Genomic DNA, 115,343 nt, shown 5'->3' on the forward strand with positions numbered 1-115,343 from the left:
CTACCGAGGGAGGTCTGGACGCGCCCCAGAATCTTCCAGGGCGCCTTATTCACATCCACCACGCTGCGATGGCTGTTAGGTCCGAGTCCCGGCAGCGCGACGCCTGGAGCGGCGAACGCTGCTGCGCCGCAGATCCAGAACATCAGCAGCGCAGCGGCGCCTTTCATCCCAGATGATCCGGGCCGAACGCATCAGGCAACAGTTCGGCCAGAGTCCGGGTCAGAAGAATGTCTCCTTCAGGTGAGATCATATGCACTCGCAGGTCCGGCAGACCGAACTCCCGCAGTTTCTGCCGACACCCGCCACAGGGCGTACACGGCGCATCGCCGCCCACGACCACGATTTCCTCAATCCGCCGTCCCCCAGCACGAATCATGGAGGCAATCGCACCGGCCTCAGCACATGTTCCCAGCGGATAGGCGGCGTTCTCGACATTGCAGCCTGAATGAACAACACCCTCACACCGCAAGGCCGCGCCCACCTGAAAGCGCGAATAGGGTGCATAAGCACGCGAACGGGCCTCAAGGGCCTCCCGGATCAGTTCCTGTATCATGTGGATGATATTATCCCCTGCGGGTTCAGCTTGGAACATGCTTCCAAGAGCGATACGGTATCACCATCATGAGTGCACCGCTTCCCTCCGATCCCGCTACCGACCCGTCCTTCCACGACATGCTGGACACCCGCCCGTCCCTGACGATGGATGCACGGGACGGCCTCCTGTTCGAAGGCGTGCCCCTGCACGTCATCGCGGCCGCTGTCGGCACGCCTTGCTGGATCACGGGAGCAGAAACGCTGCGACGGCGGGCAAAAGCCCTGCGCGCGGCGTTCGAGGCCCGGAACCTGCCGATCAGCATGCATTTCGCCATGAAATCGCAGGACCATCAGGCCACACTGACCATCCTGCGACAGTGCGGTTATGGCGTAGATATCGTCAGCGGCGGCGAAATGCAGCGTGCGCTCCATGCCGGGATCAAGCCCTCGAAGATCGTCTTCTCCGGCGTTGGAAAATCCGATGCGGAGCTGCGGGCAGCCGTTGAACACGATATCGCGCAGGTCAATGTCGAAAGCGTCGAAGAACTATACCGCCTCGACGACATTGCCCGGGCCTGCGGTCGCGTCGCGCGTGCTGCCCTGCGTGTTAATCCGGACGTGGACGCTGACACCCATGACAAGATTTCCACGGGGCGCGCCGGAGACAAATTCGGTATCGAACACCGCCGCGCCGTGGCCCTGTATGGTGAAGCGGCCAGCCTGAAGAACGTCCGCCTCGTCGGCCTTGCCGTTCATCTGGGCAGCCAGATGCTGACCGCAGGCCCTTTCCGCGAAGGCTATACCCGACTGGCCGACATGGTCCGCGAAATCCGCGCCGCCGGTCACACCGTCGAAGCCGTGGACTGCGGCGGCGGCCTCGGTATCCGCTATCGTGACGAAATCGCCCCCTCGCCCGATATGCTCGCGGGCGTTATTGCCGAAACGCTGGGGGATCTTGGTGTCCGCCTCAGCATCGAACCCGGCCGCTGGCTTTCCGCACCAACCGGCATTCTCCTAAGCCGCGTGATCGAAACGAAAGCTGGCAATCCAGATTTTGTCGTGCTCGACGCCGCTATGAACGATCTCGCCCGCCCGTCTCTGTACGAATCCTGGCACGGCATCATACCCGTTGCTCCGAATGGCCTGACCAGCCCGACAAAACTCTGGGATATCGTCGGTCCGGTCTGCGAAAGCAGCGATATCTTCGCCCGAGATCGCGCGCTCCCTGCGGATACGAAACGTGGTGACCTGATCACCCTGCTCGACACCGGCGCTTATGGATCTGTCATGAGTTCCACCTATAATTCCCGTCCGCTCGCCGCGCAGGTTCTGATCGACAACGGGAAATGGGACATCATCCGCCAGCCCCAGAGCGTTGCGGAACTGATTGCCGCTGAAAGCATCCCCGAATGGCTGACGGCACCCGGGAATGACCATGGCTGAGCCAAACCCGGCCTTCCATCTCAAAACCCTGCGGCGCAAGGCCCAGCGCGTCCTGTGGTGGGAACGTGCGTGGGAACCCCTGCGCTGGCCACTGCTTCTGGTGGCGTTCTACGGCTTGGCCAGCCTGGCGCGCATTCCACAGTCCCTGCCCGACTGGTTGCACGCGTTGCTAGAAATCGGTGTGCTCGGCGCGGCTCTCTGGCTGACCGTTACCGGTTTGCGTCGCGTTGCCCCCGTCAGCATTCCTGCGGCTGATCGCAGAATCGAGCACGATTCCTGCCTCGCCCGCCAACCACTTCTCAGCCTAACGGACCGCCCGGCCCTTGCCGGAAACGGCGAACAGTCCGCCATCTGGGCGCGCCATGTCGAACGCGTCACCGCCTCTCTCGGAACACTCCGCGTCGGTCTTCCGCATCCCGAAACCAGCCTGCAAGACCGCATCGGTCTTATCGCCGTCCCTCTGGCCTTGATCAGCGCCGCGCTGCTGGCGAGCACACACACACCGTCGCGTCTATACGCCGGATTGCTCCCCGGCGTGGACGATGACAGCGTTCCGCTTCCGACCCTTCAGGCCTGGATCGACCGACCGCCTTACGCTCCCGGTGCGCCCATTTTCCTGTCCTCAACGGGCCGCACCTCGCTTGATGTGCCGCAGGGTTCGATCCTGAACGCCACCATCACCGGCGCTCACGGAAAACCCACTTTGTCCGGCATCGCCTCTCCTGAGCAGAGCCGTCTGGATGCCGGAAGCTGGAACAGCCACGGCACGCTCCAGCAATCCGGAACCATCCGCATCGTCGTTCGTGGCCGCACTCTCGGCGCATGGCATGTGACCGTCGAGCCCGACTTACCCCCGACCGTCACATGGGACGGCAAACCCGGCCCGCAGAAAGACGACTGGCGTACCGGTCTGCCCTGGCATATCCATCAGACCTATGGCGTAGAGTCGCTGGAGGCCGAAATCCACCTGCCCGGCCTCTCCCGCGGTCGCGTGCTGCGCGTTCCAATCCCTCTCGACGGTCATCCGAAAGATGCGAAAGGGGTCGCCACACCTGACCTCTCCTCCGATCCTTTTGCGGGAATGGACGTCGAAGGCCGTTTGCACGCCAAAAGCGTCTCGGGGCGCGAAAGCCGCAGCGATATCGTCAAATTCCAGATCGGCGCCCGCAAATTCACCGATCCGCTGGCCCGCGCCCTCGTGGCTTTGCGCCGCCGCCTCATGCTCGGGCAGGAACGCGCTTCAAAAGCCTCGGACGAACTCGCGCTCCTGACGCAGACAACTGACGAACGCGCGATTCTTGCGGCTCTGGGGTTGGAAATCGCATCCCTTCGCAAAGATGCCCCTGAAGGCTCGGCGGATCGCGTTCCCGGTGACCTCTGGGCGCTCGCACTTTATCTGGACGATCTACACCGTGACGGCCCCGAAATCGCCGATGCCGCAGCTGAAGTCCGCGCAGCCCAACAGGGCGTGCAGCAGCAACTCGATCATATGCGCGAGCTTGGGGAAAAGGGTCATACCCTCCCCGAGCAGGAAGAACTCCAGCGCCGCACACAGACCCTCAAGGATGCCCTGAACCGCCGGATGCAGCTCCTGTTCGAACGCGCTGCCCAGAGCGGGATCATGATGCCGCAATCCGGCACCAGTTCGGCCGATCCGTTCTCAGACGAAATGCGCCGCCTCCAGTCCGAAGCCAATCAGGGGCATGGCGACGAAGCCCTGCGGCGTCTCCAGCAGATGGAAGACATGGCCGAACGCATGCGTCAGGCGCGCCCTGAAGACCTCAAGGCGCTTGCCGCCCAGATGAAAGCACAGGCCGAAGCACAGGCGCAGCGTGCGGCCCTGCATGATCTCGTCCACCGCGAGACCACGCTGCTCGACCACACGCAGTCCCGCCTTTCCGCCGCCCGCAAGGCCGCAGCACCGCCCGATGACGGCAATCCGCCCGATGTCAGTCAGATGTCCACGGCAGACCTGCTCCGCCAGCTTGGGATGCAGCCACCTGCCGGAATGGATCAGCCTGCCGACAAGCCGCCCGCCCCGGTCGATCCGGCGACGGTCGCCGCCCAGTCTGACGGACGTCGTGCGGATCATGCCCTGCAACGCGCCCTTCAGCGCGTGAACGATATCCTGAGTCATCGCGTTAAAGATCTGACCGGCAAGCCCGCCACAGCTTTCGACAAGGCCAAAACGGACATGCAGAGCGCCCGCGAAGCCCTCGCGGACCGCAAGGACGCCGACGCGCAGACAGCCGAACAGAAAGTTCTGGCCGACCTGTCTGAAGCCGGAAAACAGATGCGCCAGAACCAGAAATCCGGCGGTTCCGGCAAAGGTGGACAGGGCGGAGGCAGCCTGAGCTTTATTCCCTCCGGTGGTGCAGGCGGTTCCGGTAAACCCCAGCACGGCGCAAAGGGCCAGCAGGGCGATGACGGTGACCAGCCGCAGGCTGGCGACGAAGATGGCGACGATGAGGATCAGAAGGATCAGGATCCGCTGGGTCGCAAACTCGGCGAAGGTGACAAAGGCAAGGATTCGGACGCCCATATCCCGGACAAAAGCGCCCGGGACCGCGCCCGCGACATCGAACGCGAACTCCGCCGCCGCGCCTCGGACCGTACGCGCCCGCAGAGCGAACTGGACTATCTGGAACGGCTTCTCAAATCGTTCTGAGACAAAAAAAGCCCGGTACCGTTATGGCACCGGGCTTTTTCAGAGGTGGCAAAGACGACCTCACCCCCTGAATTACATAATGTTACGGAATACGATAGAACGGATTCGGCAGCAGGAAAGTCTTTTCTGCAAAACCACCGCTCAGGTCGGACGGCTGATCCCCAAGACTTGCAATAATTGTATAGCCTTTACGCTCGATCCGCTCGCGGGTCGGCGCCTTGTACAAGGCAGCATATCCATGAGAGGTCATCGGTCGTAGATACAGCCCGTCCCAGTGCTGAATTCCCGCCAGATGCAGGTTCCGCTCGGTCGCGTCCCGCTCGTCCTCATGACGCCCTGTCACGAAAAACACCGCGACATGATTCGCCTGAGCCTCTTCGATCAGCGCCCGCATGGACGCAAAAGCCGGGGCGCGGCCACTCTTTTCCCAGGCAATCGCTCCACACGGCCCTTTAGGCAGGGCGTCGCACGGACCCGCCGGAATATAGCCGAAATCATCGGCGCGGATCTCGTCCCAATTGGACAAGGTCGTCTCGTCGATATCCAGAACGATTGCGGGATGGCGCGTTTTTGGCGCCGTTTGTTTGATCCACTGGCGTGCCTGAGCGACCACGGCGTCGAAATCACGCTGGTAATCGCCGCTGTCGTGATAGGCGCTGGCGGCCATAATGGCATCGCCAACATTCGCAGGCGGCGCGGCCAGCGCCGCGAGGGGCGCAACAAACAGGCTGGTGGCGAGCAGGAGGGAACGGATCATGGAGGAGCCACCTTTCGTGACAGAAGAACAAGCCCGACCCCGACCAGCGCCAGAGCCGTACCAATGACGGACACACCGCCATAGCCCAACCCCATGGACAGTGCGATCCCTCCCAGAGCCGCACCGATCGCATTGCCGAGGTTGAACGCCCCGATATTCATGGACGACGCCAGCGCAGGCGCATCATGCGCGGCCTGCATCACCCGCATCTGAAGCGCAGGCATGAGCGCAAAGGTCGCCGCACCCCACAGCAGCGCCGCAAACAGTGCGCCCGGTACGCTCTGCGCCATCCACGGGAAGATCAACATGATCACGCCAAGGACGGGGAAAAAGACCAGCAGGCTCCCATCCAGAGAGCGATCCGCGCTCCGGCCGCCTATAGCGTTGCCGATCGAGAACCCTACCCCGGTCAGCATCAGCGCCAGAGTGATGATGGTCGGGCTGGCATGGGTGATGTGTTCGAGGATTGGCGCGATATAGGTGTAGAGCACGAACATCGCCCCCGCGCCGATCGCGGTCGTCAGCAACGCCAGAAGCACATTCCCCTTCACGAGAACCCGCAATTCGCGCCCAACTTCCGGGGCCGGGCCAATCTCGCGGGCCGGCAGGGCAAACTGCACGGCCAGCATGGTTACGAGCCCCAATATGGCCGTCACGCCGAACGCGCTGTGCCAGCCGAAAGTTATTCCCAGCCACGTCATCGCTGGAACACCAATGATATTGGCGATCGTCAGCCCCATGAACATGGACGCCACCGCACTCGCCCGGCGCGCTGGTGCGACAGACAGCGAGGCCTCCACAGCTCCCAGCCCGAAGAACGCCCCATGAGCCAGACTGGTCAGGACGCGTGAGGCAAACAACAGGTCATAGCTGGCGGAAACGGCAGAGAGCAGATTGCCTGCTACATAAAGCCCCATAAGCAGGATCAAGGCCAGTTTTCGGCGAAAACTGGCCATCAGCAGCGTAATGACGGGCGCGCCCAGCATCACACCAACTGCATAAGCCGTCACCAGCCCACCCGCCTTGGGCACACTGACCTGAAGACCATGCGCGATGACGGGCAGCAGGCCCATCGGTGTAAATTCTGTGGTGCCGATGGCAAAGGCGCCAACGGCGAGCGAAAGCAGTGGCCAGTTTGGGGACGATTTCGCTGCCAGTTTCAAGACCGGTCTCCGGGAGAACAGATTGTTCGAGATTTATCGAACCTTGCCACACCCGGAATCCCCGGACAACCCAAAGCTGTCTTACATCATGCCGTTGGGGTGCTGCCCCATATCCATGCCATCCATGATCATGGCCTTGTGGTGCGGATCATCGAGATGACATTCATGGTCCTGAAGCTCTTCGCCCGATCCATGATCAAGCACATGCGCCATGTCATCGAGCAGGATGAACCCGCCATGCTTTGCCGGCGTGATGACGAGCGTGTGGATGGACATGTCATCAGCGGCAATTACCCGGAACGGCGACGGCTCCAGAGACGTCACGATCCGCGCCCGGTAGGGATGACCGTACAGCGAGACCAGAGACCAGTCCTCGGTGATCATGTTCTTGTCGAGCTCGGCACGGGCATAGGACGTCAGGCAATCCAGATGGATGTGCAACTGGTCCTGCGTGCGCCCCGGACGCGAATTGATCGCCATCGACAGATGCGAATCAGGAATTTCAAACCCGTAGGACTGCGCCACATGGGCACGCTGTCCCCAGGCTTCCGCAAAATAATTCGGCGTCTCAGGCTTCAGCAGACTTGGATCTTCAACGCCTGGGACCTTCTGCGTCGGGATCACCAGATACTGGCCGCGTCCGGTCTGATCTTTGAGGAGAGCATAGCCATCCTTCTCGTCATAAACCGTGCAGGGCTTGTGATCCGCATCCACAGCACAACGCCCGTGAACGACCTTCCACAACGCACCTCGATCATGGGACTTTCCGCAACCGGACAACCCGAAAACCACTGCCGCCGCTACAAAACCAAATCTGGCCGCCGTCCCGTAATCCCGCAAAGTCATTCTTCCCTAACCTGACATTCAAGCTGCATCGCAGCCGCCAGCCTCTCGAAGCGACGTCGGACCGCACTGCCCGCCGCCCGCACACTGCGCGCGCCCAGAACCAGCACGAGCGTTCCGTCTTCCACGAGAAGCCTGCACTCATCGAGCAGGACTTTTGTTCCCGCGCAGAGTGTATAGGCCAGCCTGAGCGCAAGGCCCAGACGCACCGCCCGGTCAATCTCTGAACGCGACAGAAGCTGCCGGGAAGGTTCAATCAGGGGAGAGTCCATCGAGACTTCATACCGCACGGCGAGCGTCAGGCCGATAAAAGCCCGAGCCGTATGATCGAAGCCCACACCATGCCCATACATCACCCGTCGGTAGGTCTGCTCGACCCGATATTCCGGATGATCGTAAGAGCCGATATCGGAGAGCATACACGCCAGTTGGCGCAAGCGCTTCTGGGTGCGCGTCTCGTCGCGGAACAGCGGTGCCGTCCAGCTCACCAGCGCTTCAGCCAGCGAGGCGCTGCGGGCCAGACGATTGGCCATCTCCGTTGCCAGATCCGTCATCGGATCAAGATCCGCGACCGAAGACGCCACGTGGCGCATATACCAGCCTTCGCGCAGGCCATCGACACTGAACACGACCTTGGACGGACGGACCCGCTCCATCAGACAACGCAGCACGACCGCCGCAAACGGCGCATCCGCCAGACGCTTGCGCGGGGCACCCGGCATTTTCTCAAGGGTCCGGCGCGGGGAACTGATGACCCAGTCCGCCATTTCCCGCGCTTCCCCCTCGGAAAGGGTAAACAGATGCACGAGGTTTAATGGATACTGCGTCCGCGCGATCTGAAGCCGCGCCAGCGCACGAAACGCCCCGCCCACGAGATAAAGCGGCCGCCCGGTCATGCCCGGCAGCCAGTTAACCTCCGCGAGAAGCTCGTTCGCAATTTCCGCTGCCCGCTCAATGCTGCCCTTGGCACGATCATGCAGCCGGATCACGCCCAGCTTCGTCGTCACGGCTTCAAAATACTGGCTGTCCGCAACATGGATCAGTTCCAGAGAACCGCCACCAATATCCGCAACCAGTCCATTCGCTTCCGGCAGCCCACACAGAACGCCACGGGCCGCGTAGTCGGCTTCTTCGGTCCCTTCCAGAACGCGGATCGGCACGCCTGGCATCCGCGCTCGGATGGCGTCCACGAAATCCGGCCCGTTGGTCGCATCGCGAACGGCTGCGGTGGCGAGAACCTCAAAAGGCTCGGCCCCCATGGCACGGGCGACGGCATGGAACCGCCCCAGCACGTCCATCGCCAGCGTAACGCCCTCGTCATTGAGGCGCCCGGTCACATCCAGCCCGCGCCCCAGCTTGAGCGTGGCCTTCTCGTTGAAAATCGGAAGGGGATTGCGCGTCACCCCTTCAAAAACAACCAGCCGGACCGAGTTGGACCCAAGATCGACAATGGCGGAACGCTGTGCAGATGAGGACATGAAAATCAGTCTTCCAAAATCCTGTCGGGCCGCTCACGGGGGCGATGTGCCTCCGGAAGGACCTTCTCCCGCGCAGCCGAGCCTCGGCCGGACAGGGACGGATTGTTCATGAAGTATTCGTGGGCGGAGAACGGATGTGCGCCCGGCGAAACCCGATGCCAGTAGCCGTCCCTCGTGAGCGTCCAGCTCTGAAGGTTGTCCTTGATGTTCATCGTCATGATCTGGCCAAGAATCTGCGCATGGACCGTCGGGTTCGTGATGGGCACCATGGCTTCTACCCTCCAGTCCATGTTCCGCACCATCCAGTCTGCCGAAGAAATGAAAACTTTTGCCTTGGCGGACGGCATCCGGTGGCCGTTTCCGAATGCGAAAACCCGCGCATGCTCCAGAAAACGCCCGACAATCGACTTGATTTCGATATTATCCGAAAGCCCCGGCACACCGGGCCGCAGACAGCAGATTCCGCGAATAATCCCGATAATTTTCACTCCGGCCTGCGAGGCTTCGTAGAGCTTGTCGATCAGTTCGGCATCCACGAGGCTGTTCATTTTCAGCCAGATCCGCCCCGGACGCCCCTCCTTCACATGGTCGATCTCATCCTGAATGAGCTGTTCCAGCGTGGAGCGAATGGTGATGGGCGAGAAGGCCAGCGCATCCATTTTCGCGGGGATGGCATAGCCCGTCATGTAGTTGAACAGGCGCGCCGAATCTGAAGCCAGCTTCGGGTCACAGGTGAAGAACGACAGATCCGTATAAATCCGCGCCGTGATCGGATGGTAATTACCCGTCCCGAAATGCGCGTAAGAGCGCAGCGAGCCGTTCTCACGACGCACCACAAGGCTCAGCTTGGCATGGGTCTTGAGATGCGCGAAGCCGAACACGACCTGCACGCCCGCCGCTTCAAGCGCACGAGACAGGCGGATATTGGCTTCCTCGTCAAACCGCGCCCGAAGTTCGACCATCGCCGTGACCGACTTCCCGGCCTCTGCTGCTTCAATCAGCGCATGAACAATCGGGCTGTCACGGGACGTCCGATAAAGTGTCTGCTTGATCGCCAGCACATTCGGGTCCAGCGCCGCCTGACGCAGGAACTGCACCACCACATCGAAGCTCTCGAACGGATGATGGACCAGCATGTCCTTCGCCCGGATCGCAGCGAAACAGTCGCCGTCATAATCCAGAACCCGCTCGGGAAAGCGCGGCGTGTAGGCCGGAAAAACCAGATCCGGGCGGTCATCCACGATCAGCTGCTTGAGATCGGTCACGCCGACAAAGCACGGCAGGACGACAACGTCCTCCTCACCCACGCCCAGCTCTTCACCCATCTCACGACCCAGCGTGTCCGGCAGCTTGCGGTCCAGCGCGAGATGAATGCATACACCCCGCCGACGCTGTTTCAGCGCCGTTTCATAAGACCGAACCAGATCTTCGGCCTCGTCCTCGAACTCCACATCCGTATCGCGGATCACGCGCAGCACGCCCGCCGCCCCGATCACCAGCCCCGGAAAAAGGCGTCCGGCGAAGAGTGTAATGAGGTCTTCGAGCAGCACGAAGCGGATTTGGTCCGGCGTCTCCTGCCCTTCCTTCAACCGCGCCGGAAGCCGCAGGAAACGCGGAACCTGTGCGGGAAGCAGGATCAATCCGTCCATCACGTGAGTCGAAGAGGCCGCGTCCTTCAGGCGCAGATGCAGCGCCAGACCCATATTCGGGATGAAGGGCAAAGGATGGGATGGATCGACCGCCATCGGCGTCAACACTGGGAAAACCCGCTCGTCGAACAGCATGGAAAGCTGCGCCAGATCCGTCTCATCCAGCGAGTCGGTCGGCAGGATGACGATCCCTGCGTCCTTCAGCTCCCCTTCCAGCACATGCCAGACGCGCTGTTGTTCCGCCAGAAGATGCCGCGCCTTCTGCCGCACCTGTGAAAGCTGCTGGATGGGGGTCAGTCCGTCCGGACTGCGCACGACCATACCTTCGCGCACCTGTCCCACAAGCCCGGCCACACGCACGGAATAGAACTCGTCCAGATTGCTGGAACTGATCGAAAGAAACCGTACCCGCTCCAGCAGCGGATTGCGGGTATTTTCGGCCTCTTCAATGACGCGCTCGTTAAAATCCAGCCAGGACAGTTCCCGGTTCAGGAAACGCTCCGGCGACGTTACCATACGTGCGTAATCTTCTGCCCGGATAGCGGGAGTCTGCCGACGACGGCTGCGGTTCTGGGCTGGAGTGACTGCACTGCGGGGCTTGCGGGGAGAGCGGCGGCGCGGCACGGGCCGGGAATCTTCAGTCGTCACAATAGGGCCTTCCGGAACACACGGATTTACAAATCGCATTAACGGTCATGCCTTGGGATAGGCATGTCAAACAGAGTTTTTGTGTCACGTTCGCGACACCTACTCCTCAGGCATCAGCAGATCCGGCAGCATTTCCAGCGCCAACGCCCGCGTGATGGGCTGCTTGCGCACCAACGCCGCCTCGTCCAGCCGTTCCACTGCCGAAACCAATGCGTTGCCCGTCCGGGGCAGATGACGCCACAGCCAGTCCGTCACCGATTGCGACACGACAAGCTGCCGGTCTGCCAGCAGCGACAGGAGCAGCGTCGCCCGCAGATCGTCCTCGGGTTCGCCCGTCGCGGTCGTGGCTGTCGCCCGCAAACGGCTCGCAAGATCGGGCAGCATGAAATGACTGCGCGACGGCGGCAGGCGGCCCGCCATCAGAACGCGATCGCCTTGGGAGAACGCATCATTGAGCAGATGCAGCATGGTCGCCTCGTCGCCCGGCGAATCGGCATTGTCGATGGCAAGATTTCCCTGAACCCGGATCCGCCCTCCCGCCGAAGACTTGGAAAACAGCCGGGCATCCAGCACCGTAGCGTCATGTTCGTGCGCCCATACCGTCAGGAGATGCGTCTTCCCCGTTCCCGAAGGGCCCCACAGCCACAAACGCCCATCTGGCCACTGACTGCGCGCAAGCCATGCCCGTGCCGCCACATTCGACGGACCATTGATGAAACGATCGGACGTCATCGCCGTCACCCGACGCAGCGGAAACGCCATCTGGGTGGCTACGGGCCTTCCGGAAACCCCGTCCACATCCCGTTTCGTCATCGCAGCCCCCTTTTTCATGCCGTAACACCGTCAAACAGGCGTTCCGCCAGCGCGCAGGATGCTCTAGAACGGCGTCACGTCAACCAGCGGGAACCTTTCGACCATGACCGATCAGCCTGATATCGCCCCCGGCTCGAGCCACAGCACGACTGGCGGCGCAAGCTACGCACAGGCCGGCGTGGATATTGCCGCAGGCGATGCACTGGTCGACGCGATCAAGCCCGCAGCCAAAGCCACGAACCGTCCCGGCACAATGGGCGGCCTCGGCGGCTTCGGCGCGCTCTTCGATCTGAAAGCCGCAGGCTTCACCGATCCCGTCCTCGTCAGCTGCACCGATGGCGTCGGCACAAAGCTGATGGTCGCCATCGAGGCCGGCAAGCATGATGACGTCGGGATCGACCTCGTCGCCATGTGCGTCAACGACCTCGTCGTACAAGGCGCCACCCCGCTGTTCTTCCTGGACTATCTCGCCACCGGAAAGCTCTCTGTCGAGGCCGCGGCTACGGTCGTCAAGGGCATTGCCAAGGGTTGCGCCGAGTCCGGCTGCGCTCTCGTCGGCGGCGAAACGGCTGAAATGCCCGGCATGTACGCCCCCGGCCATTACGATCTCGCAGGCTTCAGCGTGGGTGCTGCCGAGCGCAACAACCTGCTTCCCGCCAACATTGCCGAAGGCGACACTCTGATCGGCCTGCCCTCCTCCGGCGTTCATTCCAACGGCTTCTCGCTGGTCCGCGAAGTCGTGCGCCGCTCCGGCCTCGGCTGGAACGATCCCGCTCCCTTCGCCGAAGGTCACACGCTGGCCGAAGCCCTGCTGACGCCCACGAAGCTCTATGTCCGCACGGTTCTGGACCTGCACGCCAAGGGCCTGCTGAACGGCTGCGCCCACATCACAGGCGGCGGCCTGCCGGGCAACCTACCGCGCGTCCTGCCTGAAGGTCTTGGCGTCCGCGTGGACGGCTCCGCATGGGTCGTTCCGTCCGTTTTCCGCTGGCTGGCCAAAACCGGCAATGTGGCGGCTGACGAAATGCTCCGCGTCTTCAACTGCGGCATCGGCATGGTGCTTGTCACATCCGAGCCGGAAAAGGTCATGGCGGAACTGGATGCGCGCGGCGAAACCGGTTTCCTCATGGGCCAGATCGTCCGCTCCGACGACGCCTACACCCTGACCGCACCGGTTTCCTTCGCATGAAGAAGCCGCCTGTCAGAAACAGAGCCAAAGCCCCGCCTAAAAACGCGCCTAAAAAAATCCAGAAGGTGCCTGTCGCGATCCTTATCAGCGGTCGCGGCAGCAATATGCGCGCGCTGATCGAAGCCTGCGCCCGACTGGACTATCCCGCCGAAATCGTGCTGGTCCTCAGCAACCGACCGGACGCCCCGGGCCTTCAGGTCGCCGAAAACGCGGGCCTGAAAACCCTCGTCATCGACCACAAGCCGTTCGGTACGGACCGCGAAGCCCATGAACGGGAAGTCGATGCAGCCCTTCAGGCCTCCGGCGCCATGCTGGTCGTCCTCGCGGGCTATATGCGTGTCCTGACACCATGGCTGGTCAAGGCGTGGGAAGACAGGATGCTCAACATCCACCCGAGCCTCCTGCCCGCCTTCCCCGGCCTGCACACCCATGAAGCCGCCCTCAAGGCTGGCGCAAAAGAACATGGCTGTACCGTCCACCTCGTGACTTCCGGTGTGGATGAAGGCCCTATCCTCGGACAGGCCAGCGTTCCCGTCCTTGAAACCGATACGCCGGAAACCCTTGCCGCCCGCGTGCTGGAACAGGAACACCTCCTCTACCCGGACGTGCTCGAGATGATCTGCGACGTTTTTGCGAAGTAAAAGACGTCCAGCGCCTCCAAACAAAAAAGGCGCGGACCGAAGTCCGCGCCTTTTTTGTTGAGAACAGATTACCTGTCGTAAAAATTACGGCAGAATTTCCGTCTCGGCGAAGAAGAAGGAGATCTCGTTCTTCGCGTTCTCAAGGCTGTCGGAACCGTGCACGGAGTTGGCTTCGATGCTCTCGGCGAACAGCTTGCGGACGGTGCCTTCAGCAGCATCGGCCGGGTTCGTCGCGCCCATGACTTCGCGGTTCTTGGCGACAGCGCCTTCACCCTGCAGAACCTGCACGACAACCGGCTCGGCAATCATGGAGGACACGAGGCTGCCGTAGAACGGACGCTCCTTGTGAACCGCATAGAAAGCGCCAGCCTGCTTCTCGGTCAGGTGGATGCGCTTCTGGGCGACGATACGCAGGCCGGCGTCTTCAAACACGGCATTGATCTTGCCGGTCAGGTTACGCTTGGTCGCGTCGGGCTTGATGATGGAAAGCGTGCGCTCGAGAGCCATCTTTCTTCTCCTGTTAGGACCGGTCCTCGCTGGACCAGCGGGTCAATACCGCCGTTCCACTAGAGCAAATTCATCGTTCCTGATAGGTCTGTCGCAGTATTTTAACCGACCTGTTTCTTTTCTTCTGACTGATCGAGGCGCCCGTGAGCCTGCTCACCATCACCGACCTGACCCTCCGCATCGCGGGCCGCTCCCTGCTGGACAACGCGTCCCTCAGTGTGGACCCGGGACGCAAGATCGGCCTGATCGGCAGGAACGGTGCCGGAAAATCCACCCTTCTGGCGGCAATTGCTGGTGATTTCGCGCCGGACGGCGGCGCCATCACGCTCGCCGCCCGCGCCACAATGGGCCGCGTCAAACAGGAAACACCCTCCGGCAGCACGTCCATTCTTGATACAGTCCTCGAAGGCGACCTCGAACGCACACGCCTGCTCTCGGAAGCCGAAACCGCGACCGATCCTGTCCGTATCGCCGACGTCCATGAACGCCTCATTGCCATCGATGCCTACACCGCCCCCGCCCGCGCAGGTGCCATCCTGTCCGGCCTTGGTTTCGATCAGGACGCGCAGAATCGGGCGGTTTCGGATTTCTCGGGCGGCTGGCGGATGCGCGTTTCGCTCGCGACTGCCCTGTTTCTGAACCCCGACCTGCTGCTGCTCGACGAACCAACGAACCATCTCGATATCGAAGCCACGCTCTGGCTGGAATCCTGGCTCGCGAAATTCTCGGGTGCCGCGATCATCGTCAGCCATGACCGCTCCCTGCTCGACAACACCGTCGATGCTATCGCCCATCTCGATCACCAGAAAATCAGCGTTACCCCCGGTGGCTACGACAATTTCGTCCGCATCCGCACGGAACAGGCGCTTCAGCAGAACCGCGCTGCCGAGCGCATCGCGGCCCAGCGCGCGCATATGCAATCCTTCGTGGACCGCTTCCGCGCCAAGGCCACCAAAGCCAAGCAGGCGCAGGCCCGTCTGAAAGCGCTCGAACGCCTTCCCCAGATCGAGAGCGTCGTGGAAGACACCCCCACCCGCTTCTCTTTCCCCGAACCGCAGCCTTTGCCGCCCCCGATGCTGAGCCTGAACAATGTCAGCCTTGGCTATGACGGGCGCGTCGTGCTCAAGGGACTGAACCAGCGTCTGGATATGGAAGACCGGATCGCCCTGCTTGGTCAGAACGGCCGCGGCAAATCCACTTTCGCCAAGCTGCTCGCCGGTCGGCTGGAGCCCATGTCGGGCACCTACAGCCATTCGCCCAAGCTGAAAATCGGCTATTTCGCCCAGCATCAGAGCGACGAACTCGTCCTGACCGACACGCCTATCGACCATATGAGCCGCGCCATGCCGGACGCGCTTCCCGCCGCCGTCCGCGCGCAACTTGCCCGGTTCGGCCTTGATGAAAACCGTGCAGAGACAAAGGTCGGCGAACTCTCTGGGGGTGAAAAGGCACGTCTGCTCCTCGCCCTGTCCACCCGCGAAGCCCCGCATCTGCTGATCCTCGATGAGCCGACCAACCATCTGGATCTGGACGCCCGTGACGCTTTGATCCGCGCCCTGTCAGCGTTCGAAGGCGCGGTCGTCCTCATCAGCCATGACAGCCATCTTGTGGAATCCGTCGCCGACCGTTTCTGGCTGGTCGAAGACGGTACGATCTCTCCTTTTGACGGCGACATGGCCGAATACCGCGCCTGGCTTCTCGAACGGGCCCGCAAAGCGCGTGCCGAGATGGCGGAACGTAGCAAGGCCGCCACGGCGTCAGCAGATGGCGGCACAGCGTCTGCTCAGAAACGCATCGACCGCAAGGAACAGACCCGTGCCCTCGCCCCGCTGCGGCGGAAAATTCGCGATGCCGAAGCAAAAATGGCACAGCTTTCCGGGGAAAAGAAAAAGATCGAAGCCCGGCTGGCCGATCCTGCTCTCTACCAGTCCGGTGATGCTGGGGAACTGACATCCCTGAACGTGCATCTTGCCGCGCTCAACGCCACGCTCGAAACCGTCGAGGAAAGCTGGCTCGAAGCGCAGGCCGAACTGGAAGATGCAACGGCCTGAGCCGGGCCCATTGACCCTCCTTCCCCCGCCCCATAAGCCAGTTGCCAACGACTGAGCCTCAGGACTGACACCCCCATGCGCATCTCTTTTTCCGATCCGGCAGAACGCAGCGAAACGGAACCCCGTGCGCGGGAACTGTCCAAAATTGCCGGGCTGATGCGGATCACGCTGGCCCTGACCCTGATGCTGCTCGCCATCTGGTTGATCGGCGATGTTCTGGCCGTGATCTTCGCCTCCGCCCTCGTAGCCGTCGTCCTGCACGGACTGGCCCGTATGCTCCGGCGTCACGTTCCCGTCATTCCCTATCAGGGTGCGGTCGCTCTCGTGACCGTGGCAATTCTCGTCGCCATGATCGGCCTTGGCTGGAGCAGCGGCCCTTCCATCAGTGACCAGTTCATCCGCCTCAAACAGGCACTGATCACTCAATCCGGTGAACTCCGCTCCCATCTTTCCGGCTCCACGATCGGCCAGATGGTCCTCGACCACCTGCCTTCGTCCCTCGGCGGAAACGCCCCCGGAACCGGAGGCCTCGGCTCTCTGGGATCAGGACTTGCAGGCTCGGTCACAGGGCTTCTCAGCAGTGTATTCGGTATCCTAGGAACGCTTCTGGTCGTTCTGATCGCCGGTTTGTATTTTGCCCTCAGCCCGGCCGTTTATATTGACGGAATGATCCGCCTCGTTCCCACGCAGCACCGTCCCGCCGCGCGTGAACTGATGCTGACCGCCGGGTCCACGCTCTGGGCCTGGACCGCCGGGCAGGCACTGGACATGCTCGTGGTCGGCATCCTCTCAGGCGTCGGCCTGTCGCTGATTGGCGTGCCGCTTGCACTGGCGCTCGGCGTCGTGGCAGGTCTGTGCAATTTCATACCCTATATCGGCGCCATTCTCGGTGCCGTGCCTGCCGTCCTGCTGGGGCTGTCGCTCGGCACGCATGAGGGCCTGTTCGTCGCCATTCTCTACTGCGTAATACAGTTCTTCGAGGGCAATGTCCTTGCCCCGCTGATCCAGCGCCGCGCCGTCCATATGCCGCCCGCCATGGCGATCCTGTCGCAGACGGTTTTCGGCTCCATTCTTGGTGCTCCCGGCCTGATCCTCGCCTCCCCCATCACCGCGGCCCTTCTGGCGATGGGCGACAAGGCCACGGCCCCGCTGGAAGACGAAAACCAGACCCGCCGTGATGTCGGCGAAGTTACGGAAGAAGAAGAGAAACAGCAGAAATAAGCCTCGTCCTTTCCGCGACAGCGCAAAAAAGACCGGCGCTCCCGAAGGAGGCCGGTCTTTTTTGTGCTCTAAATACGCTTCAGAAAGTCCTTACTTTCCGGGCTGCGCTCCAGCAGGCTGCAAGGCCATGAGCTGCGCATCTGGAAAGGCGTTCATCCGGTACGGGCCATTCTTCGCAAGCTGGATCCCAACGATGTCGTCCTGCTTCTTGTATTTCCAGATGGAAATAATAACCGGCTCACCCTGTGCGGTCGCCATTTCGAGAACCACTTTCGGTGCAAGATCGGTCTTCTCGCCTGACGGCCCCCAAGCGGTTTCGTGCGACTGAAGCCACAGATTGACCTTCTGAACCTCTTCCGCTGACAGATCGCGACTGATCGGCACACTCATCTGCCCCGCAGTCATCTGCGGAAATTTCCACGCATGCAGCAGCGGCCATGCCACAAACCAGATGATGCCTACGGGAATGAGGACCAGCGCCCCGAAAACCAGAAGAAGTTTCTGCTCGCGTCTCACGCCTGTTCTCCTGCCCACCGATTGAGGGCTGTAATGATGTAATGGACGTCCTCGTCCGTCAGTTCGGGATGGATGGGAAGCGCCAGCACCCGCGCACCAAGCCCTTCTGCGACTGGCAGACAGACTCCGTCATGATGCGGCGCATAGGCGGGCTGATGATGAAGCGGTTTTGGATAGTAAACGGCGGTTGGAACGCCTGCATCCTTCAAAAACGCCTGAAGCGAATCCCGCTTTTCCGCATCCGGCAGCAGGATCGTATAGATCGCCCACGCGCTCTCGCTATCCGAAACGCGTACAGGCGGTACGATCCCTGCAGGCATCCCGGCATCATAGGCCGTCGCAATTGCATCCCGGCGCTTCAGTTCTGCGTCAAACACATCGAGCTTTGCCAGAAGCACAGCCGCCTGAAGCGTATCCAGACGCCCATTGATCCCGATCCGCTCAACTTCATAACGCGTCCGGCCCTCGCCATGTGTGCGAAGAGAATGATAGAGCGCCGCCAGATCGTCGTCGTCCGTCAGGATCGCGCCGCCGTCCCCATACCCACCCAGCGGCTTGGACGGAAAGAAAGACAATGTGGTCGCTTTCGCCTCATGTCCCAGACGACGACCATGATATGTCGCCCCAAAAGACTGTGCACAATCGGCCACCAGCGTCAGACCTTCCTGCGCCGTCCAGAGCTTCAGTTCGTCCCAGGGCGCGGGCTGGCCGAACAGATCCACACCGATCACGACCCGAGGCTCCAGATCTTCGGCCTGACGCACTGCCTCAAGCCGCGCCTTTAGCGATTCAAGACTGATCTGGAAGGTCTGCGGATCGACATCCACGAAAACCGGCGTCCCACCCAACAGCAGAACGACTTCCGCCGTCGCCGTATAGGTGAAGGCTGGCAGGAAAACCGCATCTCCCGGCCCGATCTCCTCGCCCATCAGCACCATCAGCAGCGCATCCGTTCCGGATGAGACGCCGATCGCATGTTTCGCACCGCCGAACTCTGCCAGACGCTGCTCCAGTTCCTGCACTTCCGGGCCAAGCACGAAGCGGCAATGTGCCATAACAGCATCTACGCGCTTCTGGATGCTGCCACCGAGGCGCGCCTGCTGGGCGGGAAGGTCGAGAAAAGCAATCTGCCGTGTCATGGCGCTATCATCTCCGGATCGGGATGGGAGACCGTAACCGGCAGTCCGCCGTCACGGTTATGAAGAAATTCAGGGACCAGCCTGTACAGGATCGTCATGATCGCGCCCAGATCGTTCGCACGGCAGGCCATTTCCAGCTCATCCATCGCAAGTCTTGCCACCCTGAAATCGACGGTGCGCGGAGAGGCCATCCGCAGACCGGGCGCATCGGTCGGAACCGGGGCCTCACGACCGTGGAACAGTTCTTCAAACAGTTTTTCGCCCGGACGCAGGCCAGTGAAACGGATTTCGATATCGGTTTCGGGACGCAGCCCGGCCAGCCGGATCATCTGGAACGCCAGATCCATGATCCGTACCGGATCGCCCATATCGAGCACGAAAATCCCGCCCTGCTTGAGGCGCCGGTCCGTCGCGTCGTGTTCCGCACGCTCATGCGTTCCGCGCACAGCCGCCTGCAAAACAAGCCCCACAGCCTCCGGCACCGTCATGAAATAGCGCGTCATATCCGGATGCGTGACCGTCAGCGGTCCGCCATGTTCAAGCTGCCGCTTAAAGAGCGGCACGACCGATCCCGTGGACCCCAGCACATTGCCAAACCGCACGGTCACGCAGCGCATGCCGCCCTGTCCGGCCCGCGCCCGCATATCGAGCGCCTGCCCGTAAACTTCCGCACAGCGCTTGCTGGCGCCCATCAGACTGGACGGATTGACCGCCTTGTCCGTGGAGATCATGACCATCGCCTGCGCACCGGCACGCTCGGCTTCGTCCGCGACAATCCGCGTACCGATCACATTCGTCAGCACCCCCTCGACCGGATTGTCTTCAACAATAGGCACATGCTTGAGAGCTGCCGCATGAAACACGATCTGCGGTCGATACTCCCCAAAAACCTCCGCCATACGCCGTCGGTCGCGCACGTCCGCGACGATCTGATGGCGCGCCACATCACCGAACCGCTCCGAAATATCCAGATTGATCTGCCACAGGGCGTATTCGTTGCTCTCGATCAGCAGAAGCTCGGCAGGCTGGAACGACGCAATTTGCCGCGCGAGTTCGGAGCCAATGCTCCCCCCCGCCCCGGTGACAGCAATAACCCGACCACGAATCAGCCGTGCCATACCCTGCGAATCGAGTGCAACGGGGGGACGGTTTAACAAATCCTCAATCGCAATAGGTCGAAGCTCTACGCGATCCGCCGGCTGCAAAGCAGTCAGTGACGGTGTGCGCTGAACGTCAATGTCATAAACCCGTGCTGCCTCAAGAAGCCGGGCCAGTTCCCGACCCTTGATTTCGCCAGTTGTCAGAACCAGCGCATCCGGCAGTTTTCCAGCGGCGAAAAGCCTCTCCAGAATGACGGGCGTTTCGCTGATCGTTCCCAGAATGGGGCAGTCATGAATACGCCGTCCGGCCTGCTGCGAACCACCGGTCAAAATCCCCACTACGCTGCGACTATTCTCGCTATCCCGCTCCATCGCCCGAATGAACAGATCCGCTTCGTGATCTGCACCCAGCAGCAGAATCCTCTGACTGGCCAGCACTGTGCTCTTACGGCGCGCCGCCAGCCGCCACATCATGCGAACAGAGCCAAGAAACACCAGCAGAACAAGCGCGTGAATGATCGGGAAGGTCGGCGTCGGCAGCGGATACCCCGCCACGCGCAACAGCCCCGCAAACAGCAGCGCGCTCAGAACCGAGGCGCAGGCAATATTGAACAGGTCCGCCACACCCGAGAACCGCCAGTATTGCTGCGGAACGCGGAACGGCAGCCCACCCACCAGAAGCGTAATGCCCCCACCCGCAATAAACCACAGCGGATGCAGCCATCCTCCCGCCGGATCTGCCAGCCAGCGCGCAACAGGAGCCGCCGCCGCCGAGACGACTCCGTCCAGCGCGACATTGAGCGCAATGCGCCGCGCGCGCATCGACGTATGCGAGGCGGCAGGCGGCCTGAAAGACGGCGCCGAAGGGGGCATTGAGGCCGGAGCGGCAGGGCCTGTAGGATCAACAGATGTCACCTGCCCCTTATAGCGCCAAAAGCCGCTCTCCCATAAAGTCGTTCCATGCCCTTTTCTTTTCAGAATATTAACATCGGTCTCACGTTCCCCTGCGTGGCCGCAGTCGTCCTGTGCAATATCCTGATCCTGCTCATGATCCGGGCCGGTGTTCTGGATCATCCCGTAGAGCGGAGTTCGCATACACGACCAACCCCGAAAGGGGGCGGCATCGGCATCGTGGGAGCCTTCGTTCTGTGCCTGATCCCGGCCCTGCGCGCAGCCCATGCCCCGGCGCAGATCATCCCGCCTGTCGCAGGATTACTGGGGGGCATGATCCTGCTGGGCGCGGTGTCATGGCTCGATGACATGCGCCCTTTTCCGGCCCGCTACAAACTCGCGGCCCAGTTCGTCGCTGCCATCGCCGCAGCCTTCGGGGCAACTTACGGCACAAACACCCCGGCGTGGGAACTGGTCCCGCTCATCCTCGCCACGGTCTTCATCACGAACGCCCTGAATTTCATCGACGGGATCAACGGTCTCGCCTCTGGCGTCATGGCCATCGCCGCCATCTTCCTGGCGAGCGCAGGCATCATGCCCGTGGCCTTTATGCTGCTCACCATCTGCCTGCTGAGTTTCCTTCCCTATAATTTTCCAAAAGCTCGGATTTTCATGGGCGACGTTGGCAGCCAGCCCATCGGGCTCGCCATCGCATGGGGTGGCATGACAGGATTTGGCACAGGAGGCGGCATCCTCGTAATCGCGTTGCTTTCGGGCGTGTTGTGGGACGTGACCTTCACACTGCTGCGTCGCGCCCGCGCCGGAGACAGACTCGCACAGGCTCATCGTGGCCATCTCTACCAACTGGCCGTCCGTTCAGGGCTGCCGGTGCCGCTCGTCACTTTTTTATACTGGGGATTTGCCCTCTGGGGCGCTGTGGCGTTCGCCATAGGTCAGATCATCACGACAGTTCTGATGATCGCCCTGCCACAGATTTTATGGACAGGATATGTCTGCACGCGAGCCAAAGCCCGCGTGCAGGATCGCTGGTAATCAGCAGATCGTTCAGCCGGCGCGGCGGCTGCTCAGACGCTCGACGGAAGCCGAAGCGCGTTCCGTGCGGGTCGAACGGGTGCCAGAAGCTTCCGTCATAACGGCGCGCATTTCGCGCAGGAAGGTGGAACCCTTCAGCGTGCGCTGTACGAGAACCGAACGACGGTCCAGCGGATCGATCTTGCGGCGGGCCAGATCCAGTTCACCCAGACGGTCAAGCGCACGGGTGATGGCGGGCTTGGAGACCTTGAGCTCAAGGGCCAGACCACGAACCGTGTGGGCGCCGTCCCGCAGATAGCAGGTCAGGAACACGGCAAGCTGGCGTGCCGAAAGATCGGGGCCGTCACGACGGACCATGGAAACGATGGTGTCGCACAGAAGGTTGAGCATCTGATCATTGGTAGCCTGGGGCATGATCTCTCTCCTAAACAGTTAGACCCCCTGTTGTCCGATCCCATAACAGAGACCGGCAGCACGAGAGCCAACATGAAATTGTCTTTACCTCCCCTTTCCCGGAGAGGCTTCAGTTGCACTCAGATGGTGATTCGAAACGCATACGCAAGCATATGGGTTCCAAAACATTCCAGTAGACGATGACTCTGCATCGAAACGATGAGGGGCATATGCCTCATTGAAACGCGTTTGACACCCTAATCTTTCAGGCCTTCTTCACACCGCCCCACTGTTTCCCGAGTGAAACGCTTCATAACAGCTCAGGAATTGTTATGAATTCGTGACAATGTTTCCAGAATTGCCCGAAGACCAAGTACTTCTCCGCCCTCAGGACGGCCAGGGCGTCCTCTGTCATTCCATGCATAAGTGTCGATATGTGCCCATATTTGGCCATCTGGAACGAATTTCTGGAGATAAAGCGCCGCAGTAATCGCCCCGGCCATGGGTTTTGACGTCACGTTTCCGAAGTCGGCGACTTTACTATCGAGCCATGCATCATAACCATGCCAGAGCGGCATTCTCCACATTACATCGGCCGTCGCTTTTCCCGATTCGAGAATAAGTGAGGCCAGTTCATCGTCATTACTGAACAGCGCCGGCACATCCGGACCGAGTGCCACACGCGCAGCACCCGTCAGGGTTGCAGCATCGAGAATGACATCCGGACGGTTTTCAGACGCTTCCGTTATGAGATCACACAACACCAGCCGCCCCTCTGCATCCGTGTTACCAATCTCGACCATTTTGCCGCTGCGCGTCTTCAGGACATCCCCCGGTCGCATGGCATGACCGGACACGCTGTTCTCCACGCAACCCAGACGCAGTTCCAGATCCACATCCAGACCCAGATCGATCGCCGCGCAGGTCACCGCAAGCATCAGAGCTGCCCCGCCCATGTCCTTCTTCATCCGCAGCATCCCTGCGGCTCCTTTGAGGTCGTAGCCGCCCGTATCGAAGCATACCCCCTTGCCGACCAGCGAAACCTTCGGCGCCCCCTCACGTGCTTTCCAGCGCGCCACGACCACGACCGGCTTGCGTTCGGACCCCTCGCCCACTTCCGCCAGACACGGATACGCACTGCGCAGATCGTCACCCTCAACAAGACTGACGCTCGCCCCCCGGTGCACCAGTGCCTTGCCCGCCATTTCCGAAAGTTCGCGCGGCCCCAGAAGATTTGCCGGCATGTTGATCAGATCCCGCCCGAAGCACACAGCCTTCGACAGCGCCACAAGCCGCGTCGCATCGTCGGGAACGACCATCCGCGTCGCGCGCGACTTCACCTCCCCCAGACCGAACCGATACGCCCCCATACAGAACCCGAGCAGCGCACTCTCCAGCGCTCCGGCTTCCAGTCCGTGCAGCACGACCGTCCAGTCACCCTCCGGCAACGCCGTACCCAGAACGCCGAAAGCGTCTGGATCCTTCGACCGCGCGGAGGCCACACACAGGATTGCTGCCCCGACTCCGGCCTCACCCGGCAGCAGTGTGAACGCGCCGTCTTTCGCCGAAAATCCCTGTGCCTGCAGAAACGGAGCATGCTCCCCGAGAAGAGTCGTGATCGCAGCACTCTCCTCACAGGCCACCAGATGAACCAGACGCGCCGAAGGCGCTTCGGCAGAGGTCACGAAGGGAAGCTGGGGATGCGAATTCATGTGATTTTCTTCCTCAAAGACCTGCCTCACCCGAGAAAGATCCGCCGGGAGGGCTTCATATGCTTGCTTTTGCTCCGCAGGCACCCGACCATTCAGACATGAAGGGTGCATTCCACGGAACCTCGTCCAGCGACCATACCATGCCAGCCAGCATCCGTGCTGCCCTCGGCCCCACCAATACCGGCAAGACCCATTATGCCCTGACACGCATGATGGCCCATGCGTCTGGCATCATCGGCTTCCCCCTGCGCCTGCTGGCACGGGAGAATTACGAGCGCCTCGTCAAAATCAAAGGTGAGCGTCACGTCGCCCTCATTACGGGTGAAGAAAAAATCGTGCCGCCCGGCGCGCGATGGTTTTCCTGCACCGTCGAGGCCATGCCGCTGGACCGCAAAGCCGAATTCATCGCCATCGACGAGATCCAGCTCGCTTCAGATCCGGATCGCGGCCACGTCTTCACGGATCGCCTGCTGCACGCACGCGGCACAGTCGAGACGCTGTTCCTTGGCGCCGAGACTATTCGCCCACTGCTTCAGAGACTCGTTCCGGGTATCGAAATCGACATCCGCACCCGTCTTTCCAGCCTCGCCAGCACCGGACACACCAAGCTCTCCCGTCTGCCTCCACGCTCGGCTATCGTGGCCTTCTCCATGAGCGAAGTGTATGCGCTGGCCGAAGTCATCCGCAGACGTCGTGGCGGCTGTGCCGTTATCATGGGCCAGCTCAGTCCCCGTACCCGAAACGCTCAGGTCGAGCTGTATCAGAACCGCGACGTGGATTATCTCGTCGCAACCGACGCCATCGGCATGGGGCTGAACATGGACGTCGATCACGTCGCCCTTGCTCAACTCAGCAAGTTTGACGGCACGGTTCCGCGCCCTCTCTTCCCGCAGGAAATCGCTCAGATCGCCGGTCGCGCCGGTCGCGGCATGAAAGACGGCACCTTCGGCACCACGGCCGACTGCGCGCCCATGTCCAGCGCCCTCGTCGAAGCCGTAGAACAGCACCGCTTCGATCCGATCCAGCGTCTCTACTGGCGCAACCACGAGTTGGACTTCACCAACCCGGCCAACCTGCTCAAAAGCCTGACCCGCCCGCCGCCGTTGCGCGGCCTGACCGCAGGGCGCGTGGCCTCGGACGTCACCACCCTCGAATCCCTGATGCTCGACCCAGATGTTCGCGACATCGCGAGAGGCAAACGCGCCACAACCCTGCTTTGGGAAGTCTGTCAGATCCCCGATTTCCGCAAACTCGGCGATGACAGCCACACCCGTCTCTGCGCGCGTCTCTACAGCCATCTGGTTAAAGAGGGGTCCATTCCCGCCAACTGGATGGAAGGCCATATCCGTGGTCTGGCCAAAACCGAAGGCGATATCGACACCCTCATGCACCGCCTCACCGGTGTGCGCGTGTGTTCCTATGTCGCCGCCCGCACCGAATGGAGCCGCCATTCCGCCATGTGGCAGGAACGCGCCCGCGAAGTGGAAGACCAGCTCTCCGATGCACTCCACGAACGCCTCACAGCCCGCTTCGTGGACCGTCGCGCCACCACACTTCTACGCCGCCTGGACAGCGACGGCGACCGCACGCTGCTGTCCGCCGTCAAACCCGATGGCGATGTTCTGGTGGAAGGGCACAGTATCGGACGCATCCGGGGCTTCACGCTGGAGACGGACGTCGCCTCCGGTCCGGAGCGCCAGATGATCCTGCGGGCCGGACGCAAAGCCCTCATCCATGAAATCCCCCGCCGCATCCGTCTCCTGCAGGACGCACCGGACACCGCCCTTAAACTGGACGCTACCACCGGACATCTTTTCTGGGACGAAACCCCTCTGGGTCGCCTCACCGCAGGCACAGCTCTGCTGCGCCCGGCCATCCAGCTTTTTCCAGCCGAGTTCACTGATACGGTTCAGAAAACCCATGTCGAAACCCGCCTGCTAACATTTGTAGCGAACCACATCAGAACGGATCTGAAAGCCCTTTATCGCGCCCACGCTCTTGCCGAGCATGAACCGGGACTTCGTGCCATTCTGCACCGTCTCATGGAAGACGGCGGCATCACCGAAACCCTGCCAGAAGATCAGGCGCTTTCTCCCGCTTTGCGCAGCAAGCTACGGAAGCACGGCGTCGAAGTGGGACGCTTCTCGATCTTCTGCCCGGCCCTGTTCCGAGCGCGCCCTCTGGATCTTCTGGGACTGCTCCACGCCCTGCATCGCCAGACGCCTCACCGCCCGACAGCGCCCGGTCGCGTCTCCCTTCCATGGCACGAGATCAGCGGGCAATTCGGCTGGATCCGTGCCGGAGAGACGGGCCTGCGCCTCGACATCGCAGAACGCTGCATCGCAGAACTGCACCAGCTCACACTCCGCCGCGACCACACAGCACCGCCCGATCTGGCCTCCAGACTGGGCGTAAAATCCGACAGCCTTCCATCTGTCCTGAAAGGACTGGGCATCGCACATCAACCCGCAGAGACTCACTCCTCCACCCATGCCGGTCCACCGCGCCCGCTCATGATCCTGCATGATCGCAAAACCCGAGCCTCCCGCCGCCCTCGAGCCGCGCAACACGAGTCCGCGTTCAGGCGCCCCTCCTCTCCACGGACTGACAGTCCCTTCGCGGCCCTCGCCATCCTAAGAGAAAAAGTCCGCCCATGAGCGAAGCATATCAGCGACTGGACCAGTGGCTCTATTACGCCCGCATCGCCAAGACACGTCCACTTTGTGCGGCTATCGTCGGGAAAGGTCGTATCCGCATCAACCGGCAGCCTACCAGCAAGCCCCATGCCAAGCTTCACATTGGCGACATATTGACTTTTCCCGCAGTTTCTGGCGGAGAAGTGCGCGTGTGGCGCGTCTTGGATCTTGGTGAACGCCGCGGTCCGGCAAAAGAAGCCGCACTTCTTTACGAAGTCATCACAGAAGACGGCTGAGGATGCTTGCGTCTGACGCCAAACCTTCGCATATCATCCCGCTCGGATGAAACCGGCCGGATGCCGGACCAGCAAGACGATCGGAGACGTCAATGACCTATGTGGTCACAGAAAACTGCATTCGCTGCAAGTTCACGGATTGCGTGGAAGTCTGCCCCGTAGACTGCTTCTACGCAGGTGAGAACTTCCTTGTCATCAATCCGGACGAATGCATCGACTGCGGCGTATGTGAGCCGGAATGCCCGGCCGAAGCCATCTTCCCCGACAGCGACAACCGTGCCGCACCGTGGATCGAAGTCAATGCGAAATATTCGGCTCAGTGGCCGAACATGACCCGCAAGATCGACGCCATGCCAGACGCGGAAGAATGGAAAGACAAGCCGGGCAAAGCCGCCATGCTGTCCGAGGCACCGCATCAGGGCTGATTTTTCTCCCATATACCGACGTTACCCCACCCGATCTCTTACGAGATCGGGTTTTTTTACGCCTGATACCCTGAAAACCCCACGATTTGAGACAGACACAAGGCACAAAAAAAAGGGCTGGCAGGATTTCTCCCGCCAGCCCTCCTCACAGATTTCGAAAGAAATCTTAGCGGGACATCATGTTGATTGCAGTGTCATGCATGATGAAGAGCGTACCGCCGATGATGACAATCACCGTTGCCGCAGCAAAGATGAAGCACATCAGGTTCCAGCTCTGCTCTCTGCTGGTGTTCAAGTGGAGAAAGAACACCAGGTGGACAACGATCTGCACAATGGCGAGAAACGTCAGTACTGCAATCGTCATTGACGGAGGCAGAACGTGGGCCATGACAGCGGCAAAGGATGCCACCGTCAGGATCACGGCCAGAACAAAGCCAATCAGATAAGCAGAATAGGAGCCGTGGCTACCATCGTGGTCTGTGTGTGCCTGAGCCATTACATCACTCCTGCGAGATAGACGAACGAGAAGACACAGATCCAGACGATGTCGAGAAAGTGCCAGAACAGGCTGAGGCAGGACAGCTTGTTCATCATACGCTCGGACAGATCCTGCGGACCCATCATCTGCACCATCAGAACAGCCATCCAGATCAGGCCGCAGGTGACGTGCAGACCATGCGTTCCAACCAGCGTGAAGAACGCAGAGAGGAATGCAGAGCGGTCAGGACCATTACCTTCCGCGATCATGGAGCTGAACTCGTTCACCTCCAGACCGACGAAGGACGCGCCCAGCACAAACGTGACGGCGAGCCAGACCAGAACCATCGTCTTATTCTTCGCCAGCGCATTCAGCGAGGCGAAGCCGTACGTGATGGACGAGAACAGCAGGATAGCCGTCTCGATCCCCACGTTCGTCAGATCGAACAGTTCCTTGCCCGACGGGCCACCGGCATACTGGTTCCGGAGGACCGCAAAGACAGCGAAGATCGACCCGAACAGGACGCAGTCCGTCATCAGGTAAAGCCAGAAGCCGAACACGTTGGGGGTCTCGTGATGATGTTCCCCGCCGTGATCGTCGGCGTGTGCCAGAGGCGACATTGTTGCTTCGTGAGCCATAAGTCTTATGCCCCCCTCTTACTCTGCTGCCTGCGCCGCAGCGATACGACGAGAATAGACTTCCTCGTTGTGCTCGATTTCGCTCACCGGGACATAGTAGTCGACGTCGCGGTTTGCGCTGCGCAGGATCATGGTTGCAACGATACCGATCAGGCCGATGGCAGCGAGCCACCAGATGTACCAGACCGAAGCGAAACCGAAGATGAAGCTGAACAGACCGATGAAGACACCAGCAGATGTGTTCTTCGGCATGTGGATCGGCGCCAGCGGCTTACCGTGAGCCTTCAGACCCAGCTGCTTCTCGGTGTGGAACGTGTCGAGACCATGAATGTCAGGAATGACCGCGAAATTATAGGCCGGCGGCGGAGAGGAAATCGACCACTCCAGCGTACGACCATTCCACGGATCACCCGTCAGATCGAGGTTCTCGGGCAGGTTACGGTCACGGATGGACACATAAAGCTGCGTCAGCTGGCAGACGATACCGCAGGCGATAACGATTGCACCGGCTTCAGCAACCAGCATCCACGGATACCAGTCGGGGTTGTCGTAATGGTTCATACGACGCGTCATGCCCTCGAGGCCGAGGATATAGAGCGGAACGAAGGCCAGATAGAAACCGACGAACCAGCACCAGAACGCGCGCTTGCCCCAGGCTTCGTTCAGCTTGAAACCGAAAGCCTTCGGGAACCAGAAACCCATGCCCGCGATGTAACCGAAATACACGCCGCCGATGATGACGTTGTGGAAGTGGGCAATCAGGAACAGGGAGTTGTGCAGGATCCAGTCAGCAGCCGGCATGGCCAGCATGACACCGGTCATACCACCGATGGAGAAGGTGATCATGAAGCCCAGCGTCCAGTACATCGGAGCCGTGAATTCCACGCGGCCCTTATACATTGTGAACAACCAGTTATAGATCTTCACACCTGTCGGAACAGCAATGATCATCGTCATGATACCGAAGAAGGTATTGACGTTGGCACCTGCACCCATGGTGAAGAAGTGATGCACCCACACGACGAAGGAGAGCACCATGATGGAACACGTGGCGTACACCATCGTGTTGTAGCCAAAGAGCGGCTTCTTGGAGAACGTTGCCGTCACCTCAGAGAAAACACCGAAGGCTGGCAGAACGAGGATGTAAACCTCAGGATGGCCCCAGGTCCAGATCATGCTCACATAGAGCATGACGTTGCCACCGGCATCATTCGTGAAGAAGTGCATACCGAGGTAACGGTCAAGGCTGAGCAGAGCCAGCGTTACCGTCAGAACCGGGAAGGACGCCATGATCAGCACGGTCGTGCAAAAGGCAGTCCAAGTGAACACCGGCATTTGCATCCAGCCCATACCAGGCGCACGCATTTTGACGATCGTCGTGAAGAAGTTCACACCTGTTAGCAGCGTTCCAACACCAGCGATCTGGACGGCCCAGATATAGTAATCAACGCCGACACCCGGGCTGAACTGCATCTCAGACAGAGGCGGGTAAACCAGCCAGCCGCACTGGGCAAACTCACCGATGAACAGCGAGATGTTGATCAGCAGGGCTCCGACCAGCGTCATGTAGAAGCTGAGCGAGTTCAGGAACGGGAACGCAACGTCACGCGCACCGATCTGAAGGGGAACCACCAGGTTCATCAGGCCGGTCATGAACGCCATCGCCATGAAGAAAATCATGATGGTGCCGTGCGCCGAGAAGACCTGATCGTAGTGATGCGGCGGCAGATAACCAGGGTTACCATTATACGCCAGCGCAAGCTGGGTCCGCATCATGATGGCGTCCGCGAAACCACGGAACAGCATGACGATCGCCAGGATGATATACATCACTGCAAGACGCTTGTGGTCGACAGTCGTCAGCCACTCACGCCAGAGATAGCCCCATTTGCCGTAATAGGTGACAGCACCCAGTACGGCGAGACCGATAACAGCAACACCAAGGAATGTACCGACAAGAATCGGCACATCCAACGGTATGGCTGAAAAGGAGAGTTTTCCGAGCATCTGTCGGTTATTCCTTCATGCCAGTGTCGGACGGTGCAGCGTTGAGAACGGACTGCATGTGCATGACCTTGCCCGTCGTCTTGTCCACCACCATGCCATTGTTATACTTGGCAACGATGCCGTCGAAGAGATCCGGCTGGACATGCGCGAAATACTGTACCGGTGCAGCTTCCTGCGGCGCAGCATATTTCGGGTATGTGGTGTCGTCGAGATTTTCGCTTCCGCTCTTCACTTTCTCCACCCAGTCATTGAACTGAGCCGGGTCCATGGCGAGAGTGCGGAACTTCATATCCGAGAAACCGCGACCGCTGAACTGCGACGCTTCACCAAGGTAATCCCCCGGTGCGCTTGCAATCAGATGCAGCTGCGTCTGCTGACCCGGCATGGCGTAGATCATCGAGCCCAGACGGGGGATGAAGAACGACGTCATGACGGAATCAGAGGTGATCTGGAAATCCAGCGGCGTATTCGTGGGAACATCCAGCTGGTTGATCGTTGCGATCCCCAGGTCCGGATAAATGAACAGCCATTTCCAGTCGAGAGAAACCACCTGAACATTCAGCGGCTTGACATTGTCATCCGTCTGAAGGGGGCGGTAAGGGTCATAAGCATGCGTACTCCACCAGCTGATACCGCCAAGGAAGGCGATCAGAATGGCGGGGACACCCCAGATGACGTATTCAATTGCGGTCGAATGATCCCAGTTCGGGAGGTATTCGGCCTCTTTGTTGGAAGCACGATACTTCCACGCAAAATAAAGCGTCGCGACGCAGGTTGGAACCACAACGAGCATCATGATGACGAATTCCGCCACCATGACATCGCGGTTCATTACTGCGACCGGGCCGCGCGGCTGAAGCAGATCAACCGTACAACCCGATAGCATCAGCGCCGGCAACGCTGGGAGATATCGCCAGAGTTTTTTCATCGGTCCTGCTTTCATCATCCGTTCCGGCTTGCAGTAGTCGCCGGGAAACGGTTTGACACGATAAGGTCCGCATCAGTGCCGCCGAACGCTGCCATAGTCTGCTACCTTTCTCGTTCGTATCCTGACGTCAGGAACCGGATCAAAGATCCGATCCTGAAGTTCATTCAGCATGGGACACGGCTGTCCCGGTTCCTCAGGTTTTTTCTGCCTGAATCGCCTCAAAGACAAGGCTTATCACGGATTTCGTGAGCCTATCCCCAGCATGGACCTCAGGATGAAATGGCTGTTTTTCGCCACATTTGATCTAATTATGACTTTCATTAAATATGAAAGTTACAGATTTTTAATGCAAACCTCTTTAGAATTCGCGGAAATAATTCAAGACTTTATTGGTCCAAAAAGCAGAAAGGGGCGGCATCAACTGCCACCCCTTTCCCGATGTCCAGTATCGTTTGGACAGTACTGTCAGTCATTGTTCCCTGAACGCACACCCATGAACTGGATGAGAAACTGGAACAGGTTCACGAAATTGAGATACATCGTCAGAGCATCATAGACACTCAGCTTCGCTACTTCCTCTGGACCAGCATAGGCCATGTACTGCTGGTATGTGATCTTGATCCGCTGCGTATCATAGGCCGCAAGCACGGTGAAAAGACCCACGCCTATTACAGAAACAAGCATGGCCAATGGAGAACTGTGCAGGAAAATGTTCACCACCGAAGCCAGAACGATACCGATCAACCCCATGAACAAGAACGAACCGAGTCGAGCGAGATTGGCGCCGGTCGTGTATCCCCACAGCGACATTCCAGCGAATGTAATGGCCGTCACGAAGAAGGTCCGGGCCACGGAAACTCCCGTATAGCTCAACAAAATGCTGGCCATGCTGGCACCCATCGCGGCGCTGAACAGCAGAAAAATCCCCTGCACAGCCGGACGGGAAAGACGGTTAACGCCAAAAGACAGAACCATCACGAACACGAGCGGCGCGAATATACTGATACCACCCAGGAGGGTCGGTCGCAGGACGATTGCACCATTCGGCATTTCAGCCAGATGGAAGAACAGAGCGCGCAGAGATGTCTGTGCGACGCCGTAGGCGACCACTCCCGTGATCACCAGACCAAGCGCCATCCAGTTGAAGACCCGGCACATATAAGCACGAAGTCCGGCATCAAGACTGCCGGCTCCGGCCTGCACACCGGCTCTGCTGAAGTTGGAATTAAAAGCCATGACACCTTTTCCAATGAGATGCCCTTTTAAAAAGGGCGCTTGACGAACCAGGGAGGGCCGTCCGTACACTCCACCTGAATGTGGGAGTTTTGCCGGAGGGGTCAAGAATACTCCGCCGTCCCTTACTTATTTTTCATGGGAAACGCGCCTCTTGAGACTTTTTGTCGCACTCGACCTTCCTGTCGATCTCCGTGAAACGCTGGCGCTGATGCGCGGTTCCATGCCCGGTGTGCAATGGGTTCCTGCACAAAACCACCACATCACGCTTCGCTTCATCGGGGAAATCACGGACAGACATCGAATGGAGGAAATTGACCTCGCCCTCTCCCGTCTGGCCTGGAAGCCCTTCGACCTGTCGCTCGCACAGGCCGATATCCGCGAGGGCCTCAATGCTGACAGCCTCCTGATCGGAGTTGAGCGCACGCCCCAACTTGAGACGCTCCAGTCTCAGGTCGAAAGTGTCCTTCGCCGCGCCGGATGCCTTCCCGCGAAGCGACGCTTCCAGCCAGCCGTCACGCTGGGGCATTTCTCCTCCAGCCAGCGGGCGGACGCCATCCAATGGGTGCAGAGACACAATCTCTTTCGCAGCAAACCGATGTCCGTAGAGCACGTTACGCTTTTTGAAAGCCTGCGCAGTCTCGGAGAGCATATCTATGTTCCCAGAGCCGAATATGCCTGGCAGCCAGAGATGCCGCTGTCGCCCGAGGAAGAATGACCCGATCCATCCCCTCCCCTGAGGAGCGCCTTGACGCCCTCCTCAGGGAAGTCCGGGCCTGCCGCGTCTGTGAGAAACACCTGCCTCTGGGGGCTCGCCCCCTGATCCACGCCTCCGCGACTTCCAGGATTCTGATTGCAAGTCAGGCACCGGGCACCAAAGCCCATATCGCAGGGAAATCGTTTTTCGATCCGTCCGGCAATCGCCTCCGAAGCTGGCTCGACATCCCGGAAGACATTTTTTACGACACCCGGCATGTCGCTATTCTGCCAATGGGCTTGTGCTATCCCGGACGCCTGCCTCAGGGCGGCGACAAACCGCCGCGCCCTGAATGCGCCCCTCTATGGCGACATCGTATCCTGTCGCTCTTGCCTGATATCCGCCTCACACTTCTCGTAGGCAGCTATTCCCAGAACCACGTTCTGGGGCGTGGTTCAGTCACGGAGCGAGTCAGGAATTTCAGGGATTACCTGCCGGAGTATTTTCCCCTGCCCCATCCGTCATGGCGGACCGGGGTTTGGGAAAAGAAAGCGCCATGGTTTCAGGAAGAGGTCATCCCGGCCCTGCGAGCGCGCGTTCATGCGCTGCTTGCCGAGCGCTAAATTTCAGGCGGCTTTAGCCTGCCTGAAGGCCTCGACCAGAAATCCTTCGACGCCTGATGACAGAATCTGAATTCCGATCGCCAGCAGGATCAGGGCAGCAAGACGACTGACAATCCGCGCACCTGTCACACCCAGCATCGCCACGACCCGCTCGGCATAGGCGTAAACGATAGCCACAACGACGGCCATGGTCGTCGCCGCAGCGGAAACGCCCAGATAGTAATCTGCTGTTGGCATATGGGGCGGCGTGGACGAACTCAGGGCGATGGCGACGGAAATACTTCCCGGCCCCACCGTAAACGGCATTGCCAGTGGAAAGAATGCCCGCTCTCGCAGATCCGGCGTTGTTACGGTGCGACCACCCTGAAGCGCCTGCTTTTCCTTGCGGGCCTCGGACGTTTCTGGCTGCAACAACATCACCCATGCCCGGGAGGCCACAACAAGACCGCCGGTGATGCGCAGGGCATTGATTGAAATTCCAAAAAAACCGAGAATCCAGCTTCCAAACCAGATGGACACCAGCATGATGCCCAGCGAATTCAACGCTACCTGACGCGCGAGTTCCACAACTTCGCGGCGCTCGCGCCCTTCTGTTGCCTGCGCGAAAATCAGCGAGGCCCCGAGCGGATTGATGATCGAAAACAGCGCGGGAAAGGCAATCAGCCAGCTGCTGAGCGTATTCCCCAGTCCGGGCGCCAGACTCATGAGCCTGTTGCAGCCTGTGGCTGGCGCTTGCGTGCCAGACGTTCCTCACCCTTCAGAAAAGCCCGCAACATCCGATAGTCCTCGGAAAAACAGCATACCGTCCCGGCTGTCCTGTCTGGACAGACCGTCAGTCCCAGATCGTTATAAACGGCCATCAGGGACTGGCCAACCTGTATGAAAGCGAGCTTGCAGCCCTCCTGCAACGCCAGATCCCGCAGTCTCCAGATTGCCGCCACACAGTTGCGTTCGGAGCCCGCCGGATCGCCCAACCCGATAATGAACTGCCCCGTCCGCAGGAACGGAATGGCCGCGCGCCCTGCCTCGTCCAGCAAAAGCCCGGTCGGACGACGCAAACCCAGTTGCGGTAAGGCATGGGCCAGACTGTGATAACGACAGGCATTCTCAGCCGTCCAGGCCTCGAACCGAATGCGCGTCCGGCGCATTCCGCGCCACAGGACGTAAAACCCGCAAAGGGCCGAAAACCCCAGAAACCAGCGCCCAACAGCCGTATGGGCATCATAGATCATGGACCGCCACCAGATCGGCCCCAGATGCCGCTGTATCGCCACCCAGCCAACCCCCATGAGCCCCAGCCCCCACAGCGACAGGGGCGCAAGCGTTGCTGGCGTCAGAGGGGCGGTCAGAAGATGCGCGCGACGATAATAGCAGTTCCGGAATGGCAGCAGCAGGAGCATCACGAGCGCAATGACAACCGGCCCTTCCCACGGCGCATGACGCAGGATCAGCAGCAGAACCGCCGATCCCAGCATCCCGAGAGAAAATTTCCAGGCCAGCGCCACACGCTGCGACAGTCCCCAAGACAGTGCCGCAAGCCCGACGCCAACCACCGTCAGCAGAAGATCCGCAATCTGCGACACCGCCGCCCAAAAGGACGTCTGGACAGGCGGCAGGTCCGCCACCAGCGCATAGAGCAACAGCAACAGCCCGACCACAGCCTGCACACTCGTCGCCACCGCCACGGAGAAATCCGCTTCCGATTCACGAATGACCTGACTGGGCCTGACCCTGCGCGGGGTTTGCCCGGCCGAAACCAGCGCCTGTTCGCCACGCAGGAACAACTCGTGCCCCGCGAACATCAGCCCCGCAATCAGAAGGGGGATAATATAATAGAAAAGCCGGAATACGAGGATCGCGCCCATGATCTGCGACGTTGGCAGATAAGCCTGCAACGCCAGCAGCATGGCACCATCGAAAACGCCCAAACCTCCCGGAACGCTGGCCATCAAGCCGGCCGTGTAAGAAGCCAGATAGATTGCCAGAAACGTCCCGAACCCGAAATGGGCTTCCGGCGGCAGAGGCGGCAGCACGCAATACGCAATGAGCGCCGTCGCCGCCATGTCAGCCGCACTGACGGCGATCTGTGCAATCGCAATCCCCGGCCCCGGAAGTTCGATCTCATACTTCCAGACCCGCACATGCTTGCGGACGCGCGAGACCAGCACATAGGCCAGCAACACAGCCCACAGGCCGAGGCCAACAAATCTGAGCAGAAACGTCGGCAGATGCATCAGAACCGGCACCGCGTGCGGTTCGATAATTAGGATTCCCCCAATTAACGCCATCGTACCGAGCAGATAGGTCGCGGAGCAGAAAGCAATGATCTGCGCGATTGCACCCGGTGCCACGCCCCAGCTCCGATAGAGCCGAAACCGCACCGCCGCTCCTGATATCGCCGCACAGCCCAGATTGTGGGACAGCACATAGGAGCAGAACGCCGCAAAAGCGGAGCGCTGATACGACACGTCCGCCCGGACATGCAAACACGCCAGCCGGTCATAAAAGGACAGGATGAAGTATGACAGAACCGTCGCCGCCCCGCCCGCCATCAGCGCAGAGTTTGGGATGGCGCTCAGGCTCGTGGTGATGTCGTGCAGCGAAAGATGTCGCAGTTCGCGCCAGATAACGACCACAGCCGCCACCAGCAGAACCAGCCCCACAAGAGCGGGCGCGCGCGACAGGAGAACCTGCCAGCGTCGCTTAGACGGACTGGCCTCCTCACACCCGCAATCCACGGGATCCGCCTCCACCAATGCACAGACTTCGCCCTTCACAGACGAAGCCTGAACATCGGGCAACCGGGACTCCGGTCTTTTCTCTTTGGGCGCGCCCACGGCTCAGCCCTGTACAGGCTCTTCAACAGGCCGCGCGAGAGCTTCCCGGATCAGGCCAACCGTCTCCGGCAGCCCGAACAGGGACGCAAAAATCCCGAAACGCGGCCCTTCGGTCTGTCCCAGCAGAACCTCATACAGGCACCCGAACCACGACCGCAGTTCGGATTTCTCGAAATACCGTTTGCCGACTTCGAACACGACATCCTGCACATCGCCCGGCGGCGTTTCCGGCGCGAGCTTTGCCAGTTCGTCCGCAAGATCTACCAGCCCCTTGCGCTCGGTGTCCGTCGGCGCGCGGTAGGTCTTGTTCGGGTAAACCTGTTCCTGAAAATACGTCAGCGCACAGCGTACGAGACGGTCCACATACGGATGCGTCTCAGGCGACAGCGTCGGATCGTAGCGGCGCAGGAACTTCCACAGCGTCTCGGGCTTGTCGGCATTGGCCACGTTCGCAAGGTTCAGCAACGCTGTATACGAGACCGGGCTGGTGTCTTCCGGGCGGATCGTTCCGCCATGAATGAACCACACCGGATTGGCCATCAGGTCCGGCCCGTCCTGTGTCTCGGCCTTCTGCACGAGCGTCAGGTAATCATCCGTCGCACGCGGAATTACATCGAAGAACAGACGCTTGGCCCGCGTCGGCTGCTGGAACATATACTGCCCCAGACTTTCCGGCGTGCCATAGCGCAGCCATTCCTCGACCGACAGGCCGTTACCCTTGGACTTGCTGATCTTCTGCCCCTGCGCATCGAGGAACAGTTCGTAGGTCAGACCCGCAGGCGGTTCCTTACCCAGAATACGGCAGATCTTCGACGACAGCTTCACACTGTCGATCAGATCCTTGCCCGACATTTCATAATCCACGCCCAGCGCATACCAGCGCATGGCCCAGTCGGCCTTCCACTGCATCTTGGCATGGCCGCCCAGAACGGATGTCTCGAACGTCTTACCGGATTCGTCCTTCCAGACAACGGTCCCGGCATCCGGATCAACCTTGATGATCGGCACCTGCATGACCTGCCCGGTCTCGGGGTGGATCGGCAGAACCGGGGAGTAGGTCGCCCGACGCTCTGGGCCAAGCGTCGGAATAATGGTCGCTACGACTTCGTCATGGACTTCAAGCATACGGCGCAGCGCCGCATCAAACGTGCCGTTGGTGTAATACTGCGTGGCGGAGGCGAACTCGTATTCAAAACCGAAACTGTCGAGGAACTGGCGCAGGCGCGCATTATTATGCGCGGCAAAGCTCTCATACTCGCCAAACGGATCAGGCACCCGCGTCAGCGGCAGGCCGATATGCTTCGCCAGAAGTTCCTGCTGCGGCACATTGGTCGGGACCTTGCGCAGCGCATCCATGTCGTCAGAAAACGCGAGCAGGCGCGTCGGACGGCCGGTCAGCGCCTCATAGGCCTGACGCACCCAGGTCGTCCGTGCCACTTCACCGAACGTACCGATATGCGGCAAGCCCGACGGACCATAGCCCGTTTCCAGAAGAGCGGGAGCCTGTTCCGAAGCATCTGATGCGCGCGCGTCCATGCGCGCGGTGATTTTTCGCGCCTCTTCAAACGGCCATGCTTTCGGAAGCGGCGCGTCAGGAGAGAGGGACGGAGCGATAGGTGTCTTGGATTTCTGCATGATTACAGGAAAAAGTAGGGAGACACCCCTTCTTGGTCAAGCAATACGACACATTCCCGTTTCACTCTGACTAATCCTTCACATTACGAAATATTTCAGTAACTTTTTTGCCCGTCCCAACCCCTTGCAGACAGCCATCTTTCACGTTCCGTTCGCAAAACTCGCAAAACATCCTCGCCGGAATTTTTCCTTCCCGCTACACTGGCCACAATGCCCCGCGCCCCTACCTTCCTGTCGCCATTCGACGCTCCGGCCCTCGTCGCCCGTCGCGGTTTGTCGTCCCTCCTGACCCCGGATGGCGAACTGTTGGAGCTAACAGCGGAAGACACGCGCGAACGTCTCACCCAGCTTCCCCCGCCCCTTCTGGTCCACGGCCCCGCCGCCCTGCGCGCCCTAGACCTCACTCCGCTGTCCCAGCCTGTGCCATGGTTTGACCTGCTGGACCTGTTCCTGTTCGTCCGTCCTGCCACGACCGTCGCACCCACCCCGCGCGGACTGGCCCTCGCCCTCGGAATCGACCCGCCCGAAACCATTGGCGCCGACCTCCTGCCAGCTCTGTGCGAAACCCTTCTCGACGAACTACGCCACAAAGCCGGAACGCCCGAAGGTACGCGCCTGCGCGCCCTGATGGTCCCCCTGACCCGCGCCGGATGGGCCTGGAGCGGCGAAGTCACGGACGTTCTCGGAACCCCGCAAGACACGATCGGTGCCCATCCCTACGAAGCCATCCGCATCTGGAAGCGTCTGCCGCGCTGGGAAGAAACCGCCCCGCGCCCCGCGCCCGGAAGCCAGCCGGTCTCACCAAACGCGGCCCGTCAGCGCCTGCGAGAAATCCTAGGAGAAAACGCCGAAATCCGCCCCGGACAGGCCGATTTCGCCTCGGTCGCCACCGCTGCGTTTGAGCCGCGCGAAAGCATCGGCTCGCCCAATGTCGTCCTCGCCGAAGCCGGAACCGGTACGGGCAAGACGCTTGGCTATATCGCGCCCGCCAGCCTCTGGGCCGAGCAGAATGATGGCGCCGTCTGGATCAGCACCTATACCCGCCATCTCCAGCGCCAGATCGAACAGGAACTCCGACGCCTCTATCCGGGTGAAAAGATTCTTCGGGAGAAAGTCGTCGTTCGCAAAGGCCGGGAAAACTATCTCTGCCTACTAAATATGGAAGACCTGCTCAACGTCGCGACCTCACGCGGCCCTGACGGCTTCTCCGCCCTTCTCCCCATGGCCCTGCTCGCCCGCTGGGCCGAAGCCAGCCGCGATGGGGACCTCATGGGCGGGGACCTCCCCGGCTGGTTCGGCGAACTCTTCGGGCATGGCACGCTGTTCGGCATTGCAGACCGGCGCGGCGAATGCATCCACGCCGCCTGCCCGCATTATCAGACCTGCTTTGTCGAACACGGAATCCGCCGTGCTCGGCAGGCCGATCTGGTCGTGGCCAATCATGCCCTCGTTCTCTCACAGGCAGCCTGGGCCTCCCTCGCGCCACCCGGTCTGCCGGACGAAGACACCACGCCCACCCGCTATGTTTTCGACGAAGGCCATCACATCCCCGATGCGGCTGACAGCGCTTTCGCCACAGCACTGTCCGGGCTGGAAGCTGCCGAACTCCGCCGCTGGCTGCTCGGCGCGGAAGGCAGTCGTTCCCGCGCGCGGGGTCTGCAACGGCGCCTCGACGATCTGGTCGAACGCCTGCCCATGATCGACACGCCGTTGCAAGCCGCGCTCCAGGCCGCAAGAAGCCTCCCCGCCCCCGGCTGGAGCACGCGCCTGCGCCCCGAGAACCCCGCTGACGAAAGCATCTTAACGCCTTCCGAGGATACGCCCGCCCTGCTAATCCCCGCGGACCCCGCGCCGGAAAACCCGTCCGAAGCTTTCCTGCGCGCGCTCGACCAGCAACTCCGCGCGCGACAGACCAAAGACCTTCGGGACGGATACATTTCTGCTGAATGCGACCTGCACCCCGTCAATGACGACGTGGCCGCTGCCTCAGAAACGCTCAGCCGCGCCCTGACGCGTCTGCGCGATCCCATTCGACTTCTGGCGGACCGTCTCGCCGCACAGATCGAGGACGATGCGGAAATGGACGCCCCGACCCGTCAGCGCATCGAAGCCATGATCCGCACCCTGCACCGCCGCGCCATCAGCCGCCTGTCCGGCTGGATCGGGATGCTTGATGCGCTGCAAACGCCGCCGGAACCGGACGTCACCCCCACTTTCGTGGACTTCATACGCACCGAGCGCCTGCCCCGCACCCGCGCCACACAAGGCGACCATGATATCGGGCTGTACCGGCACTGGCTGGACCCGACCATCCCCTTCGTCTCGACCATCCAGACACCCGCTCACGGTCTACTTCTGACCTCCGCCACCCTGCGCGACCAGACCGGCCATGGCGACGCGCAGAACGAAGCAAGCTGGCACGCAGCCGAACTGCGTCTGGGTGCCACGCATTTCCTCAAGCCACCCATCCGCGCCTCGGTCATGAGCCCGTTCGACTACGCCACGCAGACACGCGCTTATGTGATTACGGACGTCTCGGGCGAAATTGCCTCACTGGCCCATGCATTCCGCGCCCTGTTCGAAACCGCCGGTGGCGGTGCGCTCGGCCTGTTCACAGCCATCCGCCGTCTGCGCGAAGTCCATCGCCGTATCCACGAACCTCTGGAAACGCAGGGCTTTCCGCTCTACGCGCAGCATGTCGATGCGATGGACAACGCGACCCTCGTGGACGTCTTCCGCACCGAAACCCATAGCTGCCTGCTGGGAACGGACGCCATGCGCGACGGTGTAGACGTGCCCGGCGAGGCCCTGCGCATGGTCGTGTTCGAAAAGACCCCCTGGCCCCGCCCCGACATCCTGCACCGCGAACGCCGCCGTCTGCTCTCCGAAGGCCGCCCCGGTGATTATGACGACCGCATCACCCGGATGCGTCTGCGGCAGGCGTTCGGCCGCCTGATCCGTCAGGGCAATGATCGCGGCGTGTTCGTCATGCTGGACCGCCGGATGCCCTCACGCCTGCTCTCGGCCTTCCCCGACGGCGTGGATGTCCGCCGCATGTCTCTGGCCGACGCGCTGGAAAACATCGCCCGCTTCCTGCGTCCTGAGACACAGGAAAACGAACCGCCTCTCCTTCAGGGCTGAGCCAAGGGCTGCACCGACTGCTGCGCCAAGTTACGCATACTGCTCGCCAGACGGTCGCGGAGTTGATGCAGTTCTTTTTCCTGCTCCTGCGCCCTTTCGGCTGCGAGCCTGTCATTCTGCGCCATTTCGCCCAGAGCCTGCGTGACCTTGTCCGCCGCCTGCGCCAGTGCTTCCATCTGTCGCGGGTCCACACCCCGGCTGGCGGCAGTCGTCCGCGCCGCATCCAGCGCACCATCGGCCACGAGTCCAAGGATCTTGCGGTCCGCCTCGTTCAGCGCATCGCGCGCGGTAGCGGCATTGCGGTTGTCCACCTGCCCCACGGCCACTGCGCAGGTCGCTTTCAGGTTGGGAATAGTCTTCGTCAACGCCGAATGCAGCGCCATAATCCGCGCTTCTGCGGCCTCGCGCGTGCTCTTGATCATCGGGATGGTCAGAGCCGCCCGCATCAGCCCTTCGCGCTGCTCGCTCAGATGCCCCGAAAAATTCGCCAGACGTCCACGCAATTCCATGACCTCGGCCGCATCCACAGGGTCCTGTGTCTCCAGCGCATGCTGTCGCAGCGACTCAACTTTTCGCTCGCCCTCTTCAAGCGCAAGCTGCCCGGCTGCGATATCAATGTTCAGTTCCCGCACCCCATGCCGCAGAGCCTGATACATATCCTCGAACGACGTAATGTTCCGCTTGAGATCGGCAATCGTCACCCGGGCCTTGGCTTCCTGCTGATCCATCAGGGCGTTGAACTTCTTGCGGTTCTCGGCAAATCCGCCGAGCGCATCCTTCGCCCCACCGAGCAGACCGCCCATCTTCGCTAGAAAGCCACCCGGAGCCCCACCTTCGCCCCGCGCCAGCTTCTGCAAATCGCCGATCCTCAGGATCTTCACACCATCCAGAACACCTGCCGCGATTTCCCCAACCGCATCGCTTTCACCCAACGTCCGTCCGGCCAGCATCCGGTCTGAAACCTTCGCGAGTTCCCCAAGCGCGCCCATCCCGTGCGACAAAAGCGTGTTCAGATCCCCAAAATCGATCGTCTCCGCCCGCCGATGAGCCTCTTCAACCATGTCCGCTGGCAACCGGCTGATCTCCACCAGCCGCGGAAAAGCGGGCATCGGCTCCAGCGCCACCGGAACGGCACTGCTGGAAACCGGCGCCTCAACCTTCACAGGAGCAGGCGCAGGCTCATCGGCATAAAGATCGCTCAGATCCAGCGGTCTGGTCTCGTCAGAACTCATGTCAGTCATCCAGCGTCAGGGTAAAGGTCGGGTCGATACGGAAATTCGGGTCCGGCTTTCCAGTGTCGTACATGGCCGTGCCGACGGCCAGAAACTCGACGATATGATCGCCCCATACATGCGATTCTTCCCGGAGTGTCGTCCCGATGATTTCATTGGCCCCGACTTCCGCCGCATGAGCCGACATCCGCTCCATCGCGTGCTCGCGCGCCGTGTAGTAGGCCTGCGTAAACAGATCCAGTTCCACACACTGCATGGCCTGTTTGAGCGTCGTCATCAGGCTCCGGCGCGGAATATGCTGCACGCAACATCCCAGAACCAGATCCAGCGGCCGCCGCCCCGAGCGCAGCGCCAGCGCAAAATCCTGTCCCGAGAGATCGGACGTGAACGGTCTTCCATCCGGCCGCCGATATCCTGAGTGCCCCTCGGCATGAACGATGGCCGTCCCGAACGCCCGGAATTCCAGCATGCCGCTATCAGCAAGCTGTGAAATCTCCAGCCGCGTTCCCACGATCCCGTCCGCGCCAAGCTGCTCGGCTTCCTCGCGCATGATCTCAACGGCCTTCTCACGCGCGCCATACATGGCCCCCGTGAGATCCGTCAGTTCATAGGACGTATTGCGGAACTGCGTATTGGCCTGCACCTTCCAGATGCTGTTGCCCAAACACAATCCCAGCGCCCGGAATCCGGCCTGCTCGACGACCAGCAGCTCGCGCACGCTGAAATCCGACGTCGCAACCCGACCGCCAGAAGCCCTCACCGGCGGCACCTGTCCACCACCCTGCGCTGGTTCGGAAGATCCACCCCCGCCCCAACCCGGAGGAAGCGCGTCAAAACCCGGAACCTGATCGAAGATACCCATGGGACTCCCGCCGTAAAATCCACAACACCACGAGGCCGCTCAGAACGCGCCTCAGAACAGATCATTCAAGCCGTCAAACAGACCATCCAGTCCCTCGACGACCTCGCTGACAACCTCACCGCCGACTTCAAGACCCAGAACAGCGGCCTCAACGCGACCATCCCTACCCCGTTCGCCAGCCTCCTCCTCAACCTCGATCCGGTTCGAAACCCCGGCGAAAAGCGGCCGATGCTGCAAGCCCGAACGAACCGCATCATCCAGCCCGCACACCATCGCCGGTGACACCGAACCCTGACCGCCGATGCGCCGATATCCAAGAATACTCACAGCCGCCCGAACCCGGAGCGACTTCACGACACCCCGTTCCGACTGCACCGTCAGTCCGACGATCTCGTCATGCCCCAACGCCCCGTCCCAGTTCCGACAGGCTGGATCGTTCCGTAAGCTCAGCGCCGCTGCATCCCGGGCCGACCGCTTGGCCTGCGTCAAAAGAGCGCTTTCCCCAATGCTGAACGCATCAAAAAAGCCTTCCAGAGGCCCCGTGTAGCGGATCTCCTCCCACGTCCCGACGCCGTAATTCACAGGCACGATTCCTGCTGCAAGCGCCACATCCAGCGTCGCCGCATTCCACGGCACGCAAGGCAGAACATCCAGACGTTCAAGCTGCGACACACGCACCGCCTCACCATGCAACATGAACCCAAGCGCCCCGCCATGATGCTCAAGCCGGTATCGCAGGTTCAGAACAGCTCCCGCCCCCAACGCTCGCGCCTGCTCGCGGATGCGGTCCGTTGCCGTGCGCCAGCCTGCTTCATGCACCGCCTGCCAGTTCATCCCGGACTTCCACCAGGTTTCGGCATGGACATTGCCCAGCGGCATAATCGCCATGGACGGCGTCAGAAGCGCCTGTCGCACCGATCCCAGACGCACCAGAGGACGTGCCAGACTGCCAAGCTCGTGAAACGCCCTTGCCTCGGCCTCTTTTTTCGGACCGGAGGACCAAGGAAACAGGCGCATCACGGCTGGAAATCCGTCAGTTCAGCGGCTGCATGCCCCTCACCCGAAACCGCCAGTCCGGCCTCATAGATTTTTTGACGCAACTCCGTGATCCAGTCCCGAACCGGAACCTGCTTGCGACTGATAACCACTCCACGCACCTCATGCGCGATTTCGGCGACCACCCCGGTTCCGTTACGCCGGAGCACGAAAACTCGTGTTTCAAACCGAAGGGCAAGCTCCTCGATATCGACCGTGCGTTTCAGCCATCCGCGTGTCTTGCGCGTCACGGTTGACTGACGCGGCAAGGCCTGTTCGCAGAAAGCGGCGAACTTTTCCAAAAAACGCTCCCGACCGCCTTCAGCGTCCCGGATCAGCGCTGCAAGATCGTCGATATTCCCGGTCATAAGCCTCTCTTCGAGATCGGCTGTTACAGTTCGACAGGTTTCCTTTCCCGTCAATCAGGAAATTCCGCTTTCGAAAAGTTCACATAAAAAAAGCCCCCGGTCCCAATGACCGGGGGCTTTTCAGGACCAATGGTCCAAGCCGTCATTCAGAGTGTCAGGATCAGAAATTCATGCCTGCCTGCAGGAAGAAATAACGACCCTGATAAAAGCTGCCATAGGTCGCGCCGGCGCTGTTATCCACGCCACTGGCCACGAACGGGGGCTTCTTGTTGGTGATGTTGTTGATGCCGCTCTCGAAGTTCCACTTCTTCCAGCGGTACGCCAGCGTCAGATCCTGTTCGATCATCATCGGGGTCTTGTAACGGCCCGCCGTGGTCGAATTCAGGAACTCAGACTGATTGTTCCAGCGCATCCCACCGATGAACTGCATCATGTATGTCGCCGTGAACGCACCATGCGTCCAGCCGAACGTCGCATAGTCACGAACACGCGGAATGCCATAGGATGCATTTGCGTTGTTCGGGCCACCCGCATACAGCAGCGCACCGGTATAGTTGGTGAACGCGCCACCCGGAACGAGCTGCTGCGTGTAGTTCAGCAGGTACTGGAAATTGTTGGATACCGAGAGGACATCATGACGTGCCACGCGGATACGGTAGTCGAAATCAAAATCCACACCGCTTTCATGCAGAGCTCCTGTGTTCTGATCCGTGGCCGACACCGTGTTGATCTGGCCATTCGATAGACGGTTTATCGCATTGCACAACGAAGAGTTGGTGCCCGTGTAGCATCCGTCCAGAATATACTGCGTCGGAAGCGCGCTGATCGTGTGGTTGATCGAATAGTGCCAGAACTCACCGGAAATGGAGAGGTTCGGGATCCAGCGCGGCGTGATGATCGTACCGAACGTGTAGGTCCGTCCGATCTCAGGTGACAGATGCGCATTACCACCACCCAGCGTCGGAACCTGGCCCGTACCGGACTGATGGAACGTGGAGGTGTTGATGCCCTGCTTCGCGCAGGTTGCAGCAACCGTCGCCGCCGCAGCACCATAGGTACCGACCTGCCCCGCATCGCACGGATCGTTGGCAAGGTTGTAGCTGAGCGACTGGCCGCCATACAGTTCATAGACGTTCGGCTGACGATAGGACGTGCCGATCGTACCACGGAAGCGGATATCCTGCGTCGGAGCCCAGTTAATGGACGCCTTCCAGTTCTTCGCCGTGTCCGACGTCGTGCTGTAACCAGACGCACGACCCTGTACGTCAACCGTCAGATCCTTCGCAAGGAAGACGTTCTTCAGCAGCGTCGCCTTGGCTTCCGCATAACCTTCCGTCACGTCGAATCCACCGCTGGTCGGCAGAACCGTATTGGTCAGGCTCTGACCGCTACTGATCAGTTCGTCAGGCGTGTTGGTCAGCTGCTCGCCGCGATGCTCGAAGCCCACCGCAATACCCAGATCGCCGCCGCCCTTCCAGGGCATCGTCGTCACGTGGTTGTTGTTGATGCGCAGGTTCCAGTCACGAAGCTGGTAATGCGAATGCGTGTTCGTGTTGTAGTTGACGTAGGATGCAGCCTGGCTGCCCATCGTCCCGAACGGATTGCTGCACCCGAAAGACGGGCAGACCGACGGGTTATAAACCAGAGCACTCGTCGCGCTGGACGGGTCAACCTGCTGTAGACCATAGGCGTTCAGCAGCTTCGTGTACGACCCCACGTTCTCCAGATGATCCGTCGACATGTTGGAACCGTAAGTATACGACAGGTCGTAATTCCAGCCGTAAGCAATCTCACCATTCACACCCACCTTGGCCGTGACCGTGTCGGTGGCGTTCTCATCGCGGCGATCCCCGAGTTCCGTCAGACGCTTCGTGATGTCCACGTCCTGACCGAACGGATTATTCGGATCATTGGCAGGTATGGTCAGAACGGACGGCAGCGTGCTGGGCTGGACAGAACCGTCAAACGGCTCGGCTGCCATATAAGTCGAACTGGTCCGATGCGAGTACATCACATTGGAGTACAGGTTGGCATGCCGGTTGAACTCGTAGTGGAAATCACCCGAGAGGCTGGCATCCTGAAGCTGGTTGAGCAGGCTCTGATGCCGACCATAGTCATAACGGTCGTTCGTACCCCAGCTGCTCACTGTCTTGCCGTCTGGGGCAACAGCAGCGTTCAGGCCAGATGCGCTCTGGACATGCGTATAGTTGGAATAACCGGATCCGAAGGTCTCTCCACCCGAACCCACCGGATTATCGGACAGCTGAACCGGGTTGGCCCAGCTGCGGTTACGCTGCAGTACACCACCCTGGGTCATGTACTGACCGAACAGCGTTAGGTTGCCCTTGTCATGATCAAAATTCCAGCCCTTGTAGGCGGAGATCATGCCCGTATCGTTGTCGCCCTGCCCGGTAATGCCACCACGGACCGTAATGTTTCCATCCGAGAGGTTATGACGCATCTTAATGTTGATGACGCCCGACACCGCATCCGCGCCATACAGCTCGGAACCGCCATCCTTCAGGATTTCGACGCTGGCGATCTGCTGAACCGGCAGCGCGTTCAGATCGATGCAGTTCGTCTGACCATTCAGCGTGGCACGCTTGCCATCGATCAGGACCAGTACGCGGTTGGAGCCAAGGTTACGGATGTCTGTGCAGGACGCACCGCCCGTACCGTTGGTTTCCGCGTTGTTTGACCCTGTCCCACCGATGGACGGAATACGCGCGAAGAAGTCGCTGAGGGTCGTGGCGCCCGTCTGCTGAATCTGCTTGGCCGTCACGATCTGGACAGGGTTGGCGTTCTGGTTGTTCGAGGAGGCAAGCGCCGATCCCGTAACGACCATACGCTCGGAACCACCCGACACGCCCTGTGCCTCAAGAACAGCAGCACGACGGCGGCTGGCAGAGGTCGGAGCCGTCGTGGCAACAGGCACAGCCACGGATTGCACGGGCGTAACAGCAGGTTTTGCAGCAGTCGTCGAAGCGGCTGTCTTGTGATTCACAGCCTTATGGGAACGGTGTTCCGGCTGTGTCGTGGACGCGGCGAAAGCCGTTCCTGACAGGGTCCCAACTCCGAGAATTGATGCACACAGCAACAGGTGGCGACGAGATGTGCTCATCAAAGAACAAAATCCTTCAGAAGAATGTTGTTCCCTGTCTAAAGATCTCAGAGTGTGACTGTCACGGAAAATACATACCAGCCATGCTTTTACGGAGCACTTGGGTGCAACATGTGATCTCTACGCAACAGTTATGCCCCACACCTGTTTTTTCGTTATCTTTCAGCAACTAAATAGACAAAAAAAGCCTCTGACCCGCAGGCCAGAGGCTTTTTTACAACAAGCAGAGTTTCCTCCATCCCTTCCCTGTAAGAAATGGAGGAAAGACCGAACTTCGATCAGAAGTCCATGTCGCCCATGCCGCCCATGCCGCCCGGAGCGCCGGCCGGAGCCTTCTTCTCGGGGCGTTCAGCAACCATGGCTTCCGTCGTGATCAGCAGACCACCAACCGAAGCGGCGTCCTGCAGGGCCGTACGGACAACCTTGGTCGGGTCGATAATACCGGCTGAGACCAGGTCCTTGTACTCACCCTTCTGGGCATCGAAACCGAAGACATAACCGTCATTCTCAAGCACCTTGCCTGCGATGACCGCGCCGTCTTCACCCGCGTTGAACGCGATCTGACGCAGCGGAGCCTGCAGAGCCTTGCGGACGATCTCGCCACCGACGCGCTGGTCGTCGTTGTCGAAAGTCAGCCCCTTGAGAGCGGACGATGCGCGGGCCAGAGCCGTGCCACCACCCGGAACGATGCCTTCTTCAACGGCAGCGCGAGTTGCATGCAGGGCGTCGTCAACGCGATCTTTGCGCTCCTTCACCTCGACTTCAGTGCTGCCACCGACGCGGATGACGGCAACGCCACCAGCCAGCTTCGCCAGACGCTCCTGGAGCTTCTCGCGGTCGTAGTCGGACGTCGTTTCCTCGATCTGCGCACGGATCTGGTTGCAACGGCCCTTGATGTCGTCGCTGTTACCAGCGCCTTCGACGATCGTGGTGTTTTCCTTCTCGATGTGGATCTTCTTGGCGCGACCCAGCATTTCGAGCGTGACGGATTCCAGCTTGATCCCGATGTCTTCGGAAATCACCTGACCGCCCGTCAGGATGGCGATGTCTTCCAGCATGGCCTTGCGACGGTCACCGAAGCCCGGAGCCTTGACGGCAGCGATCTTCAGACCACCACGCAGCTTGTTCACGACCAGCGTGGCAAGCGCTTCGCCATCAACGTCTTCGGCGATAATCACCAGCGGACGGCCGGACTGCACGACGCTTTCGAGAAGCGGCAGCATCGGCTGAAGCGAGGACAGCTTCTTTTCGTGGATCAGGATGTACGGGCTTTCGAGATCAGCCGTCATCTTCTCCGGATTCGTCACGAAGTACGGGGAGATGTAGCCGCGGTCGAACTGCATGCCCTCGACAACGTCGAGTTCAGTGTGCAGGCCCTTGGCTTCTTCAACCGTGATGACGCCTTCAGAACCAACCTTCTGCATGGCAGAAGCGATCATCTCGCCGATTTCGGTCTCGCCGTTGGCGGAAATCGTTCCGACCTGAGCGATCTCTTCCGGAGACGTGATTTTCTTAGTGTTGTTCTTCAGCTCTTCAACGACAACGCCAACAGCCTTGTCGATGCCGCGCTTGAGATCCATCGGGTTCATGCCAGCGGCAACAGCCTTGGCGCCCTCACGGATGATGGCCTGAGCCAGCACGGTTGCGGTCGTGGTGCCGTCGCCTGCGATGTCGTTCGTCTTGGACGCGACTTCGCGGACCATCTGGGCGCCCATGTTCTCGAACTTGTCAGCCAGTTCGATTTCCTTGGCAACCGAAACACCGTCCTTGGTGATGCGCGGTGCGCCAAAGCTCTTGTCGAGAACAACATTACGACCCTTCGGGCCGAGCGTGACCTTGACGGCATTTGCGAGGATATCAACGCCACGCAGCATACGCTCACGGGCATCAGCGCCGAACTTTACGTCCTTGGCAGCCATAATTCTTACTCCTGAATGAGGTTTTTACGAGAGGAAACGGGGACGGCTAATCAGCCGATCACACCCATGATGTCGCTCTCTTTCATGATCAGCAGTTCTTCGCCGTCGATCTTGACCTCGGTGCCGGACCACTTGCCGAACAGCACCTTGTCACCAGCCTTGACGTCCAGAGCCACGATCTGGCCCTGCTCGTTGCGGGCACCCGGGCCGACAGAAACGACTTCGCCTTCGGTCGGCTTGTCCTTGGCGGTGTCAGGAATGATGATGCCGCCAGCGGTCTTCTCTTCGCCCGTCAGGCGACGGACCACCACGCGGTCGTGAAGGGGACGAAACTTCGTCATGGATCGCTCCATTTTTGGTCACGCCCTTGTAAAAAGCAGCATGACCGGGTTGCTGCACTCAATGACTGCAGTGCATTTGGCACTCTCGCATGGAGAGTGCCAATGACATAGGCGCCCAACCCGTTTCCGTCAAGGTTTCTCGCTGTCGTTCCCAGACGGACCAGAAGAAAGTTTCCGCCCGTCGAGCAGGCTTTTCAGGCGCTGTTTTTCCATGTTTTCCGTCAGTTTCTGGCCCTTGGTCCGTCCATACAAACGACGGTTGGCATCCGCAACCTTGGCATCCTCAACGCCCTTGCGGCGTTTGCGTTCCCGGCGGAGATTGATGACGTCGCTCATGATTCATGGCCTTTCGGGCATGACAAGACTGGATAGACAGACATGAAACACAGCCCATCGGACAAGAAAACCCCCGTAACAGGCCAGATGGTCAAGCTGACGGCTGCAGACGGACACAGCTTCGGCGCGTATGAGGCAGGCTCGGCGGAGTCGCCCCTCGCCCTCATCGTCGTACAGGAAATTTTCGGCCTGACCGATCATATCCGCAATGTCTGCAACGACTTCGCGGCCGAAGGCTTCCACGTCATTGCGCCGGCCGTTTTTGACCGTGCAAAAGCCGATGTGGTCCTGCCTTACTCACAGGCTGGCGTGACGGAAGGCCTCGAACTCCGTAGCCAGATCCCGTCCGACAAGACGCTTGCTGATATTACTGCCTGTGCGAAGGCCCTGCGTGATGCCGGACACAGGAAAGTCGGCATCATCGGCTTCTGCTGGGGTGGCCTGCTTGCCTGGCTGACGGCAACCCAGACCCATAACGTGGACGTGGCCGTCAGCTGGTATGGTGGTAGCATCGGCAACCATGTCGATACCGCGCCGCATTGTCCGGTCGAACTGCACTTCGGCGGTGAGGATTCCTCCATCCCCCACACCGAAATCCAGAAAATCCGCGACGCCCGCCCCGAGGTCGAGGAATATGTCTATGACGACGCCGGTCACGGGTTCGGCTGCCCCGAACGCCCAAGCTTCAACCGCGACGCCCGCGATCTCGCCTGGTCCCGCAGCGTCGAATTTCTGAAAACACATCTCGCCTGAAGCACACCCCCGACACGGTGACACAGACTGTCGCAAAACCGTGGAAGGGGTCTATAATGATTGTAACCCCGGCGAATACCGCACCGGATCAGACAGGAGTTTCAAGATGAGCATCAATCCGCTCAAAGACGACCCCAAGCACGATGCCGCGATCCGTCACGAAGCGCGCCTTCTGTGGGAAGCCGATGGCAAGCCGGACTGTGGTCCCGAAGGCTATCTCGAAAAAGCCGCCGACCTGATCTCCATCAAGGGCGTGCCGCAGGGCACTCCGGTCAAGGACCTGCCGCCGGTGGAACTGGACGGCGTAGAAATTGATGATGCACGGGCAGGCATCGACCTGAACGCAGACCCGAACCATAATTTCGATTGATCAATGATATCTGCCGCGCCCGCTTTACGCAGGCGCGGCGTTCAGGGCTTCAGCCCTGCTTCAGAACACGTCCGGCCACGGCATCAAGCTTGGCCAGCAGCTTCGGATCGCGTGCAGCCGGAGCGGTGATGATCGCGTGATCCAGAGCGCGCTCGGCACTGGCGTCGACCGAACGCTTCTTGCCCAGCACCGGAATGACAGCCTTCACAAGGCGGCGCGCATTCTCTGCATTGCCCGTCATGACCTTCACGACAGCCTCGACCGTCACGCTGTCATGCTCGCTGTGCCAGCAGTCGAAATCCGTGACCATCGCAACGGTCGCGTAGTTCATCTCAGCTTCGCGGGCGAGCTTAGCTTCCGGCATGTTCGTCATGCCCACAACCGAACAGCCCCAGGACCGGTAGAGCTCGCTCTCTGCGCGCGTGGAGAACTGCGGCCCTTCCATCACCAAGTACGTCCCGCCCCGTGTGAACGGAATCCCAAGCGCACTTGCTTCGTCCTGCACCACATCCAGCACGCGTGCCGAAACCGGATCCGCCATGCCGACATGCGCCACACAGCCCGTATCGAAGAAACTCTTTTCACGCGCGAAACTGCGATCAATGAACTGGTCCACCAGCACGAAATGCCCCGGCGGCAGCTCTTCCTTGAGCGATCCCACAGCCGAAAGTGACAGAATATCGGTCACCCCCGCACGCTTGAGCGCATCGATATTGGCGCGGAAATTCAGGCGCGACGGCGGAATGGGGTGACCCCGCCCATGACGAGGCAGAAACACGCACTGCACGCCCTCGAACGTCCCGAACAGCAGTTCGTCGGATGGCTCACCCCAAGGCGTTTCAACCTTGCGCCATTCCTTGTTTTCGAGTCCGTCGATATCGTACAGCCCCGAACCACCGATCACACCGATGACGGGCTGGATTTCCTGTTCCGAAGACATGTCTGTTCCTGACTGTTGTTTGGTCCGCTCGCCCGTTCTGGACCACGAGAACGCCCGGCGCGCAAGCCTCCTGCGCCGGACAGGCCCCTTTCCCGCATTCAGCAAAATATTTTCACAAAACCCAGCATTTTTACGAAATGAAAACGTCTTTACGCCATCGTCCCGCCACGGATGCCCGCCACCAATGAGCGTCAGTCATGCATCAGCCAACTGTTCGACGACGGCACGATTTGCTAGGACACTGCGCGTAACGAAGTTTTGTCCTGTATAGACGGGGGAAGAAAAAATGGACCAGATCAGCCCCGGTTTCGCCGAAACCGTTCGTCCAGACGTACCTCACGACGCCCTCAAGCAGGACGCCAAAGCCTGGTTCGAAACCCTCCGTGACCGCATCTGCGCGTCCTACGAAAAACTCGAAGACGAAGCGGCCGAAGGTGGTTCGCAGGTCCTGCGCGACCGCACCGCCCCCGGCCGTTTCGAACGCACGGCCTGGAGCCGCCCCGAAGGCGGTTCAGGTGTCATGTCCGTCATGCGCGGTCGCGTGTTCGAGAAAGTCGGCGTCAATGTCTCGACCGTCTGGGGCGAGTTTTCCCCCGAATTCCGCAAAAATATTCAGGGGGCCGAAGAAGACCCGCGTTTCTTTGCAACCGGCGTCTCCCTCGTCGCCCATCCGTGCAATCCGAATGTCAGTGCCGCGCATTTCAACACGCGCATGATCATCACGACGAAGGGCTGGTTCGGCGGCGGCGGGGACATTACGCCCATGTTCCCTGACAGCGCGGAAGCGCGGTCGGACGCGGACTATTTCCACAAATCGTTCGAAGATGCCTGCAACCGTCACGATCCGGAGCATTACCCCCGCTTCAAGGAATGGTGCGACCGCTACTTCCACCTGTCCCACCGCAACGAACCACGCGGTCTGGGCGGCATTTTCTACGATCAGTTCTCTACCGGAAATGTGGATCAGGACTTCGCCTTCACGAAGGATGTCGGCATGGCCTTCCATGATGCCTACCCCGCTGTCGTGCGCCGCCGGATGTTCACCCCTTGGACCGAAGCGGACCGCGATGCCCAGCTCATCCGCCGTGGCCGGTATGTGGAGTTCAACCTGCTGCATGACCGTGGCACGCTGTTCGGTCTCAAGACGGGCGGCAACACGGAAGCCATCCTCATGAGCATGCCGCCGGAAGTCCGCTGGCCGTGAGACTGACCCGACGTGCCGCCCTGAAAGGGCTGGCGGCCCTTGGCGGAACCGCTCCCTTCCTGAACACCCCGGCCCGCGCCGGGACTCTGGCGGATGTTCAGCTCCTTCTGGGCGGCACGCTCGCCTCCATCCCCGGCCAGTTCGCAGAACTGGCAAGCGGCGCCATTTCCCACACACTAGATCTGGCGACACCTCTCGAACTGACCCCAGATATCGGACAGGACGGCGTTCGCGCCGCCAATCTGTTCGACGCCAACAGCGCACCCGACGGTAATACGGCGCTGGCCTTTCCCGGCGCCACACTTCTGGCATCCCTGACGGGCGATTCCCGCGTTCATTACGATTTCGGACGCTGGACTCCCGTCCTCGTGGCCTCCACCACAACCGTCGTCATTGCCCGCGCCGAACTGCACAAGACCCTGCGCAGCCGCCTGACGGGTTTCTTTCACGATCATCCCGTCCGCCTTGCCGTCTCCCGCATTGGCGGCCCGGAACTGAATGCCCTGATGGGCCTCTCGCTTCTCGGCCTGCGTCCCATTCCCGTGCCCGGTTATGTGAATTCGTCAAACGCCCTGACCGCCCTGCATGAAGGCACTGTCGATGCCGTGCAGATTTCTCCCTACACGCTCGACCGACCGCTTGATGATGTCCTCGCCAACCTGCCCGAAGGCACGAGCGCGATCTACTACACCGGCGATCTGACCGACACGCATTCGACGAGCATCCCCATTTTCATGGAAGCGTATCAGCAGGCCCGGCACCGCGCGCCTGAAGGGCCGTTCTATCATGCGTGGCAGGCCGTCTCCGCCGCCGCAGATACGGCCATGGCCATTGCCCTCCCCATGCTGACCCCACCTGAGATTGTCGCGCAATGGAACCAAGCCTGCACGGCTGCCACTGCGGATGCCGGTGTGAGGCGCTGGGCAGAGACGCATCATTTCAAGCTGGTCACGGGCGACAACGCGGCCCCGTTCCTCTCACGGGCCGTTCCCGATCTGGGCGCCACGCTGGCCCTGCGCCGCTGGCTCGCCGTCAATACACCGCGCTGGCGCGAAGGGCAGGAAACCCGCCACCTCTGACAGCTTCAGCGACGGCGCGTTTTCAACAGAATCCGGACTGATCCGTGATTGGCCGCATGGGGGTGCACAACGGCCAGAACCATTGAGCGCAGATCCCCGCGCTGAAGCCACATTGGTAGCTCGCGACGAATCAGCCCGCTGGTCTCGCCGCTTCCAAGCCCCGTCACCACCTCTACACAACGCCAGTTTCGAACCCGCGCACGCTGCATAAAATCATACAGTCGCTCGAACGCCTCCTGCACGACATAACCATGCAGATCGAGCCGCGCATCCACTTTCATCTGCCCGCGTGACAGACGTTTCCAGCTCGTATCATCCAGCCCCGGTGCCCGGACACCCACCGAAAGTTCCGCAGGACGCGGTTTCGGCTTCTCAGACTGTAGAGGCAGAAAAGAGCGTTTCGTCACGACAGGCATGGGGCGCGGGACCTCCGGTATGGAGGCAGGAGGCTCGACCTTGGCCGCAGACACTATACGATGCGGGGAGCGCGGAGACCGCAACGGCTTGATATCGCGGACAACCATCCGCCACAGCGTCGCTTCCTCCTCCCTCAGATCCCGCTTCGCCACACTATCCTCACTTCCTGTCCGGCCACCCTTGTCCATCAGACAATTCAAGCCACGAGCATGTAACGGCTTCGGGCATCATTGAACAATGTTCTTTCGGGACTTTCCGCCCGCGGATGCGTTTACGCCTCAGGTTCCATTTTCCGAAAGAACAGGACCATGAGCCATCTGACACAGGAAGAGCGCGACAGCCTCCCCGATAGCGCCTTCGCCCTGCCTGAAAAACGCGCCTATCCGATCGATACCCGCGCCCGCGCCAGCAACGCCAAGGCCCGGGCCACACAGGAATACGAACGCGGCCTGCTGACGGCGGAAGAACGTGAGCGGATCGACAAGGCCGCCGACCGCCGTCTCGCGCAGGACGATTGAACTGCCCGCATCACTTCAGGCGCCATCTTTTACACAAAGCCATTTTAAATTCACTTGACGTTAAGGACCATGCCGTCAGTCTCGCTTGCAACGCCAGACCGGCCCAAGACCGACCTAGGATATTCCATGCCCCTGCCTTTCCTGCGCAAATTCGCCCCCCTTCTCGCCAGCACCGCCCTTTGTTTCAGCGCGGCACAGGCCGCAGCCCCCTCCGGCGCCCAGAAACCCGGAACCATCACAGCCTCGGCGCCGCTGGCCGCAGCCCTCAGCCTTCCGGGCGCAGGACGTGCCCTGCGTATCACCTATCTTTCGACGAACGGCATTACCGGCAAGGGCCTCGTTCCCGTCACGGCCGAAATCATCCTTCCCCCCGGCCCCGCACCACAGGGCGGCTGGCCGATCGTCGCCTGGGCACACGGCACTGTTGGCGTGGACGATAGCTGCGCCCCCTCCCTCAATCCCTATAACGATCGCAACAGCACCTATCTTTCAACATGGATGAAACGCGGCTTCGCCATCGTCGCAACGGACTATCAGGGCCTCGGCGGACCCGGCACGCATGCCTATCTGGACACCCGCGTCGAAGCCTATAGCGTCCTCGACAGCATCCGCGCCGCACTGGCCAACGTGCCGGACCTGCAAAACAAAATCATGATCGTCGGCCAGTCTCAGGGCGGAGGTGCCGCCGTCGCTACAGCGGCCTATGCGCCGACCTACGCCCCTGAACTGGACATTCGCGGCACCGTGGCTACTGGAGCCCCCTACGTCACGCCCGAACTTCTTGGGGATCTGCTCAAGAATGCCGCCCATCCCGACGCAGGCTACAGCCCGCTCGTCGATTATGTCCTCTACCTTGCCACCGGACTGGCAGGACACGACCCGCATTTCCGTCCCGAAGAAGCCTTCACCCCCAAGGCGCTGCCCTTCTATCGCAAGGCGGCGCATGAATGCCTGACATCCCTGTCCCAGCAGACACAGGCCGCTGGCCTGACATTGCACAACACGCTCCAGCCGACCTTTCTCAAGGCCATCAGCCCGGCTCTGAAGGGCATGGAGTTCCCAACCCTCAAACTGGCCCAGCCCCTCTTCACCGGGACGGGCACAGAAGACCGTGACGTCCCACCTGCGCTCCAGCTTGGGCTGGTTAAAGCCGCCTGCGCTGCCGGATCGCTTGTTCAGGCGCATCTCTACAAGGGTCTGAACCACAGTGAGACGGTCAACGGCTCTTTGGCCGATTCCGCGATCTTCACCAACGAAGTCATGACCGGCCAGCCTGTCCCGCCACAGTGCAATCCCGTTCCGCAACAATAAGCCTTTACAGACACATTCCATAAAAAAAACGGCCCCGGATGATCCGGGGCCGTTTTTTATTTCCGCAGTTTCCGCAGACTTCAGTTCGAAGCCGGAGCCTGCAACGGCTGGTCAGCGGGCACATCCTTCAGAGGAATGCCTTCATATTTGCCTGTCAGCGTCTTGAGGAACGCCACGATATCCGCCACATCCTGATCGGCGATGTCCCGATCCGGCGTCTCGTAACGTGCCATTTCCCGCACGACCTGCTCCAGTGTGGTGGCCGAACCATCATGCAGCCACGGGCCGGTCAGTTCGACATTGCGCAGGTTCGGAACCTTGAACCGCGCCCGATCGCCTTCCGCATGGGTCACAGACAGGCGCCCTTCGTCGGCAGCCGTCAGCTTCGTGTGACGGTTTTCGAAATACGGGCCTTCCAACCCAAGAATCTCGTAAGCGTCACCGCCCACGGCAATACCGCTATGGCAGCCTGAGCAGCCGATTTCCTTGAAGCGCTCATAGCCGCGCTTTTCCTGCGCCGTAATCGCCTTCGCATCGCCCTTCAGATACAGATCGAAACGGCTGTCCGGCGTGATCAGCGTCTTTTCATATTCCGCAATCGCGCCTGTGATCGTGTCCTTGTCGATCTGATCGGAACCGAATGCCGCCTCGAACTGCCCAGCATAAGCGGGGGTGCTGCGGACATGCTCGGCCACTGTCGCCCAGTCATGCGACCCCATTTCGAGCGGGTTCATGACCGGACCTGCCGCCTGCTCCGCCAGATCCTTCGCACGACCGTTCCAGAACTGGGACATGCTGAACACGGAATTATAGACGCTGGGTACATTGATCGGCCCCTTTTGGCCCCCAATACCCGTCGCGGTCGTCAGATTGTCCACGCCGCCCTTGTCCAGACCATGACAGCTTGCACAGTTGAGGGTTCCGTCACCCGACAAGCCCTTGTCGAAGAACAGCGCCCGGCCGAGTTCGGCCTTCTTCCAGTCCACGCCAACGCTCTCGGGAATTGGCTGGATCGGCTCGCCACGGAACTGCGCTGCCACGCCCGGGGTCGCATAATAACGCTCACGCTGTTCACGCACCCAGTTCAGGATGTCTACGCGCTGCTTCTCGTTCAGATGGGCATGCGGATGCATCAGCAGATAAGCCGCAGGCGGCATACGGTTCTGGGTGATGACTTCCTCGATGCGCGAAAGCTGCTCGACCGAAGGCGGCTTGCCCTGCTGCAACGCGGCCAGAACAGGCGCATATTCGAAATGACGCTGTCCCTGCACCAGATCGCGCTTCATGATCTGGTTGGCCAGCGGCAGACTGAAATAGAACGGCAGGTTCGCATTCTGCGTATGGCAGTAATCGCAGCGTACTTCGCTCAGAGCTGCAAAAGCCGCCATTGCCGTCGGGTCCTGACGCGTTGGGCTGCTGGCAGGAAGCTGCGGTGCTCCAGCATGATCGAAATGCTCGAGATAAGTGACAGTCCCGCCCCAGGCGACAACGCCCAGCGCCACCAGACCGGCAATTCCCTTTGTAATCGTGCTGGAACGCACCACTTTTCTCCTCATACTCACGGTGTCGTGATAATGTCGAAAAGTGACACGCAAAGTCAAAGTGATTGAACCTGTCAGAAAAACAGGTGTCGTCGATTAATCTTCGTCCTCATGATCGATCGCAGCCCGCACCCTCTTGCGCGCCACGTTCACATAAGACGTATCGGTATCAATCCCAATCCCCACACAGCCCATCCGCTCCGCCGCAACCAACGTTGTCCCGGAGCCCATGAACGGGTCCAGCAACACGCCCCCCGGCCGCAGCCCGTGCAACCGGATGCAGGCTTCGGGAAGCGCCACCGGGAACGTCCCCGGATGGCTGAACTTCTCCTTGCGGCTCCGTACAGTCTCGTAGGGAATGAACCACGTATCGCCCCGGCAACGCCGGTCCGTGATGTGCTGACGCCGTACGATGTTGCTCTTGTCCGTAAACGGCACGCCCGCATCCAGCCGCTGCACCGGCACATTTCCCGTCTTGGTCAGATGGAACACATGCTCATGGTTGCGGTTGACGAAACGTGCCGAATTCAGCGGCTTGAAATGTCCGTAGGTGATCTCACCCACCGAAATCGACTTGATCCAGGTGATATGATTCTGAAGCACGAACAGCTTGCGCAGCCGGGTCATCAGTTCGAACGGCAGCCAGGGCTGGGACGATGATCCCGCAATATTCAGGAAAAATGACCCATCATCTTTCATCACGCGACACAGACTGGTGCAGACATCCTCTAGCCAGTCCAGATACGCGTCTTCCGGCAGTCGATCCTGATACGTCCGGTACGACACACCCAGATTATAGGGCGGCGACGTCACCACCACGTCCACGCTCTGCGACGGCATCCGCTTGAGAACCGTCGTGCAGTCTCCTCGGATCAGCGTATGAACACCGAGTTTTTCCCGGCGACTGCGGATCATTGCGCCCCGGAATCCGCAGGTGGGCGCGGCAGAAACAGCACCATCCGGCCATGTGCATGCAGGTTCCCGGCGATGGACTGCGCACTTGCGCCCCAACCGGTGAACAGATCGGCACGTCCCGCACCTTTGATATCCGTTCCGATATCCTGCGCGAACACCAGATGATCCCAGGTCGCGGGCTGCCCCGTACCATAAGGCAGCTTCGTCTCAACCCAGAGCGGCATCGCAAACGGCACCAGAGACCGGTCAACCGCCACGGAGCGCCCAGCCGTCAGCGGCATCCCGAACGCCCCTTTCGGCCCCTGCGCCAGATTACCGTCGTCACGACGGAAAAAGACATAGTTCGGATTACGCTCCAGCACGGACATCATCTGATCCGGATGCGTTTCCAGCCAGTTCCGGATGCTGTCCATGCTGACACCATCCGCAGGCAGTTCGCCCTGCTGCACAAGCACACGCCCAAGCGGCACATAAGCCTGCCCGTTGCGTCCGTCATAACTCACACGCACCTGCCCACCATCGGGAAGGATTAGTCGTCCCGAGCCTTGGATCTGCAAAAACGACAGATCGATCGGGTTTTTCAGCCAGGCGATCTCAAGCCCCTGCCCTTCCAGCGCACCGCCATCAATCGCGGCCCGGTCGTAATAGGGTGCGAACTGTCCGTTCACCCAGTGCCCGCTGACCATCTGACCATTGGTCGCCTTCGCCCGGACGAGATCATGCGGACGACCATAGACCGGCGTCTGATACTCCCCGCCGCGTGTGAGGGAGGCAGGAATTTGTGGCTCGAAATAGCCGGTATAAAATGCCTCAGTGCCAGTCTCGTAAGGCTGGAACCATGTTTCCAGATACGTTCTGGCGTCCGTTGCCGTCGCCAGCGCCGTACAGGCATTGCTCCAATCGGCAGCATGACGGCCATAAGTGATGGCATCACTTCCACCGAGCAGCGTTTCGGGCGGCAATTGTGCCAGTCGATGGCACTCCTCCCGAAGAAGCGGCATCAGCGATGCAAAATCCTCCTGCCCCCATCCGGCAAGCGAATCATATCCAACGGGAGAAAGGGAAAGCGACGACGGTGCCTCTTGCGGCGTGCAGCCGCACAGCACGCCGAGTGTCATCAGAGTCAGCAGTTTTTTCATCGGACAGGCAGAAAACTCGAACAGAAAAAATAACGATCAGGCCGGGCAGGACGCTGCGAGACGCCATTGTGCATCGGATTGTCCAGCCACACGCTCGAACAGCCACAGATCATGGAACTCGGTGACGGCTTCGGTTCCGACCACGGGCTCGCCCTGACGATCGGTCAGGATATTCACCTGCCGCGACACGATCCGCACCTCGATTCGGCCTGTCCGCTGCCCGTCGTCCGCAGACACCAGCATCGCATCCAGAATGGAGAGGCTCTCAACGCCGCGAAGATCACTCCGCTGCGTCTCACCAGCCTGCGTCCGCGCGTCGATCGCAGCCGAAAAGCTCTCCAGCGCAGCGGGCGTCAGTAGTTTTTCAAGCGCGACACGGTCCCCGACCGCAAAGGCTGGAACGACCTGCCGGAACGTGTCTTCAGCGTCTTTCAGGAAACCGGAAGGCGAGAAGCCGGGAAAAATCGTCGCAATCTCAGAAAGAACGCCACCGACACGGGTTACGGGGGCGGGAATTTCATAGTCCACATCCGGCACTGTGGCGGCGAACGCACCGTTATCGCCCTTTCCCGAAGTCTGTCCCGGGAGCGGAGGCGGCGCGCCCGGACGCGCTGCATCAGGAGCAGCGCCCTTCTGCGGTCCAAAACCGAACCGGCCACCGCCCGGACGTTCCTGCCGCACACCCTGCATCCCGACGCGACGGCCGAGCACACGGTACAGCCTCACACCCAGCACCACGGCGAGCACGAACAGGACCACGAGGTCCCAGGGAAAAGAATGGCCAGCATGTGCCATGAGGCCTGCGGGGAGGTGAATGTCGTCAGAAGACATGAAGCTCTGTTTCTCACTGTCCGGACTTCGAAGTGTCCGGTTAAAGATCCGTTGCCCTACAGATAGGGTGCAATCCCTCTGATCTCAACCATCTGTCGGCCAGAAGCGTGTCTTGGCGTTCAGCAGACATCATGCTACCGCCGAGGGATCGCAATCGTTTCAATCGATGTCCGCCATGGGGTTCGCCCCTGCGGAACCGGAGACCGCATGTCAGAGAACACCGCCGACAACACCGTGATGGGTCAGGAAAACGTGCCGGCAATGCCGCTCGCCATCAACCTGCAGTACACGAAGGACCTTTCCTTCGAAGTTCCGGCTGGCGCGTCCATTTTTGCAACGCTGCGCTCTGCCCCGCAGATTTCCGTCAACATCGACGTCCAGGCCAACCGTCTGGAAGAAGACCAGGCTGTCTATGAAGTCGCTCTGGCCGTCCGCGCCGAAGCCGCTGAGCCGCCCGCACAGGAAGGTGGACAGGCCGGTCGTACGGTGTTCATCGCCGAACTGACCTATGCTGCCGTCGTGACGCTGACCAACCCGCCGCAGGAACTGGTCGAGCCGATCCTGCTGGTTGAAGTTCCGCGCCTGATCTTCCCGTATGTCCGCGCCATCGTCAGCGATGTCACGCGTGACGGCGGCTTCCCGCCCGTCGTGCTTCAGCCGATCGACTTCGTGGCCCTGTGGCAGGCCAAGCGCGCCCAGCAGTTCCCGGAACCCGCCGGCGAAGCCTGATCACACTGCGGGCCCGAGCTGCTCCAGCGGATCGGCCCACATCACCGCGCGCCATTCCTTATGGTTCAGGCGCGCGGCTATGGCCTCTGACAGACAGAGCGCCCGCACGGCAGACAGTGCCGTCAAATCTTCGGCCCCAAGCGCGTCTCGAAACGCTTCCGCCGTTTTCCCGGAATACAGCAGCACAGAATCGACTCGCCGCTCCCGCAGAGCCGCCGTCGCATCCTCCGGCAAGGTCATACGCTTGCAGGCCACATAAACTTCCGCCCGCTGCACCTCCAGATTTCTCGCCAGATCCAGACCGTAGCCTTCGCCGCTGGCCAGAAGCACGTCTGCGCCCGTAATGCCCCGCATCCGGCAGAATGCGGTCAAAGCCAGGGCATCTCCGTCTGCCGCTTCAACATGGATAAATCCGGCCTGACGCGCCCGCGCCGCCGTTTGCGAGCCCACGGCAACGAGCAGTCTATCCTTCGGCCAGTCCCGCAACGCAGGCAGTGCATTCGCGCTTGTCACCAGAACCGCACGGAAGTTTTCAGGAGCAACCGGCGCCAGTGTCGTGATGTCCAGCATCGGACACGCTATCGCCTGCCAGCCCAGCGCCCTGACTTCCGCCATGGTAGCGGACAGTCCGGGCTCCGGCCGGGTCACCAGAACGACGCGGTCCAAGAGAAGCTTCAGGGACGCCTCATGTCTTCGAAAATGTTGGACGGCGTATCACGACGCAGTTCGTCCGCAAGTTCCGTTCCCATACGGGCAGCTTCGAGCGGCGCGCCTTCGATGTGGCGCTGCAACAGGAACGTGCCGTCCTCGCTTGCAATCATGCCCGTTAGCTTCAGCATGCCCTTCTCGATGCGGGCATAGCCTCCGATCGGCGTCCGGCAGGAACCGTCAAGCTCCGCCAGAAGCGCACGCTCAGCTGTCGAAACGGCCCGGGCCTCCGGATCTTCGATTGCAGACAGTAGTTCACGCAGTTCCAGATCGCTTTCACGAACCGTCACGCCAACGATGCCCTGACCCGAGGCCGGCAGCATCTGATGCGGCTCGAACACCACATCCACACGATCTTCCATGCCCAGACGACGCAGCCCGGCCAGCGCCAGAAGCGTCGCATCGCATGCTCCGGCCCGCAGCTTGTCCAGTCGGGTCTGCACGTTGCCCCGCAGCAGCCCGAACCGCAGATCGGGACGGACATGCAGCATCTGCGCCTGGCGCCGCACGGACGCACATCCGATCAGCGCGCCTTCGGGCAGACAGTCATACGGGCGTTCCGGATCGATCTTTACAGTCCGGTCCCGCAGGATCAGCGCATCGCGCGCGTCTTCACGCTTGAGCGTGCAGGCCAGCACGAGGCCCGGCGGCAGATTGGTTTCCAGATCCTTGAGGCTGTGCACGGCGAAATCAATCCGCCCTGCAACCAGTGCCTCATGAATTTCCTTGGCGAACAGTCCCTTACCGCCAATTTCCGCCAGACGTTGAACCTGATTGCGGTCGCCCTCAGTGCTGATCTGGTATTCCTGAAACGCACCCATGTCGCGCAGGACCGGGCAGAACCGCGTCAGACGCGTCAGAAAATTGCGCGTCTGGACCAGCGCCAGCGGCGATGCCCGCGACCCGACACGAAGAGGGAGCTTGCGGCCAGTCGGCGGCTCAGCGGCATGGGAACGGCGGACGGCTTCCGCGGCAACTCGCTGGAGCGCATCGGAAGGCAGGACGGGAGCATTCATGAACGGCAGCTTTAGCCCATTCACACGGGACTGTCATGATATGTCAGACTCGGCCATAATGAGGGCATGTCAGCCCCCGTCACTCATTCTCCCACATCCGCGCGTCTCCTTCTCGCAATCGAGACGTCCTGCGACGATACGGCCTGCGCCATCCTCACTTATGATGGCACCATTCTGGCCGAAGGCGTGCTGTCCCAGACCGATCACGCCATTCTCGGCGGCGTCGTCCCGGAGATCGCGGCCCGCGCGCATCTGGACGCGCTGCCCGCTCTGGTGGCGGAAGTCCTGAAAAAAGCGTCTCTGACGCTCGCAGACATCGATATTTTCGCTGGCACGACCGGTCCGGGTCTGATTGGCGGCCTGATCGTCGGCAGTTCCTACGCCAAGGGATTGGCCATGGCGCTGAACCGTCCTTTCATGGCCGCGAACCATATCGAAGCACATATTCTCACGCCTCGGCTTCCCAGCCTCGGAGCGGCACTTCACTTTCCCTACCTGACGATGCTTGTCTCGGGAGGCCACTGCCAGTGCGTGTCGGTCGAACAGACGGGCCGTTATGTCCGCCTCGGCGGTACGATCGACGATGCCGCCGGTGAAGCCTTCGACAAGGTCGCCAAGATGCTTGGCCTCGGCTGGCCCGGCGGCCCTGCGCTGGAAAAACTTGCCACCGAAGGTCGGGACGATGCCTATGCGCTTCCCCGTCCGCTCAAAGGCCGCGAAGGCTGCGATTTCTCTTTTTCGGGCCTGAAAACCGCTGTCAGCCGCCTGATCGACACGCAGGATCCGACCGGAACGCGCGATGCCTTGCCGCGCCAGTTCGCGGCAGACGTCGCCGCCTCCTTCCAGCGCGCCGTCGCGGATGTGATGGCCGATCGTGCCGAGCATGCTCTTGCCCTCAGCCCGAATGCCACGGCTCTCGTCGTGGCAGGCGGCGTGGCGGCCAACAAAACCCTGCGTCAGGCGCTCGAACAGGTCGCCGCCAATCACGGAATCACTTTCTTCGCCCCGCCCCTGCGGCTGTGTACGGACAATGCGGTCATGGTCGCATGGGCCGCGCTTGAGCGCCTTCACGCAGGCGAAACGCCCGACGACATCGACACCGCCGCTCGCCCCCGCTGGCCGCTCTCTGAACGCACTCCCGCCATCCCGGAACAATTCTCTTGAACTACCGTCACATCTACCACGCCGGAAACTTCGCCGACTGCATGAAGCATGCTCTGCTTTTGGCGCTCATCAGGGCGCTCAAGCGCAAACCCGCAGGCTTCCTCGTCCTCGATACCCATGCCGGATGCGGCCGGTACGATCTGACGTCCGAAGAGGCCGAAAAAACCGGCGAATGGCGCGCAGGCATCGGCCAGCTTCTGAACAGTCCAGCCGCAGCAGCGCTTGCGGCGTATCTCGACGCCGTCCGCCCCAATGTGCAGGACCGACACCGCTATCCCGGCTCCCCGGCTTTTGCTCGTGCCGAATTGCGTCCGCAGGATCAGCTTATTGCCTGCGAACTGCACCCTGAAGACGTCCGACCTCTTCGCCGCCTCTTCCATGCAGACCCGCAGGCCGCCGTGCATCACCGTGACGGTTACGAGGCCCTGCGTGCGCTTCTCCCGCCCAAGGACTTCAAGCGCGGTCTCGTTCTCATTGACCCGCCGTTTGAAAAACCGGACGATTTCGCGCGCTGTGCAGAGGCTGTTGCCCTGATCCGTAACCGCTTCCGCGCCGGAATCGTCGCCGTCTGGTATCCGATCAAGCACCGCACACCCGTGCGGGCCTTCTATACGGCCCTTCAGGATGCGGGCATCCGGGATATGCTCGCCTGCGAGTTTCTTCTGCGTCCGCCGGTCGATCCGTCGCGTCTGAACGGGTGTGGTCTGCTGGTCGTCAACGCGCCGTTCGGCTTCGAGGACGAGGCGCGCAATATTCTCGAAGCCCTTGCTGTCGGCCTGCGTTCTCCTGACGCGGAAGATATCCAGATCACGATCGAACGGCTGGCAGAGGAATAATCATGAGCAGACGTCCGCATATCGCCGTTATTGGCGCTGGAGCCTGGGGAACCGCGCTGGCCTGCGCCATGGTGGCTACCGGCGCGGACGTCACGCTCTGGATGCGAAACCCGGTCCCGCCGGGAACCCGCACCCTGCCGCGTCTGCCGGAGATCACCCTGCCCGACACCGTCACCATTACGGGCGATTTCCCGCGTACCGCCGATGTCGTGTTGCTTGTGACGCCGGTCCAGACAGCCCGTGACGTCTCAACGCGGCTTCAGACCGTGCTCGACCCGGCAGTTCCGGTCGTGACCTGCTGCAAGGGGCTGGAACAGGCTACCTCCCTCCTGCCGCTCGATGTGCTGGCCCAGACCATGCAGAACCGTCCGACAGGCGTCCTTTCCGGTCCGAACTTTGCCATCGAAATCGCCAAGGGCCTCCCCGCCGCCGCAACGCTGGCCTGCGCGGATCTTGCGCTTGCACAGACCCTCACGGCGCTCCTCAACACATCCAGCTTTCGTCTTTATGCCAGCGATGACGCCGCTGGTGTTCAGCTTGCAGGAGCCGCCAAGAACGTCATTGCTATCGGCGCAGGCATCACGATCGGCGCTGGACTGGGCGAAAACGCCCGCGCTGCTCTTATCACCCGTGCTGTCGCCGAAATCGGCCGCCTCGCCGAAGCCATTGGAGGCCGCGCCAGCACGCTTGCGGGCCTCGCGGGCATGGGGGATCTTATTCTGACCTGCACCGGTCGCGGTTCACGCAACTACAGCGTGGGTCTGGAACTCGGTGAAGGTCGCCCGCTTGCGGATATTCTCGCTTCACGCACGACAGTTGCGGAAGGCGTTCTGACCGCTCCCGCAATGCTCGCTCTCGCCCGCAAACATAACGTGCGGGTGCCGATTATCGAGACCGTCACCCGTCTCCTTAACGAAGGCGTTTCAATCGAGGAAGCGCGCCATCTTCTGCTGGACCGCCCCCCGACCCGGGAATAATGCCGCGCTTCAGTGAAGAACGGCGCAGGCCACCCGGTCGCCCGAACCGCCAATCGGCTGGGTCTGGTAATCATCCGGCTTGGCATGCACCACCACAGATGCGCCGTCGGCATCCATCAGCGCAGGCAGAGCTTTGCCGCCCTTCAGCGAAACCAGCGTGGAATAAAGCTCTACCGTCGCCGTCCCGTCCGGTGCGACATACAGATTCGGCAGATCCCCGGCGTCATTCGCATCCGCCTTCAGAAGGCCATGCACCACCGGCGTTGTCGCATGGACATGCGCGCCCGCGCTGGTGAATTTCGGGGCCGCGCAGTTGCCCTTTTCATGAAAATGAATGCCGTGCCAGCCCGGCGTCAGCCCCTGCACCTGAAGGCGCAGCAGAACGCCTTTCGGCGCATCCGTCACGGTCACGATCCCATGAGACGCGCCATCCGTCCCTTTCAGCTCTCCTGAAACACTGTCTGCCGCACAGGCCAGAGAAGGGATGGCTATGGCGGAGGCCAGAAAAAGGGTCAGAAATCCGGAACGACGCATGGGTACTCACAGTCTTTGTAAAGTCAGATGATAACTATTCTCATCTTAACTTAGGTAGGGCAAATCTTCCGATCAGAGATTCGTGATCTGCCGAGAATCAGACAAAGAGTCCCGCAATGACCGCGCTCATCGCATTGGACAGCGTTCCCGCCACAACAGCCCGCACGGCAAGCGATGCCACATCCGTCCGCCGACGCGGCTCGGCACTTCCGAAAGCACCAATCAGAATGCCGATCGTCGAAATATTCGCAAATCCACACAGGGCAAAGGACAGGATCGTAATCGTCCGCTGCGACAACGCATGAGCATGGATCAGCGGCGACAGATTCACATAGGCCACGAACTCATTGAACGCGATTTTCTGTCCCAGCAGTCCTCCCGCCACGACACACTCGCTCCACGGCACGCCAAGCAACCAGGCAAACGGCGCAAATACCATCCCCAGAATCCACGACAGCGACAGCCCGAACGCACCGAGAAGCCCGTTCGCCAACGCAATCAGCCCCACGAAGGCAATCAGGACAGACCCCACCGCCACCGCGATCTTCGCACCGTTCATCGCGCCGTCGGCAATGGCCTCGAACATGCTGTGATGCCCGTGATCCGCCCCCGCAATCTGAGCGTCAGACCGGCGCGGCCCCGGAAACAGGATCCGTGAAAACAGCAACCCGCCCGGGATGGCCATGAAAGACGCCGCCAGCAGGTTCTCCATCGGCACACCCAGCGACGCATATCCGGCCAGCACCGACCCCGCGATGGACGACGTTCCGCTACACAGAACCGTCGCCAGTTCCCCCTCCGACATTTCCGCCAGACAGGTCTGAAGCGCGATCGGTATCTCGCTCTGTCCTAGAAAGATCGTGAGCACCGCTGCAAACGATTCCAGCCCCGTCGTTCCCAGGATCCGCGAGAGCGCTCCACCAATCAGCTTCGAGAGGAACTGCAACACGCCCCAATGCTGTAAAAGCCCGAGAAGTGCAGCGACATAGACGATCTCCGGGAGCACCTTCAGCGCAAAGACGAAGCCGCCATTGCCGAACAATCCATCCATTTTCGGGCCAACAAGACCACCAAACAGAAACGCACTGCCCACATCCCCGAAGGATAGAACCTTCGTCACCGCATCGGACACGACATGCAGTCCATGCGCGCCTACCGGAATCCACAGCACGACCGCCGCAATCAGCACCTGCAAGAGCAACGCCCGGCCCACCAGCGCCCAGTCGATGGCCCGGCGGTTGGTGGACAGGAGCGCCCCCAGAAACAGAAGCCCGGCCATGCCGAAAAGGACGCGCAGGATCACTCAGGCAAACTCCTCATGAAAAACAGGTAGAACTGAACCTGAAACGACCCGAACCTGTCCATCATGTCACGTTCTGTCCACCCCTCCTCTCTCGCCTGCACGCGCCTGACCCGCTAGGATGCCGCCCGACTGATAGGGAAACGCCCCATGACCTGTGCCTATGATTTCAGCCTCCCCGGCCTGTCCGGCGATATGATCGACCTTTCGGCCTATCGCGGACGACCACTGCTGATTGTCAACACGGCCTCACAATGCGGCTTCACCCCGCAATATGAAGACCTCCAGCATGTCTGGTCCCGTTATGGCCGTGACACTTCGGATGGTCTGATGGTCATTGGTATTCCGTCAAACGATTTCGGCGAGCAGGAACCCGGCTCTGCGGCAGATATCAAGACTTTCTGTTACCGCAATTACGGCGTCTCTTTTCCCATGACAGCCAAACAGCATGTCCGCGGCCCTGAAATTACGCCGATTTTTCAGTGGCTTGATAAGCAGGGCGGCTTCCTCGCCCGCCCACGCTGGAATTTCTACAAATACCTGATCGACCGCGACGGCAATCTTGCGAACTGGTTCACCCCGCTGGCCAAACCGGCCTCCAACCGGGTCGAGGAAGCCATCCGCAGGGTTATTCTGAGCAACTGACGGGCCGCTCTCACACAGGAGAGATGTGGGCTATCGTCTTTTTTCCTTGAATATCCGTATCGAAATCCGTCACAGTTCAAGTCAGAAATGTGACAGGAGATTCGTTATGAAGGACTCAGTACTCCGTCCGATCCTGCCTCTTCTGGTGGTTGCGGCTCTTGGCGCTCTGACCCCGGCCGTGGCCCATCACGTCACGACTTTCCTCGGCCTGTCCGGCATTTTCTGGGCCAGCGCCATGCTGATGCTGGAAGTCACACTTCTTTGCATCGGTCTTGCTGCCGTACGCCCCAGCATGGGCCAGTCGCAGCGCAGCAGCACGACCCCGTACAACCGCGAAACGATCCTGCGCTGAGGCCAATCCGCCACGGCGTGTTTTTCCTGTCACGGAGCATATGTTGCGGCGCTGAATGATAGGCTAGGATCAGGAAATGCTTCGCAATTTCCTGACAGTCGGCAGTTGGACCATGCTTTCGCGTGTCCTCGGCCTCGTTCGTGACCAGCTTCTCGCCGCGTTCCTTGGTGCCGGCCCCGTTCAGGATGCCTACCTGATCGCGCTGCGGCTGCCCAACATGTTCCGGCGTCTTTTCGGCGAAGGCGCGTTCAACGCTGCGTTCGTGCCGATGTTCACCGAGCGTTACGAAACAAAAGGCCCGCAGCCCGCTTTACGCTTCGCCGGTCAGGCGCTTTCCGGTCTGATGCTGTGGCTTGCTCTGCTGACGATCCTCGCCGAAATCTTCATGCCTCTGGTTGTGAGCTTCATCGGTTCGGGCCTCACCGGAACCCGTTTCGAAATCGCGGTACATCTGTCGCGAATCACGTTTCCCTACATGCTGCTGATCTGCGGCGCGGCTCTCGTCTCGGGCATTCTCAACGGGCTTGGGAAATTCACCGCCGCAGCCGCCGCATACGTCACCTTCAACATCATCGGCATCGCGGCGATTCTCCTCGGCGCTCTGGTCTGGCATAATACGGCCGTTGTGAGCGCCTGGGGCGTGACGCTCTCAGGTATCGTGCAGTTTGGCGCTCTCTACTGGGCCGCCCATCGCGCAGGCATGGGGCCACATCTGACATGGCCCAGCCTGTCGGCAGACATGCGGGCGCTTTTGCGCCGCATGGGACCGGGCCTTGTCGGCTCCGGCGTCACCCAGATCAATCTGACTGTGGACATGATCATCGCAACCCACCTGCCTGTGGGAACACCTTCGATCCTGTATTTCGCGGACCGTATCAACCAGCTTCCCCTCGGCGTTCTGGGCTCGGCGGCGGGAACAGCCCTCCTGCCGCTCTTGACCCGCCATATCGCCAACAACGACCGTGCCGCCGTCCATTCCAGCGTCAACCGCGCCATCGACTACACGCTGCTGCTGACCCTGCCCGCGATGATTGGCATGATCGTCCTCGCCTTCCCCATCATGGCCGCTCTTTTCAGCTACGGCCATTTCACCGTCGCGGATGCTCTCCTTTCCGGCCAGTGCCTTCAGGCTTATGCGCTCGGCCTGCCGGCCTTCGTCCTCATCAAGGTTCTCTCCCCGGCCTTTTTCGCGGAAGGCGACACCGTCACACCCGTCCGTATCGGTTTCTTCACACTGGGGCTGAACCTTGTCCTCAACCTCCTGCTGTATCGCCCGCTGGGTCATATTGGGCCGCCGCTGGCCAGCACAATTGCCGCTTTTGCCAACTGCACCCTCCTCGCCATCATCCTGCATCGGCGCGGACTGTTCATCGCGGACCCGCTCCTCAAAGGCCGCGCCCTGCGAATTACGGGAGCCGCCATCATGATGGCACTCTGGGTTGCGGCCTCAGAAAAACTCGCAGCGCCCGACCTGCCTTCCTGGCATGGCGTGTGGCGCTTCAGCATGCTCATGGCTCTGATCCTCTTCGGCATGCTGGTCTATGTCATGACGCTCGATGCCTTGAAGGTGGTGCGCCTGCGTGACGTCGCCGTGGCTTTCCAGTCACGCCTGAACCGCAGACGCACCCGTTGACCCTGCCCTACCGGTTCACACATCGGCAGGAAGACGGTATTGCCAAGGCACTGTTTTCCCCTTCCCCGACCTGACAACCCGGAGACCGGACCCATCGGCACTTTCATGCCCCTGCCTACCGCCGAAAACGCCAGCCCCGCGATGGCCCAGTGGTTCGATCTCAAACACCGCGAACCCGATGCCCTGCTGTTTTTCCGCATGGGCGATTTCTACGAGTTGTTCTTTGCCGACGCACAGGCCGCCGCCATGGCGCTCGACATCGCACTGACAGCCCGCGGCACGCATCAGGGCGAGCCGATCCCCATGTGTGGCGTCCCGGTCGCGGCCGCCCCGGCCTATCTCTCGCGGCTGATCCGCCGCGGCTTTCGCGTTGCCGTCGCCGAACAGACGCAGACACCACCCAAAAAAGGCGAAAAACCCCAGAAAGGCCCGCTCGCCCGTGCCATCGTTCGCGTCGTCACCCCCGGCACCCTGACCGAAGACGAACTGCTCGAAGCCGGACGTGCCAATCTCTTGCTCGCCCTCGCCCGCAGCCCTGAAAAACGCGCAAAAACGATCGGCGCGGCCTGGATCGATATTTCCACTGGCGCCTTCGAAACGGCTTCGGTCAGCGATGCCGCTTTGCCGGAACTTCTGGCAAGGCTGGACCCCGCCGAAATCCTGTCCGAACCGGACCTGCTTGCCCCCGACTATGCGAGCCGACTAGCCCCCGTGGCCGTCCCGCCCACGCTCGACAGCGCCCGCACCCTCGTCGCCCGCGCCTATGGCGTGGCGCAGATCGACGCCCTGGGAGACTTCCCGCCCGAACAGGCCGTCGCCTGCGCCATCGCGCTGAACTACGTCCAGCGCAGTCAGGCCGGAGCGCTCCCGCGCCTCTCCCGCCCTATTCCGCAAGGCACGGACGGTGTGCTGGGCATTGATCCCGCCACCCGCGCCAGTCTCGATATTCTCCGCACCCGTGACGGCGAAACGAAACACAGCCTTCTCGGCGCTGTCACCCGCACCGCTACAGCCGCAGGTTCGCGTCTTCTGGCCCAGTGGCTCGCTTCTCCGCTGACGGATGCCACCGCCATCACGGATCGACAGAACGGCTGGCTGTGGCTTCAGTCCATTCCCGGCCTGTCCAGTGCGTTAGGCGACATTCTGCGCCGCACGCCGGACCCTGCCCGTGCCCTTGGCCGCATCTCCGCTGGGCGTGGGCAGCCGCGCGATCTCGCCGCCATCCGCGACACACTGATCGCCGCCAACGACATAACGGCCCTGTTCCAGCCCGTTTGCGACGCCTCTACGCCCACCCTGATCCGCACGCTCACCGCTGGTCTGTACGGCCGCGCCGACACTCTGCTGGAGCAACTTCAGGCTGCTGTCGCCGAAACCCTTCCCGCCCGTATCGAAGACGGCGGTTTCATCGCACCCGGCTACAATGCGGAGTTGGACCGTTATCGTGGCCTGCGTGACGAAAGCCGCCGCATCATCGCCGCCATGCAGGGCGAATTGTCTGAAAAATTCGGCGTCACGACGCTGAAGATCAAACACCACGCCCAGCTTGGTTACGTCATCGAAGTCCCGTCCGCGGCGGGCACGAAACTGCGCGACAACCCCGAACTCTCGTTCCGCCAAGGGACTGCCAGTCTCGCCCGCTTCTCCACCGAAGAGCTTGCCGGTCTGGATCGTGCGATCCTCGAAGCCGCCGACAGAGCCTCTGCGCTGGAACGCCGTATCTTCGCCGAACTCTGCGCCCGCATTCTCCAAACCCCGGCGCTTGACGAAGTGGCGGAGTTCCTCGCCCTTGCCGACGTGTTGCGCTCCTGCGGCCTGCTTGCAGAAGGCGGCTCATGGTGTCGCCCCGTCGTCACGGACGGCACGGAATTTGCGCTCGTTGCCTGCCGACATCCGGTTGTGGAAGCTGCACTGGTCGAGTCGGGAAGCGCGGATGCCCGCTTCATCCCCAATGACTGCGCCCTGCCCCCCGAACACCGCGCCATGTTGCTGACGGGTCCGAACATGGCGGGTAAATCGACCTTCCTGCGCCAGACCGCGCTGGCCGTGATTCTCGCGCAGGCGGGGTTGCCTGTCCCGGCAAAATCCGCGCAGATCGGTGTCGTGGACCGTTTGTTCTCCCGCGTTGGCGGAGCGGATGATCTTGCCCGGGGCCGCTCCACCTTCATGGTCGAAATGACCGAGACGGCCGCGATTCTCAATCAGGCCGGACCAAAATCGCTTGTGGTCGTGGACGAAATCGGACGAGGCACCGCAACCCTCGACGGATTGTCCATCGCATGGGCTACACTCGAAGCCCTGCACACACAGCTTGGCTCGCGGACAATCTTTGCCACACATTTCCATGAACTCGGCGCGCTGACCGACTTCCTGCCCCGCCTCGCGCCTTACACGATGGCCGTGAAGGAATGGCGCGGCGAGGTTATCTTCCAGCACGAGGTCCGCCCCGGGGCCGCCCGCAAGAGCTGGGGCCTGCATGTCGCAAAACTGGCCGGAATCCCGGCCTCCGTCATCAACCGTGCCAGCCGTCTTCTGACTCAGTTCGAGCGCGAACAGGCTGATTCCCGCTCGTCTCTGCCGCTCTTTGAAGCGGTTGCGGAGCCAGAGTCGGCGGAGGCTGCCACACCTCCCGCACCCACTCCGCTGGAGGACGCACTCCGCGCCCTGAACCCCGACGATCTCTCTCCCCGGGACGCGCTGGATGCGTTATACTCTTTGAAACGCCTTGCCTCAGGAAACGGCACTTGAAAGAAAACTCTTTCTGGGGCGAAACTCTCCCTCTTTCCTTCGCTGACGATACGGATAAGCCCCTGTCTGACCGAACCGCCCCCCTCCCGTATGACCCGGCCTCCTCCCTGCAGAGCGCTCTCGATACGGCTGCGGAACAGGGCCAGACAAGCCGCGAAGCCGTGCTTTCGATCCTGCGGCGGCATCTCGGCAGCGGAAACGCTTCCGTCCGCTATCAGTTTGAAAAGCGCCGGATCTCAGGAATCGATGCCGCCCGTGCGCTCGCCCATCAGGCCGATGACATGGTCTGCGCTCTGGCCGATCTCGCTGCGCAGAAACACGACGCTCCCGGCGAAACGCTCTGCCTTTGCGCCACTGGTGGCTATGGTGCGGGCCTGCTTGCCCCCTTCAGCGATATCGACATCCTGTTCCTGATACCTGGCGATCCCTCCGCGGCCATGACGGCCCGGATCGAGTTTATTCTCTACGCCTTGTGGGATCTCGGCCTGCGCGTTGGCCACGCCACGCGCTCCATCGCCGAATGCGTCCGCGACGCCGATACCGATCTGACGATCCGCACCGCCCTGCTGGACCTGCGTTTCCTCCACGGTGACCGCGCCCTCGCCCGCAATCTGCGATGCGCTCTGGGCGCTGACCTCCAAAACGATCGTCTGTGCGACTTCGTCATGGGCAAGATCGGCGAGCGTGAGCAGCGTCACCACCGCTTCGGCGACAACCCCTACATGGTCGAACCTAACATCAAGGAAGGTCGCGGCGGACTGCGGGACCTGCAAACCCTGAACTGGATGGGCCGTGCCGCTCTCGGTTGCGCCGTCTCGACCCCCGAACATAATGGTTGCCCTGCCGAAGCCCCCCAGACGCCGTCTTTCGCGTCTTTCGGCCTGCTGACAGAGCGTGAAGCCCATCGCGCCCGACGCTCATGGGACTTCCTGTGGACGGTTCGTCTGCATCTGCACTACATCACCGGCCGCGCGGAAGAACGCCTGACCTTCGATGTCCAGCCTGTCATCGGCGGACGCATGGGGTATGCAACACACGGCCGTCAGCGCGGTGTTGAACGCTTCATGCGGCATTACTTCCTGACTGCCCGCGACGTCATGCGCCTGACCAGCGTATTGCAGCCTGTCGTGCTGATGCATCTTCAGGATCAGACCACCGGCGAGCCGCCCAAAATCGTTCCCGGACCCGAAGAGTTCCAGACCGTCGCCGGACGCATCTGTCCGATCGAGCCCGTCACTTTCGCAGACGAGCCCCGCGAGATGTTTCGCCTGCTCGATTGCGGGCGTCGTCACGACCTGCCGCTGCATCCCATCGCGATGCAGCAGATCATCCGCAACGAGCGCCATGCCGTGACCCTGCGTGACGATCCCGAGACTGCAAAAATCTTTCTAGACCTGCTCTGCGAGCCGAGTGCGGACGACACGAAAGCCGTTCCGTTCTGGCTCCCGATCCTGAACGAAACCGGCCTTCTCGGCCGTCTCCTGCCGGACTGGTCCCGCGTTGTCGGGCAGATGCAGTTCGACAGCTATCATATCTATACAGTCGATGAGCATATCGTCGAAGCCGTTCGCATGATGGGTCAGATCGAAGCCGGTCGCATGGCGGACGAAATCCCGCTGGCCTATACACTGGCCAGCGATCTCCGCTCCCGCCGTGCACTCTACGTCGCGGTTCTGCTGCACGATATTGGCAAGGGACGCGGCGGCGATCATTCCGAAATCGGGGCCGATCTTGCGTTGACGATCTGTCCGCAGCTCGGGCTTGACCCCGAAGAAACCGACACCGTCTCCTGGCTGGTCCTGCATCACCTCCTGCTTTCCCAGACCGCCTTCACCCGCGACATCGACGACCCACGCACGATTCTCGACCTCGCCGACACCATCCAGTCTCCCGAACGTCTGCGCTTGCTGCTTCTGCTGACCATCGCCGACATGCGCGCTGTCAGCCCGAAGGTCTGGAACGCCTGGAAAGCCACGCTTCTGCGCGAACTTTTCTCCCGCGTCGCCGAGGTTTTGGAAGGCGGACTGGCCGCCACCGAGCGCGACAGCCGCGTCAACCATGCCCGCGACCTCGCCCGGGATGGCCTCACTGGCACGCTGCCTGAAAGCAGCATCGAACGCTTTCTGGAACTCGGCTATCCGAGCTACTGGCTTGGCTTCGACACCGATACCCAGATGCGCCACGCCCGCATGGTCCACGATTCGGACCGATATCGCTCTCCTGTGACGGTCGAAGCCTTCCCGATCCCCGAACGCGGCGTTACCGAACTCACCGTCCTCTGCGCCGATCATCCGGGGCTGTTCTCACAAATTGCGGGGGCTCTCGCGGTCGCCGGGGCCTCCATCGTGGACGCCCGTATTCACACGCTGAGCGACGGCATGGCGCTCGACACATTCTGGGTGCAGGACGGCGAAGGTTGCTCCTTCGAGGAGCCTCACCAACTCGGGCGCCTCAACCGTCTCGTGGAACAGGCGCTTTCGGGCCGCCTCGACATCCGCAAGGGCATTGAAGACGCCAGCCATCACAGCACCTCGCGCCGGATGCGCGCCATTCACGTCCCGCCCCGCGTCGTCATCGACAACACGGCTTCGGACCGTCATACCGTCATCGAGGTCAACGGGCGCGACCGCCCCGGCCTACTGCACGACATCACATCAACGCTTAGCAGCCAGTCCCTCCAGATTTCCTCGGCCCATATTACGACCTACGGCATGCGCGCCGTGGACGTCTTCTATGTGCGGGACCTGTTGGGCCTGAAAATCACCGATCCGGTCCGCCTTGCCCGTCTGCGCGAAACCCTGCTGGCGTCCCTCACAAGCCCTCCGGTCACCACTCACGCAAACTGAGCGCCGCTGCCACGTCCTCCAGCACAACCGACCATCCTTCAGCGATGCCCGCTCCGGCGGGAGGGCGGAACTGACGGACATCGCGGTACCAGTTCACATCTTTCCAGCGCCAGTCCCCGCCTTCACGGTTCAGCAGCCAGAGCGGACGCCCCAATGCTCCTGCCATATGCGCCACGAGCGTATCCACACTGATCACCAGCGCACATCGCCCCACTTCCCGCGCCAGATCTTCAGAAGTTTCAAGCGATACGCGCTCCATCCATTCCGGCGCATCGCCGGGCTGAAGCGCCACAAACCGTATCCCCAAAACCTGTCGCAAAGCCTCTAGGCATCTGCTCGGAACCGAGCGCCTGCGATCAAAGCGGTAAGACGGATTTCCCGACCAGCAAAGTCCGATGCGCCCTGCTTCAAGCGTTTCTTCAACCGCAAGATAGGGATCAGTAGAAGGCGGCGCTTCAAGCCCCAGAACAGCAGGCAGACTTAACAGGCTGATCTCCGCCGCCACAGGCCCTTCCGCGGGCAGAATCCGCTCCTGATCCAGTTCTGGCATCAGTCTCGCCAGCGCCGCCGCACGGAACCGCAGGCGCAACGGACGGAGCCGCGCCGCCTGTATCAGAAACCGCAGGAACTGGACCTCGTCGCCCAGTCCCTGCTCCCCCAGGACCGCAACAGGCACCTCTCCCGCCGAGCCATCCCATTGCGGACTGTCCGAAACCGCTCCCAGAAGCGAGCGGCGGCTTTCAAAGTCCCGCCAGCCTTCCGCAAACCGTCCCTGTCCCAATAAAACGGTCGACCGGTTGAAGCGCGCCCGTTCGGCTTCTTCTCCCGATTCACGCGCCATAATCATTTGGAACAGAGCCTCCGCATCCTCCCGCCGCCCGATTTCCATCAGGATCGTGCCAAGGCTGTTGGCAATCCGCGCATCCGAAGGGCGCAACTCCAGCGCCCGGCCTAACGTGCAGCGCGCCGCCGCAAGCTCGCCCCGCGCCATCTGCACAAGACCCAAACTGTTAAGAGTCTCCGCAGTCTCAGCTCCGAGTTTGCAGGCTCGCAACAGAACCTCCCCTGCCTCATCGAAAGCATTTCCAGCGAAAAGGGCAGCCCCCAGATTGGCCAGTGCTGCGCCGTCACCGGGCCTGTCGCGCACGACCTGTCGGAACTCCCCGACCGCCTGCATCACCAAACCGTCATCCAGAAAAAGTTCCCCGAGTCGGGTTCTCACATTACTTTTATCCGCCAGCAGAGCCGCTGCTTTCTGCAAAGCCTTCCTCGCATCTTCCCGACGCCCCAAAACCACCAACGCCTCTGCCAGAGCAACATGGGCGTTTGGATCGAAAGGCTGTAACAATACAGCCACCTGCAATGCGGCTCTTGCTGCCTCGGAATGTCCCTGTTCGAGCAAGGCAAACCCTAATGTTATATGCATTCTTGCTTTGCGATCGGGAGAAACATCTGGTTTCTGCAACGCGCGGCCCAATAATGCGATCGCCGTGGCATTCTGCCCGTGCGCGCGGGCCAGACACGCCATGCCGTGCAGAGCATCCGGCTGCCCCGGCTGAACAGCCAGAATGGCTCGGAAACCTGCTTCTGCGTCCAAAAAGTTTCCTTTATTGAAACAAAAAAAAGCAGCTTCGGTCGGATCGGAGGAAAACGGAATCGTCATCAACTTTTCGTGATCTGAAATATACACAAAATCCAGAAGGATGGTGTTAACGAAGTTTTCACACTTCTTTCGCCAATACTATAAATCCGAGACAGAAGCAGGGGTTTTGTAAGCAATGCATCTTGAGCAACGAACCGGCCCTGTGCCGGGCCTGGTGTACGCGACTGTTCGGCAAGGAATGACAACACGTACATTCCCCATTGAGGTTCGTCGCACCGCTTCCGGACATTATATTTCCCGCATGCCCGACAATCGTTGGTCAATTGAGTGTCTGACTATCGAAGCCGCCCTGCTTATGCACGCTGCAGTCCTCTTCCCGATTGAGCAGGAACTCTCTCCGTGGCTTTCCAACCCCAAGCCTGCTCCCTCCGCAATCCGTCACGCTGCCGGACCGATCAAGAGTCCTATTGCCGATGGGCAGGGCACCTATCAAAAAGCCCCAAAAAGTCTCAAGCCAAAAACCGAAGTGAGCTCCTAAGTCCACTTCATCCTTGCCAAACAGCTCTGGCAAGGCAATGTCAGTCTTATGAAAACCCGTCTCCTGCACGTCGCCGCCGCAACAGGGCTGGCGGCACTGGCCTTGAGCGCCTCTCCCGCCAGAGCGGATCACCCCTGGCAGGCTTCTCCCACTCAGGCTTCCATCACAGCCGACGCAGCACTCCCCGGCCTTCGATCCACCGTGCTGCTTGCAGGTAAGAACGGAACCTATCTCGCTCTCGATGCCAGCGGACATCCCGTCCGGATCGACGCCACCAACACGCCGACTCCCTTGTCCGGCCCCGACGTTCCCACTGAGCAGCTGACCGCGCTCGCGACCTCAGGCGACGATTTGTGGGGTCTTTCGACAGAGAAAACTCCCACCCTCATCCGCATGTCCTCGGACGGATCGGCCCAGTCCCGCCTCTCGCTGAACGGTGCCACGATTGCGGGCAGCAATCTTGTCGCGCTTCAGGTTCACGGCACGCAGGCCTATCTGGCCGACGAAGGCAAACCTGCTCTCGTCGCGGTTGATCTCAAGACTGGCAACGCAAAGCGTTTCCTGTCCTATGACCCCTCCCTCACCGGGCGTCATCCGCTCCTGCGCGCCGGTCAGCCCCGGATGGGACCAGACGGACGCCCCATTGCGGGTGGCAATGTGCGCTTCCTGCTTCTGGACGCAAAAGGCCAGTGGCTGTTCTATCAGCCCGCCTGCGGCCCGATGTCCCGCATCGACACCGCTCTGCTGACCGACACGGAATTCACCCCCGTCGAGCAGCTTGACGGCATTACTGAATGGCGGACAACCCCTGGCATTGGCGGCGAAACCCTGACGCCGGACAACATATTTTACCTCTCCGACATTACCGTCGGCAGCATCCTGAAATTCGGCACTGACCGTATTCCTCTGCGGATCCTCACAGACCCGCGTCTCTATAATGCAGGCGCGCCCGCAGTCTCCGACAGCCACCAGATGGCCGTACTCGCCACGGAAGATGGCAAAACGCACATTCTTCGCATCGCCTTGCCCTGACAGGACGTGATATAAAATCCCCCATGCGCTACCGATCGACCCGCGGCGAGCTGACCGCTGACGCCCCGAATTTCTCTGACATCCTTCTCGCTGGCCTTGCGGGAGACGGCGGTCTCTACATGCCGGAGAACTGGCCGAAGATCAGCCCGCAGACCCTGCGTGAATGGCGCGCGCTCTCCTATCCGGATCTCGCTGCAGAAGTCATCGCCCTCTTCACGGAAGGCGCAATCGACGTCGACACCCTGCGCCACATGACGCGGGACGCCTATGCCGGTTTCGACCATGCCGCCGTCGTCCCGCTGGTTGAAGTCGAGCAGGACCTCTACTCCCTCGAACTGTTCCACGGCCCCACGCTCGCCTTTAAAGACATGGCGATGCAGATGCTCGGCCGCCTGTTCGATCATGTCCTGACCCAGCGCAACCGCCATGTCACGATCGTCGGCGCGACCTCCGGCGACACTGGCTCGGCCGCCATCGAGGCCTGCCGTGGCCGCGAACGCCTCTCCGTCGTCATCCTGCATCCCAAGGGCCGCACTTCTGACGTCCAGCGCCGCCAGATGACGACCGTTCAGGACGACAACATCCTCAACATTGCCGTCGAAGGCAATTTCGATACCTGTCAGGATCTGGTCAAGGCGATGTTCGCTGACCATGCTTTCCGCGACGAAGTCTCGCTTTCAGCCGTCAATTCCATCAACTGGGCCCGCATCGCCGCCCAGATCCCGTATTATGTCCGCGCGGCTCTCGCTCTTGGCGCACCGGACCGCGAAGTCTCGTTCTCGGTTCCGACCGGCAATTTCGGCAATGTCCTCGCCGCATGGGCCGCAAAGCAGATGGGTCTTCCCATCAAAAAGCTCTGCATCGGCTCGAACCGCAACGACATTCTGACGCGCTTCGTCATCGACAACGACATGAGCGTGCGTACTGTCGAACCGAGCCTATCGCCGTCAATGGACATTCAGGTTTCGTCCAATTTCGAACGCCTGCTGTTCGAACTGCTGGATCGCAATTCCACGCGTTGCGCCGCCATCATGCGCGAATTCCGCGAGACCGGCCGCATGGCTGTCCCGCATGACGCCTGGACCCGTATGAAGGACGTCTTCGAAGGCATGACCCTCACTGACGAACAGACCAGCGAAGCCATGCGCCTGTTCTACAACGAGAGTCTCTATCTCGCGGACCCGCATAGTGCGATCGGCCTCGCCGTCGGCAAGCGCTTTCAGGAACCCGGCATCCCCATGGTTGCGGCTGCCACGGCTCATCCTGCCAAGTTCCCGGATGCCGTCACCGCTGCTACAGGCATTCATCCCAAACTGCCGCCGCACCTGTCCGACCTGTTCGAGCGCACCGAGCGTTACGAGTGCATGGACAGTCAGATCGCTGGTCTTCAGGACGCTGTCCGCGCTCATATCAAACGCGCCTGATCTTCAGAAAAACACAGGCTCTCCATCCGGGGAGCCTGCCTTCCTTCGACATTACGGAACCTCATGCCCGATACGATTGAAGTCACCAGACTCGATAACGGCCTGACCATCATCACCGAACGGATGGACCGCGTTGAAACCGTGTCTTTCGGAGCTTACGTCTCCATCGGCACACGCGACGAGACCGCCGCCAATAACGGTGTCTCTCACTTCCTCGAACACATGGCCTTCAAGGGCACCGAGCGTCGTTCCGCCGCGCAGATCGCAGAAGACATCGAGAATGTGGGCGGCTACATCAACGCCTACACGGCCCGCGAAACCACGGCCTATTACGTCAAGCTTCTCAAGAACGATCTGGCTCTGGGCGTGGACATCATCGGCGACATCCTGACCCACAGCACGTTCCTCGATGCCGAAATCGAGCGCGAACGCGGCGTGATCCTGCAGGAAATCGGTCAGGCCAACGACACCCCCGACGACATTATTTTCGACCAGTTTCAGGAACGCGCCTTCCCCGAACAGCCGATGGGCCGCCCCACACTGGGCTCGGAAGACCTCGTGTCGAGCATGACGCGCGACACGCTCATGTCCTACATGCGCGAGCACTACACGACCCACAACATCACGATCGCTGCTGCCGGGCACCTGCACCATCAGGACGTTGTGGACTTGGTGAAGGAGCATTTCCGCGACCTGCCATCCCATCAGACGCCCCGCCCCCGCGCCGCGGCCTATGAGGGCGGTGAACTCCGGACGACGCGAGAACTGGATCAGGCCCATCTCGTCATGGGCTTCCCCTCGGTCAGCTACCTGCACCCCGACCATTACGCAGTCATGATCCTCTCGACCCTGCTTGGCGGCGGTATGTCTTCGCGCCTGTTTCAGGAAATCCGTGAGCGGCGCGGGCTGGTTTACAGCGTCTATTCCTTCGCATCTCCTTTCAGCGACAGCGGCCTGTTCGGCCTCTATGCTGGCACGGGCGAGGATCAGGCCGCCGAACTTGTCCCCGTCATGATCGACGAACTCAAGCGTCTTCAGGACGGGCTGAGCGAAGCGGAAGTATCCCGCGCCCGCGCCCAGCTCAAATCCTCGCTCCTGATGTCGCTGGAAAGCACTGGCAGCCGCTGTGAACAGCTTGCCCGCCAGATTCAGGTCCATAACCGCCCGATCCCGACCTCCGAGACCGTCGCGAAAATCGACGCCGTAACAGAAGCCGACATCCTGCGCGTCGCCCAGACCATTTTCTCCGGCACGCCGACCTTCACCGCGATCGGCCCCGTCGGCACCATGCCCTCTCTGGAGGACATCACAGCAAGGCTTGCCGCATGACCACAACGCCCGTCGAAGCCCTCCTCGCTGCTGCCCGCCGCCACGGCGCAGATCACGCGGATGCCATTTTCATCCGTGACGAATCTGAATCCGCCCTGATCCGCAAAGGCGTTCCCGAAGGCATCGAGCGCTCCGAAAGCGTCGCGCTCGGGCTGCGTGTCTTTCGCGGCAAACGGGCCGCCACGGTTTCGACAAGCGTTCTGAACGAGGCCGAATTCGACCGTCTGGCCGAACAGGCCTGCGCCATGGCTCTCGTCATTCCCGAAGACCAGTATGCCGGACTGGCCGAATCCGCCCTTCTCGAACGTTTCGATGCCGCCGGACTGGATCTCGAATGCAGTTCCTCGCCCAGCATGGACGACCTGCTCGCCCGCGCCCGTGAAGCCGAGGACATCGCACTGTCTTTTGCAGGCATCACCAACACCAACGGCGCCTCCGCCGGGCACGGCCGGACCTCGGTCGCACTCGGTACTTCGGCAGGGTTCTTCGGCGCTTATAGCCGCACTGCACATTCCACCAGCGCCAGCGTTCTTGCTGGCGAAGGGGCAACGATGCAGCGCGACTATGCCTATCGCAGTGCCGTGCATCTGGAAGACCTCGAAAGCCCGACCGTCATCGGCCGTGAAGCCGCCGAACGGGCACTGGCGCGCCTCAATCCCGGCCGTCCTCGTACCGGCATTTACAGTGTCATCTACGACCCGCGCGTCTCGGCATCGCTGCTCGGCCATCTGGTCGGTGCCATCAACGGCGCGGCCATTGCACGCGGAACGTCCTTCCTCAAAGACAGCCTCGGAAAGCAGATCCTCTCCGCAGGCCTGACCGTCCATGATGATCCGCGCCGCATCCGGGGGGCAGCGTCCCGTCCGTTCGATGCCGAAGGCTGTGCCGCCCTGCCGCTGGACCTGATCGCAGATGGCGTTCTCCAGACATGGTTGCTCGATTCCCGCAGCGGTCGCCAGCTCGGTCTGCCTACAAATGGCCGTGCCAGCCGTGGGGTCGCCTCTCCGCCTTCCCCAAGTGTGACAAATCTTCATCTCGCAGCCGGAACCCTTTCTTCCGACGCCCTGCGTTCCGATATCAGTGAAGGGATCCTGATCACCGAACTCATGGGCTCATCGGTCAACATGCTGACTGGCGATTACAGCCGTGGGGCTTCCGGTTTCATGATCCGCAACGGCGAGATTGCCGAACCCGTTGCCGAACTCACGGTTGCGGGCAATCTGAAAGACATGTTTGCCCGCATGGTTCCGGGCAGTGATCTGATGTTCCGGCAAAGCGTGAATGCGCCCAGCATCCGGATCGACGGCATGAACATTGCAGGACTTTGATGCGTAATTTTCGACTTCTCCCCATCGCCTTCGCGGTCTTCTGCCTTCTTGGAACGGCAGATGCCCGTCCGGGTGGAGGCAGCTCCATTGGAAGCCGCGGCTCCCATACCTGGAGCGCTCCGCCGCGCACGTCCATCACGCCCGGCTGGGCGCGCCCGATGGACCAGTCCGCAACCCCGCGTCCCTCGCCCAATTACGGCGGCGCACCCGGCTATGCCGCTCCGGCCCGTCCGATGCCGGGTTACGGTGCTCCGGCTTACAGACCGTCCTATCCCGTGCGTCATCCGTTCCTGAGCGGCTTTGCGGGCGGCTTTCTGGGCGCGGGGCTTTTCGGTCTCCTCAGCGGTCACGGCATGATGGGCGGCATGACAGGTGGAACGTCGTTCTTCGGCTTCCTGTTTCAGGTTCTGATTATCGGCGGCCTGATCGCTTTTGTGCTGCGTCTGTTCGGTAATCGCCGTCAGAGCCAGATGGGAGGCGGTTCCAGAGGAATGTCCGCAGGAGCCTCACCTTTCGGCAATAACGGCGGCAGCACACCCGTGACGCTCACAAACGACGACTATACGAGCTTCCAGAGGCTTCTGCTCGACATTCAGGCGGCCTGGAGCGCACAGAACATGCGCGCGCTTGCCAGCATGGCCACTCCGGAAATGACGGGCTATTTCAACGCACAACTTTCCGAACTCGCCAGCCGTGGCGCACGGAACATCGTGTCCAACGTACAGTTCCAGCGCGGTGATCTCTCCGAAGCCTGGCGTGAAGGCAATCTGACCTACGCCACCGTCGCCATGCGCTACGCCATGACAGACGTTACGACTGACTCCATGGGCAATGTCATCGACGGCAGCTCCACCGAAGCTGTAACCGTAACGGAACTCTGGACCTTCGTTCGGGCTGATGGACGGGGCAACTGGATCCTCTCCGCCATCCAGCAGGCTGGCTGAAAAGCGCCTCAAACGCAAAAAGGCCCGGAGCAAAACTCCGGGCCTTTTTTTATTGCCTCAACGTTTCTTAAAGTCGCGCCAGCGTAATCACATAAAAAATCACCGCCAGCAGCACCACACCGCTGACAATCCCCGTAATCCGGCTCAGCCGCCGCTTGCGGGCAAGATCAATATCCGTCGTCATGGTCATCCGATCAGAACCCGGTCAACAAGAAGCCCGCAGAACAGCAGGAACAGATAAGCCAGCGAGTAACGAAATGCGAAGCGCGCGGGCTTATCCTTTGTCAGGCTCACGCCTGTTGCATCCTGCTTGTCCATCAGCACACGAAACGCGCAGAGAATGAAGCCCAGATCCAGCAGGCTGGTCACGATCGTATAGGTCAGCCCGACTTCATGAACAAACGTCGGCAGCAGCGATACTGCGGTGAGAATGAACGTGTAGATCAGGATCTGCCACCGCGTATGACGCGCGCCTTTCACGACCGGCAGCATTGGAATGCCAGCCTTGTCGTAATCCTTGCAGGCATAAAGCGACAGCGACCAGAAATGCGGCGGCGTCCACAGGAACACGATCGCAAACATCGCGACCGGCAGAACCGCCATGGAATTCATGCTCGCAGCCCAGCCGATCATCGGCGGGAACGCGCCCGCAGCCCCACCGATTACGATGTTCTGCGGCGTGCTCCGCTTGAGCCACATCGTGTAGATGACGCTGTAGAAAAAGATCGAAAACGCCAGAATTCCGGCTGCCAGCGCATTCGTCGCAAGCCAGAGCACAACGACAGACAGAACCGACAGCACGATCCCGTAAACCAGCGCCGCCTGTTCCGGCATCCGCCCGTCCGGGATAGGCCGCACGACCGTCCGCTTCATAATCGCGTCGATGTCGCGGTCGTACCACATATTGATGGCGCCTGCGGCCCCCGCCCCGATGCAGATGCACAGGATGGTAATCAGTCCGATAGGAATGGACGGCCAACGCGGCGCCACGGCCATGCCTGCAGCCCCGGTAAACACCACCAGTGAAATCACACGCGGTTTAAGAAGTGCCAACCACTCGCGCAGGGACGGATCATTATCCTTCCCCGGAACGGAAAAAACCCCCGAAGGGGCCAGAGGTGTCGCCGTATCGCTCATGCCGAGACCCGGGCACGCCCGGTCTCCCTCAACAGGAACAGCCCCACCAGCCCAAAGGCTAGCAGACTGACACCCATCAGAATCTCACCATAGATCATCACGCCCGGCACGATCGAACAGAACGCACCCACCAGCATGAGACCCGCATGGACCCGACTCAGCAAAGAAGGAATACGACCGGGGAGAAGCCTCTCAACCCAGGCATAGAACCCGCCACACAGCGCCATGATCCCACCAAATGCCACGGCCGTATGGTCGCCTGAATGGCCCGGCAGAGCATCAGACAGCCATCCCGCCGCAAACAGCAGAATGCTGCCAATCGCCCACAGCGCAGTTCCATCCAGATCGCGCTTCTGCTGCCACACATCCTGGCACAGCGCCCCAATCAGCACCACCGACGGCACGATCTGCGTCACCAGCATAAGACTGGCCCCTACCCCGGATGCTAAAGACCCATACAGTCCGTCCATCCAGAGCAGCGGCCCACCAACCCCCATCACGCCAAACACATAAGGCGCAACCGTCCAGGACGCCCTGCCACGGGCAGACCGTGACAGAAGGGCCGACGTAACCAGCCCGAGTGCTGGAGTCAGCATCAGTGCCATTTCAGGCAGATGGAGCGTTTCGATGAGAGCGTCGGTGGTCAGTCCGTCCATCATGCCGCGCGTCACGACAGCGGCCAGAACCGGTGCCACCAGAACGACGCTGCATGCCGTTGCGAGAAGCGACCATGCCAACGGTGCCATGTCCCTGAAACGGCAGGTCCGTCCTTCAAGACAGGTGGTAATCACATCAGTCGCTACGGCCAGAATACCAGCAGACCAGAGGAGCATCGCGACGAAAGGCAGGAGGGGCAGAAGGACAACACCTGCCGAAAGAAAACCGAACCCCGCCAGCGTCAGTCCGCGAAGTACTGTCCGGTCAGTCCCGAGCGCTGCCGGCAATAGCCACTGCCCAAACCCGCCCAGCGCAGCAGGACACATGACGAAGAAAGTCATGAGAATACCGTGACAGAAGGCCTGTCCGCTGGTGGGATGTGTCTGGAGAATTGGCAGGGCCAGCGACCCACCCAGCAGGCCCGCAAACAGGGCCAGCAGAATGAAGGATGTTCCGACTCGGCGGCTTGAGCGGTCCGAGCCAGTATCCGGAGCAGTATCGACGGCCTGATAAATCATGATCGCGTAGTCGGTCCCTGAACGTAGGAATACCGCAGCGAGCGTCGGAATACTCGGCGCCGACACACGTGCGGAACCAAACGCCGATCAGGCGACCAGGGCTGCTGCGTCGCTTTTACTCTCGCATTGCGGCAATGTCACGAGTGTAAACAGCCCCGCTGGCGGAACCGGCGTCAGCGTTGCACGACGCAGGTCTTCGGGCGGCAGAAGCGACTCAATGGCGAAATCCGGATGCCAGCCCAGCGAGCGGGACGCCCGGGCCATGCCACGCTCCACCGACAGACGCACACCACCGGTCGCCAGAAAATGATTCACGAACAGGATGTGCCCACCCGGCTTCACGACGCGCTTGAGCTCGGTCAGCAAGCGGTCAGGATGCGGGACGACGGAGGCTACGAACATCGCTACCGCAATATCAAAGCTGTCATCTTCGAACGTTGTGGCTTCCGCATCCATTTCCAGCAGATCGTCCACATTCGTCAGATGCTCCTGAAGCACCCGCATCCGTGCACGCTCCAGCATGTCTTCGGAAAGATCGATTCCCGTAATGCGTTTGCTCTGGGAGTAGGACGGCAGGGCAAGTCCCGTTCCGACACCGACTTCCAGAACCCTCTCTCCTGGCAGAGCATTGACCGCAGCCACTGCTCTCTTACGCCCGTAACCCGAAATACCGCCAAAAACAGTATCATAAACACGGGCCCAACGACGATAAGCCGTTTTGACGGCTTCCGCGTCCAGTGCCGAACGCGGGGAAAGGGTTGAGGACATTGTGATATGCGACCTTCTTTGTCTGCTCGGCCTTCACAGGCCAGAGCTATCCAGAACATGTTCAATTCGCACCTTCTTGCCCTCCCCGATAGGCATCTGGCAAGACACGCAGTGTGCATGGCGTTTCAAGCCCATGTTTTCGACGGGGCCAAGGAGGACAAACATGCTGGTCTATTATCTTGTGGCGCTTACTTTCGTGATTTGGGGCACCCTCTATTTCCTGTATTTCCGCGTGCAGCTTCGGGACTGGTTCGGCAATCGTTTCGGTCGGGACAGCAAAGCCAGAATGGAGGAAATCCTGCCGGATGAACCCCGAATGTCCCTCACCTACACGTCGCCCTCAGAGGATGGACCGCAGCGATAGTTCCCTTTTTTCCCAACCGAACCTTATCACGACGCCCGAACACGTCCTTCGATTGCATCCCAGATCAGCCCCGCGCTGTTGATGCCGTCAAAACGGTCCAGCTCCTGCAGACCCGTGGGTGACGTGACGTTGATTTCTGTCAACCAGTTCCCGATCACGTCGATTCCTGTGAAAATCAGCCCATGGTCGCGCAGATATGGTCCGATCGACTCACAGATTTCCCGATCACGCGCCGTCAGCTCCACACTCATCGCCCGGCCGCCGACATGCATGTTCGAGCGCGCCTCTCCCGTTGCCGGAACCCGGTTGATCGCGCCGATCGGCTCGCCATCCACCAGAATGATACGCTTGTCCCCCTGACGCACGGCTGGCTCGTAACGCTGGATCATGAGCGGTTCACGCGAACGTGCGAAATGCATCTCCAGCAGCGCGCCCAGATTTTCATCATCCGGCTTGATCCGGAAAATCCCTGCCCCACCATTGCCGAACAGCGGCTTGACGATCAGGTCGTGATATTTTTCGCGGAACGCCAGAATTTCGCGCGTATCCCATGTCACGAGCGTCGGGGGCATCAGATGCGGAAAATGCGTCACCAGCAGCTTTTCCGGCGCGTTCCGCACCGCTACCGGATCGTTCACCACAAGCGAGCGTCCCTCGCCCACACCATGCACGTGCTCGAGCATATGCGTGGCCGTGATGTAGCCCATGTCGAACGGCGGATCCTGACGCATCAGGATCACATCCGTCTGCCCCAGATCCAGAACCTGCTCTTCGCCGAACGTCGCATGATTGCCACGCTCGCGCCGTACTTCAACCGGCCGTGCCCGCGCCTGAACACGCCCGCCACGTCCCTGTCCTTCGACAAGGCTCAGCGTCGTCACCGGATAGACCCACAGCTCATAGCCGCGCGCCTGAGCCTCAAGCATCATCGCAAACGTGGAGTCGCCATCAATATTGACGGACTCCAAGGGGTCCATCTGAACAGCAACGCGAAGAGAACGGGACATCAGGAAACTCCGGTCCGGGGAAATGGGAGTGGAATAGTCTGTGTAAACGCAGGTCGTATTTTTTCAAAGCCACGCCCCTACCGTGCGCCCAAACGTCAGGCCGCTACCGCCACGGGATAGGAGATCTTCAGGATTTCGATCTCAACCGGCCCGCGCGGCGTCTGCAACATCGCCACGTCCCCGACCCGCGTTCGCATCAGCGCCCGCGCTACTGGCGAGATCAGACTGACCTCGCCGCGCGCTAGATCGGACTCGTCCACACCGAGGATTGTCACCGTGTGCTCGACGTCATCTTCGTCCACATAGGTCACGGTCGCACCGAAAAACACACGGTCCCGCGTGGTCTGCCCTGCGGGATCGACAATCACCGCATTTTCCAGACGCTTACCCAGAAACCGCATCCGCCGGTCGATTTCCCGCAACCTGCGCTTGCCATACTGATAGTCGGCGTTCTCCGAACGATCGCCATTGCTGGCTGCCCAGGACACGATCTCCACAATGCGTGGCCGTTCCTTCTGCGCCAACTCCTTCAGTTCAGCCCGCATCACAGCTGCCCCTTTCGGCGACAGATAATGCGACAGCGGCGTTTTCTCAGCCATCTCAGCGGCCTCCCCGACCGCGTTTCTTCTTGGCCGGATCATACCCGCCCCCGCCCGGCCCCAAAGGCACAGGCGTCTTCGGAGCCTTTCTCGCACCCGGACGTCCGGCGGTCGAGTTGGCAATCGGTGGCGGCTCCAGCCCCATATCGATCGCCTCAAGCCGCTTGACCTCGTCGCGCAGTCGGGCGGCCTGTTCGAAGTCCAGATTGGCGGCGGCCTCCCGCATCCGCTTTTCCAGATCCTGAATGGTGGCGGGGAGCGATTTGCCGACGAACTGTTCCGTATCGCCAGAGCCGTCCGGAGCGACCGTCACATAATCCTGCTCGAACACTGACGACAGCGCATCGCCGATCTTCGACCGCACCGTCATTGGCGTAATTCCGTGCGCCTCGTTCCATTCCGTCTGCTTGGCCCGACGCCGCGCCGTCTCTTCGATCGCGTATTTCAGGCTGTCCGTCATCTTATCCGCATACAGCAGCACACGCCCATCGACGTTACGCGCCGCACGCCCGATCGTCTGGATCAGCGAGGTCTTGGACCGAAGGAATCCTTCCTTATCGGCGTCGAGAATGGCCACAACCGAACATTCCGGAATATCCAGCCCCTCACGCAGCAGGTTGATTCCCACCAGCACATCAAAGGCCCCGAGACGCAGATCGCGGATGATCTCGATCCGCTCCAGCGTATCCACATCCGAATGCAGATACCGGACCTTGACGCCCGCTTCGCCCAGATAATCCGTGAGATCCTCGGCCATCCGTTTGGTCAGCGTCGTCACCAGAACACGCCCGCCCTTGCTGATCGCGTCCCGACATTCATGCAGTAGGTCATCGACCTGCCCTTCGACAGGCCGCACATCCGTCACCGGATCGATCAGACCCGTCGGGCGAATGATCTGCTCGGCAAACACGCCGCCCGTCTGTTCCATTTCCCACGGCCCCGGCGTCGCGGAGACGAAGATCGACTGCGGTCGGAATGCATTCCATTCCCCGAACGCCAGCGGACGGTTGTCGATGCAGGACGGAAGGCGGAACCCGTAATCCGACAGCACGCTTTTCCGCGCCCTGTCCCCACGCTCCATGCCACCAATCTGCGGCACCGTGACATGACTTTCATCCACGATCAGGAGCGCATCTTCCGGCAGATATTCGAACAATGTCGGCGGCGGATCACCCGGACCACGGCCGGACAGATAGCGCGAGTAGTTCTCGATCCCCTTACACGCCCCCGTCGTCTCGATCATTTCCAGATCAAACGTGGTCCGCTGCGACAGACGCTCCGCCTCCAGCAGCTTTCCGTCCTCGGTGAACTGCTCAAGACGCCCGCGGAGTTCGTTCTTGATCCCGATCATCGCCTGATTGAGCGTGGGACGCGGCGTCACGTAATGCGAGTTCGCATAGACGCTGATTTCCGCCAGATCCGCCGTCTTGTTCCCCGTCAGCGGATCGAACTCGACAATCTGGTCGATCTCATCGCCAAACAGCGACACGCGCCAGGCCCGGTCCTCGTTCTGCACCGGAAAGATGTCGATCTGCTCGCCCCGTACCCGAAACGTCCCGCGCTCGAATGCTGCATCGTTGCGCCGGTACTGCAATTCCACCAGTGCCTTGATCAGCCGCTCGCGGTCGATGGAGCCGCCCACCTCAAGCCGCACGACCATTTTCGAATACGTCTCGACTGACCCGATACCGTAAATACAGGAGACAGACGCCACGATGATAACGTCATTGCGCTCCAGCAGAGCCTGCGTGGCCGCATGGCGCATCCGGTCGATCTGTTCGTTGATCTGGCTGTCTTTCTCGATATACGTGTCCGACCGAGGCACGTAGGCCTCCGGCTGATAGTAATCGTAGTACGACACGAAATACTCGACCGCATTGTCCGGGAAGAACTGCTTCATCTCCCCGTAAAGCTGAGCCGCCAGTGTCTTGTTCGGCGCCAGAATGAGCGTCGGCTTCTGTGTCGCCTCAATGACTTTCGCCATGCTGAACGTCTTACCCGAGCCCGTGACACCCAGCAGAACCTGATCCCGCTCGCCGCCCTCAACGCCCTTCACAAGCTCCGAAATCGCCGTCGGCTGATCGCCCGCCGGATCGTAATCCGACTTAACGACGAGCCTGCGCGTTTTGGGTTTGACGGGCTGTCTCTCAGGAAGAAACTGCGTCAGGGGCATGGATGCGGCATTGCGAACGGAAGAGGTCGGTTTTTTGGCCATCATCGCAAGATGGGAAACCGCGCGACACAGGGCAAGAGGCATCTGCACAGAGGCCCTTCCGGACAACATTCCGCCCGCATATCTTTATGACATTTTATTGCTGAAAGGGATGGAGAGACTCGCCGTCCGGCGCTATCAACACCCATGTCTCTTTGAAGGAAAAACCGTCATGGACGTCCAAACGATCGAACAGACCTACATCCAGCTCCAGCAGCAGGCCCAGCAAACCGCGCAGGCGCTTCAGGCTCTTGGCTCAAAAATGCAGGCTTCTGTCCAGAGCGGCGACCTGCAGGCCCGCGAATGGTCTTTGGACCTCCGCGAACTCGCCCTAGCGTTTCAGGCCGAACAGCAGCAGGTCACGAACCTCCTGCAACAGATCCACGCAGCCCTTTCGAGCATTCAACCCGACTACGGCGTACAAGCCGCTTATCAGGCTCCGACGCAACAAAGTCCCGTAAAGCCAGTTCAGGTCGTTCCCGACAATAATTTCGTCTCGAACATCCTCAACTCCGGCTTCGCCCGCTCCGTCGAAGCTGGTGCAGGCTTCAGCATTGGCAACGACCTCATCAAGGAAATATTCTGATTTTCCGTATATTCTAACGCCATATATTGCAAAAATCCAAATCAGACCTGAATTTCTACCGGTGCAGGCTTTATATATCGCATATATAAATAATTTTACCAATATTTCCACATATAATTAATTATAAATACCAAATATCCTATATTTATATTATGAGAATTATCTTTTTATCAGATAATTACATTTTTATATTTTAAAGAAACAATTCGTTTCGTATGTGATGTATTTGCCGACCCGGCAGGAATTATGACTTATTGTTTAATAAACATATTGAAGTGTTTCAATTCGATGACATAGCGTGAATTCCAGAATTTTCATGAACAGGAACTGGAACCCGCTCGTGCAGTCAGCCTTGGGACGATATCTTTTATCCGGTGTCGCATTGATCGGCCTTCTGGTCAGCCCGACGCGGGCCGCCAGCACCACGCACAAAACACACCCGCATCACGCAAACCACGCAAAGACCACCACGCCTGCACACCGCGCACTCCCGGCCCACAAACATGCAACAGTGGCATCCGGCACTGAAGACATGACGGTTCATGCGCAGCGCAGAGGCTCGCATAGTGCGGTGGAAGTCGTCACACGAGAAACAATGGATCATTTCGTCGCCGGCACAAGCCCGATGCAGATCCTTGCTCTGACGACACCCGGCGCAAACTTTGCCTCCGATGATGCTTTCGGACTCGATACAGTCGCCAATACCCTCTATGTCCGCGGCTTCAATCAAACCCAGCTCGGTGTCTCGCTCGACGGAATCCCGATGGGCGGACAGGGCTTCCACAACTGGAACGGCCTCGGTGTCGACCAGATGGAAATTCAGGAAAACATCACCAGCCTGACCATGTCTCAGGGCGCAGGCGCACTGGACACGCCGTCAGCGCAGACGCTCGGCGGGGCCATTACCTTTACTACTGCGGACCCTTCCGACAAGGCAGGCGGTCAGATCAGTCAGCTTTTCGGCAGTTATAACGGCTTCAGAACTTTCGGCCGTGTGGATAGTGGCAAGCTGAATTCCAGCGGTACCAAATTTTACGCCGCCTATGCCCGGACCGATCAGGATCTCTGGAAAGGCTATGGCGATCAGCAGGAACAGCAGGCCAATTTCAAACTGGTCCAGCCCGTTGGCGATCACGGTAAAATCACGGCAGTTTTCGACTATTCAAACTTTGAACAGTACAATTATCTCAGCCTAACCAAAAACATGTGGCAGAAGATGGGCCGCAATACGACCTATCTGAAACCCAACTACGCCCTCGCCAAAGAATACGCCTATTACGCCCAGAATGGCGGCGTCCCGGCTGGTCTTGAGGGCGTTCTGTCCAACGACGAAATCGGCGATTACGCTTACGACGGCACCCAGACCCAGCGGAACTATCTCTCCGCCATCACGGGTGAGTTCCAGCTGTTCCCCAACGTCACATCCAAGACAATCGCTTATGCCCACGTCTCGAACGGTGATTACAGCGCCACCAACCCGTTCCTGACCTCCCCGACCTCACAGGTTCCAATGGCGATGGAAACCGGTCATCCCGACGTCCGACGCCTGGGTTTCGTCCAGAATTTTGATATCCATGCCGGTCATAACAACGATATCAAAACCGGCATCTGGTACGAAAACGATCGCTTTAACTATCCGATGATGATGTATGAAGACGGCGTTGATACACCGCATTCCTCCATCTCCAACTTCAAGAACGGAACCACCTGGTGGGCAGATTCCTTTAACACCAATACGTTTCAGTATTATTTGCAGGACACATATCAGATTATCCCGGGCATGACCGTTGAAGCTGGCTTCCGCTCCCTGCTGCAAACGACGCATGGCGGAACCAGCGTCGACAACACAAGCACGCTGTCCTCATGGGGCGTCTATTACAGCCATCCTGCTTCCGGCGATCTGACGGCAGCGAACGCGTTCCTTCCGCATTTTAATTTCGACTATCACTTCCTGAATCAGCACGAAGTCTATTTCGATATTGCTGAAAACATGCGCGCTTATGATTACTCCGCCCAGAGTTCCAGCGGATCGCCCTGGTCCGGTCTTGGAAGCGCGGCCAACCCTGCACAAACCGTCTTTGACGAGAACAAGAAATCCCTGCGCCCGGAGCGGACCTGGAACTATGTGGTCGGCTACCGTTTCAACTCCCACTTCTTCTCCGGAAGTGCCGATTTCTACCATACCGATTATTATAACCGCCTTGCCGCCATCACCAGCGGATCAACCGGCAACACCTACAGTTCATTCATGAATGTGGGGCGTGAAACCATGAACGGCGCAGACGTCGCAGGAACATTCCGCCCGCTGCCCGGTCTGGCCATCACCAACAGCTTCAGCTGGAACGATGCCACCTACGAAGACACGCATCTGCCGTATAACGGCGGTTACGTCAGCATCAAGGGCAAGCAGCAGGTCTACTACCCGAAGTTCATGTATAAGGCTGACGTGAGCTACACATGGCATCGCGCAACCTTCAACTTCAACACGACGTACACCAGCGCACGTCAGATGACCTATACCAACGATGAGCAGATTCCCGCTTACTGGACATCAAACCTCAACGTTGCCTACGATTTCGGCAAGGTCGGCTTCGCCCAGAACCTGAAGACGTCCTTTGGCATCACCAATCTCTACAATCAGAACTATATTGGTGGCGTTTACGGCGCAGCCTCGGTTGCTGGCGATGACAACGCAAACCTGTTTGTCGCAGCGCCGCGCGAATTCTTCGGAACGATTGCAGCACAGTTCTAAGCCGTTATCAGCACCCCAGAAACAAAAAGGGCGCTTCCTTTGCAGGAAGCGCCCCTTTTCAACTGAACCTTTTAAAGTGAAGACAGCGCCGGAGGAACCTTCGCTTTCTCCAGAGCCTCTTTCTGACGCGCGGCCAGAACATTCACATCGAAGCCCTCGATCAGTTCCTCAAACATATTGTGCCAGTTCAACCGCGCCTCCAGACGCAGGAACGCGCTGCCCAGCCCGATCGCGGACCGGTCCATCAACACGAACTCACGCGGCAGCTTCACACCGCCCGTGCGCTTGAGACCGTCATAGACTTTCTCAAGAACCTGACGCGCTTCCGCTGGATCGTTGCTTTCCTGCATGGAGCAGACGCGGTCTGTCATGAGTGGACGGTAGAAGAACCGCGCCCATTCATTCAGAACACCCGCCGTTTCACGCGAGATCCCGACAAAACCCCACTTGCTGTAGGCATGGAACGCCAGTTCTTCGTTATTCTCACGCAGCGCCGTGAACAGGTCGATGATCCCTTCCACAAAGCGCGGTGAGAAAATCCGAACAGCCCCGAAATCCAGCAGGTTCAGGCCGTAGTCATCCCGTACGGTGAAATTGCCCATATGCGGGTCACCGTGAATGACACCGTAGCGATAGACCGGCGTATACCAGGCTTTGAACAGTGCCGTCGCCATCGCATTGCGATCTTCCAACGGCAGGTTTTCGCCCAGAACGGCCCGCATGCTTCGGCCGCTCACCCAGTCCATCGTCAGCAACCGCCCTGTGGACAGTTCCTCGACCGGAGCAGGAACCGTGACCTCGGGCGTTTCGGAAAGCATATCCCGATACAGCCGCAAATGGCTCGCTTCCCGCCGGTAATCCAGTTCCTCGCGCAATCTGTCCGCGAGTTCGGTGTAAACCTCGTCCTGACGGATCGTCGTCTCGAACTGCTTGTAAATGCCGAGTGCGGCCCGGAACTGCCGCAGATCCGAATCCACAGCCGCCTGCATGTCCGGATACTGCAATTTGCACGCTACCTCGCGCCCATCGACCAGACGCGCCCGATGCACCTGCCCAAGCGACGCCGCCGCGACGGCTTCGTGGCTGAAGGAGCGGAAATGCTTTTCCCACCCCGCCCCAAGCTCTGCCTGCATGCGACGGCGCACGAAGCTCCAGCCCATCGGCGGCGCGTTGGACTGCAAATGCGCCAGTTCTTCAGCATATTCGTCCGGAAGCGCGCCGGGAATGGTGGAGAGAAGCTGGGCCGCTTTCATCAGCGGCCCCTTGAGGTTTCCCAACGCCGACTTCAGGCCCTCTGCATGAACGCCCTTGTCCGTCTTGAAGCCCAGACGGTTCCCCGCCATCCGCGCCGCAATACCGCCGACCGCGCCGGAAGTCCGCGCCATGCGACGCAGTTCCCCCATAAGGCCGGTGTTGTCGAGATCCCTCGCCATGATGCTCCTCAGTCCTCCTGCTCGAGCTGATCGATCAGCCCCGAGATCACATCCAGTCCTTTACGCCAGAAACCCGGATCTGTCGCATCAAGTCCGAACGGCGCGAGCAGTTCCTTGTGGCGCAGCGTTCCACCGGCTTCGAGCATGGTGCGGTATTTCGCAGCAAAACCCTCAGGTTTTTCCTGATAAACGCCATAGAGCGCATTCACCAGACAGTCCCCGAAAGCATACGCATAAACATAGAACGGGGAATGCACGAAATGCGGAATGTAAGACCAGTACAGGTCATAATCTGGTGTGAAGTGGAACACGGGCCCCAGACTCCGCACCTGAACTTCCCGCCAGATTTCTCCCAGACGCTCCGGCGAAAGCTCACCCTTCGCCCGCTCGTCATGGACCTTCACTTCGAACTGATAGAACGCGATCTGTCGGACGACCGTGTTCAGCATGTCCTCGACCTTCGCCGCCAGCATGTGACGACGACGCTTCGGATCACTCTCCGCATCCAGCAGGGACTGGAACGTCAGCATCTCGCCAAATACCGATGCCGTCTCGGCCAGCGTCAGGGGCGTATCGGCATTCAGATAGCCCTGTTTTTTCCCGGCCAGCGTCTGATGCACGCCATGCCCCAGTTCATGCGCCAGCGTCATGACGTCACGCGGCTGCCCGCGATAATTCATCAGAATATACGGATGCACGGACGGGACGCAGGAATGGGAGAATGCCCCCGAGGACTTCCCGGCCACAGGGGCCGCATCAATCCACGGATTGGTCAGGAAGTTCTGGACAATGTCCCCCAGAGCCGGATCGAACCCGGCATAGGCCGTCCGCACGATCTCCTTGCCCTGCTCCCAGTCGATCTGGCGCGTCTCCACACCCGGCAGCGGGGCATTGCGGTCCCAGTGCTCCAGCGTCTCCAGCCCGAGCCACTTCGCCTTGAGCGCATAATACCGGTGCGCCAGACGCGGATAGGCCTCGTCCACCGCGCCTACCAACGCGTCGACAACCTCGTCTTCGACCATGTTCGCCAGATTGCGCGAACTCGTCGGACGCGGATAGCCGCGCAGCTTATCCCCGATCGCCTTGTCCTTGGCGAGCGTATTGGTAATCATCGTCAGCAGACGCGAATTCTCGCCCAGAACCGCACTGATCTGCTGCGCCGCAGCCTCGCGCTTCGCACGATCCGCATTCGTCAGCAGATTGAACGCCTCGCCCAGCGGCTTGTCCTCGCCGTCGATCGTGACACTCAGCGTCGCCATGGTCTCATCGAACAGCCGGTTCCAGGCATTGCGTCCCGTCACCGACTTGTCCATCAGCACCTGCTCGACCTCATCGGAGAGCTGATAGGGCCGGTACATCCGCAGATCCCGCAGATACGCATCCCATTTACGCATCTCCGGCGCCTCGCAGATCCGCGCCAGATCCTCGTCCGCGATCCGGTTCAGTTCCAGCGTGAAGAACATCAGATCGGAGGCCACCTCCGTCATCCGCTCCTGCACGCCCTGCGCGAACCGCCCCCAGACCGGATCAGTCGTATGCGCTGCAAAGCCGAGGCTGGAGAACGACCCGATCTTCCCGAGACCTTCCTCGATCGCCTCATATTCGGCAAAGGCCGCAGCGAGTTCCGCCCCGCTCAGACTGCCCAGACGCCCTTTATAAGTCTCGCAGAAACGGCGTGCCTCTCCTGCCCAGCGATCGAAATCCGTCGCCAGAACCGGATCTTCCGGGGAAGCATAGAGATCGGACAGGTCCCAGCGGGGCGGCATCTGCTCCCCGGAGGACGAATTGGGCGTGCCGTCAGCGGCAGAAAAGAGCATGGTCATAACCTGACCTTAGAGCCACAATCCCAGCCGTCAAACGGGATGTTGATGACAAATCCGTAGTGTAAAAACACCGTCAGACCCCGACAAAGCCCCTAACCCCGGATCTTCCGCCACTTCATGCGAAAATACCCCCCCCAGGCATTTGAGCCCCTGACATCCTTTGAAAATCTTCAGAAGCGAATCGCAGGGCCGGATCTGGTGCGCTCAGTTGCCATTCTCGACGTTCTCATTTGCCATGACGGAATCATGTTCTCATCCTGGTGGCACAAGGATCTTCCGTTCCATCTGGCGGTGCTCGGTTTTTATGGCGTGATGCTGTTCTTTGTGCTCAGCGGCTTCCTGATTGGGACCATCATGCTGGATCTGTTGGAACGCAAAATCTCAGCAAAAGGCTGGGCCATTTTCCTCATACGCCGATGGATGCGCACCCTTCCGGCTTATTATGCGTGGCTGTTCGCACTGTTAATTCCGCTCGCCTATTTCGGCCCCTACGGCGTGACATGGGAGGAAGCCAAGCGCGTCCTGCCCTGGTTCCTGACCCTGACGCAAAATCTGGGCTGGCCCATGGTCTCGAACTGGTACGACGCCACATGGTCGCTCTGCGTAGAAGAGTGGTTCTACATCGCCTTCCCGGCGCTTCTACTCACACTCCTCGCCTGCCGCCTGAAACCGAATCTGGCCTTCGGAACTGCTCTTGCAGTCTTCTTCATCGTCCCGCTCTGCTGGCGCCTCTCTCTCCCCACAAACGTCAACTGGAACGAAGTCACCAGCAAGATCGTTCTTTGCCGCTTCGACTCCATCGCATGGGGCATTGCCGCAGCCTGGTTGTATCGATGCAAGCCCGCAGTCACCCGCTACAGCGCGTATCTCGCAGCATTGGGCACCGTCATCGTGCTCACAGTCTGGTGGCGCAACACCGGAGACAACGCGCTCTGGCCGTCGCGCTTTGGTGCCATGGGATCATTTGATGTCGTAGGCTTCGGTTATGCGCTCTGCATGCCCGCAATGATGCGTCTGCGAACGCTGCCTCCCCTGATCGGTCCGGCGGTTCGTAGCCTCAGTACCCACAGTTATGGGCTTTATCTGTGCCATCTCCCGCTGGTGATGATGGCGAGCGACCTCCAGGCCCGCTACAGCCTCGGTCGTCGGCACGCCGTGATCCTTACGATCCTCACCACAATCGGAGGCGCGATACTGTCATGGCATCTTGTGGAACGCCCCTGCCTGAAACTCCGTCCCAGACAGGGGTAGAACGCTTGTTCAGGCCGAAAGCTGCGACAGGTCTTCCTGAACATAGCCGATGATCCGCGCATAATCGCGCGGCACGACATGCCAGAAGCGCTCCAGCGTCCGTTCCCAGCAGTGCAGCAGATCCTCGGCATAGGTGCTGCCCGTCTCCGCTACATGACGTTCCACGAGCGCGCGCAATTCCTGATCCCAGCGGCTGCCAGCCTGCACGCGGCTCCACATGACCGTATCAGGGTTGATCTGCGCCTCGAACCGTCCCTTCACGTCCAGCACATAAGCCATGCCCCCCGTGAAACCGGCGCCGAAATTGTCGCCTGTCTCTCCAAGGATCACGACTGTGCCGCCGGTCATGTATTCGCAGCCATTCGAACCACAGCCCTCGACCACGGCCGTCGCACCCGAGTTGCGGACAGCAAAACGCTCGCCCGCCTGCCCGGCCGCAAACAGCGTCCCCGCCGTCGCGCCGTATAGCACCGTATTGCCGATGATCGCGCTCTGCTCGGACGCCCACTGCGCCGCCGGTGACTTGCGGACAACGATCGTCGCGCCCGAAAGCCCCTTGCCGACATAGTCGTTGGCATCGCCCTCGACCTCGATCTTGAGTCCCTGCACGCCGAATGCGCCCAGCGACTGCCCGGCAGACCCGCGCAACGACAGCGTGAGCTGGCCTTCCGGAAGCTCCTTCATGCCGAATTTGCGCGTAATCAGCCCCGAAACCCGCGTACCGATCGCACGATGGGTGTTCTGCACGGTGTAATGCAGGTGCAGCTTTTCGCGACGCTCGAACAGCGCGGTCGCATCCGGAATGATCTGCCCATCCAACGTCTCCGGCACTTCGTTACGCCCTTCACGGGTGCAGTAACGCGCATGCTCGCCCGGATCGGCCTGAACCAGCAGGGAGTTTAGATCCAGATCATCCAGATAATCCGCGCCACGCGACACCTGACGCAGCATATCCGTCCGTCCGATCACCTCTTCAAGCGACCGCACGCCGAGATCTGCCAGAATATGCCGTATGTCTTCCGCAATCAGCGTGAACAGGTTGATGACCTTCTCCGGCGATCCCCCGAACTTCTCGCGCAGCTTCTCGTCCTGCACACACACGCCCACCGGACAGGTGTTGGAATGGCACTGGCGCACCATGATGCAGCCCATCGCGACCAATGCTGCCGTGCCTATACCGAATTCTTCGGCACCCAACATTGCCGCCATGACAACGTCACGCCCCGTCTTGATGCCGCCATCCGTCCGCAGCACCAGTCGATGACGCAACCGGTTCAGCATCAGCACCTGATGCGCTTCGGAAAGCCCCATCTCCCACGGCAGACCCGCATAATGGATCGAAGACTGCGGGCTGGCACCTGTCCCGCCCGAATGGCCAGAAATCAGGATCGCATCCGCCTTGGCTTTCGCCACACCGGCCGCAATCGTGCCAATGCCCGTCCGCGCCACCAGCTTGACCGTGACGGTCGCCGTCGGATTGATCTGCTTGAGATCGTAAATGAGCTGCGCCAGATCCTCGATCGAATAGATATCGTGATGCGGCGGCGGCGAAATCAGTGTGACCCCCGGCGTCGCATGACGCAGACGCCCGATCAGTTCCGTGACTTTGAAGCCCGGAAGCTGCCCGCCCTCGCCGGGTTTCGCACCCTGCGCCATCTTGATCTCGATCTCGCGGCAGTCGTTCAGATACTGCGCCGTCACGCCAAAACGCCCGGACGCCACCTGCTTGATGGCCGAAGACGCATTGTCCCCGTTCGGACGCGGCTTTGAACGCTCGGCATCCTCGCCACCTTCACCGGAATCGGACTTCGCGCCGATCCGGTTCATGGCAATCGCCAGCGTCTCATGCGCCTCGGGGCTGAGCGCGCCGAGCGAAATTCCCGGCGCCACCAGACGACGACGGATCTGCGTGATACTCTCCACCTCATCCACCGGAACCGGCGCATGAATCGGCTTGAAATCCAGCAGATCGCGCAGCGCCACCGGCGGCATCTGACGCACCGCATCCGCATAACGCCGGTACAACGTGAAGCTGTTCGCCGTGACCGCGCTCTGGAGCATGTGCACAAGTTGGCCGGAGAACGCATGCGTCTCACCCTGACGGCGCAGTTTGTAGCGTCCACCGACCGGAAGTGCCTCGACCTTCCGGTTCCACGCCGCCGCATGGGCACCAAGAATGTTGCGGGCAATGCCTGGCAGACCGATCCCCGAAATCCGCGACGGCATGCCCGGGAAGAACTCTGCCACCAGCGCGCGGGACAGTCCGATCGCCTCGAAATTATACCCGCCACGATAGGCCGAAATGATCGAAATGCCCGACTTGGACATGATCTTCAGCAGACCCTTGTCCACGGCCTTGCGATAGCGCTCCATCGCCTCACGCAGCGACAGCTTGCCGAACAGACCACGCCGCAGCCGGTCCGCCACACAATGCTGCGCCAGAGCCGGGTTCACCGTCGTCGCACCCACGCCAATCGTCACGGCAATTGCATGAACATCAATCGCCCCAGACGTCCGCACGTTCAGCGACGTGAACGTCCGCAGCGAATTGCGCACCAGATGGATATGCACGGCTGCTGTGGCGAGGATCATCGGGATTGCAACCCGCGCCGCATCCGTATTGTCATCCGTCAGGAACAGATGCGTGCACCCGCCGCGAACATGATCCTCCGCCTGCACGCGGATGGACGCAATAGCAGCCCGCAGACCTTCCTCGCCCTCTTCGGCAGGGAAGGTGCAGTCGATCACGCCCGCGTTCTCGCCGCAGACCTTTCGCAATTCGTCGAACTCACCGATCGTCAGGACCGGGCTCGGCAGCTGCAACAGGTCGCACTGCTCCGGTGCCTGATCGAGAATATTCCCCAGATTACCCAGCCGCGTAATCAGGCTCATCACCCGCGTCTCACGCAGGGAATCAATCGGCGGATTCGTTACCTGACTGAACCCCTGACGGAAATAATGCGCCAGCCCACGATAGATCTGCGACAGCACCTGAAGCGGCGTATCATCGCCCATGGAGCCCAGAGCCTCAGCCGCCGTCTCGACCATCGGGTGCAGGATCGTCTCCAGCTCCTCATGCGTCAGACTGACCGCCATCTGATGCCGCCGCAGCACATCGGGGTCCAACGCCTCGGGTTCCACAACATCGCGCACGATCGGCTCGATGTCGCGGATCCGCTTCACCCAGCCCTGAAAATCCTGACGCGAGGCCAGCATTTCGAGCAGTTCTTCAGACTGGTAAAGCCGCCCTTCCTTCAGATCGAGCGCCAGCGTCTGCCCCGGGCCAAGCCGTCCACGACTTTTGACCCGCGCATCCGGCACCCGAACCATCCCGGTCTCGGAGCCCACGATGAGCAGCCCGTCCTGCGTGATGCTGTAGCGCAGCGGCCGTAGCCCGGCGCGATCCAGCCCAGCCACGACCCAGCGTCCATCCGTCGCACACAAAGCCGCCGGACCATCCCAAGGCTCGATCACCGCATTGCAGTACCGGAACAGCGCGCGCGCCGCGTCGGACATCGCCGAGTTCGCGCCGCCAGAGGCCGGCACCAGCATCGTCTTCGCCATCGGCGCATCACGCCCGGCGAAGGTCAGCAGTTCGAATACATTGTCCAGAACCGCCGTATCGGAACCCGCAGCCTGCACCACAGGCTTCAGATCCGCCATGTACGGGTCCAGATCCGGATGGGCGAGCCGCGTTTCGTGCGAACGCATCCAGTTCGTATTGCCCGAAATCGTGTTGATCTCGCCGTTATGCGCCACCTTGCGGAACGGCTGGGCGAGTTTCCATGTCGGGAACGTGTTGGTCGAATACCGCTGGTGATAGATCGCAAACCGCGAAACGAACCGTTCATCCAGCAGATCCGGATAGAAATCGGTCAGGTTCTCGGCAAGGAACATACCCTTGTAGATTACCGAACGGCAGGACATCGAACACACATACAGATCAACCTGCTGTGCCGTCGCCTGCTTCTCGATCCGCCGACGCAGCACATACAGGTCGCGCTCGAACTCGTCCTCGGACCGGCCAAGCCGGTTGCGGATCATGATTTGCTCGATTTCCGGCCGAGTCTGGTTGGCCTTCTCGCCAATGCACGCCGTATCGATCGGCACCTGACGCCAGCCATAGATCCCGTAACCGAAGTTCAGGATCTCCGTCTCGATGATCTGTCGGCCCCGCTCCTGCGATCCCAGATCAGTCTTGGGCAGGAACACCATGCCCACCGCAATGCGACCGTCGATCGTATCGTCGCTGGAGCTGTTATGGATCGCCTCGGCAAAGAAATCCTGCGGGATCTCGACATGAATGCCCGCACCATCGCCGGTCTTGCCATCGGCATCGACCGCACCGCGATGCCAGATATTGCCCAGCGCCTCGACGCTCGCCAGCACCACGCTGCGCGACGGCTTGCCATCCAGTGACGCGACCAGACCCACACCGCAGGAATCGCGCTCCTGCGACGGGTCATACAGCCCCTTCAGCCGTTCGACGTTCTCGGCATACTCGCGGATGAAATCGTTATTGTGTGTCATCCCGCGGCCTCCAGAGAACCGGTTACTGTTTCAGTCAGATGATGATGGATCGCATCGGCCGCATCCCGGCCATCCTTGATCGCCCAGACGACAAGGCTCGCACCGCGCACGATGTCGCCGCCAGCGAACACACCCGGCAGGCTCGTCTCAAAGCCCCCCGGCGGCACCGTCAGCGTGCCCCAGCGCGTCACGGCCAGATCGGGTGCGTTGAACTGTTCCGGCAGATCCTCTGGATCGAAGCCCAGAGCCTTAATGACCAGATCACCCTCGATCACGTCATGTTGCCCCGTGCCCTCGATGGACCGACGGCCCGACGCATCTGGCGACCCCAGACGCATCTTCAGCACGCGTACGCCCGACACACTGCCATCGCCCAAAAACGCTTCCGGCGAACCCAGCCATTCGAACTGCACGCCTTCTTCCTCGGCATTGTAAACTTCCTGCCGCGACCCCGGCATGTTCGCCCGGTCCCGACGATAAACGCACGTCACACGCTCGGCACCCTGACGGATCGACGTGCGCACGCAGTCCATGGCCGTGTCGCCACCACCAATCACCACGACCCGACGCCCCTTCGCATGAAGCGCTGCATCTTCGCCCGGATCTTCGTCATAGCCCCGACGGTTGGACGCTGTCAGGAAGTCGATCGCATCCACCACGCCCTCAAGCCCTGCCCCCGGCACCTTCACATCACGCGAGCGATACACACCCGTCGCAAGGAACACCGCGTCATGCTGCGCCCGCAGGTCCTCAAGCGCCGTCTCGCCTTCGCCCGAGCCAACTGGTGTAGAGAGATGAAACACGATCCCCTGCTCTTCCAGCAGCGCATGACGGCGTGCCACCACATGCTTTTCCAGCTTGAAGCTCGGAATGCCGTAAGTCAGCAACCCGCCCACACGGTCCTGACGCTCATAGACATGAACTTCATAACCCTGCGCCCGCAACCGCTCCGCACAGGCCAGACCCGCCGGACCGGAGCCCACGATCCCGACACTCAGCCCAAGCTCCCGGTCCGGAAGTGCGGGCTTCACCCAGCCCTGCTCAAACGCGTTTTCCGTGATGAACCGCTCGACAGCGCCGATCGTGACGCTCTCGAAGCCCTTGTTGATGACGCAGTTGCCTTCGCACAGCCGGTCCTGCGGACAGATGCGCCCGCAGATCTCCGGAAACGTATTCGTCGCGGACGACATCTCATACGCTTCCTCAAGCCGGTCTTCCGCCGTCAGCTTCAGCCAGTCGGGGATGTTGTTCCCCAACGGACAATGCACGGAGCAGAACGGAATCCCGCACTGCGAACACCGCGACGCCTGCTCTTCCGCCCGGCTGCGCGCGAACCCACGGTAAATCTCCCCGAAATCCTGACGGCGTTCGGCCGCGTCCCGCTTCTCGGGAAGCACCTGGGGGTGGGTGACGAACTGCAACATCCGTTCGGCCATGCGTCGTGTCTCCTGCAAACATGCGAGTGAGAATGCAGCTATTCCGTCACTTTATTCAATAACAGTCAGCAATGCTGACCTTTCGTGCGAAATGACCCATCTTCTTGTCGTATGAGCCATTTTTCACACAGATTTTTAGGCCCGAAACGGATCAATCACTTTCGGAAGCGCCGCCAGCTCTCACAAACACTCCCCTTCAGATAGTCTGGAACGATACTCCGCATCGCCGCAGGCCTGATCCCAAGCGCTTGAAGATCGACCGCTCCCTGCTGCACCACATTGTCCACGCCCATCATCGCAACCTGATCGCGCGTCAGCAGATGTCCCGGCAGCGCTTCAAGAACATCCGCCTCCAGTTTCGCCACCCATCCCGGCACAGACACCAGAATCCGATGACGCCCCGACGCCTCCAGAACGAACGCCATCAAGTCCTTCATACTCAGAACATCCGGCCCGCCTACTTCGACAGTCAGACCTTCATGGCCCGGTTCAGTCAGTGTGACGATCGCCCGCGCCACGTCGCCTACATAGACCGGCTGAAAAAGCGTCTTGGGCGCAAACACCGGCAGAACCGGCGAGAGCTTCGCAATCAGCGCGAACATGTTGAAGAAACTGTCCTGCGGCCCGAAAATCACCGAAGGCCGCAACAGAACCGCCTCGGGAAAAACCTCCCGCACCACATGCTCGGCCGCCCCCTTGCTGCGCCCGTAATTCCCCGGCGACGCCAGAGACGCGCCGATGGCAGACATATGCAGGTACTGCCCCACGCCCTCACGCCGTGCCACGAGCGCCGCCAGCCGCGCCCCTTCCACATTGACCCGATGCATCGCCTGCACGTCCGGCGACATGATGGACACCAGATTGATGCCCACATCAGCCCCGGCAAACACACGCTCCAACGCAGCTGCGTCATTTACGGATGCCTTGATGAACTCCACACGCCCGTCACCCGGAAACCGCGCCAGTCCCTGATCGTCCTCCGGGTTTCGGCTCCCCACCCGCACGACGTGCCCCAGGGCCACGAGCCGTCCGACAAGTTCGCGCCCGACAAAGCCTCCTCCTCCCAGAACCGCCACAACCCTTGGACTGCGGCCTGTTCCCTCTCCATTCGACATCCCGTCCACGGAAAAATTTCTACGCATTTGCATTTTTCTTTCAGTTGGCTGTTGACGCCCCATACGTGGAGGGGTAAACGCCTCTTCACCGAGCCGGGATGCTTCAGGAAACTGAAAAAACTCCGGTGCTTTCTGAGCCCAGATGGCGGAATTGGTAGACGCGCAGGTTTCAGGTACCTGTGTCCGAAAGGACGTGGAAGTTCGAGTCTTCTTCTGGGCACCACAGACGATCAGGCGATAAATCGCCTCGATCCTCTGGTGATCAAAAAAATTTGGTGACGACAAATGAGTTCGCAAGACGCCATCCATCTTCATGACGGCGATCTGCCGGATGACTTTGATCTTGGCCCTGTCGTTGCCATCGATACCGAGACCATGGGTCTCAATCCCCATCGTGACCGCCTCTGCCTCGTCCAGCTCTCAGCCGGCGATGGCGAAGCCCATCTTGTGCAGATCAAACCGGTCTCCATGGGCGGCCGGGGCTATGACTGCCCGAACCTTAAAGCGCTCCTGACAGACGATTCCGTCACCAAGCTGATGCATTACGCACGCTTTGACGTCGCAGTCCTGCAGAACGCCTTCAATATTACGATCCCATCTGTCATCTGCACCAAAATCGCCGCCCGGCTGGTCTATACCTTCACGGACCGTCACGGACTGGCCTATCTGTGCCGGGACCTCCTCGGCGTCGAAATCTCCAAACACCAGCAGAGCTCTGACTGGGGCGCCGAGACCCTCACCCCCGACCAGCTTCGCTATGCCGCATCGGACGTGCTGCATCTTCACGCATTGTGGGATAAGCTCGAAGCCATGCTGATCCGTGAAAACCGCCGCGACCTCGCGCAATCCTGCTACGATTTCCTTCCGGCCCGCTGCCGCCTCGACCTGCTGGGCTACGACGAGTCCGACATTTTCTCGCACCGCGCCTGAATTCCGGCTCGACTGATCATGCACCGCCCGTCGCCCGGTTTTTCCCGCACCGCTCTGGAATCGGCCCTCCAAACCGTCTCCATCGAACGCAAAGGGCTGGAAGCGCTCGAACAGGCTCTCTCTGGCCCGCTCGGAATTGCGTTCAGCGAAGCCGTTGACCGCATCGCAGAAAGTCGCGCGCGTCTGATCGTGACCGGAATCGGGAAATCCGGCCATATTGCCCGCAAAATTCAGGCAACCCTCGCCTCTACCGGCACACCGTCGTTGTTTCTGCACCCCGCTGAAGCCGCACATGGCGATCTTGGGATGGTGGCGCCCGGCGATCTGATCCTCGCTTTCTCCAATTCGGGCGAAACCGCAGAACTTGCCGCGATTCTGGCCTATGCCGCGCGACAGAATCACTGCGTGATCGCCGTTACCGCCGTCGGCACCTCCGCCCTCGCCCGTGCCGCACAGATCCCACTGGTCCTGCCCACCAGCGCAGAAGCCTGCCCGATGGGCTTAGCGCCGACGACGAGCACTCTGCTGCAACTGGCTCTGGGCGACGCACTCGCCATTGCCTTGCTGGAAAAGCGCGGTTTCACCGCCCGCGATTTCGGCGCTTTTCACCCTGGCGGCCTTCTCGGCGCGCGCCTCCGCCCGATCAGCGACCTCATGCATACCGGCGACGCCCTGCCTCTCGGACAGGGCAGCCTCCCGCTCCGCTCCGTCATTCTCGAGATGACACGCAAGTCATTCGGGTGCATGGGTGTCATTGATGACAATGGTGAACTTCAGGGCCTCATCACAGACGCCGATCTGCGCCGCGCCCTCTCCGGCGACCTCGACGCGACCACGGCCGCGGACGTCATGAACCCCGCCCCCGTTACGGCAAGTGCCGACACGCTGGCACAGGACGTGCTGCATCTTATGAATCAGCGCGAACGCCCCATCACCAGCCTCTTCATCGTGGACACGGCACACCGCCCTGTGGGAATCGTCCATATTCACGACCTCCTGCGAAGCGGCCTGTCATGAGCGACCCCACGCCCGATAATGGCGAGCACCGTATCCGCCGGGAAGATTTCGACCCCAACCGGACAGAGAGCCTCGCCCGGCTCGATAATCTGCGCCGCGCGGCCTTCCAGCGGATCCGCCAAGCTCCCAACGCTCAGGAACTCGCCCGACGCCGCTCGCTTCTGGGATTCGCAAAATGGGCACTGCCGGGGCTGGCTCTCGTCCTCCTCAGTTCCATCGCGGCCTGGCCCGAGATTTCCCATCTCATGAACCAGAACCGAGCAGCCCTGAAGGAAATGGCCCGACTGCGCGTAGAAAGCGGCAATATGGAACAGGCCACCTATCGCGGTCTCGACGCCCACGACCATCTTTACATGATTACAGCCCGCACCACCCACCAGCAGGGCCCGGATCGCGTGGACCTGGTCGATCCGGTTGCCGACATCCAGCTTTCGGGCAATTCCTGGGCACATATCAAGGCTGATCGCGGCGTCTATATGCAGCACGAACAGACGCTCGATCTTGACGACAATGTCGTGCTCTACCGCGACGATGGTTTTCTCCTGAATGGCCCCTCGGCCGATCTGGACCTCAAGGCGGACGTCATCGCCTCGCGGGACTGGGTCCATGCGGAAGGTCCGTTCGGAACGCAGGATGCCCAAGGCTATTTTCTGGACCAGCATGCGGGTATCATGCAGTTTACGGGACCCGGACTGACGGTCCGCAACGATGACAACGGCCCTCCGAGTGCGGCGGCCCGCCTGCACCTGCAAGGACTGAAGACAGAGAAATGACCCGCCGTTCCGCAGCCTTCCTTCCCTTCCTGATCGCCCTTCCTCTGGCTCTTCCTTCCGCTCCTGCCTATGCAGACGGGCTGGACATGTCCCACGGGGAAGCCGTGCAGCTTTTCTGGAAAAAGGAAGAAGTCTACGACCGCAATGCTCAGACCGTGACACTCACGGGCGGAGCGCGGGCCGTGCGCGGGGATACGACCGTCGATGCGGATACGCTGATCGGATATCTGCGCAAGAAAGCGCCTGTTCCCGGACAGCCCGCTCCTGCGCCGACACCGGCCGACGGCAAAAGCGCCAGCAGCAATGATCCGATGGGCGGTTCGCTGGAACTGTACCGGATCGAGGCGCGCGGCAATGTCCATATCTACAACCAGACCGATCAGGGCTGGGGCGATCATGCGCTGTACGACATGGATCAGGGCGTCATGGTCATGACCGGCAAGCATCTGAAGCTGACGACGCCGCAGGACGTTCTGACGTCCCGCGACGTCATGGAATATCACGCCAAGACGCGCATGTCGGTTGGCCGGGGCGATGCGACCGTCACAACCAATGACGGCAAGCAGGTCAAGGCAGATGTGCTCGTCTCATTCAGCAAACCTAACGATGCGCCTGCTCCTGGGCAATCTGCAAAACCGGGACAGGCGGCCGCAGATTCGTCCAACCCGATGGGTGGCGGTTCCTCGAAGCTCGACCGGGCCTATGGCTGGGGGCATGTTGTTCTGCGGACACCGACCCAGACCGCTACGGGCGATCGTGGCGTCTATGTTTTCGATACCCAGATCGCCCGCCTGATCGGCCATGTGCATGTCACGCAGGGGCAGAACCAGAACAATGGCTCGCAGGCCATCGTGAACATGAAGACCGGCATCGCAACCATGCTGCCGGGCACGGATTCCCCTATTCAGGGGCTCGTCGTGCCAAACGAGGCCAACAGCAGCCAGGCACCCAAGTGACAGACAGCCATATCCCCTCTCAGCCGCCCGCAACCGGTCTGGTCGCAAGCGGTATCGGCAAATCTTACAAGAAGCGCGCCGTCGTCAAAAACGTCTCGCTTCAGGTGCAGCGCGGCGAGGCAGTCGGCCTCCTCGGCCCAAACGGTGCAGGTAAAACGACCAGCTTTTACATGATCGTTGGTCTCGTTCAGCCCGATACCGGCACCATCACGCTGGATGGCGCCGACATCACGCAGCTTCCGATGTATCGCCGCGCGCGCCTCGGTGTTGGCTACCTGCCGCAGGAAGCCAGTATTTTCCGTGGCCTGAATGTCGAGCAAAACATCATGGCCGCCCTTGAGGTCGTCGAGCCCGATCCGGAAAAGCGGGACCTGATGCTCAATGGCCTTCTGGCGGAATTCGGCATCACCCATCTGCGCCGCTCTCCTTCGCTCGCCCTGTCCGGCGGTGAGCGTCGTCGTCTGGAAATTGCCCGTGCGCTGGCCAGTCAGCCGAACTACATCCTGCTCGACGAACCGCTCGCCGGCATTGATCCGATCGCCGTCGGAGAAATCCGCGATCTTGTTTCGCATCTGAAAGATCGTGGCATCGGCGTGCTGATTACGGACCATAACGTCCGCGAAACGCTCGAAGTCATCGACCGCGCCTATATCATGCACGGTGGACAGGTGCTGATGGAAGGTACGCCCGAAGCCATCGTTGCGAACGAAGATGTCCGCCGGGTCTATCTCGGAGAGAATTTCTCGCTGTAACATGCCGGGATGCTTGTCCCGGGTCTGATCCAGCGTCAGTCGCAGTCTCTCGTCATGACGCCCCAGCTGCGTCAGGCGATTGCCCTGCTGCAATACACGCAGATCGATCTCGCCCAGCATCTGCGACAGGTCTGCGAAACCAATCCGCTTCTCATTCTGGAGCCCGGCGACACAGCGCCCGAAGCTGCATCGTCTTCGGAAGAGTTTCACGACGACGACCCGGACCGCTTCACCACGACCTCTGATCGCCCGGAAGCCGCAGCCCCGCTTCCATCTGCCCGGGACGATCTGATCCTCCAGATTCGCCTCTTTTTTCGTGCGGACGAACAAGATGCGGCACTGCATCTTCTGGACAGTCTGGATGAAAGCGGCCGCCTTCCCGTTTCGGTAGCGGATCTTGCAGGCAACCTCCGTATGGAGGCGACAAAGCTCGAAGCGATCCGTCAGAGTCTCATGCATTTTGAACCTGTCGGGCTTTTCGCCAGATCGCTTGAAGAATGTCTGGCCGCGCAACTCCGCGTCCGCAATCGCCTTGATCCCGCGATGCAGGTTTTACTCGACAATCTGGACCTCCTCGCACGGCGGGACTGGCGCAGGCTGCGCGAGAAATGCGCTCTTGAGCAGGACGATCTGCTGGAGATGCTCGCCGAGATTCAGGCGCTCGACCCGCGTCCCGGCCTGACTCTGCCGCCGCCTGAACCACCTATCGAACCCGATCTAATCGTCCGGCCCAACGGCGCTGGCTTCCGTCTGACCCTCAACACGCGCCTGCTGCCGAAACTCCGCTTTGATGACATGATGCGCGGACAGCTTGATGGGAGCACGGACGCTGGTAAGGCACTCCTTGCCTGTGCGGCAGAGGCCACGGCTCTGATCCGCGCGCTAGATAGCCGCAAGCAATCCCTGCTCACGGTTGGCCGCGCCATTGTGCAGCATCAGGCCGATTTCCTGCGCAATGGCCCGAGCGCTCTGCGCCCGCTGACCATGCACGACATCGCCGAGCGCACGGAACTGCACGAAAGCACCATCAGTCGCATCGTGAGCAGCAAATATATCGACACGCCACAGGGTACCGTCCCGCTCAAGCTGTTTTTCTCCACAGCCCTGACGTCCGAAGACGGCACGTCCCAGAGCGCTCACGCGATCCAGCATCGTCTTCAGGCGCTCGTCTCGGCGGAAGGGGACAATGTTCTGTCCGACGATGCCCTGACGACCCTTCTGCAAAAAGAAGGCTTCTCCATTCAACGCCGCACCGTTGCGAAATATCGTGAGGGGCTTGGCATTGCGAAGTCCAGCCAGCGCAAACGACTGCGGCGCACGTCCTGACACTTCAAACAGAACTGCAAAGCTTTGACAGGCTGGCAGGACTTCCCTTACGGAGCCTGAATGTCTCGCGTTTCGCTGCCGCTCACTGAAATCCCCTGGAGACCTCCCGAACAGGCACTTTCTGCCATGAAGGCTGCCCCCTGGGCCGCGTTTCTCGATAGCGGAGGCCCGGACACTGACGAACGTGCTCGCTGGTCCTTTGTGTGTCTGTCTCCTGTTGAAACCCTCGACTGGCAGGGGGAAAGCCTACGTAGGAACGGTGTGTCTGTAGAGGGCGATGTCTGGGTGCATCTGCGCGATATGGCCGCTGCCGTCCCCCGTTACTCAAAAGCGGAGGGCATCATTCCCTTTACGGGCGGGGTGATCGGGATGGTAAGCTACGAAGCAGGCATGGCGCTTGAAAACGTCCCGTCCCGTCATGTCTCTTCTGCGCCAAAACTGGTGGCGGCCTCCTTTACGGATGTATTGGCGTTCGACCGGCATGAAGAACGCTGCTGGTGGATCAGCCAGACTGGAAACCCGGTCCCTGATCTGACCCAACCCGTCGTCCGCTCCACAGCACCTTTCCTGCGCTTTGCACCTGAGCAGTCCCGAGATGTCTGGACAGACGCGGTTCGCAGCATCGTCGACTTCATTCGGGCCGGGGATATTTTTCAGGCCAATCTGACCATGCGTTGGGTTGCAGAATGTGCTGACGATTTCGATGAACTGGCTGCCTATCGGACGTTGGGGCAGACCTCGCCCGCCCCGTTCGGGGCCTATCTGAAAACACCAGATTTTTCGCTGCTCAGTGCTTCTGTGGAACGGTTCATTTCACTCTCGCGGGATGGGCTGATCGAGACGCGTCCCATCAAAGGCACCATTGCCCTTGGGCACACTCTGGAAGACACAATCCGGAACAGCCGGACACTGGCTGCGGACGAAAAAGAGCTTGCCGAAAACCTGATGATTACGGATCTGATGCGGAACGATATTGGTCGTGTCTCGCAGATCGGCTCCGTCCGTGTTCCGCAACTCTCGAAGGTTGAGCAGTTTCCCCACGTCCTGCATTTGGTCTCAGCTGTTCAGGGGCAACTCCGTCCCGAACTGGACGCCATTGATCTGCTTCAGGCCACGCTTCCGCCGGGTTCCGTTACGGGGGCACCGAAAAAACGGGCCATGGAGATCATCGACCTGTTGGAAGCCTCGGCCCGTGGAGCCTATTGCGGCAGCCTGTTCCGGATCGGAAATGATGGTGCGATGGACAGTTCCGTCATCATCCGCAGTCTGGCGAGATCGGGCGATACCGTCTCCGTCGGCGCAGGGGGCGGCATTACCGTGCTGTCCGATCCGATCCGGGAATATGAGGAGATGCTTCTGAAAGTCGCCCCGATCCTGAAGGCGTTTGAAGCATGAGCGCTATAGTCTGGCTCAATGGGCGCCTTCTGGACATTGCAGATGCCCATATTGCCCCGAATGACCGGGGTTTTCTGCTCTCCGATGGTCTGTTTGAAACAATCC

At 60.6% G+C, this 115,343-nt stretch carries 98 protein-coding genes and 1 tRNA gene (2 of these 99 only partly in view); 47 read left to right on the forward strand and 52 right to left on the reverse strand.

Features of this window, described 5'->3' with window-relative positions; genetic code table 11:
• On the reverse strand, window positions 1-167 hold the 5' portion of the coding sequence (locus GKO01_RS00790; RefSeq protein WP_099285218.1) for a trypsin-like serine peptidase. 529 nt of this gene lie to the left of the window's left edge; the window shows 167 of its 696 coding nt (coding positions 1-167); the start codon lies at window positions 165-167; its stop codon lies beyond the left edge, outside the window.
• A complete protein-coding gene (locus GKO01_RS00795; RefSeq protein WP_099285544.1) occupies window positions 164-553 on the reverse strand; it encodes a cytidine deaminase in 390 nt (129 codons plus the stop codon). Before GKO01_RS00795 ends, GKO01_RS00790 begins: the two co-directional genes overlap by 4 nt.
• Before the next feature lie 68 nt (window positions 554-621).
• Here GKO01_RS00795 and lysA point away from each other — a divergent pair, with 68 nt between their 5' ends.
• Together lysA and GKO01_RS00805 are read left to right on the forward strand one after the other, a co-directional pair.
• Window positions 622-1,977 carry a diaminopimelate decarboxylase gene (lysA, locus tag GKO01_RS00800; RefSeq protein WP_099285220.1) on the forward strand — a complete coding sequence of 452 codons (1,356 nt, stop codon included), beginning with the start codon at window positions 622-624 and terminating at the stop codon, window positions 1,975-1,977.
• On the forward strand, window positions 1,970-4,645 hold the full coding sequence (locus GKO01_RS00805; RefSeq protein ID WP_099285222.1) for a DUF4175 domain-containing protein: 2,676 nt from the start codon (window positions 1,970-1,972) through the stop codon (window positions 4,643-4,645). The genes lysA and GKO01_RS00805 overlap by 8 nt, the downstream gene beginning before the upstream one ends.
• A gap of 82 nt (window positions 4,646-4,727) precedes the next feature.
• Here the strand turns inward: GKO01_RS00805 and GKO01_RS00810 are convergent, their stop codons facing one another.
• The 6 genes from GKO01_RS00810 to GKO01_RS00835 form a co-directional block, all read right to left on the reverse strand.
• Window positions 4,728-5,402, reverse strand: coding sequence for an HAD family acid phosphatase (locus GKO01_RS00810; protein WP_099285224.1), 675 nt, complete (start codon window positions 5,400-5,402; stop codon window positions 4,728-4,730).
• Window positions 5,399-6,565: an MFS transporter gene (locus GKO01_RS00815; protein ID WP_174694194.1), complete on the reverse strand. Its 1,167-nt coding sequence runs from the start codon at window positions 6,563-6,565 to the stop codon at window positions 5,399-5,401. The genes GKO01_RS00810 and GKO01_RS00815 overlap by 4 nt, the downstream gene beginning before the upstream one ends.
• Window positions 6,566-6,646: 81 nt before the next feature.
• Complete coding sequence (locus tag GKO01_RS00820; protein WP_099285226.1) at window positions 6,647-7,411, reverse strand: CDP-diacylglycerol diphosphatase; 765 nt, start codon at window positions 7,409-7,411, stop codon at window positions 6,647-6,649.
• Complete coding sequence (locus GKO01_RS00825) at window positions 7,408-8,886, reverse strand: Ppx/GppA family phosphatase (RefSeq protein WP_099285228.1); 1,479 nt, start codon at window positions 8,884-8,886, stop codon at window positions 7,408-7,410. The genes GKO01_RS00820 and GKO01_RS00825 overlap by 4 nt, the downstream gene beginning before the upstream one ends.
• A 5-nt stretch (window positions 8,887-8,891) precedes the next feature.
• A complete protein-coding gene (locus GKO01_RS00830; RefSeq protein WP_244901289.1) occupies window positions 8,892-11,051 on the reverse strand; it encodes an RNA degradosome polyphosphate kinase in 2,160 nt (719 codons plus the stop codon).
• A gap of 231 nt (window positions 11,052-11,282) precedes the next feature.
• Complete coding sequence (locus GKO01_RS00835) at window positions 11,283-12,014, reverse strand: DnaA/Hda family protein (RefSeq protein ID WP_244901268.1); 732 nt, start codon at window positions 12,012-12,014, stop codon at window positions 11,283-11,285.
• Window positions 12,015-12,099: 85 nt separating this feature from the next.
• Here GKO01_RS00835 and purM point away from each other — a divergent pair, with 85 nt between their 5' ends.
• Window positions 12,100-13,185 (forward strand): phosphoribosylformylglycinamidine cyclo-ligase, encoded by a 1,086-nt coding sequence (purM, locus tag GKO01_RS00840; RefSeq protein WP_099285232.1) that lies wholly within the window; start codon window positions 12,100-12,102, stop codon window positions 13,183-13,185.
• On the forward strand, window positions 13,182-13,826 hold the full coding sequence (gene purN, locus GKO01_RS00845; RefSeq protein ID WP_099285234.1) for a phosphoribosylglycinamide formyltransferase: 645 nt from the start codon (window positions 13,182-13,184) through the stop codon (window positions 13,824-13,826). The genes purM and purN overlap by 4 nt, the downstream gene beginning before the upstream one ends.
• Window positions 13,827-13,910: 84 nt before the next feature.
• Here purN and ndk read toward each other — a convergent pair whose 3' ends face one another.
• Window positions 13,911-14,333 carry a nucleoside-diphosphate kinase gene (gene ndk, locus GKO01_RS00850; RefSeq protein WP_062030848.1) on the reverse strand — a complete coding sequence of 141 codons (423 nt, stop codon included), beginning with the start codon at window positions 14,331-14,333 and terminating at the stop codon, window positions 13,911-13,913.
• A gap of 143 nt (window positions 14,334-14,476) precedes the next feature.
• Between ndk and GKO01_RS00855 the strand changes: the two genes are divergently transcribed.
• The gene (locus GKO01_RS00855) at window positions 14,477-16,384 is read left to right on the forward strand and encodes an ABC-F family ATP-binding cassette domain-containing protein (RefSeq protein ID WP_099285236.1); all 1,908 of its coding nucleotides are present in this window, start codon (window positions 14,477-14,479) and stop codon (window positions 16,382-16,384) included.
• A gap of 75 nt (window positions 16,385-16,459) precedes the next feature.
• A complete protein-coding gene (locus GKO01_RS00860) occupies window positions 16,460-17,605 on the forward strand; it encodes an AI-2E family transporter (RefSeq protein WP_099285238.1) in 1,146 nt (381 codons plus the stop codon).
• A gap of 90 nt (window positions 17,606-17,695) precedes the next feature.
• Here the strand turns inward: GKO01_RS00860 and GKO01_RS00865 are convergent, their stop codons facing one another.
• The 3 genes from GKO01_RS00865 to GKO01_RS00875 are packed head-to-tail and all read right to left on the reverse strand — an operon-like array spanning window position 17,696 to window position 21,233.
• The gene (locus GKO01_RS00865) at window positions 17,696-18,121 is read right to left on the reverse strand and encodes a hypothetical protein (RefSeq protein WP_099285240.1); all 426 of its coding nucleotides are present in this window, start codon (window positions 18,119-18,121) and stop codon (window positions 17,696-17,698) included.
• The gene (locus GKO01_RS00870) at window positions 18,118-19,260 is read right to left on the reverse strand and encodes a DegT/DnrJ/EryC1/StrS family aminotransferase (RefSeq protein ID WP_099285241.1); all 1,143 of its coding nucleotides are present in this window, start codon (window positions 19,258-19,260) and stop codon (window positions 18,118-18,120) included. Before GKO01_RS00870 ends, GKO01_RS00865 begins: the two co-directional genes overlap by 4 nt.
• Window positions 19,257-21,233 (reverse strand): polysaccharide biosynthesis protein, encoded by a 1,977-nt coding sequence (locus tag GKO01_RS00875; RefSeq protein ID WP_099285243.1) that lies wholly within the window; start codon window positions 21,231-21,233, stop codon window positions 19,257-19,259. Before GKO01_RS00875 ends, GKO01_RS00870 begins: the two co-directional genes overlap by 4 nt.
• 87 nt (window positions 21,234-21,320) lie before the next feature.
• Here GKO01_RS00875 and GKO01_RS00880 point away from each other — a divergent pair, with 87 nt between their 5' ends.
• Window positions 21,321-22,304 (forward strand): glycosyltransferase family 4 protein, encoded by a 984-nt coding sequence (locus tag GKO01_RS00880; RefSeq protein WP_099285245.1) that lies wholly within the window; start codon window positions 21,321-21,323, stop codon window positions 22,302-22,304.
• 12 nt (window positions 22,305-22,316) lie between these two features.
• Here the strand turns inward: GKO01_RS00880 and GKO01_RS00885 are convergent, their stop codons facing one another.
• The gene (locus tag GKO01_RS00885; RefSeq protein WP_099285247.1) at window positions 22,317-22,718 is read right to left on the reverse strand and encodes a MarR family transcriptional regulator; all 402 of its coding nucleotides are present in this window, start codon (window positions 22,716-22,718) and stop codon (window positions 22,317-22,319) included.
• A 299-nt stretch (window positions 22,719-23,017) separates the two neighbouring features.
• The gene (locus GKO01_RS00890; RefSeq protein ID WP_099285249.1) at window positions 23,018-24,409 is read right to left on the reverse strand and encodes a leucyl aminopeptidase family protein; all 1,392 of its coding nucleotides are present in this window, start codon (window positions 24,407-24,409) and stop codon (window positions 23,018-23,020) included.
• A 59-nt stretch (window positions 24,410-24,468) separates the two neighbouring features.
• Between GKO01_RS00890 and GKO01_RS00895 the strand changes: the two genes are divergently transcribed.
• From GKO01_RS00895 to fdxA, 3 genes are all read left to right on the forward strand, one after another.
• Complete coding sequence (locus tag GKO01_RS00895) at window positions 24,469-27,066, forward strand: helicase-related protein (RefSeq protein WP_099285251.1); 2,598 nt, start codon at window positions 24,469-24,471, stop codon at window positions 27,064-27,066.
• Window positions 27,063-27,341 (forward strand): RNA-binding S4 domain-containing protein, encoded by a 279-nt coding sequence (locus GKO01_RS00900; protein WP_099285253.1) that lies wholly within the window; start codon window positions 27,063-27,065, stop codon window positions 27,339-27,341. Before GKO01_RS00895 ends, GKO01_RS00900 begins: the two co-directional genes overlap by 4 nt.
• A 92-nt stretch (window positions 27,342-27,433) precedes the next feature.
• The gene (fdxA, locus tag GKO01_RS00905) at window positions 27,434-27,766 is read left to right on the forward strand and encodes a ferredoxin FdxA (protein WP_099285255.1); all 333 of its coding nucleotides are present in this window, start codon (window positions 27,434-27,436) and stop codon (window positions 27,764-27,766) included.
• Window positions 27,767-27,932: 166 nt separating this feature from the next.
• Here fdxA and cyoD read toward each other — a convergent pair whose 3' ends face one another.
• From cyoD to GKO01_RS00930, 5 genes are all read right to left on the reverse strand, one after another.
• Window positions 27,933-28,262, reverse strand: coding sequence for a cytochrome o ubiquinol oxidase subunit IV (cyoD, locus tag GKO01_RS00910; RefSeq protein ID WP_099285257.1), 330 nt, complete (start codon window positions 28,260-28,262; stop codon window positions 27,933-27,935).
• Window positions 28,262-28,882 (reverse strand): cytochrome o ubiquinol oxidase subunit III, encoded by a 621-nt coding sequence (gene cyoC, locus GKO01_RS00915; RefSeq protein ID WP_099285259.1) that lies wholly within the window; start codon window positions 28,880-28,882, stop codon window positions 28,262-28,264. Before cyoC ends, cyoD begins: the two co-directional genes overlap by 1 nt.
• An 18-nt stretch (window positions 28,883-28,900) precedes the next feature.
• Window positions 28,901-30,889 carry a cytochrome o ubiquinol oxidase subunit I gene (gene cyoB, locus GKO01_RS00920; RefSeq protein ID WP_099285261.1) on the reverse strand — a complete coding sequence of 663 codons (1,989 nt, stop codon included), beginning with the start codon at window positions 30,887-30,889 and terminating at the stop codon, window positions 28,901-28,903.
• A gap of 7 nt (window positions 30,890-30,896) precedes the next feature.
• Window positions 30,897-31,835 (reverse strand): ubiquinol oxidase subunit II, encoded by a 939-nt coding sequence (gene cyoA, locus GKO01_RS00925; protein ID WP_099285263.1) that lies wholly within the window; start codon window positions 31,833-31,835, stop codon window positions 30,897-30,899.
• Window positions 31,836-32,282: 447 nt separating this feature from the next.
• On the reverse strand, window positions 32,283-33,053 hold the full coding sequence (locus GKO01_RS00930; RefSeq protein WP_099285265.1) for a Bax inhibitor-1/YccA family protein: 771 nt from the start codon (window positions 33,051-33,053) through the stop codon (window positions 32,283-32,285).
• Between the two features lie 151 nt (window positions 33,054-33,204).
• Here GKO01_RS00930 and thpR point away from each other — a divergent pair, with 151 nt between their 5' ends.
• Both thpR and GKO01_RS00940 read left to right on the forward strand, forming a co-directional pair.
• Window positions 33,205-33,768 carry an RNA 2',3'-cyclic phosphodiesterase gene (gene thpR / locus GKO01_RS00935; RefSeq protein WP_099285267.1) on the forward strand — a complete coding sequence of 188 codons (564 nt, stop codon included), beginning with the start codon at window positions 33,205-33,207 and terminating at the stop codon, window positions 33,766-33,768.
• A complete protein-coding gene (locus GKO01_RS00940) occupies window positions 33,765-34,370 on the forward strand; it encodes a uracil-DNA glycosylase family protein (RefSeq protein ID WP_174694195.1) in 606 nt (201 codons plus the stop codon). Before thpR ends, GKO01_RS00940 begins: the two co-directional genes overlap by 4 nt.
• 3 nt (window positions 34,371-34,373) lie before the next feature.
• On the opposite strand, the gene GKO01_RS00945 is transcribed toward GKO01_RS00940, so the two are convergent.
• From GKO01_RS00945 to GKO01_RS00955, 3 genes are all read right to left on the reverse strand, one after another.
• Window positions 34,374-35,075, reverse strand: a complete 702-nt coding sequence (locus tag GKO01_RS00945; RefSeq protein WP_099285269.1) for a MarC family protein — start codon at window positions 35,073-35,075, stop codon at window positions 34,374-34,376.
• Window positions 35,072-37,123 (reverse strand): lysylphosphatidylglycerol synthase domain-containing protein, encoded by a 2,052-nt coding sequence (locus tag GKO01_RS00950; protein WP_373319073.1) that lies wholly within the window; start codon window positions 37,121-37,123, stop codon window positions 35,072-35,074. The genes GKO01_RS00945 and GKO01_RS00950 overlap by 4 nt, the downstream gene beginning before the upstream one ends.
• Window positions 37,124-37,210: 87 nt before the next feature.
• Window positions 37,211-38,842, reverse strand: coding sequence for a lysine--tRNA ligase (locus tag GKO01_RS00955; RefSeq protein ID WP_099285271.1), 1,632 nt, complete (start codon window positions 38,840-38,842; stop codon window positions 37,211-37,213).
• Window positions 38,843-39,052: 210 nt separating this feature from the next.
• Here GKO01_RS00955 and GKO01_RS00960 point away from each other — a divergent pair, with 210 nt between their 5' ends.
• Window positions 39,053-41,983 carry an ATP-dependent DNA helicase gene (locus tag GKO01_RS00960; protein WP_099285273.1) on the forward strand — a complete coding sequence of 977 codons (2,931 nt, stop codon included), beginning with the start codon at window positions 39,053-39,055 and terminating at the stop codon, window positions 41,981-41,983.
• Here GKO01_RS00960 and GKO01_RS00965 read toward each other — a convergent pair.
• From GKO01_RS00965 to GKO01_RS01000, 8 genes are all read right to left on the reverse strand, one after another.
• Complete coding sequence (locus tag GKO01_RS00965) at window positions 41,974-43,215, reverse strand: toxic anion resistance protein (protein WP_167383402.1); 1,242 nt, start codon at window positions 43,213-43,215, stop codon at window positions 41,974-41,976. The genes GKO01_RS00960 and GKO01_RS00965 overlap by 10 nt on opposite strands.
• A gap of 1 nt (window position 43,216) precedes the next feature.
• Complete coding sequence (locus GKO01_RS00970; RefSeq protein WP_099285277.1) at window positions 43,217-44,077, reverse strand: heavy metal-binding domain-containing protein; 861 nt, start codon at window positions 44,075-44,077, stop codon at window positions 43,217-43,219.
• Between the two features lie 51 nt (window positions 44,078-44,128).
• Window positions 44,129-45,094 (reverse strand): hypothetical protein, encoded by a 966-nt coding sequence (locus GKO01_RS00975; RefSeq protein ID WP_099285279.1) that lies wholly within the window; start codon window positions 45,092-45,094, stop codon window positions 44,129-44,131.
• Window positions 45,094-45,480 carry a hypothetical protein gene (locus GKO01_RS00980; RefSeq protein ID WP_099285281.1) on the reverse strand — a complete coding sequence of 129 codons (387 nt, stop codon included), beginning with the start codon at window positions 45,478-45,480 and terminating at the stop codon, window positions 45,094-45,096. Before GKO01_RS00980 ends, GKO01_RS00975 begins: the two co-directional genes overlap by 1 nt.
• A gap of 160 nt (window positions 45,481-45,640) precedes the next feature.
• Entirely contained in the window at window positions 45,641-48,601 is a 2,961-nt protein-coding gene (locus GKO01_RS00985) for a TonB-dependent receptor plug domain-containing protein (protein WP_174694196.1), read from the reverse strand.
• 278 nt (window positions 48,602-48,879) lie between these two features.
• Window positions 48,880-50,520 carry a chaperonin GroEL gene (groL, locus tag GKO01_RS00990; protein ID WP_099285285.1) on the reverse strand — a complete coding sequence of 547 codons (1,641 nt, stop codon included), beginning with the start codon at window positions 50,518-50,520 and terminating at the stop codon, window positions 48,880-48,882.
• Between the two features lie 50 nt (window positions 50,521-50,570).
• Complete coding sequence (gene groES, locus GKO01_RS00995) at window positions 50,571-50,861, reverse strand: co-chaperone GroES (RefSeq protein ID WP_062027127.1); 291 nt, start codon at window positions 50,859-50,861, stop codon at window positions 50,571-50,573.
• Between the two features lie 129 nt (window positions 50,862-50,990).
• Window positions 50,991-51,197 carry a DUF4169 family protein gene (locus GKO01_RS01000; RefSeq protein WP_099285287.1) on the reverse strand — a complete coding sequence of 69 codons (207 nt, stop codon included), beginning with the start codon at window positions 51,195-51,197 and terminating at the stop codon, window positions 50,991-50,993.
• A gap of 42 nt (window positions 51,198-51,239) precedes the next feature.
• On the opposite strand from GKO01_RS01000, the gene GKO01_RS01005 reads away from it, so the two are divergent.
• The gene (locus GKO01_RS01005) at window positions 51,240-51,950 is read left to right on the forward strand and encodes a dienelactone hydrolase family protein (RefSeq protein ID WP_244901270.1); all 711 of its coding nucleotides are present in this window, start codon (window positions 51,240-51,242) and stop codon (window positions 51,948-51,950) included.
• Between the two features lie 106 nt (window positions 51,951-52,056).
• Entirely contained in the window at window positions 52,057-52,320 is a 264-nt protein-coding gene (locus GKO01_RS01010) for a hypothetical protein (protein WP_244901271.1), read from the forward strand.
• Window positions 52,321-52,369: 49 nt separating this feature from the next.
• On the opposite strand, the gene GKO01_RS01015 is transcribed toward GKO01_RS01010, so the two are convergent.
• Window positions 52,370-53,260, reverse strand: coding sequence for an S-methyl-5'-thioadenosine phosphorylase (locus GKO01_RS01015; protein ID WP_099285289.1), 891 nt, complete (start codon window positions 53,258-53,260; stop codon window positions 52,370-52,372).
• 286 nt (window positions 53,261-53,546) lie between these two features.
• Between GKO01_RS01015 and hemF the strand changes: the two genes are divergently transcribed.
• Together hemF and GKO01_RS01025 are read left to right on the forward strand one after the other, a co-directional pair.
• A complete protein-coding gene (hemF, locus tag GKO01_RS01020) occupies window positions 53,547-54,464 on the forward strand; it encodes an oxygen-dependent coproporphyrinogen oxidase (RefSeq protein WP_099285291.1) in 918 nt (305 codons plus the stop codon).
• Window positions 54,461-55,543, forward strand: coding sequence for a type 2 periplasmic-binding domain-containing protein (locus GKO01_RS01025; protein ID WP_099285293.1), 1,083 nt, complete (start codon window positions 54,461-54,463; stop codon window positions 55,541-55,543). Before hemF ends, GKO01_RS01025 begins: the two co-directional genes overlap by 4 nt.
• Window positions 55,544-55,548: 5 nt before the next feature.
• Here GKO01_RS01025 and GKO01_RS01030 read toward each other — a convergent pair whose 3' ends face one another.
• Window positions 55,549-56,148 carry a Smr/MutS family protein gene (locus GKO01_RS01030; protein ID WP_244901272.1) on the reverse strand — a complete coding sequence of 200 codons (600 nt, stop codon included), beginning with the start codon at window positions 56,146-56,148 and terminating at the stop codon, window positions 55,549-55,551.
• 120 nt (window positions 56,149-56,268) lie between these two features.
• On the opposite strand from GKO01_RS01030, the gene GKO01_RS01035 reads away from it, so the two are divergent.
• Together GKO01_RS01035 and GKO01_RS01040 are read left to right on the forward strand one after the other, a co-directional pair.
• Window positions 56,269-56,478 carry a hypothetical protein gene (locus GKO01_RS01035; RefSeq protein ID WP_099285295.1) on the forward strand — a complete coding sequence of 70 codons (210 nt, stop codon included), beginning with the start codon at window positions 56,269-56,271 and terminating at the stop codon, window positions 56,476-56,478.
• A 126-nt stretch (window positions 56,479-56,604) separates the two neighbouring features.
• Complete coding sequence (locus tag GKO01_RS01040; RefSeq protein WP_099285550.1) at window positions 56,605-57,789, forward strand: lipase family protein; 1,185 nt, start codon at window positions 56,605-56,607, stop codon at window positions 57,787-57,789.
• 80 nt (window positions 57,790-57,869) lie between these two features.
• Here GKO01_RS01040 and GKO01_RS01045 read toward each other — a convergent pair whose 3' ends face one another.
• The 4 genes from GKO01_RS01045 to GKO01_RS01060 form a co-directional block, all read right to left on the reverse strand.
• The gene (locus tag GKO01_RS01045; protein ID WP_301272317.1) at window positions 57,870-59,345 is read right to left on the reverse strand and encodes a cytochrome-c peroxidase; all 1,476 of its coding nucleotides are present in this window, start codon (window positions 59,343-59,345) and stop codon (window positions 57,870-57,872) included.
• Window positions 59,346-59,426: 81 nt separating this feature from the next.
• A complete protein-coding gene (locus tag GKO01_RS01050) occupies window positions 59,427-60,245 on the reverse strand; it encodes a DNA-methyltransferase (protein WP_077802466.1) in 819 nt (272 codons plus the stop codon).
• Window positions 60,242-61,384, reverse strand: a complete 1,143-nt coding sequence (gene mltA, locus GKO01_RS01055) for a murein transglycosylase A (RefSeq protein ID WP_099285299.1) — start codon at window positions 61,382-61,384, stop codon at window positions 60,242-60,244. The genes GKO01_RS01050 and mltA overlap by 4 nt, the downstream gene beginning before the upstream one ends.
• A 36-nt stretch (window positions 61,385-61,420) precedes the next feature.
• Complete coding sequence (locus tag GKO01_RS01060) at window positions 61,421-62,215, reverse strand: Tim44/TimA family putative adaptor protein (protein WP_099285301.1); 795 nt, start codon at window positions 62,213-62,215, stop codon at window positions 61,421-61,423.
• A 207-nt stretch (window positions 62,216-62,422) separates the two neighbouring features.
• Between GKO01_RS01060 and secB the strand changes: the two genes are divergently transcribed.
• On the forward strand, window positions 62,423-62,944 hold the full coding sequence (secB, locus tag GKO01_RS01065) for a protein-export chaperone SecB (RefSeq protein WP_062033330.1): 522 nt from the start codon (window positions 62,423-62,425) through the stop codon (window positions 62,942-62,944).
• Here secB and GKO01_RS01070 read toward each other — a convergent pair whose 3' ends face one another.
• Together GKO01_RS01070 and hemC are read right to left on the reverse strand one after the other, a co-directional pair.
• Window positions 62,945-63,610, reverse strand: a complete 666-nt coding sequence (locus tag GKO01_RS01070) for a uroporphyrinogen-III synthase (protein ID WP_244901273.1) — start codon at window positions 63,608-63,610, stop codon at window positions 62,945-62,947.
• A gap of 8 nt (window positions 63,611-63,618) precedes the next feature.
• Window positions 63,619-64,668, reverse strand: coding sequence for a hydroxymethylbilane synthase (gene hemC / locus GKO01_RS01075; protein WP_099285552.1), 1,050 nt, complete (start codon window positions 64,666-64,668; stop codon window positions 63,619-63,621).
• A 66-nt stretch (window positions 64,669-64,734) separates the two neighbouring features.
• Between hemC and tsaD the strand changes: the two genes are divergently transcribed.
• The 3 genes from tsaD to GKO01_RS01090 are packed head-to-tail and all read left to right on the forward strand — an operon-like array spanning window position 64,735 to window position 67,645.
• Complete coding sequence (tsaD, locus tag GKO01_RS01080) at window positions 64,735-65,832, forward strand: tRNA (adenosine(37)-N6)-threonylcarbamoyltransferase complex transferase subunit TsaD (protein WP_099285303.1); 1,098 nt, start codon at window positions 64,735-64,737, stop codon at window positions 65,830-65,832.
• Entirely contained in the window at window positions 65,829-66,668 is an 840-nt protein-coding gene (locus GKO01_RS01085) for a 23S rRNA (adenine(2030)-N(6))-methyltransferase RlmJ (protein ID WP_099285304.1), read from the forward strand. The genes tsaD and GKO01_RS01085 overlap by 4 nt, the downstream gene beginning before the upstream one ends.
• Window positions 66,669-66,670: 2 nt before the next feature.
• Window positions 66,671-67,645: an NAD(P)H-dependent glycerol-3-phosphate dehydrogenase gene (locus GKO01_RS01090; protein WP_174694197.1), complete on the forward strand. Its 975-nt coding sequence runs from the start codon at window positions 66,671-66,673 to the stop codon at window positions 67,643-67,645.
• 9 nt (window positions 67,646-67,654) lie between these two features.
• On the opposite strand, the gene sodC is transcribed toward GKO01_RS01090, so the two are convergent.
• On the reverse strand, window positions 67,655-68,179 hold the full coding sequence (sodC, locus tag GKO01_RS01095) for a superoxide dismutase[Cu-Zn] (RefSeq protein ID WP_099285308.1): 525 nt from the start codon (window positions 68,177-68,179) through the stop codon (window positions 67,655-67,657).
• 97 nt (window positions 68,180-68,276) lie between these two features.
• Window positions 68,277-69,482: a NupC/NupG family nucleoside CNT transporter gene (locus GKO01_RS01100; protein ID WP_099285310.1), complete on the reverse strand. Its 1,206-nt coding sequence runs from the start codon at window positions 69,480-69,482 to the stop codon at window positions 68,277-68,279.
• A 147-nt stretch (window positions 69,483-69,629) separates the two neighbouring features.
• Between GKO01_RS01100 and GKO01_RS01105 the strand changes: the two genes are divergently transcribed.
• From GKO01_RS01105 to GKO01_RS01125, 5 genes are all read left to right on the forward strand, one after another.
• On the forward strand, window positions 69,630-70,124 hold the full coding sequence (locus GKO01_RS01105; RefSeq protein ID WP_099285312.1) for a glutathione peroxidase: 495 nt from the start codon (window positions 69,630-69,632) through the stop codon (window positions 70,122-70,124).
• 106 nt (window positions 70,125-70,230) lie between these two features.
• Complete coding sequence (locus tag GKO01_RS01110) at window positions 70,231-70,476, forward strand: hypothetical protein (protein ID WP_099285313.1); 246 nt, start codon at window positions 70,231-70,233, stop codon at window positions 70,474-70,476.
• Between the two features lie 76 nt (window positions 70,477-70,552).
• Window positions 70,553-72,109, forward strand: a complete 1,557-nt coding sequence (gene murJ, locus GKO01_RS01115; RefSeq protein WP_099285314.1) for a murein biosynthesis integral membrane protein MurJ — start codon at window positions 70,553-70,555, stop codon at window positions 72,107-72,109.
• Window positions 72,110-72,214: 105 nt separating this feature from the next.
• Window positions 72,215-74,857: a DNA mismatch repair protein MutS gene (mutS, locus tag GKO01_RS01120; protein ID WP_099285315.1), complete on the forward strand. Its 2,643-nt coding sequence runs from the start codon at window positions 72,215-72,217 to the stop codon at window positions 74,855-74,857.
• Window positions 74,854-77,703 carry a [protein-PII] uridylyltransferase gene (locus GKO01_RS01125; protein WP_099285316.1) on the forward strand — a complete coding sequence of 950 codons (2,850 nt, stop codon included), beginning with the start codon at window positions 74,854-74,856 and terminating at the stop codon, window positions 77,701-77,703. Before mutS ends, GKO01_RS01125 begins: the two co-directional genes overlap by 4 nt.
• Here the strand turns inward: GKO01_RS01125 and GKO01_RS01130 are convergent.
• Complete coding sequence (locus GKO01_RS01130; protein WP_244901274.1) at window positions 77,684-79,300, reverse strand: tetratricopeptide repeat protein; 1,617 nt, start codon at window positions 79,298-79,300, stop codon at window positions 77,684-77,686. The genes GKO01_RS01125 and GKO01_RS01130 overlap by 20 nt on opposite strands.
• A 307-nt stretch (window positions 79,301-79,607) precedes the next feature.
• Between GKO01_RS01130 and GKO01_RS01135 the strand changes: the two genes are divergently transcribed.
• From GKO01_RS01135 to GKO01_RS01160, 6 genes are all read left to right on the forward strand, one after another.
• Entirely contained in the window at window positions 79,608-79,844 is a 237-nt protein-coding gene (locus GKO01_RS01135) for a hypothetical protein (protein WP_244901275.1), read from the forward strand.
• A gap of 48 nt (window positions 79,845-79,892) precedes the next feature.
• Window positions 79,893-80,876: a hypothetical protein gene (locus GKO01_RS01140; RefSeq protein WP_099285319.1), complete on the forward strand. Its 984-nt coding sequence runs from the start codon at window positions 79,893-79,895 to the stop codon at window positions 80,874-80,876.
• Between the two features lie 23 nt (window positions 80,877-80,899).
• Window positions 80,900-82,300 carry a threonine synthase gene (gene thrC, locus GKO01_RS01145; protein WP_099285320.1) on the forward strand — a complete coding sequence of 467 codons (1,401 nt, stop codon included), beginning with the start codon at window positions 80,900-80,902 and terminating at the stop codon, window positions 82,298-82,300.
• Window positions 82,301-82,363: 63 nt separating this feature from the next.
• On the forward strand, window positions 82,364-83,629 hold the full coding sequence (locus tag GKO01_RS01150; protein ID WP_099285321.1) for a M16 family metallopeptidase: 1,266 nt from the start codon (window positions 82,364-82,366) through the stop codon (window positions 83,627-83,629).
• Window positions 83,626-84,957 carry a TldD/PmbA family protein gene (locus tag GKO01_RS01155; RefSeq protein ID WP_099285322.1) on the forward strand — a complete coding sequence of 444 codons (1,332 nt, stop codon included), beginning with the start codon at window positions 83,626-83,628 and terminating at the stop codon, window positions 84,955-84,957. The genes GKO01_RS01150 and GKO01_RS01155 overlap by 4 nt, the downstream gene beginning before the upstream one ends.
• Window positions 84,957-85,901 carry a Tim44 domain-containing protein gene (locus tag GKO01_RS01160; RefSeq protein WP_099285323.1) on the forward strand — a complete coding sequence of 315 codons (945 nt, stop codon included), beginning with the start codon at window positions 84,957-84,959 and terminating at the stop codon, window positions 85,899-85,901. The genes GKO01_RS01155 and GKO01_RS01160 overlap by 1 nt, the downstream gene beginning before the upstream one ends.
• A 186-nt stretch (window positions 85,902-86,087) precedes the next feature.
• Here the strand turns inward: GKO01_RS01160 and GKO01_RS01165 are convergent, their stop codons facing one another.
• The 3 genes from GKO01_RS01165 to GKO01_RS01175 form a co-directional block, all read right to left on the reverse strand.
• Window positions 86,088-87,038 carry a heme o synthase gene (locus GKO01_RS01165; protein ID WP_099285324.1) on the reverse strand — a complete coding sequence of 317 codons (951 nt, stop codon included), beginning with the start codon at window positions 87,036-87,038 and terminating at the stop codon, window positions 86,088-86,090.
• Entirely contained in the window at window positions 87,035-88,213 is a 1,179-nt protein-coding gene (locus GKO01_RS01170) for a cbb3-type cytochrome c oxidase subunit I (RefSeq protein ID WP_099285325.1), read from the reverse strand. The genes GKO01_RS01165 and GKO01_RS01170 overlap by 4 nt, the downstream gene beginning before the upstream one ends.
• Before the next feature lie 87 nt (window positions 88,214-88,300).
• Window positions 88,301-88,981: a class I SAM-dependent methyltransferase gene (locus GKO01_RS01175; protein ID WP_099285326.1), complete on the reverse strand. Its 681-nt coding sequence runs from the start codon at window positions 88,979-88,981 to the stop codon at window positions 88,301-88,303.
• Window positions 88,982-89,144: 163 nt separating this feature from the next.
• Here GKO01_RS01175 and GKO01_RS01180 point away from each other — a divergent pair, with 163 nt between their 5' ends.
• On the forward strand, window positions 89,145-89,345 hold the full coding sequence (locus tag GKO01_RS01180; RefSeq protein ID WP_099285327.1) for a hypothetical protein: 201 nt from the start codon (window positions 89,145-89,147) through the stop codon (window positions 89,343-89,345).
• Between the two features lie 26 nt (window positions 89,346-89,371).
• On the opposite strand, the gene gshB is transcribed toward GKO01_RS01180, so the two are convergent.
• From gshB to uvrB, 3 genes are all read right to left on the reverse strand, one after another.
• The gene (gene gshB / locus GKO01_RS01185) at window positions 89,372-90,352 is read right to left on the reverse strand and encodes a glutathione synthase (RefSeq protein WP_099285328.1); all 981 of its coding nucleotides are present in this window, start codon (window positions 90,350-90,352) and stop codon (window positions 89,372-89,374) included.
• Between the two features lie 95 nt (window positions 90,353-90,447).
• A complete protein-coding gene (gene greB / locus GKO01_RS01190) occupies window positions 90,448-90,951 on the reverse strand; it encodes a transcription elongation factor GreB (RefSeq protein WP_099285329.1) in 504 nt (167 codons plus the stop codon).
• A gap of 1 nt (window position 90,952) precedes the next feature.
• Window positions 90,953-93,166 carry an excinuclease ABC subunit UvrB gene (uvrB, locus tag GKO01_RS01195; RefSeq protein WP_099285553.1) on the reverse strand — a complete coding sequence of 738 codons (2,214 nt, stop codon included), beginning with the start codon at window positions 93,164-93,166 and terminating at the stop codon, window positions 90,953-90,955.
• A 169-nt stretch (window positions 93,167-93,335) separates the two neighbouring features.
• Here uvrB and GKO01_RS01200 point away from each other — a divergent pair, with 169 nt between their 5' ends.
• Together GKO01_RS01200 and GKO01_RS01205 are read left to right on the forward strand one after the other, a co-directional pair.
• Window positions 93,336-93,749, forward strand: a complete 414-nt coding sequence (locus tag GKO01_RS01200) for a hypothetical protein (protein ID WP_099285330.1) — start codon at window positions 93,336-93,338, stop codon at window positions 93,747-93,749.
• Between the two features lie 532 nt (window positions 93,750-94,281).
• Window positions 94,282-96,501, forward strand: a complete 2,220-nt coding sequence (locus tag GKO01_RS01205) for a TonB-dependent receptor family protein (protein WP_244901292.1) — start codon at window positions 94,282-94,284, stop codon at window positions 96,499-96,501.
• A gap of 71 nt (window positions 96,502-96,572) precedes the next feature.
• Here the strand turns inward: GKO01_RS01205 and GKO01_RS01210 are convergent, their stop codons facing one another.
• Both GKO01_RS01210 and GKO01_RS01215 read right to left on the reverse strand, forming a co-directional pair.
• Complete coding sequence (locus tag GKO01_RS01210) at window positions 96,573-97,934, reverse strand: ABC1 kinase family protein (RefSeq protein WP_099285331.1); 1,362 nt, start codon at window positions 97,932-97,934, stop codon at window positions 96,573-96,575.
• An 8-nt stretch (window positions 97,935-97,942) separates the two neighbouring features.
• On the reverse strand, window positions 97,943-99,751 hold the full coding sequence (locus GKO01_RS01215) for a M3 family oligoendopeptidase (RefSeq protein WP_099285555.1): 1,809 nt from the start codon (window positions 99,749-99,751) through the stop codon (window positions 97,943-97,945).
• 123 nt (window positions 99,752-99,874) lie between these two features.
• Here GKO01_RS01215 and GKO01_RS01220 point away from each other — a divergent pair, with 123 nt between their 5' ends.
• Window positions 99,875-101,008 carry an acyltransferase family protein gene (locus tag GKO01_RS01220; protein WP_099285332.1) on the forward strand — a complete coding sequence of 378 codons (1,134 nt, stop codon included), beginning with the start codon at window positions 99,875-99,877 and terminating at the stop codon, window positions 101,006-101,008.
• A 9-nt stretch (window positions 101,009-101,017) separates the two neighbouring features.
• On the opposite strand, the gene gltB is transcribed toward GKO01_RS01220, so the two are convergent.
• From gltB to GKO01_RS01235, 3 genes are all read right to left on the reverse strand, one after another.
• The gene (gene gltB, locus GKO01_RS01225) at window positions 101,018-105,538 is read right to left on the reverse strand and encodes a glutamate synthase large subunit (RefSeq protein WP_099285333.1); all 4,521 of its coding nucleotides are present in this window, start codon (window positions 105,536-105,538) and stop codon (window positions 101,018-101,020) included.
• Entirely contained in the window at window positions 105,535-106,974 is a 1,440-nt protein-coding gene (locus tag GKO01_RS01230) for an NAD(P)-dependent oxidoreductase (protein ID WP_099285334.1), read from the reverse strand. The genes gltB and GKO01_RS01230 overlap by 4 nt, the downstream gene beginning before the upstream one ends.
• A 155-nt stretch (window positions 106,975-107,129) precedes the next feature.
• Window positions 107,130-108,116 (reverse strand): complex I NDUFA9 subunit family protein, encoded by a 987-nt coding sequence (locus tag GKO01_RS01235; protein ID WP_244901276.1) that lies wholly within the window; start codon window positions 108,114-108,116, stop codon window positions 107,130-107,132.
• Between the two features lie 109 nt (window positions 108,117-108,225).
• On the opposite strand from GKO01_RS01235, the gene GKO01_RS01240 reads away from it, so the two are divergent.
• From GKO01_RS01240 to GKO01_RS01280, 9 genes are all read left to right on the forward strand, one after another.
• Window positions 108,226-108,312, forward strand: a tRNA-Leu gene (locus tag GKO01_RS01240).
• Window positions 108,313-108,374: 62 nt separating this feature from the next.
• Entirely contained in the window at window positions 108,375-109,019 is a 645-nt protein-coding gene (locus GKO01_RS01245) for a ribonuclease D (protein ID WP_099285335.1), read from the forward strand.
• An 18-nt stretch (window positions 109,020-109,037) separates the two neighbouring features.
• Complete coding sequence (locus GKO01_RS01250; RefSeq protein ID WP_099285336.1) at window positions 109,038-110,036, forward strand: KpsF/GutQ family sugar-phosphate isomerase; 999 nt, start codon at window positions 109,038-109,040, stop codon at window positions 110,034-110,036.
• Window positions 110,033-110,809 carry an LPS export ABC transporter periplasmic protein LptC gene (gene lptC, locus GKO01_RS01255; protein WP_099285337.1) on the forward strand — a complete coding sequence of 259 codons (777 nt, stop codon included), beginning with the start codon at window positions 110,033-110,035 and terminating at the stop codon, window positions 110,807-110,809. Before GKO01_RS01250 ends, lptC begins: the two co-directional genes overlap by 4 nt.
• Window positions 110,806-111,765, forward strand: coding sequence for an LptA/OstA family protein (locus tag GKO01_RS01260; protein ID WP_099285338.1), 960 nt, complete (start codon window positions 110,806-110,808; stop codon window positions 111,763-111,765). The genes lptC and GKO01_RS01260 overlap by 4 nt, the downstream gene beginning before the upstream one ends.
• Window positions 111,762-112,517 carry an LPS export ABC transporter ATP-binding protein gene (gene lptB / locus GKO01_RS01265; RefSeq protein WP_062033450.1) on the forward strand — a complete coding sequence of 252 codons (756 nt, stop codon included), beginning with the start codon at window positions 111,762-111,764 and terminating at the stop codon, window positions 112,515-112,517. The genes GKO01_RS01260 and lptB overlap by 4 nt, the downstream gene beginning before the upstream one ends.
• 9 nt (window positions 112,518-112,526) lie before the next feature.
• Window positions 112,527-113,843: an RNA polymerase factor sigma-54 gene (rpoN, locus tag GKO01_RS01270; protein WP_099285339.1), complete on the forward strand. Its 1,317-nt coding sequence runs from the start codon at window positions 112,527-112,529 to the stop codon at window positions 113,841-113,843.
• A 60-nt stretch (window positions 113,844-113,903) separates the two neighbouring features.
• Window positions 113,904-115,238: an anthranilate synthase component I family protein gene (locus tag GKO01_RS01275; protein WP_099285340.1), complete on the forward strand. Its 1,335-nt coding sequence runs from the start codon at window positions 113,904-113,906 to the stop codon at window positions 115,236-115,238.
• Window positions 115,235-115,343: the 5' portion of an aminotransferase class IV gene (locus GKO01_RS01280; protein WP_099285341.1), read on the forward strand. It continues 698 nt past the right edge of the window; only the first 109 of its 807 coding nucleotides appear in the window; the start codon lies at window positions 115,235-115,237; its stop codon lies off the right edge, out of view. The genes GKO01_RS01275 and GKO01_RS01280 overlap by 4 nt, the downstream gene beginning before the upstream one ends.

It is taken from the genome of Gluconobacter kondonii, from assembly GCF_002723995.1.
Classification (GTDB): Bacteria; Pseudomonadota; Alphaproteobacteria; order Acetobacterales; family Acetobacteraceae; genus Gluconobacter; species Gluconobacter kondonii.

Bases quoted from the DNA above. Each gene is read 5' to 3' on its own strand.
- groL (WP_099285285.1), bottom strand. From the start codon at position 50,520: ATGGCTGCCAAGGACGTAAAGTTCGGCGCTGATGCCCGTGAGCGTATG.
- GKO01_RS01010 (WP_244901271.1), top strand. From the start codon at position 52,057: ATGAGCATCAATCCGCTCAAAGACGACCCCAAGCACGATGCCGCGATC.
- GKO01_RS01030 (WP_244901272.1), bottom strand. From the start codon at position 56,148: ATGGACAAGGGTGGCCGGACAGGAAGTGAGGATAGTGTGGCGAAGCGG.
- GKO01_RS00985 (WP_174694196.1), bottom strand. From the start codon at position 48,601: ATGAGCACATCTCGTCGCCACCTGTTGCTGTGTGCATCAATTCTCGGA.
- lysA (WP_099285220.1), top strand. From the start codon at position 622: ATGAGTGCACCGCTTCCCTCCGATCCCGCTACCGACCCGTCCTTCCAC.
- GKO01_RS00955 (WP_099285271.1), bottom strand. From the start codon at position 38,842: ATGCAGAAATCCAAGACACCTATCGCTCCGTCCCTCTCTCCTGACGCG.
- GKO01_RS01155 (WP_099285322.1), top strand. From the start codon at position 83,626: ATGACCACAACGCCCGTCGAAGCCCTCCTCGCTGCTGCCCGCCGCCAC.
- GKO01_RS00835 (WP_244901268.1), bottom strand. From the start codon at position 12,014: ATGAAAAAGGGGGCTGCGATGACGAAACGGGATGTGGACGGGGTTTCC.
- GKO01_RS00830 (WP_244901289.1), bottom strand. From the start codon at position 11,051: ATGGTAACGTCGCCGGAGCGTTTCCTGAACCGGGAACTGTCCTGGCTG.
- GKO01_RS01160 (WP_099285323.1), top strand. From the start codon at position 84,957: ATGCGTAATTTTCGACTTCTCCCCATCGCCTTCGCGGTCTTCTGCCTT.
- GKO01_RS00890 (WP_099285249.1), bottom strand. From the start codon at position 24,409: ATGAATTCGCATCCCCAGCTTCCCTTCGTGACCTCTGCCGAAGCGCCT.
- GKO01_RS00975 (WP_099285279.1), bottom strand. From the start codon at position 45,094: ATGCGCCTGTTTCCTTGGTCCTCCGGTCCGAAAAAAGAGGCCGAGGCA.
- GKO01_RS00795 (WP_099285544.1), bottom strand. From the start codon at position 553: ATGATACAGGAACTGATCCGGGAGGCCCTTGAGGCCCGTTCGCGTGCT.
- GKO01_RS00885 (WP_099285247.1), bottom strand. From the start codon at position 22,718: ATGCCCCAGGCTACCAATGATCAGATGCTCAACCTTCTGTGCGACACC.
- hemF (WP_099285291.1), top strand. From the start codon at position 53,547: ATGGACCAGATCAGCCCCGGTTTCGCCGAAACCGTTCGTCCAGACGTA.
- GKO01_RS01005 (WP_244901270.1), top strand. From the start codon at position 51,240: ATGAAACACAGCCCATCGGACAAGAAAACCCCCGTAACAGGCCAGATG.
- mutS (WP_099285315.1), top strand. From the start codon at position 72,215: ATGCCCCTGCCTACCGCCGAAAACGCCAGCCCCGCGATGGCCCAGTGG.
- purM (WP_099285232.1), top strand. From the start codon at position 12,100: ATGACCGATCAGCCTGATATCGCCCCCGGCTCGAGCCACAGCACGACT.
- GKO01_RS00880 (WP_099285245.1), top strand. From the start codon at position 21,321: ATGCCCTTTTCTTTTCAGAATATTAACATCGGTCTCACGTTCCCCTGC.
- GKO01_RS01230 (WP_099285334.1), bottom strand. From the start codon at position 106,974: ATGGCCGAACGGATGTTGCAGTTCGTCACCCACCCCCAGGTGCTTCCC.
- rpoN (WP_099285339.1), top strand. From the start codon at position 112,527: ATGCTTGTCCCGGGTCTGATCCAGCGTCAGTCGCAGTCTCTCGTCATG.
- purN (WP_099285234.1), top strand. From the start codon at position 13,182: ATGAAGAAGCCGCCTGTCAGAAACAGAGCCAAAGCCCCGCCTAAAAAC.
- GKO01_RS00965 (WP_167383402.1), bottom strand. From the start codon at position 43,215: ATGAGTTCTGACGAGACCAGACCGCTGGATCTGAGCGATCTTTATGCC.
- fdxA (WP_099285255.1), top strand. From the start codon at position 27,434: ATGACCTATGTGGTCACAGAAAACTGCATTCGCTGCAAGTTCACGGAT.
- GKO01_RS00930 (WP_099285265.1), bottom strand. From the start codon at position 33,053: ATGGCTTTTAATTCCAACTTCAGCAGAGCCGGTGTGCAGGCCGGAGCC.
- GKO01_RS01035 (WP_099285295.1), top strand. From the start codon at position 56,269: ATGAGCCATCTGACACAGGAAGAGCGCGACAGCCTCCCCGATAGCGCC.
- gshB (WP_099285328.1), bottom strand. From the start codon at position 90,352: ATGTCCCGTTCTCTTCGCGTTGCTGTTCAGATGGACCCCTTGGAGTCC.
- lptC (WP_099285337.1), top strand. From the start codon at position 110,033: ATGAGCGACCCCACGCCCGATAATGGCGAGCACCGTATCCGCCGGGAA.
- GKO01_RS01110 (WP_099285313.1), top strand. From the start codon at position 70,231: ATGAAGGACTCAGTACTCCGTCCGATCCTGCCTCTTCTGGTGGTTGCG.
- gltB (WP_099285333.1), bottom strand. From the start codon at position 105,538: ATGACACACAATAACGATTTCATCCGCGAGTATGCCGAGAACGTCGAA.
- GKO01_RS00970 (WP_099285277.1), bottom strand. From the start codon at position 44,077: ATGGGTATCTTCGATCAGGTTCCGGGTTTTGACGCGCTTCCTCCGGGT.
- GKO01_RS01150 (WP_099285321.1), top strand. From the start codon at position 82,364: ATGCCCGATACGATTGAAGTCACCAGACTCGATAACGGCCTGACCATC.
- groES (WP_062027127.1), bottom strand. From the start codon at position 50,861: ATGACGAAGTTTCGTCCCCTTCACGACCGCGTGGTGGTCCGTCGCCTG.
- GKO01_RS00805 (WP_099285222.1), top strand. From the start codon at position 1,970: ATGGCTGAGCCAAACCCGGCCTTCCATCTCAAAACCCTGCGGCGCAAG.
- GKO01_RS01210 (WP_099285331.1), bottom strand. From the start codon at position 97,934: ATGGCGAGGGATCTCGACAACACCGGCCTTATGGGGGAACTGCGTCGC.
- GKO01_RS01205 (WP_244901292.1), top strand. From the start codon at position 94,282: ATGACGGTTCATGCGCAGCGCAGAGGCTCGCATAGTGCGGTGGAAGTC.
- GKO01_RS01000 (WP_099285287.1), bottom strand. From the start codon at position 51,197: ATGAGCGACGTCATCAATCTCCGCCGGGAACGCAAACGCCGCAAGGGC.
- secB (WP_062033330.1), top strand. From the start codon at position 62,423: ATGTCAGAGAACACCGCCGACAACACCGTGATGGGTCAGGAAAACGTG.
- uvrB (WP_099285553.1), bottom strand. From the start codon at position 93,166: ATGGCCAAAAAACCGACCTCTTCCGTTCGCAATGCCGCATCCATGCCC.
- GKO01_RS01015 (WP_099285289.1), bottom strand. From the start codon at position 53,260: ATGTCTTCGGAACAGGAAATCCAGCCCGTCATCGGTGTGATCGGTGGT.
- ndk (WP_062030848.1), bottom strand. From the start codon at position 14,333: ATGGCTCTCGAGCGCACGCTTTCCATCATCAAGCCCGACGCGACCAAG.
- GKO01_RS01245 (WP_099285335.1), top strand. From the start codon at position 108,375: ATGAGTTCGCAAGACGCCATCCATCTTCATGACGGCGATCTGCCGGAT.
- murJ (WP_099285314.1), top strand. From the start codon at position 70,553: ATGCTTCGCAATTTCCTGACAGTCGGCAGTTGGACCATGCTTTCGCGT.
- cyoB (WP_099285261.1), bottom strand. From the start codon at position 30,889: ATGCTCGGAAAACTCTCCTTTTCAGCCATACCGTTGGATGTGCCGATT.
- sodC (WP_099285308.1), bottom strand. From the start codon at position 68,179: ATGCGTCGTTCCGGATTTCTGACCCTTTTTCTGGCCTCCGCCATAGCC.
- GKO01_RS01250 (WP_099285336.1), top strand. From the start codon at position 109,038: ATGCACCGCCCGTCGCCCGGTTTTTCCCGCACCGCTCTGGAATCGGCC.
- GKO01_RS01140 (WP_099285319.1), top strand. From the start codon at position 79,893: ATGAAAACCCGTCTCCTGCACGTCGCCGCCGCAACAGGGCTGGCGGCA.
- GKO01_RS01260 (WP_099285338.1), top strand. From the start codon at position 110,806: ATGACCCGCCGTTCCGCAGCCTTCCTTCCCTTCCTGATCGCCCTTCCT.
- GKO01_RS01200 (WP_099285330.1), top strand. From the start codon at position 93,336: ATGGACGTCCAAACGATCGAACAGACCTACATCCAGCTCCAGCAGCAG.
- GKO01_RS00820 (WP_099285226.1), bottom strand. From the start codon at position 7,411: ATGACTTTGCGGGATTACGGGACGGCGGCCAGATTTGGTTTTGTAGCG.
- GKO01_RS00870 (WP_099285241.1), bottom strand. From the start codon at position 19,260: ATGACACGGCAGATTGCTTTTCTCGACCTTCCCGCCCAGCAGGCGCGC.
- greB (WP_099285329.1), bottom strand. From the start codon at position 90,951: ATGGCTGAGAAAACGCCGCTGTCGCATTATCTGTCGCCGAAAGGGGCA.
- cyoD (WP_099285257.1), bottom strand. From the start codon at position 28,262: ATGGCTCAGGCACACACAGACCACGATGGTAGCCACGGCTCCTATTCT.
- GKO01_RS00825 (WP_099285228.1), bottom strand. From the start codon at position 8,886: ATGTCCTCATCTGCACAGCGTTCCGCCATTGTCGATCTTGGGTCCAAC.
- GKO01_RS01135 (WP_244901275.1), top strand. From the start codon at position 79,608: ATGCCCGACAATCGTTGGTCAATTGAGTGTCTGACTATCGAAGCCGCC.
- cyoC (WP_099285259.1), bottom strand. From the start codon at position 28,882: ATGGCTCACGAAGCAACAATGTCGCCTCTGGCACACGCCGACGATCAC.
- GKO01_RS00900 (WP_099285253.1), top strand. From the start codon at position 27,063: ATGAGCGAAGCATATCAGCGACTGGACCAGTGGCTCTATTACGCCCGC.
- thrC (WP_099285320.1), top strand. From the start codon at position 80,900: ATGCGCTACCGATCGACCCGCGGCGAGCTGACCGCTGACGCCCCGAAT.
- GKO01_RS01215 (WP_099285555.1), bottom strand. From the start codon at position 99,751: ATGCTCTTTTCTGCCGCTGACGGCACGCCCAATTCGTCCTCCGGGGAG.
- GKO01_RS01175 (WP_099285326.1), bottom strand. From the start codon at position 88,981: ATGTCCTCAACCCTTTCCCCGCGTTCGGCACTGGACGCGGAAGCCGTC.
- GKO01_RS01180 (WP_099285327.1), top strand. From the start codon at position 89,145: ATGCTGGTCTATTATCTTGTGGCGCTTACTTTCGTGATTTGGGGCACC.
- cyoA (WP_099285263.1), bottom strand. From the start codon at position 31,835: ATGATGAAAGCAGGACCGATGAAAAAACTCTGGCGATATCTCCCAGCG.
- GKO01_RS00945 (WP_099285269.1), bottom strand. From the start codon at position 35,075: ATGAGTCTGGCGCCCGGACTGGGGAATACGCTCAGCAGCTGGCTGATT.
- GKO01_RS00940 (WP_174694195.1), top strand. From the start codon at position 33,765: ATGACCCGATCCATCCCCTCCCCTGAGGAGCGCCTTGACGCCCTCCTC.
- GKO01_RS01045 (WP_301272317.1), bottom strand. From the start codon at position 59,345: ATGAGGAGAAAAGTGGTGCGTTCCAGCACGATTACAAAGGGAATTGCC.
- GKO01_RS00895 (WP_099285251.1), top strand. From the start codon at position 24,469: ATGCTTGCTTTTGCTCCGCAGGCACCCGACCATTCAGACATGAAGGGT.
- GKO01_RS00810 (WP_099285224.1), bottom strand. From the start codon at position 5,402: ATGATCCGTTCCCTCCTGCTCGCCACCAGCCTGTTTGTTGCGCCCCTC.
- GKO01_RS00875 (WP_099285243.1), bottom strand. From the start codon at position 21,233: ATGCCCCCTTCGGCGCCGTCTTTCAGGCCGCCTGCCGCCTCGCATACG.
- GKO01_RS00860 (WP_099285238.1), top strand. From the start codon at position 16,460: ATGCGCATCTCTTTTTCCGATCCGGCAGAACGCAGCGAAACGGAACCC.
- GKO01_RS01235 (WP_244901276.1), bottom strand. From the start codon at position 108,116: ATGCGTAGAAATTTTTCCGTGGACGGGATGTCGAATGGAGAGGGAACA.
- GKO01_RS01275 (WP_099285340.1), top strand. From the start codon at position 113,904: ATGTCTCGCGTTTCGCTGCCGCTCACTGAAATCCCCTGGAGACCTCCC.
- hemC (WP_099285552.1), bottom strand. From the start codon at position 64,668: ATGAATGCTCCCGTCCTGCCTTCCGATGCGCTCCAGCGAGTTGCCGCG.
- GKO01_RS01105 (WP_099285312.1), top strand. From the start codon at position 69,630: ATGACCTGTGCCTATGATTTCAGCCTCCCCGGCCTGTCCGGCGATATG.
- GKO01_RS00980 (WP_099285281.1), bottom strand. From the start codon at position 45,480: ATGACCGGGAATATCGACGATCTTGCAGCGCTGATCCGGGACGCTGAA.
- mltA (WP_099285299.1), bottom strand. From the start codon at position 61,384: ATGAAAAAACTGCTGACTCTGATGACACTCGGCGTGCTGTGCGGCTGC.
- GKO01_RS01165 (WP_099285324.1), bottom strand. From the start codon at position 87,038: ATGAGCGATACGGCGACACCTCTGGCCCCTTCGGGGGTTTTTTCCGTT.
- GKO01_RS01220 (WP_099285332.1), top strand. From the start codon at position 99,875: ATGCGAAAATACCCCCCCCAGGCATTTGAGCCCCTGACATCCTTTGAA.
- GKO01_RS01050 (WP_077802466.1), bottom strand. From the start codon at position 60,245: ATGATCCGCAGTCGCCGGGAAAAACTCGGTGTTCATACGCTGATCCGA.
- GKO01_RS01060 (WP_099285301.1), bottom strand. From the start codon at position 62,215: ATGTCTTCTGACGACATTCACCTCCCCGCAGGCCTCATGGCACATGCT.
- GKO01_RS00960 (WP_099285273.1), top strand. From the start codon at position 39,053: ATGCCCCGCGCCCCTACCTTCCTGTCGCCATTCGACGCTCCGGCCCTC.
- GKO01_RS01170 (WP_099285325.1), bottom strand. From the start codon at position 88,213: ATGATTTATCAGGCCGTCGATACTGCTCCGGATACTGGCTCGGACCGC.
- GKO01_RS01040 (WP_099285550.1), top strand. From the start codon at position 56,605: ATGCCCCTGCCTTTCCTGCGCAAATTCGCCCCCCTTCTCGCCAGCACC.
- tsaD (WP_099285303.1), top strand. From the start codon at position 64,735: ATGTCAGCCCCCGTCACTCATTCTCCCACATCCGCGCGTCTCCTTCTC.
- GKO01_RS01090 (WP_174694197.1), top strand. From the start codon at position 66,671: ATGAGCAGACGTCCGCATATCGCCGTTATTGGCGCTGGAGCCTGGGGA.